94 protein-coding genes, 6 tRNA genes, 1 other RNA gene and 2 pseudogenes (1 of these 103 running past the window's edge) are annotated in these 115,343 nt (G+C 70.5%); 48 read left to right on the top strand and 55 right to left on the bottom strand.

What is annotated here, in order from left to right; translation table 11 throughout:
• Positions 1-87 precede the first annotated feature (87 nt).
• The 6 genes from OG787_RS24985 to OG787_RS25010 form a co-directional block, all read right to left on the bottom strand.
• Positions 88-2,031 carry an anthranilate synthase family protein gene (locus OG787_RS24985; RefSeq protein ID WP_369029025.1) on the bottom strand — a complete coding sequence of 648 codons (1,944 nt, stop codon included), beginning with the start codon at positions 2,029-2,031 and terminating at the stop codon, positions 88-90.
• Positions 2,028-2,684: an isochorismatase family protein gene (locus OG787_RS24990; RefSeq protein WP_369029024.1), complete on the bottom strand. Its 657-nt coding sequence runs from the start codon at positions 2,682-2,684 to the stop codon at positions 2,028-2,030. Before OG787_RS24990 ends, OG787_RS24985 begins: the two co-directional genes overlap by 4 nt.
• 74 nt (positions 2,685-2,758) lie before the next feature.
• Positions 2,759-3,529 (bottom strand): 2,3-dihydro-2,3-dihydroxybenzoate dehydrogenase, encoded by a 771-nt coding sequence (locus OG787_RS24995; RefSeq protein ID WP_405536439.1) that lies wholly within the window; start codon positions 3,527-3,529, stop codon positions 2,759-2,761.
• Positions 3,530-3,662: 133 nt separating this feature from the next.
• Complete coding sequence (locus OG787_RS25000; RefSeq protein ID WP_369029022.1) at positions 3,663-4,892, bottom strand: 3-deoxy-7-phosphoheptulonate synthase; 1,230 nt, start codon at positions 4,890-4,892, stop codon at positions 3,663-3,665.
• A gap of 34 nt (positions 4,893-4,926) precedes the next feature.
• Positions 4,927-6,546, bottom strand: a complete 1,620-nt coding sequence (locus OG787_RS25005) for an FAD-dependent monooxygenase (RefSeq protein WP_405536440.1) — start codon at positions 6,544-6,546, stop codon at positions 4,927-4,929.
• Between the two features lie 132 nt (positions 6,547-6,678).
• Positions 6,679-8,133, bottom strand: a complete 1,455-nt coding sequence (locus tag OG787_RS25010; RefSeq protein ID WP_405536441.1) for an MFS transporter — start codon at positions 8,131-8,133, stop codon at positions 6,679-6,681.
• A 301-nt stretch (positions 8,134-8,434) separates the two neighbouring features.
• Between OG787_RS25010 and OG787_RS25015 the strand changes: the two genes are divergently transcribed.
• Positions 8,435-8,917, top strand: a complete 483-nt coding sequence (locus tag OG787_RS25015; protein WP_369029019.1) for an SRPBCC family protein — start codon at positions 8,435-8,437, stop codon at positions 8,915-8,917.
• A gap of 80 nt (positions 8,918-8,997) precedes the next feature.
• Here OG787_RS25015 and OG787_RS25020 read toward each other — a convergent pair whose 3' ends face one another.
• Together OG787_RS25020 and OG787_RS25025 are read right to left on the bottom strand one after the other, a co-directional pair.
• Positions 8,998-9,732 (bottom strand): SDR family oxidoreductase, encoded by a 735-nt coding sequence (locus tag OG787_RS25020; RefSeq protein WP_369029018.1) that lies wholly within the window; start codon positions 9,730-9,732, stop codon positions 8,998-9,000.
• Positions 9,733-9,794: 62 nt separating this feature from the next.
• Positions 9,795-11,408: an FAD-binding oxidoreductase gene (locus OG787_RS25025; protein ID WP_369029017.1), complete on the bottom strand. Its 1,614-nt coding sequence runs from the start codon at positions 11,406-11,408 to the stop codon at positions 9,795-9,797.
• A 248-nt stretch (positions 11,409-11,656) separates the two neighbouring features.
• Here OG787_RS25025 and OG787_RS25030 point away from each other — a divergent pair, with 248 nt between their 5' ends.
• The gene (locus OG787_RS25030) at positions 11,657-12,115 is read left to right on the top strand and encodes an SRPBCC family protein (protein ID WP_369029016.1); all 459 of its coding nucleotides are present in this window, start codon (positions 11,657-11,659) and stop codon (positions 12,113-12,115) included.
• A 628-nt stretch (positions 12,116-12,743) separates the two neighbouring features.
• Here the strand turns inward: OG787_RS25030 and OG787_RS25035 are convergent.
• Positions 12,744-15,572, bottom strand: a complete 2,829-nt coding sequence (locus OG787_RS25035; protein ID WP_405536442.1) for an AAA family ATPase — start codon at positions 15,570-15,572, stop codon at positions 12,744-12,746.
• Positions 15,573-15,919: 347 nt separating this feature from the next.
• Here OG787_RS25035 and OG787_RS25040 point away from each other — a divergent pair, with 347 nt between their 5' ends.
• The 5 genes from OG787_RS25040 to OG787_RS25060 all read left to right on the top strand — a co-directional run bounded on the left by OG787_RS25040 (position 15,920) and on the right by OG787_RS25060 (position 21,294).
• Complete coding sequence (locus tag OG787_RS25040) at positions 15,920-16,747, top strand: 2-amino-3,7-dideoxy-D-threo-hept-6-ulosonate synthase (protein ID WP_405536443.1); 828 nt, start codon at positions 15,920-15,922, stop codon at positions 16,745-16,747.
• Positions 16,748-16,823: 76 nt separating this feature from the next.
• On the top strand, positions 16,824-17,930 hold the full coding sequence (gene griH, locus OG787_RS25045; protein WP_405536444.1) for a 3-amino-4-hydroxybenzoic acid synthase: 1,107 nt from the start codon (positions 16,824-16,826) through the stop codon (positions 17,928-17,930).
• Positions 17,927-18,706: an amidohydrolase family protein gene (locus tag OG787_RS25050; RefSeq protein ID WP_369029012.1), complete on the top strand. Its 780-nt coding sequence runs from the start codon at positions 17,927-17,929 to the stop codon at positions 18,704-18,706. The genes griH and OG787_RS25050 overlap by 4 nt, the downstream gene beginning before the upstream one ends.
• 17 nt (positions 18,707-18,723) lie before the next feature.
• Complete coding sequence (locus tag OG787_RS25055; protein WP_405536445.1) at positions 18,724-20,037, top strand: phenylacetate--CoA ligase family protein; 1,314 nt, start codon at positions 18,724-18,726, stop codon at positions 20,035-20,037.
• A gap of 24 nt (positions 20,038-20,061) precedes the next feature.
• Positions 20,062-21,294, top strand: coding sequence for an FAD-dependent monooxygenase (locus OG787_RS25060; protein WP_405536446.1), 1,233 nt, complete (start codon positions 20,062-20,064; stop codon positions 21,292-21,294).
• 89 nt (positions 21,295-21,383) lie between these two features.
• Here the strand turns inward: OG787_RS25060 and OG787_RS25065 are convergent, their stop codons facing one another.
• The 5 genes from OG787_RS25065 to OG787_RS25085 all read right to left on the bottom strand — a co-directional run bounded on the left by OG787_RS25065 (position 21,384) and on the right by OG787_RS25085 (position 24,410).
• Positions 21,384-22,625 carry an aspartate kinase gene (locus OG787_RS25065; protein ID WP_369029009.1) on the bottom strand — a complete coding sequence of 414 codons (1,242 nt, stop codon included), beginning with the start codon at positions 22,623-22,625 and terminating at the stop codon, positions 21,384-21,386.
• Positions 22,626-22,791: 166 nt separating this feature from the next.
• A tRNA-Ser gene (locus OG787_RS25070) sits at positions 22,792-22,876 on the bottom strand.
• 45 nt (positions 22,877-22,921) lie between these two features.
• Positions 22,922-23,350, bottom strand: a complete 429-nt coding sequence (gene tadA / locus OG787_RS25075; protein WP_369029008.1) for a tRNA adenosine(34) deaminase TadA — start codon at positions 23,348-23,350, stop codon at positions 22,922-22,924.
• A gap of 62 nt (positions 23,351-23,412) precedes the next feature.
• Positions 23,413-23,964, bottom strand: a complete 552-nt coding sequence (locus OG787_RS25080; protein WP_235476937.1) for a hypothetical protein — start codon at positions 23,962-23,964, stop codon at positions 23,413-23,415.
• A gap of 263 nt (positions 23,965-24,227) precedes the next feature.
• Positions 24,228-24,410, bottom strand: a complete 183-nt coding sequence (locus OG787_RS25085; protein WP_369029263.1) for a hypothetical protein — start codon at positions 24,408-24,410, stop codon at positions 24,228-24,230.
• Between the two features lie 116 nt (positions 24,411-24,526).
• On the opposite strand from OG787_RS25085, the gene upp reads away from it, so the two are divergent.
• The gene (gene upp / locus OG787_RS25090; RefSeq protein ID WP_369029007.1) at positions 24,527-25,162 is read left to right on the top strand and encodes a uracil phosphoribosyltransferase; all 636 of its coding nucleotides are present in this window, start codon (positions 24,527-24,529) and stop codon (positions 25,160-25,162) included.
• Between the two features lie 156 nt (positions 25,163-25,318).
• Here upp and OG787_RS25095 read toward each other — a convergent pair whose 3' ends face one another.
• Positions 25,319-25,966: a LytR C-terminal domain-containing protein gene (locus OG787_RS25095; RefSeq protein WP_405536447.1), complete on the bottom strand. Its 648-nt coding sequence runs from the start codon at positions 25,964-25,966 to the stop codon at positions 25,319-25,321.
• Between the two features lie 122 nt (positions 25,967-26,088).
• Entirely contained in the window at positions 26,089-26,385 is a 297-nt protein-coding gene (locus tag OG787_RS25100; protein WP_003999914.1) for a type II toxin-antitoxin system VapB family antitoxin, read from the bottom strand.
• 104 nt (positions 26,386-26,489) lie between these two features.
• Here OG787_RS25100 and OG787_RS25105 point away from each other — a divergent pair, with 104 nt between their 5' ends.
• The gene (locus OG787_RS25105; protein ID WP_405536448.1) at positions 26,490-28,118 is read left to right on the top strand and encodes a helicase HerA-like domain-containing protein; all 1,629 of its coding nucleotides are present in this window, start codon (positions 26,490-26,492) and stop codon (positions 28,116-28,118) included.
• Between the two features lie 28 nt (positions 28,119-28,146).
• On the opposite strand, the gene OG787_RS25110 is transcribed toward OG787_RS25105, so the two are convergent.
• The 4 genes from OG787_RS25110 to OG787_RS25125 form a co-directional block, all read right to left on the bottom strand.
• Positions 28,147-28,269, bottom strand: a complete 123-nt coding sequence (locus OG787_RS25110; protein ID WP_268828185.1) for a hypothetical protein — start codon at positions 28,267-28,269, stop codon at positions 28,147-28,149.
• Positions 28,270-28,322: 53 nt separating this feature from the next.
• Positions 28,323-28,652, bottom strand: coding sequence for a hypothetical protein (locus OG787_RS25115; protein WP_405536449.1), 330 nt, complete (start codon positions 28,650-28,652; stop codon positions 28,323-28,325).
• 66 nt (positions 28,653-28,718) lie between these two features.
• Positions 28,719-29,303 carry an HhH-GPD-type base excision DNA repair protein gene (locus OG787_RS25120; RefSeq protein WP_405536450.1) on the bottom strand — a complete coding sequence of 195 codons (585 nt, stop codon included), beginning with the start codon at positions 29,301-29,303 and terminating at the stop codon, positions 28,719-28,721.
• 44 nt (positions 29,304-29,347) lie between these two features.
• Positions 29,348-30,058 (bottom strand): siderophore-interacting protein, encoded by a 711-nt coding sequence (locus OG787_RS25125; protein ID WP_369028982.1) that lies wholly within the window; start codon positions 30,056-30,058, stop codon positions 29,348-29,350.
• Between OG787_RS25125 and OG787_RS25130 the strand changes: the two are divergent.
• From OG787_RS25130 to OG787_RS25145, 4 genes and pseudogenes are all read left to right on the top strand, one after another.
• A pseudogene (locus OG787_RS25130) lies at positions 30,020-31,437 on the top strand (GNAT family N-acetyltransferase); the annotation flags it as partial. The gene OG787_RS25125 and the pseudogene OG787_RS25130 sit on opposite strands and share 39 nt — an antisense overlap.
• Positions 31,438-31,451: 14 nt before the next feature.
• The gene (locus tag OG787_RS25135; RefSeq protein ID WP_369029260.1) at positions 31,452-31,931 is read left to right on the top strand and encodes a cupin domain-containing protein; all 480 of its coding nucleotides are present in this window, start codon (positions 31,452-31,454) and stop codon (positions 31,929-31,931) included.
• Between the two features lie 5 nt (positions 31,932-31,936).
• Positions 31,937-32,713 (top strand): SDR family NAD(P)-dependent oxidoreductase, encoded by a 777-nt coding sequence (locus OG787_RS25140; RefSeq protein ID WP_405540580.1) that lies wholly within the window; start codon positions 31,937-31,939, stop codon positions 32,711-32,713.
• Between the two features lie 195 nt (positions 32,714-32,908).
• Positions 32,909-34,771: a copper resistance CopC/CopD family protein gene (locus OG787_RS25145; protein WP_405540581.1), complete on the top strand. Its 1,863-nt coding sequence runs from the start codon at positions 32,909-32,911 to the stop codon at positions 34,769-34,771.
• On the opposite strand, the gene OG787_RS25150 is transcribed toward OG787_RS25145, so the two are convergent.
• From OG787_RS25150 to OG787_RS25160, 3 genes are read right to left on the bottom strand one after another with little or no spacing between them, the layout of a single operon-like run.
• Positions 34,768-35,991, bottom strand: a complete 1,224-nt coding sequence (locus OG787_RS25150; RefSeq protein ID WP_405540582.1) for an McrC family protein — start codon at positions 35,989-35,991, stop codon at positions 34,768-34,770. The two genes, OG787_RS25145 and OG787_RS25150, sit on opposite strands and share 4 nt — an antisense overlap.
• A gap of 13 nt (positions 35,992-36,004) precedes the next feature.
• Positions 36,005-38,233 (bottom strand): AAA family ATPase, encoded by a 2,229-nt coding sequence (locus OG787_RS25155; protein WP_405536451.1) that lies wholly within the window; start codon positions 38,231-38,233, stop codon positions 36,005-36,007.
• The gene (locus OG787_RS25160) at positions 38,184-39,536 is read right to left on the bottom strand and encodes a glycosyltransferase 87 family protein (protein ID WP_405536452.1); all 1,353 of its coding nucleotides are present in this window, start codon (positions 39,534-39,536) and stop codon (positions 38,184-38,186) included. The genes OG787_RS25155 and OG787_RS25160 overlap by 50 nt, the downstream gene beginning before the upstream one ends.
• A 378-nt stretch (positions 39,537-39,914) precedes the next feature.
• Here OG787_RS25160 and OG787_RS25165 point away from each other — a divergent pair, with 378 nt between their 5' ends.
• The 7 genes from OG787_RS25165 (at position 39,915) to OG787_RS25195 (ending at position 48,994) form a co-directional block, all read left to right on the top strand.
• On the top strand, positions 39,915-41,228 hold the full coding sequence (locus OG787_RS25165) for an ABC transporter substrate-binding protein (protein WP_369028979.1): 1,314 nt from the start codon (positions 39,915-39,917) through the stop codon (positions 41,226-41,228).
• The gene (locus tag OG787_RS25170; protein ID WP_369028978.1) at positions 41,225-42,223 is read left to right on the top strand and encodes a carbohydrate ABC transporter permease; all 999 of its coding nucleotides are present in this window, start codon (positions 41,225-41,227) and stop codon (positions 42,221-42,223) included. Before OG787_RS25165 ends, OG787_RS25170 begins: the two co-directional genes overlap by 4 nt.
• A complete protein-coding gene (locus tag OG787_RS25175) occupies positions 42,220-43,104 on the top strand; it encodes a carbohydrate ABC transporter permease (protein ID WP_369028977.1) in 885 nt (294 codons plus the stop codon). The genes OG787_RS25170 and OG787_RS25175 overlap by 4 nt, the downstream gene beginning before the upstream one ends.
• Positions 43,105-43,155: 51 nt before the next feature.
• Positions 43,156-44,496, top strand: coding sequence for a glycoside hydrolase family 36 protein (locus OG787_RS25180; protein WP_405536453.1), 1,341 nt, complete (start codon positions 43,156-43,158; stop codon positions 44,494-44,496).
• Positions 44,493-46,508, top strand: coding sequence for a beta-galactosidase (locus OG787_RS25185; protein WP_405536454.1), 2,016 nt, complete (start codon positions 44,493-44,495; stop codon positions 46,506-46,508). The genes OG787_RS25180 and OG787_RS25185 overlap by 4 nt, the downstream gene beginning before the upstream one ends.
• Before the next feature lie 182 nt (positions 46,509-46,690).
• Positions 46,691-47,776, top strand: coding sequence for a hypothetical protein (locus OG787_RS25190; RefSeq protein WP_405536455.1), 1,086 nt, complete (start codon positions 46,691-46,693; stop codon positions 47,774-47,776).
• Positions 47,777-47,944: 168 nt separating this feature from the next.
• Entirely contained in the window at positions 47,945-48,994 is a 1,050-nt protein-coding gene (locus OG787_RS25195; protein WP_369028973.1) for an alpha/beta fold hydrolase, read from the top strand.
• Here OG787_RS25195 and OG787_RS25200 read toward each other — a convergent pair.
• On the bottom strand, positions 48,969-49,703 hold the full coding sequence (locus tag OG787_RS25200; protein ID WP_405536456.1) for a carbonic anhydrase family protein: 735 nt from the start codon (positions 49,701-49,703) through the stop codon (positions 48,969-48,971). The two genes, OG787_RS25195 and OG787_RS25200, sit on opposite strands and share 26 nt — an antisense overlap.
• A gap of 266 nt (positions 49,704-49,969) precedes the next feature.
• Between OG787_RS25200 and OG787_RS25205 the strand changes: the two genes are divergently transcribed.
• Positions 49,970-50,305: a hypothetical protein gene (locus OG787_RS25205; RefSeq protein WP_369028970.1), complete on the top strand. Its 336-nt coding sequence runs from the start codon at positions 49,970-49,972 to the stop codon at positions 50,303-50,305.
• Between the two features lie 56 nt (positions 50,306-50,361).
• Here the strand turns inward: OG787_RS25205 and OG787_RS25210 are convergent, their stop codons facing one another.
• Genes OG787_RS25210 through rutA form a run of 3 tightly spaced genes read right to left on the bottom strand, consistent with a single transcriptional unit; the run spans position 50,362 to position 52,955 of the window.
• On the bottom strand, positions 50,362-51,165 hold the full coding sequence (locus OG787_RS25210; RefSeq protein ID WP_405540583.1) for an ATP-grasp domain-containing protein: 804 nt from the start codon (positions 51,163-51,165) through the stop codon (positions 50,362-50,364).
• A 51-nt stretch (positions 51,166-51,216) separates the two neighbouring features.
• On the bottom strand, positions 51,217-51,876 hold the full coding sequence (locus tag OG787_RS25215; protein ID WP_405536457.1) for an isochorismatase family protein: 660 nt from the start codon (positions 51,874-51,876) through the stop codon (positions 51,217-51,219).
• Positions 51,873-52,955, bottom strand: a complete 1,083-nt coding sequence (gene rutA / locus OG787_RS25220; RefSeq protein WP_369028967.1) for a pyrimidine utilization protein A — start codon at positions 52,953-52,955, stop codon at positions 51,873-51,875. Before rutA ends, OG787_RS25215 begins: the two co-directional genes overlap by 4 nt.
• A gap of 270 nt (positions 52,956-53,225) precedes the next feature.
• Here rutA and OG787_RS25225 point away from each other — a divergent pair, with 270 nt between their 5' ends.
• Entirely contained in the window at positions 53,226-56,192 is a 2,967-nt protein-coding gene (locus tag OG787_RS25225; RefSeq protein WP_405536458.1) for a SpoIIE family protein phosphatase, read from the top strand.
• Between the two features lie 90 nt (positions 56,193-56,282).
• On the opposite strand, the gene OG787_RS25230 is transcribed toward OG787_RS25225, so the two are convergent.
• Both OG787_RS25230 and OG787_RS25235 read right to left on the bottom strand, forming a co-directional pair.
• Positions 56,283-57,155 (bottom strand): calcium-binding protein, encoded by an 873-nt coding sequence (locus OG787_RS25230; RefSeq protein ID WP_405536459.1) that lies wholly within the window; start codon positions 57,153-57,155, stop codon positions 56,283-56,285.
• Positions 57,156-57,316: 161 nt separating this feature from the next.
• A complete protein-coding gene (locus OG787_RS25235) occupies positions 57,317-57,853 on the bottom strand; it encodes a GNAT family N-acetyltransferase (protein WP_405536460.1) in 537 nt (178 codons plus the stop codon).
• Positions 57,854-58,032: 179 nt separating this feature from the next.
• On the opposite strand from OG787_RS25235, the gene OG787_RS25240 reads away from it, so the two are divergent.
• Both OG787_RS25240 and OG787_RS25245 read left to right on the top strand, forming a co-directional pair.
• Entirely contained in the window at positions 58,033-59,001 is a 969-nt protein-coding gene (locus OG787_RS25240) for an ABC transporter permease (RefSeq protein ID WP_369028963.1), read from the top strand.
• Positions 59,001-59,843 carry an ABC transporter permease gene (locus OG787_RS25245; RefSeq protein WP_369028962.1) on the top strand — a complete coding sequence of 281 codons (843 nt, stop codon included), beginning with the start codon at positions 59,001-59,003 and terminating at the stop codon, positions 59,841-59,843. The genes OG787_RS25240 and OG787_RS25245 overlap by 1 nt, the downstream gene beginning before the upstream one ends.
• 56 nt (positions 59,844-59,899) lie before the next feature.
• Here OG787_RS25245 and OG787_RS25250 read toward each other — a convergent pair whose 3' ends face one another.
• Complete coding sequence (locus tag OG787_RS25250; RefSeq protein ID WP_405536461.1) at positions 59,900-60,511, bottom strand: hypothetical protein; 612 nt, start codon at positions 60,509-60,511, stop codon at positions 59,900-59,902.
• Between OG787_RS25250 and OG787_RS25255 the strand changes: the two genes are divergently transcribed.
• The 3 genes from OG787_RS25255 to OG787_RS25265 all read left to right on the top strand — a co-directional run bounded on the left by OG787_RS25255 (position 60,512) and on the right by OG787_RS25265 (position 65,273).
• Positions 60,512-62,293, top strand: coding sequence for a dipeptide ABC transporter ATP-binding protein (locus OG787_RS25255; RefSeq protein ID WP_405536462.1), 1,782 nt, complete (start codon positions 60,512-60,514; stop codon positions 62,291-62,293).
• A gap of 35 nt (positions 62,294-62,328) precedes the next feature.
• Positions 62,329-63,993 (top strand): ABC transporter substrate-binding protein, encoded by a 1,665-nt coding sequence (locus OG787_RS25260; protein ID WP_405536463.1) that lies wholly within the window; start codon positions 62,329-62,331, stop codon positions 63,991-63,993.
• A 101-nt stretch (positions 63,994-64,094) separates the two neighbouring features.
• On the top strand, positions 64,095-65,273 hold the full coding sequence (locus OG787_RS25265) for a hypothetical protein (protein WP_369028959.1): 1,179 nt from the start codon (positions 64,095-64,097) through the stop codon (positions 65,271-65,273).
• Here the strand turns inward: OG787_RS25265 and OG787_RS25270 are convergent.
• The 3 genes and pseudogenes from OG787_RS25270 to OG787_RS25280 form a co-directional block, all read right to left on the bottom strand.
• A complete protein-coding gene (locus OG787_RS25270; RefSeq protein WP_405540825.1) occupies positions 65,216-65,365 on the bottom strand; it encodes a hypothetical protein in 150 nt (49 codons plus the stop codon). The two genes, OG787_RS25265 and OG787_RS25270, sit on opposite strands and share 58 nt — an antisense overlap.
• Positions 65,366-65,378: 13 nt before the next feature.
• Positions 65,379-65,540: pseudogene (locus tag OG787_RS25275) on the bottom strand (ATP-binding protein); the annotation flags it as partial.
• 41 nt (positions 65,541-65,581) lie between these two features.
• Positions 65,582-66,013, bottom strand: a complete 432-nt coding sequence (locus OG787_RS25280) for a hypothetical protein (RefSeq protein WP_405536464.1) — start codon at positions 66,011-66,013, stop codon at positions 65,582-65,584.
• A gap of 189 nt (positions 66,014-66,202) precedes the next feature.
• On the opposite strand from OG787_RS25280, the gene OG787_RS25285 reads away from it, so the two are divergent.
• Complete coding sequence (locus OG787_RS25285) at positions 66,203-67,258, top strand: dihydrodipicolinate reductase (RefSeq protein ID WP_405536465.1); 1,056 nt, start codon at positions 66,203-66,205, stop codon at positions 67,256-67,258.
• 278 nt (positions 67,259-67,536) lie between these two features.
• On the opposite strand, the gene OG787_RS25290 is transcribed toward OG787_RS25285, so the two are convergent.
• The 4 genes from OG787_RS25290 to OG787_RS25305 form a co-directional block, all read right to left on the bottom strand.
• Positions 67,537-68,334, bottom strand: coding sequence for a class I SAM-dependent methyltransferase (locus tag OG787_RS25290; RefSeq protein WP_369028956.1), 798 nt, complete (start codon positions 68,332-68,334; stop codon positions 67,537-67,539).
• 137 nt (positions 68,335-68,471) lie between these two features.
• Positions 68,472-69,443 (bottom strand): transporter, encoded by a 972-nt coding sequence (locus OG787_RS25295; RefSeq protein ID WP_405536466.1) that lies wholly within the window; start codon positions 69,441-69,443, stop codon positions 68,472-68,474.
• Complete coding sequence (locus OG787_RS25300) at positions 69,440-70,354, bottom strand: ATP-binding cassette domain-containing protein (RefSeq protein ID WP_405536467.1); 915 nt, start codon at positions 70,352-70,354, stop codon at positions 69,440-69,442. The genes OG787_RS25295 and OG787_RS25300 overlap by 4 nt, the downstream gene beginning before the upstream one ends.
• The gene (locus OG787_RS25305; protein ID WP_369028953.1) at positions 70,351-70,767 is read right to left on the bottom strand and encodes a GntR family transcriptional regulator; all 417 of its coding nucleotides are present in this window, start codon (positions 70,765-70,767) and stop codon (positions 70,351-70,353) included. Before OG787_RS25305 ends, OG787_RS25300 begins: the two co-directional genes overlap by 4 nt.
• Positions 70,768-70,824: 57 nt before the next feature.
• On the opposite strand from OG787_RS25305, the gene OG787_RS25310 reads away from it, so the two are divergent.
• The 3 genes from OG787_RS25310 to OG787_RS25320 all read left to right on the top strand — a co-directional run bounded on the left by OG787_RS25310 (position 70,825) and on the right by OG787_RS25320 (position 78,509).
• On the top strand, positions 70,825-72,453 hold the full coding sequence (locus OG787_RS25310) for a glycosyltransferase family 39 protein (RefSeq protein WP_405536468.1): 1,629 nt from the start codon (positions 70,825-70,827) through the stop codon (positions 72,451-72,453).
• Positions 72,454-72,754: 301 nt separating this feature from the next.
• Positions 72,755-75,262, top strand: a complete 2,508-nt coding sequence (locus OG787_RS25315; RefSeq protein ID WP_405536469.1) for a SpoIIE family protein phosphatase — start codon at positions 72,755-72,757, stop codon at positions 75,260-75,262.
• A gap of 376 nt (positions 75,263-75,638) precedes the next feature.
• Positions 75,639-78,509, top strand: a complete 2,871-nt coding sequence (locus tag OG787_RS25320) for a SpoIIE family protein phosphatase (protein ID WP_369028950.1) — start codon at positions 75,639-75,641, stop codon at positions 78,507-78,509.
• Positions 78,510-78,644: 135 nt separating this feature from the next.
• Here the strand turns inward: OG787_RS25320 and OG787_RS25325 are convergent.
• Positions 78,645-78,732: transfer RNA gene (locus tag OG787_RS25325), tRNA-Ser, on the bottom strand.
• 73 nt (positions 78,733-78,805) lie between these two features.
• On the opposite strand from OG787_RS25325, the gene ffs reads away from it, so the two are divergent.
• From ffs to OG787_RS25355, 6 genes are all read left to right on the top strand, one after another.
• Positions 78,806-78,902, top strand: an RNA gene (gene ffs, locus OG787_RS25330) — signal recognition particle sRNA small type.
• Between the two features lie 357 nt (positions 78,903-79,259).
• Entirely contained in the window at positions 79,260-81,566 is a 2,307-nt protein-coding gene (locus tag OG787_RS25335; RefSeq protein WP_405536470.1) for a DNA polymerase III subunit gamma and tau, read from the top strand.
• A 427-nt stretch (positions 81,567-81,993) separates the two neighbouring features.
• Positions 81,994-83,247, top strand: coding sequence for a phosphoribosylamine--glycine ligase (purD, locus tag OG787_RS25340; RefSeq protein ID WP_405536471.1), 1,254 nt, complete (start codon positions 81,994-81,996; stop codon positions 83,245-83,247).
• A 312-nt stretch (positions 83,248-83,559) separates the two neighbouring features.
• The gene (locus tag OG787_RS25345; RefSeq protein ID WP_405540585.1) at positions 83,560-85,302 is read left to right on the top strand and encodes a hypothetical protein; all 1,743 of its coding nucleotides are present in this window, start codon (positions 83,560-83,562) and stop codon (positions 85,300-85,302) included.
• 426 nt (positions 85,303-85,728) lie between these two features.
• Entirely contained in the window at positions 85,729-87,234 is a 1,506-nt protein-coding gene (locus OG787_RS25350) for a N,N-dimethylformamidase beta subunit family domain-containing protein (RefSeq protein ID WP_369037061.1), read from the top strand.
• 86 nt (positions 87,235-87,320) lie between these two features.
• A complete protein-coding gene (locus OG787_RS25355) occupies positions 87,321-88,232 on the top strand; it encodes a phosphoribosylaminoimidazolesuccinocarboxamide synthase (RefSeq protein WP_405536472.1) in 912 nt (303 codons plus the stop codon).
• A 61-nt stretch (positions 88,233-88,293) separates the two neighbouring features.
• Here OG787_RS25355 and OG787_RS25360 read toward each other — a convergent pair.
• The 8 genes from OG787_RS25360 to OG787_RS25395 form a co-directional block, all read right to left on the bottom strand.
• A tRNA-Gly gene (locus tag OG787_RS25360) sits at positions 88,294-88,366 on the bottom strand.
• Between the two features lie 43 nt (positions 88,367-88,409).
• Positions 88,410-89,021, bottom strand: coding sequence for a response regulator (locus OG787_RS25365; RefSeq protein WP_369037063.1), 612 nt, complete (start codon positions 89,019-89,021; stop codon positions 88,410-88,412).
• Entirely contained in the window at positions 89,018-90,436 is a 1,419-nt protein-coding gene (locus OG787_RS25370; protein ID WP_405536473.1) for a sensor histidine kinase, read from the bottom strand. The genes OG787_RS25365 and OG787_RS25370 overlap by 4 nt, the downstream gene beginning before the upstream one ends.
• A 19-nt stretch (positions 90,437-90,455) precedes the next feature.
• Complete coding sequence (locus OG787_RS25375) at positions 90,456-91,199, bottom strand: ABC transporter permease (protein WP_369037083.1); 744 nt, start codon at positions 91,197-91,199, stop codon at positions 90,456-90,458.
• Between the two features lie 56 nt (positions 91,200-91,255).
• Positions 91,256-92,236: an ABC transporter ATP-binding protein gene (locus OG787_RS25380; RefSeq protein WP_405536474.1), complete on the bottom strand. Its 981-nt coding sequence runs from the start codon at positions 92,234-92,236 to the stop codon at positions 91,256-91,258.
• A gap of 163 nt (positions 92,237-92,399) precedes the next feature.
• A tRNA-Gly gene (locus OG787_RS25385) sits at positions 92,400-92,472 on the bottom strand.
• A gap of 80 nt (positions 92,473-92,552) precedes the next feature.
• Positions 92,553-92,624: transfer RNA gene (locus OG787_RS25390), tRNA-Gly, on the bottom strand.
• 130 nt (positions 92,625-92,754) lie between these two features.
• Positions 92,755-93,072, bottom strand: a complete 318-nt coding sequence (locus OG787_RS25395; RefSeq protein ID WP_369037066.1) for an Lsr2 family protein — start codon at positions 93,070-93,072, stop codon at positions 92,755-92,757.
• A gap of 384 nt (positions 93,073-93,456) precedes the next feature.
• Between OG787_RS25395 and purS the strand changes: the two genes are divergently transcribed.
• The 3 genes from purS to purL are packed head-to-tail and all read left to right on the top strand — an operon-like array spanning position 93,457 to position 96,652.
• Complete coding sequence (gene purS, locus OG787_RS25400) at positions 93,457-93,720, top strand: phosphoribosylformylglycinamidine synthase subunit PurS (protein ID WP_235476986.1); 264 nt, start codon at positions 93,457-93,459, stop codon at positions 93,718-93,720.
• A complete protein-coding gene (gene purQ / locus OG787_RS25405; protein WP_369037067.1) occupies positions 93,717-94,397 on the top strand; it encodes a phosphoribosylformylglycinamidine synthase subunit PurQ in 681 nt (226 codons plus the stop codon). Before purS ends, purQ begins: the two co-directional genes overlap by 4 nt.
• On the top strand, positions 94,394-96,652 hold the full coding sequence (purL, locus tag OG787_RS25410; RefSeq protein WP_405536475.1) for a phosphoribosylformylglycinamidine synthase subunit PurL: 2,259 nt from the start codon (positions 94,394-94,396) through the stop codon (positions 96,650-96,652). The genes purQ and purL overlap by 4 nt, the downstream gene beginning before the upstream one ends.
• 88 nt (positions 96,653-96,740) lie before the next feature.
• On the opposite strand, the gene OG787_RS25415 is transcribed toward purL, so the two are convergent.
• The 4 genes from OG787_RS25415 to OG787_RS25430 form a co-directional block, all read right to left on the bottom strand.
• On the bottom strand, positions 96,741-99,392 hold the full coding sequence (locus OG787_RS25415) for a glycoside hydrolase family 2 TIM barrel-domain containing protein (protein WP_405536476.1): 2,652 nt from the start codon (positions 99,390-99,392) through the stop codon (positions 96,741-96,743).
• A gap of 124 nt (positions 99,393-99,516) precedes the next feature.
• Positions 99,517-100,110 (bottom strand): Uma2 family endonuclease, encoded by a 594-nt coding sequence (locus tag OG787_RS25420; protein WP_405536477.1) that lies wholly within the window; start codon positions 100,108-100,110, stop codon positions 99,517-99,519.
• A 9-nt stretch (positions 100,111-100,119) separates the two neighbouring features.
• Positions 100,120-101,001, bottom strand: a complete 882-nt coding sequence (locus OG787_RS25425) for a GNAT family N-acetyltransferase (protein ID WP_405536478.1) — start codon at positions 100,999-101,001, stop codon at positions 100,120-100,122.
• A gap of 3 nt (positions 101,002-101,004) precedes the next feature.
• Entirely contained in the window at positions 101,005-101,553 is a 549-nt protein-coding gene (locus OG787_RS25430; protein ID WP_405536479.1) for a hypothetical protein, read from the bottom strand.
• Between the two features lie 188 nt (positions 101,554-101,741).
• Between OG787_RS25430 and OG787_RS25435 the strand changes: the two genes are divergently transcribed.
• The 6 genes from OG787_RS25435 to purM all read left to right on the top strand — a co-directional run bounded on the left by OG787_RS25435 (position 101,742) and on the right by purM (position 107,338).
• Positions 101,742-102,662, top strand: coding sequence for a helix-turn-helix domain-containing protein (locus OG787_RS25435; protein ID WP_369037073.1), 921 nt, complete (start codon positions 101,742-101,744; stop codon positions 102,660-102,662).
• Positions 102,659-102,868, top strand: a complete 210-nt coding sequence (locus OG787_RS25440; RefSeq protein WP_369037074.1) for a DUF397 domain-containing protein — start codon at positions 102,659-102,661, stop codon at positions 102,866-102,868. The genes OG787_RS25435 and OG787_RS25440 overlap by 4 nt, the downstream gene beginning before the upstream one ends.
• 7 nt (positions 102,869-102,875) lie before the next feature.
• The gene (locus OG787_RS25445) at positions 102,876-103,676 is read left to right on the top strand and encodes a sterol carrier family protein (RefSeq protein WP_405536480.1); all 801 of its coding nucleotides are present in this window, start codon (positions 102,876-102,878) and stop codon (positions 103,674-103,676) included.
• Between the two features lie 74 nt (positions 103,677-103,750).
• Positions 103,751-104,599 carry an META domain-containing protein gene (locus tag OG787_RS25450; RefSeq protein ID WP_405536481.1) on the top strand — a complete coding sequence of 283 codons (849 nt, stop codon included), beginning with the start codon at positions 103,751-103,753 and terminating at the stop codon, positions 104,597-104,599.
• Positions 104,600-104,693: 94 nt separating this feature from the next.
• Positions 104,694-106,223 (top strand): amidophosphoribosyltransferase, encoded by a 1,530-nt coding sequence (purF, locus tag OG787_RS25455; protein ID WP_369037077.1) that lies wholly within the window; start codon positions 104,694-104,696, stop codon positions 106,221-106,223.
• 35 nt (positions 106,224-106,258) lie between these two features.
• Positions 106,259-107,338 (top strand): phosphoribosylformylglycinamidine cyclo-ligase, encoded by a 1,080-nt coding sequence (gene purM, locus OG787_RS25460; protein ID WP_405536482.1) that lies wholly within the window; start codon positions 106,259-106,261, stop codon positions 107,336-107,338.
• A 295-nt stretch (positions 107,339-107,633) separates the two neighbouring features.
• Here purM and OG787_RS25465 read toward each other — a convergent pair whose 3' ends face one another.
• Positions 107,634-107,897: a DUF3073 domain-containing protein gene (locus OG787_RS25465; RefSeq protein WP_105975228.1), complete on the bottom strand. Its 264-nt coding sequence runs from the start codon at positions 107,895-107,897 to the stop codon at positions 107,634-107,636.
• Positions 107,898-108,185: 288 nt separating this feature from the next.
• Positions 108,186-109,280 (bottom strand): Leu/Phe/Val dehydrogenase, encoded by a 1,095-nt coding sequence (locus OG787_RS25470; protein ID WP_405536483.1) that lies wholly within the window; start codon positions 109,278-109,280, stop codon positions 108,186-108,188.
• A 243-nt stretch (positions 109,281-109,523) separates the two neighbouring features.
• Between OG787_RS25470 and OG787_RS25475 the strand changes: the two genes are divergently transcribed.
• The gene (locus OG787_RS25475; protein WP_369037080.1) at positions 109,524-110,378 is read left to right on the top strand and encodes a hypothetical protein; all 855 of its coding nucleotides are present in this window, start codon (positions 109,524-109,526) and stop codon (positions 110,376-110,378) included.
• 535 nt (positions 110,379-110,913) lie between these two features.
• Positions 110,914-111,120, top strand: a complete 207-nt coding sequence (gene bldC, locus OG787_RS25480) for a developmental transcriptional regulator BldC (protein ID WP_003949541.1) — start codon at positions 110,914-110,916, stop codon at positions 111,118-111,120.
• A gap of 415 nt (positions 111,121-111,535) precedes the next feature.
• Here bldC and OG787_RS25485 read toward each other — a convergent pair whose 3' ends face one another.
• From OG787_RS25485 to hrpA, 3 genes are all read right to left on the bottom strand, one after another.
• Positions 111,536-111,907: a DUF6274 family protein gene (locus tag OG787_RS25485; protein WP_405536484.1), complete on the bottom strand. Its 372-nt coding sequence runs from the start codon at positions 111,905-111,907 to the stop codon at positions 111,536-111,538.
• Between the two features lie 125 nt (positions 111,908-112,032).
• Positions 112,033-112,107, bottom strand: a tRNA-Asp gene (locus tag OG787_RS25490).
• Between the two features lie 94 nt (positions 112,108-112,201).
• Positions 112,202-115,343: the 3' portion of an ATP-dependent RNA helicase HrpA gene (hrpA, locus tag OG787_RS25495; protein WP_405536485.1), read on the bottom strand. It continues 890 nt past the right edge of the window; the window shows 3,142 of its 4,032 coding nt (coding positions 891-4,032); the start codon falls outside the window, past its right edge; its stop codon occupies positions 112,202-112,204.

Here is a 115,343-nt window from a genome sequence, read left to right on the forward strand (position 1 = left end):
CGCCACCTGCTGTTTGTTGTCTGCTGTGCGGCGAGATGACCATACAGGTATCACTTGTCGGCCCATCGGCGGAACGCCGTCGCCGTCCTACCCGCCGACCACCGTGCTGTTGCTGTCCAGGACCCGGGCCGTCATCGCGCCCAGGATGCGCGGGCCGTCCTGGGTGAGCAGTGACTCGGCGTGGAACTGGAGGGAGGAGAAGTGGGGGCCGCGCAGGGCGTGGATCTCGCCGGTGTCCGGGTCGTGGCTGATCTGGACGAAGCCGATGCCCTCGCAGTCCCTGCCGTCCTTCCCGCCACCCTTCCCGCCGTCCTCCTCGCTGCGGGCGGCGAAGGCGTTGTAGAAGCCGACCCGTTCGCGGGCGCCGAAGAGGTCGATCTCCTTCTGCACGCCCTGGTTGGGGGTGTCACGCCGGGCCAGCCGGAAGCCGAGCCTGGCGGCGAGAACCTGGTGGCTGAGGCAGACGGACAGGAACGGCTGCCGACGGGCCAGCAGTTCCTCGGTGGTGGCGAGCAGCCGGGCGATCTTGGGGTGGTCCGTGTCCCGGGGATCGCCCGGGCCGGGGCCCATGACCACCAGGTCGTGGGCGTCGACGCGGTACGGCTGGTCGTAGCGGCGGACGGTCACCTTCAGGCCCAGTGCGCGAAGTTGCTGGTCGAGCATGTAGGTGAAGGTGTCCTCGGCGTCGACGACGAGTGCCGTACGGCCGGTGAGCACGGAGTCCGGGTGGTCGCGGCCGGTGTCGCCGGCCAGCCAGAACGCCGCGATCGTGTCGTTGCGCCGGGCGAGTGCGTCGCTGACGTCGGGATGTCCGCCGAAGAGCGACGGGCGGTCGCTCTCCAGGGCGGTGAGCAGCCCGGCCGCCTTGGCGCGGGTCTCCTCGACCTCGGACTCGGGGTCCGAGTGCCGTACGAGGGTGGCGCCGACCCCGATACGGAACCGCCCGGCGGCGTCGATGTCGGCGGTGCGGATGAGGATCGAGGAGTCGAGGGCGCGCCCGCCCTTTTCGTCGTGGCCGATCAGGGCGACGACTCCGCTGTAGTAGCCGCGTCCCTGGGGCTCGTGACGGCTGATCACCCGGCAGGCGCTCTCCAGCGGGCTGCCGGTGACGGTGGGCGCGAACATGGTCTCGCGCAGGATGTCGCGCACATCGTGCGAGGTACGTCCCTCGACGAAGTACTCGGTGTGCGCCACCCGGGCCATCTCCTTCAGATGGGGTCCGGTGACCCGGCAGCCGTCCGGGCAGATGCGGGCCATCATCTTCAGCTCTTCGTCGACGACCATGTACAGCTCGTCGGTCTCCTTGGGATCGGCGAGGAACTCCATCACGTCCGGCAGCGTGGGCCCGGCCGGCGGATAGCGGTACGTGCCGCTGATCGGGTTCATCACCGCGGTGCCGTCGCGCAGGCTGATGTGCCGCTCCGGACTGGCACCGATCAGGGTCCGCCCGTCCATGTGCACCAGAAAGGTCCAGTACGCCCCCTGCTCGCACTCCAGCAGCCGCCGGAAGAACCACAGGGCGTGCGGAACGGGCGCGTAGTCGGTGATGTCCGCGACGAGCGAGCGCTTGACGACGAAGTTCGCGCCCTCGCCCTCGCCGATCTCCTCCTCGAGCACCCGGCGCACGATCCCCGCGTACGTCTCGTCGTCGATGTCGAAGTGTTTGCCGGTGACCTCGATCGGCACCTGCGGAATACGGCGGACCGCCTCGGCGACCGTCAGCACGGCCTGGTCGGTGACCGTCATGGCCAGCAGCGGCTCCCCGTCGTCCCGGCAGGCGAAACCGCGCTCGGCGATCTGCCGGTAGGGGAGCAGGGCCAGCACCTCGTGTGCCGCCCGCCCCGGGGCGGACGGTTCCCCGGCGACCGGCAGACCGGCCAGCGAAGCCGGCGTCGACACATCGCCGATCAGCACCTCCAGCAGATCCGGCCCCGTCGTCTCGGGCCGGTGCAGCAGCGCGAAGGACGGCGCCCGTCCGGTGAGCACGCGCTCCAGCGGGTCCTGCGGCACGACACCCTGTCCCGTGGTCATCCGGCCGTCACCGCCGAGGGGAACGCGGTGACGACCGCCTCGGTGGTCATGACCGCCGCACAGCGCTGCGCCGCGTATTCGAGCGCCATCCGGTGGTGCCGCTCGGAGAAGTCGGCGACCGCGTCGGCGACCAGGAAGGTCCGGATGTCGTGGGTGAAGGCGTCGACGGCTGTCATCAACACGCCGACGTGGGCGTACACCCCGCACAGGACGAGCTGGTCGCGTCCCGCCTCCCGCATGCGTTCGAGCAGCCCGGACCGGAAGAAGGCGCTGTACCGCCACTTGGCGAACACCCAGTCCCCGGGGGCCGGTGCCAGTTCGTCGATCACCTGCCGGTCCTCCGGGTCCGGACGCATGCCCGGGCCCCAGAAGTCCTTCAGCAGTCCCCGCTGTTCCTCCGTCATCCCGCCGGGCTGTGCCGTGTACGCCACCGGAATGCCGGACTCGGCGCACCGCTCGCGAAGCCGTACGGCATTGGCCACGAGTTCGTCGCGGGGCGAGCCGCCGGCGGGCAGGGGGTTGAGGAAGTAGCGCTGCATGTCGTGCAGCAGCAGTACCGCACGGTCCGGGTCCGGCGACCAGTCCGCCGTGTTGGCGGGCAGGTCGCTCTCGGTGGGCATGGGATAGGAGGGGATCAGGGGTATGCCGGGCATCGGGTGGCTCCTGCGTGATCGGGCAGAACATTCCGGACTTCGGGGGCTTGCTGCGTACGGGTACTCGGCCGCGGTCAGACGCCGAGCGCCGCGCCCCCGTCGACGGTCAGGTCGTGCAGCGTGATGTGGGACGCCTGGTCGGAGAGGAGGAAGACGACGGCGTTCGCCACGTCGGAGGGGCGGGCGATCCTGCCCAGCGGTATCCCCACGCGATACGCCTCCGGTACGCCCCGGATGGTGCGCCGGGGGCCGCTCTCGTCCTCCCACATGGAGCTGAGCATCGGGGTGTCGGTGGAACCGGGGGCCACCACGTTGCAGCGGATGCCGTACTGGGCGACCTCCAGGCCCAGGCACTTGGTGAGCATCGTCGCCGCGGCCTTGGACGCGGCGTAGGCGGCCATCTCGGTACGGGGCGTGCCGGCGGCGTTCGAGGCCACGGTGACGATCGATCCGCGCGAGCGGGGGACCATCCGGTTGGCCACCGCCCGGGACATCCGGAAGACCGCCGTGGTGTTCACCGCGAACGTCGCGTGCCAGTCCTCGTCGGCCAGCTTCCGTGCCTCGCCCAGCCGCAGCACTCCCGCGGCGTTCACCAGGTACTCCACCGGCCCCAGCCGGTGTTCCACCGCCTCCACGAGCATCTCGACGGCCTCGCCGGACGTCACGTCGGCCGCGAACGCCTCGACGCGGAATCCCTGGGCCGTCAGCAGGCCCACGGTCTCGTCGAGCCGCCGGGCGTCCTTGTCGACCGCCGCGACGGTGACACCCCGCTCGGCGAGGGCCCGGACGACCGCTTCACCGATTCCGCCGGCCGCACCGGTTACCAGAGCTGTCTTGCCTTCCATCCTTACGGACCTTTCGTCGGCTGCGCCTGATGGGTCTCGTGGGTTGATGGGTCTGATGGGTCTGATGGGTCTCGTACGGGCATGCCGACGGGCCGGGCGGCGTTCACACGGGCCGCCGGTACGGTCGGGAAGGTCAGCGCGTGGCCACCGGTTCGTCGCCGCGCCACGCGGCGGCCACCTCGATCGCCTGCTGGGGATTGAGCCTCGGGTCGCACAGGCTGGTGTACTTGACCCCGACCTGATCGATCCGGGTACGGTCCGCCACGCACTCGGTGACCTCGTCCGGAGTGGTCTCCAGATGCAGTCCGCCGAGGACGCCCCCCGCGCTGCGGACCGCCGACCGGAACTCCCTGACCTCGTGCAGGATCGTCTCCAGGAACCGGGTCTTCAGACCGTCCGGACCGCTGACCGTGTTGCCGTGCATGGGGTCGGTCAGCCAGATCACCGGGTGGCCGGCCGCGCGGACGGCCTCGACCAGCGGCGGCAGTCTGTCGGCCACCTCCGACGCGCCCATGCGGGCGATGAGGGTCAGCCGTCCCGCCTCGCGCGAGGGGTCGAGGCGCTCGCACAGCGCCAGCAGCTCCCCGGGGGTCGTCGTCGGACCCACCTTGCAGGCCACGGGGTTCACCACCGAGGCCAGCAGCGCGACATGGGCGCCGTCCGGCTGCCGGGTCCGCTCGCCGATCCACGGCCAGTGCGTGGAGGTGAGCAGCAGGCGTCCGTCCTCCGTACGCCGCAGCAGGGGCTGCTCGTAGTCCAGCACCAGGGCCTCGTGGCTGGTCCACACCTGCGGCTCGATGTGCTGCCCGGGCAGTCGGCGGGTGTCCTCACCGCGCCAGCCGAGGAGGTCCATCACCGTGCTCGAGGCCCGGTAGCACTCGATCATGCGGGCCGGATCGTGGCTGCGGGCCGCCGTGTCGGGCTGCGGCCCGTTCACCATGTACCCGCGGTAGACCGGGAGTTCCTGGTCGCCGACCCGCTCGGTCGGCCGGGACCGTGGCTTGGCGAACTGGCCCGCGATCCGGCCGACGCGCAGGACGGGCTTGGAGGAGGCCGTCTTCATCACGCCCGCCAGGGCGTCGAGCAGGCCCGCCTTGCGGGCGACGAAGCCGGGTGTGCAGTCGGCGGGATCCTCCGCGCAGTCGCCGGCCTGGACCACGTGGATCTCACCGGCGACGACCCGCGCGAGCAGCCGGCGCAGCGTGGCCGTGTCCTCGGCCCGGACCAGGGCGGGTGACCCGGCGAGTTGCTCTCTCACCCGTGCGAGCAGCTCCCGGTCCGCCCAGGTGGGCTGCTGCCGGGCCGCACCGGCGGCGCTCGCCGAGGCGACCGTCGCGCAGGACTGGTCGGCCGTACCTGACATCTCACAACCCCCGTTGTTGAGTGCAAAAAACCGGTCATCCACCGGTGACGTGATCCAGCAGGCCCTCCCAGGCCCGCGGATCCGGTGCTTCGTCGCCTCGCCATGCCACGTGGTGATCGGGCCGGACGAGGACCAGGTCGCGTTCCCAGACGGCGCGGACGTCCGCGTCGTCCACGGTGAGCAGAGCGACCGGCAGACCCCTGCGCTCCGCCTGCTCCACCAGGGCCTTGCCCCGGTTCTCGCGGGAGAGGTCGACGAGGGTGAAGCCGGCGGCGAGCCGGTCGTAGAGCGGTGTGCCGTCCGCCAGCGGTACGTGCGGGGCGCGCCCGCCGGGCCGGGTGGTCGGGACGATCTCCTGCCATCGCCAGTCCGGTTCGGGGCCGTCCTCGTGCCGTACGGCCGGGGAGGCGGTGTAGCGGTAGCCGAAGTGGATGCCCATGTTGTCGATCTGGAAGCTCTCCTTGCCGAGGTACGCGGCGAGCTGCGGGCGGGTCGCGCCGACGGACGCCAGTTGCGGGAAGCGCATCCACACGGCGAGGAGGTTGGCGCACATCTCGCGGTTGAAGAGCGCGACCGGGCGGCGCTCCGCGTCGTAGGAGTCCAGCAGACGCGGACCGGCCCAGCCGTTCAGTGTGGCGGCGAGCTTCCAGCCGAGGTCGCAGGCGTCGCCGAGACCGGTGTTCGCCCCGTGACCGCCGGTCGGATAGAACTGGTGCGCGGAGTCACCGGCGAGGAAGACCCGCCCCTGGCGGTAGGAGTCGGCAACGGCCAGCCGCCCGTACCAGTACGCGACGTTGAGAACCTCGTCCACCGCGAAGTCGAAGCCCAGCCGCTCCTTGACGACACCGAGCGGGTCCACGGGTTCCGGTTCACCCTCGGGCAGGACGAACGTGCCGGTCCAGGTGCGCCCGCCGTCGCGGTTGACCAGGGTCGCCCCGCCGGCCGAGATGGTGAGGAAGAACTTCCCGTTGCGGGCCAGCGCGGGGTCCTCGCTGCGGAAGAACACATCGCAGTGCCGGGTGCTCGGACCGCTCGACCGGGTCCCGATGCCCGCGAGCCGCCGTACGGTGCTGCCGCCTCCGTCGCAGCCCACCAGGTAGTCGGCGCGCAGCACGTGCTCGGTGCCGTTCGCCTCCTCGGCCACGACCGCCTCCACCACGCTCCCGTCGTCGGCCGACTCCCGCAGGCTCCAGCCCTCGCGCAGATCGATCAGCGGATGTTCCCGTACGCGGCCGCGCAGGACCTCCTCCAGGAGCGAGCCCTGGAGCCGCTGGTAGGGCTCCAGCGGTGCCGAGCCGTCGGTGACGCCGGCGTACCGCTCACGCAGCCCCGTCACCGAGGGGTACTCCCAGACGGAGACGGGCGGTTCGGCGGGGTCCGCGACCCAGAGGAAGGTGAACGGCTCGTCGGGCGCGACACCGCGCCGGCGTATCTCCTCGGCCACCCCGAGCCGGCGCAGCAGCTCCATGCTGCGGCCGTTGATGAAGTCCATCTTGGGATACGCGGAGACGGTGGTGGAACGCTCGACGACGGTGCTGCGCACGCCGTGGTGGGCCAGTTCGAGCGCGAGGGTCGCACCGACCGGTCCGGCACCGACGATCAGGACGGGTGTGCTGTTCGGGCGAGGCAGGGTGGCAGGGACGTGTTCGCGCACGGATGCTCCTGGAAGATCGGCACGAGTAGGGGGGCAGCGGCCCGGACCGGGGCACCGGACCGGTGACTTCACGGTGCGGGCCCCGATCGGTGACCGGTGGTGTTCGCCGTACGGCCGCCGGGCGGCTGTGGGCTATGCGGCCCGGGCGTCCGTCTGTGGCTGGGCGTCGAAGCGGATGAACCGGGTCAGCAGAGCGGCGATGACCGCCACACCGACCGAGCACCACAGGGCGAGCGTGTAGCCGGACACCAGGGCCTGCATCGGTTCCTGGCTGTCGGCCAGGGAGTCGGTGCGGGCGTGGGCGACCGCGGCGAGCGCGGCGAGTCCGATGGCCCCGCCTGCCTGGTAGGTGGTGGTCGCCAGCCCCGATCCGGCGCCGGCGATCGGACCGGTGAGCCCCATCGTGCAGACCACGAACGACGAGACGATGGAGACACCGAGACCGAACGACCACAGGACAGCCGGCAGCAGGAAGCTCGTGAGGTAACCGCCGTCGACATCGATCAGCGCCGCCCACGCGGCGAGCGCCGCGGCCTGGACGAGCACACCGCCCATGAGGACGTTCTGCGGGCCGAACCGCAGCACTCGCGGCGCCACCTGGGTACCGGCCAGCATGGCCAGCGGGATGGGTACGTACGACAGGCCGGCCCGCGCCGGTCCGTAGCCGCGCACCTGCTGAAGGTAGAGCGTGATGATGAAGAAGGTCGAGATCAGCAGGGTGCCGACCAGGGCGAACGCCACGTTGCCGATGACGAGCGGCCGGATGCGGAGCAGCATGGCGGGCAGCACCGGGTCGGCCGCCGTGCGCTGCCGGACCACGAACGCGACGAGCAGCGCCGCGGCACCCGCGAACTCGGCCAGGGTCGCGGCCGAGCCCCAGCCCTGGGCGCTGCCGCGGACCACGGCCAGGATGAGCAGCGACATACCGGCGGTGGCCGTGACCGCGCCGAACACGTCGAGACGGGCGGACGTCTGCGGACCGGTGGCCGGGAGCAGCCGCAGGCTGGCCCACAGGATGCCCGCGCCGATCGGCACGTTGATGAGGAAGATCCACTCCCAGCCGGCCGTGGTGAGCAGCCCGCCGAGCACCAGGCCCACCGGTGCGGCGATGCCGCCCATGCCCATGAAGAGGCCGAGCGCCTTGTTGCGTGCGGGGCCCTCCGGGAAGATGTCGGTGATCAGGGCCAGGGCCGCCGGGGTGACCAGGGCCGCGCCCAGGCCCTGGGCGAGCCTGCTCACCACCAGCTGCCAGTCGGCGGCCGAGAAGGCGCAGGCGAGCGACGCCAGCGTGAAGAGGGCCACGCCGGAGGCGAAGAGCCGGCGCCGGCCGACGACGTCGGCGGCCCGGCCCGCCAGCAGCAGGAAGCCCGCGAAGCCCAGCAGGTAGGCGTCGACGACCCAGGCCAGGCTGGTGGGCGAGAAGCCGAGGTCGTCGCGGATGGCCGGCAGCGCGATGTTCACCACCGAGGCGTCCATCACCGACATGAACTCGATCAGGGCCAGCACCGAGAACATCGCCCAGGGACTGCGGCCGTGGCCGGCCGTCTCAGCCGCCCCCGACGCCTCGGAGGTGATGTCGTTGGTCATGAGGGGTGTCCACTTCTTCCTGTCATCGCGGTCTGCCGTCGCGGTCTGTCACCGGGGGCCGTTGTCGAGGTCCGTCATCGGGGGACGCGGACCATCCTGTGCCGCCTCCGGGGGCCGGACATCACGTCTTCACGCCATCTGCCGTCGCGGACCGGGCGGGTCGTGGTTCGGTGGCGGGCGTGGCAGATCGCGTGAAAGTGGGATGTCCGGACAGCGCCGCGGCCGTCATGCTGCGGCGAAGGGCAGCGCCGGCGAAAGGCGGTGCGACTGCCCGCGGACCTCACGAAGGGCTTTTCGACACATGGTCGTGTTCACGTACACCTTGCTGGTCAACGACCCCGGTCTCCCGCAGTACCCCGAGGTCAGGGCCGATCAGCTCTGGGACAGCCTGGTGCACAAGGCCGCCAACCCGGTCTCCTACGTGCCCTCGATCAGCTGGGCGGAGGTGCTGGAGGAGTTCGACGGGGGGTTCGTACGGCGTATCGCGCTGCGGGGCGACCGCTCGGTGCTGCTGCGGGAGCGGGTGACCCTGGAGGGGCGGCGGCGCATCGTCTTCACCCAGCTGGACAACCCGCTGCTGACCGAGATCACCAACGAGATCGGCGAGGACGAACAGGGCCGTCTCACCTTCACGTTCACCGCCACGCTGTCCGCGGCGGGTCTGGAGCGCAGCAGGCGGGAGGCCGGATTCATCGCGGAGAACGACCTGCTGTTCTACGACACGGCCGCCGCGACGGTGAACACCGTGCGGCTCACCGCGGCCCAGCCGACGGCCGCCGCCTGACGGCGGGCACGACGCGATGCCGCGGTCCGGGACCCGCACGGGGTCCCGGACCGCGGCATCGGTCATCGACGAGGCAGGCCCTACGCGAAGCCACCGTTGGCGTGGAGGGTCTGGGCGGTGACCCAGCGCCCGTCCGCACCGGCCAGGAACGACACGACGTCCGCGATGTCACCCGGCTGCCCGAGCTTGCGCAGCGGGGTCTGGGCGATCAGGCCTTCGAGGTTGGCCCGCGCCTCGGGAGCGAGCATGTCGGTGTCCGTCGGGCCCGGGGCCACCGCGTTGACGGTGACACCGCGCTCGCCCAACTGGTGGGCGAGGGACCGGGTGAGGACCTCGACGCCCACCTTGGTCGCGCCGTACGCGCCGAGGAACGCGATGGCCGCGGCCGGCAGACCGGCGGAGAGGTTGATCACCCGGCCGCCGTCGCGCACGTGCTGGACGGCCTGCTGGTGGGAGAGGAACACGCTCTTGAGGTTGGTCGCGACCAGCCGGTCGAAGTCCTCCTCGCTGATGTACTCCACCGGTGCGGCGGCCACGGTCGCGGCGTTGTTGACGACGATGTCGACGCCGCCGAACTCCTTGACCGCGGCCGCGTACAGAGCGGCCACATCGGCTGCGACCGACACATCCCCCTGGACGGCCACGGCCTGGCCGCCGCCCGCGGTGATGGCCTTGACCGTCTTCTGCGCGGCCTCCGCGTTGCTGTGGTAGTTGACCACGACGGCTGCGCCGTCGCGGCCCAGGCGCTCGGCCGTCGCGCGGCCGATGCCTCGGGAAGCGCCGGTCACGATGGCGACCTTGCCGTTGAGACTCATCTCTGGTGACTCCTCGTCAGTGAACGGGTGACATGGGGTTCAGCGGTCCTCCGGGTCCCGGTTCACACCGCCGGCAGCGGTATGGACTGGGCGTGCCGGAAGACGTTCTTGGGATCCCACTGGGCCTTGATCTGCTGAAGCCGTGGGAAGTTGGCGCCGTAGTAGAGGTCGTGCCAGGGCACGCCGGAGGTGTTCCAGTCCGGGTCGGAGAGGTCGCCGTCGGCGTAGTTGACGAAGCAGCCGTCGGTGATGTCGCCGGACACGGGCACGCCCCCGGTGCCGGCGTACACGTCCCGGTAGAACTCACGGATCCAGGCTTCGTGCCAGGCGTCCTGCGCCTCGTCCCGCCAGAAGTTGACGTACATCAGCTTCATGACGGAGTTGCGCTGGGACACGGCGGTCGCCGTCGGTGCGACCGTGTTGACCTGTCCGCCGTACGAGCTGATCATGACCAGCGCGCCCGGGTAGGGGTAGTCGGCGCGGGTCAGGTGCTTGTAGAAGGCCGCGATGTGGGCGTCGGTGAAGCCCTTGCGCATATAGGCGGACTTGCCCTTGAAGCGGTTCGTGGGGTCGCCGCCGCCGGTGAAACCGGGCCACTCCGCCGCGTGCAGCCACGGCAGTGTGCGCCGCTCGTCCACCCGGAACGAGACGCCCGTACCGCTGTTGACCGCCGTGAGGAAGTCGTCCAGCAGCCGGTCGGCCCCGGGCAGCGTCGCGTCGATCTCGGTCGTCAGGGAGAACGAGCCGGCCGCCTTGGGGCCGGGCTTCAACTGGCTGAACAGGCCGGAGTACGGCGAGCCGGGCACGCTGTTCGCCTCGCACCAGGCCCCGTAGTTCTTCAGGATCCGGCCGAACGCGGCCTCCGTCAGATCGTTCCAGGACCAGGAGACGGAGCTGACCAGCAGCTTGGACGGCGGCTTGGGCAGCAGCTTGCGCGGGTCGGTACCGGTCGCGCCCGGGGAGCGGAACAGATAGCGGGTCACGACGCCGAAGTTGCCGCCGCCACCGCCGGTGTGCGCCCACCACAGGCCCCGGTTGGGGTCCGACGCCTCCCGGGTGGCCCTGACCAGCCGGGCCTTGCCGTTCGCGTCCACCACGACCACCTCGACGCCGTACAGGTGGTCGACGATCAGTCCGTGCCGCCGCGAGAGCGCGCCGTAGCCGCCGCCCGCCACATGGCCGCCCACGCCGACCGTGGGGCAGGTGCCGCCGGGCAGGGTGACTCCCCAGCCTTTGTAGAGGGTCTTGTAGACGTCGATGAGGGTGGCGCCGGGCTCCACCGCGAACACCTGGGCGGCGGAGTCGTAGGAGACCTGGTTCAGCTGGGACAGGTCGATGACGACCTTGACCGAGCCGTCGGTGACCCAGGGCTCGTAGCAGTGGCCGCCGCTGCGTACGGAGATCCGCTTCCCGGCGGTGACGGCCTCCTGTACGGCGGTCAGCACCTGGCCCGTCGACCCGGCCATCCGGATGTACTCGGGTCTGCCGACCCAGCGCTGGTTGAATCCCCGGACCAGATCCGTGTACTGCTGGTCCGCCGAGGTGACGTCGAAGGGGCCGAACGCCGCCGCGCCGTCCGCGTGGGCGGGTGCCGCACCGGCCACCGTGACGCCGCCGGCGACGGTTCCCGCCGCTGTCGTGGTGGCCAGGAATCTTCGACGCGATATTCCGTTCATGTCTCTCCCCGTTGTGTGCTGACCCCGCTGCGTGCCGATTCCGCTCGCCCGGCGGGGCCACCCACGCTGTCAACCACGCCTCGTCCCCTGCATCACGTCTTTACGCGATCCTTTGCCGGGCCCGTCTCCGGTATCCGCCGCGCGAGCCCGGGCGGAAGCCCACGGGAACCGGGGATGCCGGGCGGCGGCACCCGGGTGGATGCTGCCTCTCGGCGCCGGTGGTGCCGGATCACAGGAGGTGAGGACTCATGTCCGTGCTGAGCTGGACCCTGCCGGTCGTCGGTGAGGTCGACGGGGACGAACGGCGGCTGAACCGCGATCAGGTCTGGGCGGGGATGCTGCGCAAGGCGGAGAACCCGGTTCCGTTCATCGCCGGGATCACCGACTGCCAGGTGCTGGAGCGTCACCCCGACGGCCTGCTGCGGGAGATCACCGTGGCGGGGCGGGCCAAGGCCCGGGAGCGGGTCGTGTTCCACGAACGCCGGCTCATGGTCTTCCACCAGCTCGACGACCCCTACCTGGCCGAGATCCACAACGAGGTGGGACAGGACGAGCACGGAGCGGCCACGCTGACGATCCGGGTGGTGCTGTCGGCGGAGGGAAAGGCGAAGGGCGAGCGGGAGAGCGCCTTCCTGGAGTCGACCGAACGGTACTTCGGCGGAATAGTGCGCCCCATCGTCGACACCATGCTCCGGCTGGAGAACTAGGCCTGTCCGGCGGACCATGCCGGAGACGCGGGGATTTCGCACCGCAGCTGTCCTCCGCCCTGATCCGCGAAGTCCCGCCTGTCCGGCGGTTCATGTCGTGGACGCGGGGTCCGGCACGCACGCCCGGCTTCGCTCGTGCGGGGACCCCCGTCATGTCGACGCCCTCCTCCGCCTGGCGGCCGCACGCACCGGACCCCGCTCACCGGCGCTGACACGACACGGCCGACTTCCCGCGACCTGATCCGCCGGACGGGCCCTGGCGCCGCCGTGATCGACCGCGAACAGACCCCGGAGTCTGTTCGCGGCCCTGCGGCCCTGCGGCCCTGCGGCCCTGCGGCCCTGCGGCCCTGCGGCCCTGCGGCCCTGCGGCCCTGCGGCCCTGCGGCCCTGCGGCCCTGCGGCCCTGCGGCCCTGCGGCCCTGCGGCCCTGCGGCCCTGCGGCCCTGCGGCCCTGCGGCCCTGCGGCCCTGCGGCCCTGCGGCCCTGCGGCCCTGCGGCCCTGCGGCCCTGCGGCCCTGCGGCCCTGCGGCCCTGCGGCCCTGCGGCCCTGCGGCCCTGCGGCCCTGCGGCCCTGCGGCCCTGCGGCCCTGCGGCCGGGGGGCCGGTCACCCCCCGACCGCGGGCCGGTTCAGGTGGTTCCTGGGGCTTCGCCCGACTCGTGGAGCATCTCCTGGCGTGCCAGCTCGACCCGGCTGGAGACTCCGAGTTTGGCGAAGGCGTGCCTCAGATGGGTGTCGACGGTGTGCGGGGACAGGAACAGCCGCTCGGCGGCGGCCCGGTTGGTCAGCCCCTCGGCGACCAGCCGGACGACGCGCAGCTCGGCGACGGTGAGGCTGTCCCAGCCCGTCTGGGCCCGGGGCACCGACTGCCACTTCTTGCGGCGTACGCCCAGCGCGCGCAGCGCCCGCTGCACCCGCGCCACGGAGCGGGTCGCCCCGCAGTGCGTGAACCTGCCGAGGGCCTCCTCGAGCAGCGCGACGGCGCGGCTGCGGCGTCCCGCCCGGGCCTCGGCCTGCGCGGTGTCCTCCAGCGCGATGGCCCGCGCCAGCTCGCGGGGGCTGCCGCGGTAGGCGTCCACCGCGGTGCGCAGCACGGTCACGTCGTCGTGCAGGAGTCCCTCGGCGTGATACGCGGCAGCCGCCAGCGAACCCACCTTCGGCGTGTTGTCGGCCAGCGTCCGGGCCGCCGCCGCGGCGGCCTCCGCCTGCGGGCGGGCCCCCGCGTCGAGGGCGAACCGGACCATCGCCGGGGCCGCCCACGCGATCTGGGTCAGCAGCAGGGGGCGTTCGTCGAGGCTCTCGTAGACGCCGGACAGGGCTGTCACCGCGGCCTTCGGGTCCCCCTCGGCATACGCCAGCTGGGCCTGGACCCAGTTCATGTCCTCCACCACCACCCCGTATCCGGACTCGACGAGCCGACGGGCGTCCCTGAGCGCCTCCCGGGCCCGCACCAGTTCGTCCTGGTGGATCGCCACCTGGCCGAGGACGGCGAGCAGCGACGGAACGATGGCGAGCGCGTTGAGCTGCTCGGCCACCGCCCGGCCGGCCAGCGCCTCGGCGCGGGCGTTGTCCAACTGCCCTGACATGAGCCGCAGTTCGGCCCGGCCGTAGTGCCACAGGGGCAGGGACCAGACCGAGCCGAGCGCACGTGTGTCGCGCTCGCCCAGTTCGAACACGGCATCGGCCTCACCGAAGCGGTCGGACGCCACGAGAGCCCGGCCCAGCCACAGCCGGGGGTGCCGGTGGCGGGCGTTCCCGCCGGTGTCGTCGGCGAGCTGTACGGCGTCCGAGGCGAGCGAGACGGCCTCGTCGAGCCTGCCGCGGATGCGGGCGGCGGCGCTGCGGGCCGAGCCCGAGAACACCACGACGTCCGGTTCCCCGACCTCCATCGCCTCGGTCGCCGCGGCCATCGCGCGCACCACGCTGTCCTGGTCGTCGCCGTTGAGCAGAGCGTGCGCCTGGACCGCGAGGAGCTGTCCGCGCACCGGTTCCGGCACCCCGGGCTGGGCCAGGGCGCGCTGGGTGCACTCGATCACCGCGGAGTCCTGGCCCGCGTGTTTGAGTGCCTCGGCCAGCCCGACGTACACGGTGGCCTCATGGACGCCGCTCATGGTGTGGCGCAGTGCCGCTCCGCCCAGCGCACGGGCCTCGGGGATGCGGCCGGACGAGGCGAGCAGGCTCACCGCCCGGGCGATGAAGGTGAAACGCCGGGGATCGTCGGTGGGCAGCAGATCGAGTGCCTGCTGCATCATGTCGGCGGCGGTGCTCGGGGAGGTGGAGGCCACCTCGTCCGCCGCCTCGCAGAGTACGTCGATGGTGTGCGGGTTGTCCCGGGCGGCGCCGCGCACCATGTGCAGCACGACCTCGGCACGTGGCCGGCCCGCCGCCTCCAGGATCGCGGCGGCCTCCTGGTGCAGGACCCGCCGTACCGACCCGGACAGTTCGTCGTAGATCGCCTCCCTGATGAGGTCGTGCCGGAAGGCGAGCGCCGCTCCCTCGTCGACGAGGACGTGCGCCTGGACGGCCTCCTCGACCTGCGGCACCAGGGCGACCCCGCGCTCTCCCAGCAGGTCGGCCGCCTCGTTGAGGCAGAACGGGCGGCCGAGGACGGCGCCGGCCTCCAGGAGCCGGCGGGTGGGGGCGGACAGATGACGCAGCTGGTAGTCGATGGCGGACAGGAAGTCGGAGGGCAGGGCGTCGTCCCCGGTCACGTCGGCCGTGCCGTCCTCGGTTAATCGGACCCTGCCGTGCAGGGCGTTGAGCAGCTGTTCCAGCAGGAACGGGTTGCCGTCGCTGCGTGCGGCGAGCGCCATCAGCGCCGGTGCGGGGGCGGCCCCGAGCGCGTGGGCGCAGAACTCGGCGACGGCGTCGGGGCCGAGCGGCGCGAGGGCGACATGCCGGGCACCGTTCTGGAGGAGCCGGCCCACCACGTCGTACCCCGCCGACCGGTCGGACTGCGGGCGCCTGGCCAGCAGCCACAGCACCGGGCAGGCCCGCAGTCTGGGCACCAGGATCTGAAGGGTGAGCGCGGTGAGTTCGTCCGTCGACTGGGCGTCGTCCAGGGCGATCAGCAACGGGCGGGTGCGGGTGTGCTCCTCGATGAGTTCGCCGATCTGGTTGACGAGCCAGAAACGATTCGCTTCCTGGCTCCCCACCCCGCCGAGCGCCGCCATGTCCACCGAGTCCACCACCGGCGGCACGCTGCCGCGCAGCGCGGCGAGCAGTACGGCGAGCGGTGCGACCCGGTCCAGTTCGGTGGCCCGGCCGAAAGCGACCGTCATGCCCAGCTGTTCCGCCTCCCGCGCGGCCTCCTGGAGCAGCCGGCTCTTGCCGATGCCCGGTGGTCCCTCGACCACGAGGCAGTCGCCGGCCCCCGTGACCGTCGCCTCAAGTGCGGCGCGGATCCTGCCCAGTTCGGCGCCCCGGCCGACTGCAGGAGCGGCCTGTGTATCAACCACGCTCTCCATCATTCCCCCGTGAATTGCGGCTCATGGGACCCATTCTCCTGGCCGACTGCATGGCTCGCACATGTTTTCCCGTCGGCGCAACTGCTTTCGGACGTGCTCTGAGCTGGACCTTCGGCATTTACCACCCCGGCCCGCGAGGTCGGGAGCGGCGGCGGAAGGGGGCGGCCCCGGAGGGTGAATCTCCCGTGCCGTCCGGGGCCGGATCACGTAAACGGGCGATGCCGTGCCGTGGCCGGGCGGCGAAGACTTCTCGTCAGCGGGCCACGGGCAATTCCATTCGAACGAGGACGCGGGACCAACGGGGGTTCCCTGCCCGAACCCGTAGAGAGGGACGCGTGATGTTCACGAATCTTTCATTCGGCCGGAAACTCCGGCTGAGGAGGCTCTACGGCGACAACGGCGACCCGCTGTTCGTCGTACCGCTGGACCACCCCATCAGCGACGGCCCGGTCACCACCCGGGACGGTGACCTCGACACCCTGGTGGGACAGCTCGCGGACAACGGCGCCGACGCGGTGGTGCTGCACAAGGGCGGACTCCGTCAGGTGGACCCGGACCGGTTCTCCCGGATCTCGTTGATCGTCCATCTGAGCGCGAGCACCGTCCACGCCCCGGATCCGGACGCCAAGTACCTGGTGAGCGGCGTCGACGAAGCGCTGCGCCACGGCGCCGACGCGGTGAGCGTCCATGTCAACCTCGGTTCGGCCGGGGAACGTCAGCAGATCACCGACCTCGGCCGGGTGTCGGACCTCTGCGACCGCTGGAACGTGCCGCTGCTGGCGATGGTCTACCCGAGGGGCCCGAAGATCACCAACCCCCGGGACCCGGCACTGGTCGCCCACGCCGTCACCCTCGCCGCCGAACTCGGCGCCGATGTCGTCAAGACCCCGTACGTCGGCTCGCCCGACGAGATGGCGGACGTCGTCAGGGGCGCCCCCATCCCGGTCATCGTGGCCGGCGGCCCCCGCAGGACCACGGTGCCCGACGTGCTCGCCTACGTGGACGAGGCGCTGCGCGGCGGCGTCAGCGGGTTCGCCATGGGCCGCAACATCTTCCAGGCCGCCGATCCCGGCGCGATGACACGCCAGATCGCGGAGTTCCTGCGCCGCGACCGGGACACCGCGGGCCACCGGCAACTGGAGCGGCTCCAGCCGCTCGTCGGCTGAGCGGCGCCGCCCGCCCCCGCCCACCCGCCCCACGTAACCGCTCACACCACTCACACCACGCATGGGAGTACGGACGATGAAGATCAGCTGGCTGGACATCCGGGGCCTCGGCGAGGCCAAGGCCGCGATTCTCCAGGAGGCGCTGCACTACCGCGTGGAAGGCGTCGTCGCCGACGACACGGCCGACCTGGCGGACCTGCCGCCCACCATCACCAAGATCCTCTTCCCGCAGGGCAAGGACCTGCCGGACGACTTCGGCGACGCGACGGTGGTCGTGGTCGACCCCGCCCGGCACGGTGTGACCCCGGCCGAACTCGCCCTCAAGCACACCGGCGTGGAGTTCGGCCGTTTCGTGGAGATCATCGACGCGTCGACCCTGGAGGACGCCTGCGAGTCGGCGCGTACCGAGCGGTGGAGCCTGCTGCTCTTCCGTGACCCCACCAAGATCCCGCTGGAGATCGTGATCGCCGCCGCCGCCCGCTCGACGGGCAGCCTGGTCACCGTGGCCAAGGACGTCGAGGAGGCGGAGATCATCTTCGGGGTCCTGGAGCTGGGCTCGGACGGCGTGATGATGGCGCCGAAGACGGTCGGTGACGCGGCCAAGCTGAAGGCCTCGGCCCAGTCCGACATCCCCGACCTCGACCTGGTGGAGCTGGAGGTCGTGGAGACCGCACACATCGGCATGGGCGAGCGGGCCTGCGTGGACACCTGCACGTACTTCCGTGAGGACGAGGGCATCCTGGTCGGCTCGCACTCCAAGGGCATGATCCTGTGCGTCAGCGAGACGCATCCGCTGCCCTACATGCCGACGCGTCCGTTCCGGGTCAACGCGGGTGCCATCCACTCGTACACGCTGTCCAAGGACGAGCGCACCAGCTACCTCAGCGAACTCAAGGCGGGCAGCAAGGTGATGGCCGTCGACATCAAGGGCCAGACCCGGATGGTCACGGTCGGCCGGGTCAAGATCGAGTCCCGTCCGCTGATCTCCATAGACGCGGTCGCGCCGAACGGGCGGCAGGTCAACCTCATCCTCCAGGACGACTGGCACGTACGTGTGCTCGGCCCGGGCGGTGTCGTGCTCAACAGCACCGAGCTGAAGGCAGGCGACAAGGTCCTCGGCTATCTGCCGAGCGAGGACCGGCACGTCGGCTACCCGATCGACGAGTTCTGCCTCGAGAAGTGAGCGGTCCCCTGCCGGTGGCGGCGGCCCGGTGGCCGGTGGTCGACTTCCATGTCCGGCTGGCCCCGGTGCCGCAGGCACCGGGCCGCCTGCTCGCCACCATGGACGAGTGCGGCATCGCCCGCGCGGTGGTCTGCGCGGGCGGCACCATGCCGCTCGAACAGCTCTCCCGGTTCCTGGTCGAGGGCGGCCACATCGAGACCGACGCGGACAACGACGCGGTGCTGCGGGCGTGCGCGGCGTCCGACGGCCGGCTGATCCCCTTCTTCTTCGCCAACCCGCACCGGGACCCGGACCACTACCGCCGGGCGGCCGACGCGTTCCACGGCGTGGAGATCTCCCCGGCCGTCCACGGGGTCCCGCTGAGCGACCCACGCACCGCCGCCCTCGTCGGCGTCGCCCGGGACGTCGGCCACAGCGTCTACACCGTCTGCCTGGAACGGCCCGGCAGCCGGGTCGCCGACCTGGTGTCGCTCGCCGCCCGCCACCCCGAGGTCACCTTCGTCCTCGGTCACGCGGGCATCGGCAACATCGACCTCTACGCGGTCGAACTGATCGCGCACTTGCCGAACGTGCTGCTGGAGACCTCGGGCGGCTACGGCTGCGTCGCCCGTGCCGCGGTGCTTCAGCTCGGCGCGGACCGCGTGCTCTTCGGCTCCGAAGCCCCGCTCCAGCACCCCGAGGTGGAGCTGACCAAACTCCGGCACCTCGGGATCAGCGACGACGACTGGCAGAAGATCGCCTGGCGCAACGCCGGCCGGCTTCTCGGATGGAAGTGACTCGGATGGGAGTGACGATGACGGATCCGGACAGGCTGCCCCACCCGGGCGACTGGTCGACCTACGAGGAACTGGCGGCGCTCCAGCGGCGGTCGCTGCTCCAAGTTCTCGCGCGGGCCGCCAAGTCGCCCTTCTACCAGGCACGGCACAGCCCCGACGGAGTCCCCGCCGACCCGGCCGCCTTCGACCGGCTGCCGACGACCACCAAGGACGACCTCCGGGCCCAGTACCCGTTCGGCATGCTCGCGGTCCCGAACACGGAACTGGCGACCTACCACGAGTCGAGCGGCTCCACCGGCTCGCCGACCCCCTCCTTCTACACGGAACCCGACTGGGTCGACCTCGCCGAGCGCTTCGCCCGCAAGCATGTCGACATCGGAGCCTCGGACACCCTGCTGGTGCGCACCCCCTACGCCATGCTGCTCACCGGGCATTTGGCCCATGCGGCGGGGCGGCTGAAGGGCGCGACCGTGGTTCCCGGCGACAACCGCTCCCTGGCCATGCCGTATTCACGGGTGGTCAGGGCACTGCACGACCTCGACGTCACGCTGACCTGGTCGATGCCGACGGAGTGCCTGCTGTGGGCCGCCGCGGCCGGGGCCCAGGGCCTCCGGCCGGACCGGGACTTCCCGGCACTGCGCGCGCTGTTCGTCGGTGGCGAGCCGCTCAGCACCGCCCGGCGGGCCAGGATCAGCCGGCTGTGGGGGGTGCCGGTGGTGGAGGAGTACGGCTCCACCGAGACCGGCAGCCTGGCCGGCGAGTGCCCGGCGGGCCGGCTGCATCTGTGGGCCGACCGGGTGCTGTTCGAGGTGCGCGACCCGGACACCGGCAGGATCGGCCGGGAGGGCGAGGGCCAGCTCGTCGTCACCCCGCTCCACCGCGAGGCGATGCCCCTGCTGCGCTACAACCTCGAGGACAACGTCGAGGTGTCGTACGACCCGTGCCCGTGCGGCTGGGTGCTGCCGACCGTCACGGTGCTCGGACGGGCCGTCTACGGCCACCGGATCGACGCCACCCTGATCACCCAGCACCAGCTGGAGGACATCGTCTACCGACTGCCGTACGAGTACGGCGTGCTGTTCTGGCGGGCCCAGACGGCCGCCGGACTCCTGCGCGTCGAGATCGAGGTCTCCGCCCGGCACCAGAGCGAGGCCTGCGCCGAACTGGCCCGCGCGGTACGGCGGGAGCTGGGCGTGGAGTGCCGGATCGACGGCGTCGTCCCGGGCACCCTGGTTCCGCAGGACGTACTGAGCGGAATGCCCGACGTCGTGAAGCCCCGGAGCCTGTTCGGCCCGGACGAGGACTGGAACAAGGCCATCCTCTATTACTGAGACCGCCGTCGAGAGTTGTTGATCATGAAGCCTCTGAACCGCCCGCCCCACGCGCTGAAGCGTGACGGCGGCAGCATGGCAATCGTCGGTGCCGGTATCGCCGGTCTCACCCTGGCGACGGCCCTCGGCCGGGCAGGCATCCGCTGCGAGGTCTTCGAACAGGCGAAGAACCTGCGGGAGGTGGGGGCCGGTGTGCAGATCGCGCCCAACGCCTCCCGGCTGCTGCACCGGCTCGGTCTCGCCCAGCGGCTGGGTCCGGTGGTGGTGCGCCCCGACGCGGTGGAGATGCGCCGCTGGGACGACAGCCGGCTGCTCGGCCGCACCGAGCTGGGTGCCGCCTGCGAGGAGCTCTACGGGGCGCCGTACTACACGGTGCACCGCGCCGATCTGCACCAGTCGCTGCTGTCCGGCATCGACGACAACATCCTGCACATCGGCCGCCGATGCGTGCGCGTCGAGGAGCTGCCGGAGGGTGCGCGACTCCACTTCGACGACGGCTCCACGCACGACGCCGACGTGGTGATCGGCGCCGACGGCATCCACTCGGTGGTGCGCGACGCCCTCGCCATGGACGAGCCCCGCTTCTCCGGACAGTCCATCTACCGGGGGCTGGTGCCGGCCGACCGGCTGCCGTTCCCGCTCGACGAGCCGAAGGTCCGGCTGTGGCTGGGGCCGCGGCAGCACGTCGTGTGCTACCCGGTCAGCGGCGGGAAGTGGGTCAGCGTGGGGGCCACGACCCCGGCCGGCGACTGGTCGACCGAGTCATGGACGGCGGAAGGCCGGGTCGAGGACGTCGTGGACGCCTACCAGGGCTGGCACCAGGAGGCGACCGACGTCCTCAAGGCCCTTGACCAGGTGGGCCGCTGGGCGCTGCACGACCGCGACCCGCTGCGGCACTGGTGCAGCGCCGGAGGCCGGATCGCGGTCGTCGGTGACGCGGCACACCCGATGCTCCCGTTCCAGGCCCAGGGCGCCAACCAGGCGATCGAGGACGTGATCGTGCTCGCCGCCTGTCTGCGCGTGGCCGATCAGGACGGCATCCCGAAGGCGCTGGCCCGCTACGAGCGGACCCGCCGGCCCCGGACCGACAGGCTCCAGCAGCTGTCCCGCTCCAACTCCCGGAGGTTCCACCTCTCCGACGGAGAGGGACAGCGCGAGCGCGACACGGCCCTGCTCGGCGCCCAGAGCCTGCGCGAGCAGGAGTGGCTGTACGGCTACGACGCCGAGGCGGTGCTCCTTCAGGACCAGCTCGGGTAGGACCAGCACGCTCCGTACGACGGTCCGTACGACGGGGGGACGACGCCGCGGCGTCGTCCCCCCGTCGTACGGACCGTCGTACGCGCCCGTCAGCCGCCGTCGTCGGCCTCCGCGAGGCCGAACTCCGTGTGCAGGAGCCGCAGCGCCTCCACATGGCTGTGCCTGGGCACGATCACCGAGGTGCGCAACTGGGAGCTGGAGACCCAGCTGGTCGGGATACCCGCCGCCGTGAGCACCGCGGTCGCCCGTGCGAGGTACTCCGGGCGGTTCAGCAGACCCATGCCGACCAGCGACACCTTGGCCACGTCCCCGTCCACCCGGACGCCGCCGCCGAAGCGGGCCGCGGCGCTCTCCAGCGCCCCCCTGACCCGCTCGACATCGCTGTGCCGCACGGTGAAGCCCATCCGGAACTCCTCCTCGTACGGTCCGGAGCGGGCGACGAGGTCGACCGGGACGGCGTTTCCGGCGAGGATGCCCAGCACCTCGGACGCCTGGTCCCGCTGTCCCTTGGAGTGCACGAGAATCCGTGCGACATCGGTGTCCGACGTGATCGCGGTGATCGCGTTCCCGGTCTCCATCGCGTTCACGTGCTCCTCACCCACCACGGTCCCTTCCGTATGGACCAGAGAACTCCTGACATGCAGTACGACTCCTTTGCCCGCGGCCAGTTCCGCCGCCCGGGAGTGCAGTACCCGGGCGCCTGCGAACGCCATCTCCACCATCACGTCCGGGGTCACCCGGGAGAGCTTCCGGGCCGAGGGCACCAGCCGGGGGTCGGCCGTGTACACACCGTCCACATCGGTGTAGATCTCGCATCCCCGGGCGCCGAGGGCCGCCGCGAGCGCGACGGCGGTGGTGTCCGATCCGCCTCGGCCGAGGGTGACCACGTCGCCGACGTGATTCGCCCCCTGGAAGCCGCCGACGACGACCACGCGTTCCTCGTCGAGGAAACGCCGTACGCGCCCGGTGTCGATCGTGTCGATCACGCCCTCGCCGTGCCGGCCGACCACCCCGATCCCCGCCTGCGGCCCGGTGAGCGAGACGGCCGGCACACCCAGCCGCTCCAGCGCCAGTGCCAGCAGAGCGGCGGAGGCGTACTCCCCCGTCGCCAGCAGCTGATCGGCCTCCCGGGGCGAACGTCTCGCCGCGTGCCGGCCGCCCACCTCCTCGGCCTGCGCCAGCAACTGGTCGGTGGTGTCCCCGCGGGCCGAGACGACGACCACGGTGCGCCGGCCGGCGCGACGGGTGGTCGCCACACGCTCGGACACCTTCAGAAGTCTTTCCAGCTCGCCGAGCGAGGTTCCCCCGTACTTCTGCACCAAAATGCCCATGACCGGAGCCTGCCCGGTGCGGCCATGGAGGGCATCACCCGTTCGCGGGATGCGGTCCGACGACCGAGAACCCCGGCAAGACCACGTGAACGCGTGATCCGTCATGCCGCCGGACGAAGGACGCACGAAGGGCCCGGCTCATCGAGCCGGACCCTTCGTCCTACGGCGGTAGCGGAGGGATTTGAACCCTCGGTGACTTGCGCCACACTCGCTTTCGAGGCGAGCTCCTTCGGCCGCTCGGACACGCTACCGAGACAGACCTTACAGCACGGTTCGGTGTGCTCCGAAATCCGTTTTTAGTTCCGGAAGAACTTGGTCAGGAGGCGCGCGCAGTCGTCCGCGAGGACGCCGCCGATCACCTCGGGGCGGTGGTTGAGGCGGCGGTCGCGGACGACGTCCCAGAGGGAGCCGGCCGCGCCCGCCTTCTCGTCGCGGGCGCCGTAGACGACCCGGTCGACCCGGGACTGCACGAGGGCGCCCGCGCACATCGTGCAGGGCTCGAGCGTCACGACGAGCGTGCAGCCGGACAGCCGCCACTCCCCGAGGTCGGCCGCGGCCCGCCGGATCGCGAGGACCTCGGCGTGCGCGGTCGGATCGCCCGTCGCCTCGCGTTCGTTGTGCCCGGTCGCGAGGACGGTCGTACCGTCGGCGGCCAGGACGACGGCACCGACGGGGACGTCACCGCCGAGGACGGCCCGCCCGGCCTCGGCCATGGCGAGCCGCATCGCGGCCCGCCATGGATCACGTACGGGGTCGGGCGCCCCCTCGACGGTCAGGCCCTGTTCGTTCAGCGCACCGTCTCCAGGACCTCCGACGCTCCGAGGGCGTCGGCGATCGCGCTCAGCGCGTCGTCGGCGTCCAGGGCGCGCAGTTCCTTCTCGCCGACGCCGAGGTCGTCCAGGATCTCGGTGTCGCCGACGGGGCCGTGCGGCACCGCCTCGGCGGAGGTGCCGGCCTCGTCGTCATCGTCGGAGTCGGCGTCCGGATCGCTGTCCGACTCACCGTCCTCGGTGCCGTCGAGGTCGAGGGCGTCCAGATCTGTATCGAGGTCGTCCGGATCGCGGCCGAGCAGCTCGGCCGTGAGCAGGATCTCGCCGTACGAGCTACGGGCAGCGGCGGCGGCGTCCGAGACGTAGATCCGGGGGTCGTCCTCGCCGTCGACGCGGACGACGCCGAACCAGGCGTCCTCCTGCTCGATGAGCACCAGCACCGTGTCGTCCTCGGGGGAGGCTTCACGGGCCAGTTCGGCCAGGTCCGACAGCGTTTCCACATCGTCGAGTTCTGTGTCGCTCGCTTCCCACCCGTCTTCGGTGCGCGCGAGCAGTGCGGCGAAGTACACCGTGACTCTCCCACTGGTCCTAGGCGTGCCGGTTGGGGGTCCCCCCGGCGGAGGCTTTGGGTGGGGAATGCTGTGCGCCGAGCCCCACCCACTCGGAATCGTGGCAGAAACGGAGCGTTCAGGGGACGTCTTCGGCACCCTGTGTCCGGCTCTTTTGATCGCTTGTCGGCCGAGCCCTTCACCAGCGCTCTCGTTGCCGCCACCAGCGGATCGTAACCGGCTTCCCTGGCCACCCCCGCACGGCCACCCCCTCAACGCGCCTACTACCAGCGGAACGTACGCATGCGCATGGCGTGGCGGAGGCGGGCGGCCTTGGCGCGTCGGGGCTGGACACGGTCGCGCAACTCGCGCGCCTCGGTCAGCTCGCGCAGGAAGACGGCCCGGCGCCGACGCCGCTCGGCGTCGGTCTCCGACGCCTTCTGTTCCCGATGCTCCCGGTCGGGCATAGGCACACACCCCCAGTCCATCTCTCCCACTTTCCCTCCGTCGGGCGGTTTGATGCCAGCGGAGGAGTGATCGGGGAGCCGAGCCCCCGCACAGGACCACGGCTACTGTTAGGGCCATGCGTCTTCACGTCGTCGACCACCCCCTGGTCGCTCACAAGCTCACCACGCTGCGCGACCAGCGCACCGACTCCGCGACCTTCCGCCGTCTCGCCGACGAGCTGGTCACCCTGCTCGCCTACGAGGCCACGCGCGACGTGCGCACCGAACAGGTCGACATCACGACGCCGGTCGCCTCGACCACGGGCGTCAAGCTGTCCCACCCGCGCCCGTTGGTCGTGCCGATCCTGCGGGCCGGTCTCGGCATGCTGGACGGCATGGTCCGGCTGCTGCCGACCGCCGAGGTGGGCTTCATGGGCATGGTGCGCGACGAGGAGACGCTCCAGGCGTCCACGTACGCGACCCGGATGCCGGAGGACCTCTCGGGCCGCCAGGTGTACGTCCTCGACCCGATGCTCGCCACCGGCGGCACCCTGGTCGCGGCGATCCAGGAGCTGATCAAGCGCGGCGCCGACGACGTGACGGCCGTGGTCCTGCTGGCCGCCCCGGAGGGCGTCGAGGTCATGGAACGCGAGCTGGCGGGCACCCCGGTGACGGTCGTGACGGCCTCGGTGGACGAGCGCCTCAACGAACACGGCTACATCGTCCCGGGCCTGGGAGACGCGGGCGACAGGCTGTACGGCGCCGCTGAGTAGACGGGCGCGCCCCTTCAGGGGCGCGGGGAACTGCGCGACCAGCCACGACGGCGCGGCTGAGTAGGCCCGAGCAGGAGCGCCCCTTTTAGGGGCGCGGGGAACTGCGCGACAAGCCCCCACCGGCCCGCAGCGGACGACGACACATCGCCGGATCGTTCAGCAACCCTTCGGGGAGCTGGACGGCGCCGCCGCAGGCTTGGCCAGCGCGGCCAGCGCCTGGTCGGCCTCCTGCTTATTGGTCAGCGCCGTGAACTTCGTACCGATGAGCAGATCGACCTCGGTGGCCGACGCCCGCGCGTCGGTCTTCACCTGCGCCCCGGCAAGCTGCGTGCCCAGCACAGGCAGCGCACCCTGGGCCGCAGACTTCGCGCCGAGCACTATCCCGGCGCCGGCGATCTTCTTGTCGTAGGCCTTGGTCGCGTTGCCGATGTCCCCGATCCGGAAGCCCCGCTTCCGCAGCTCGTCCGCCGCCTGCTTGGCGAGGCCGCTGCGGGGCGTGGCGTTCAGGACGTTGACGGTGATCTGGCCGGGCTTGAGGAGTGTCTTCGGGGCCGTCGGCGTGGGCGAGGGGGTCACCTTCGTGGCGCAGTCCGCCTTCGGGCCCGCCGCCGTGGCCTTGCTGCCGCCGCCCGTGAAGACGTCGATGAGCTGCAAGGTGCCCCAGCCGATCAGGCCGAGGGCGACGACGGAGGCCACGAGTCCGAGCACGAGTCTGCGGCGTCCCCGGGGTCGGCGCATCCGCGGGTACTTGTCCCCCGTGATGCGGTACTGGCCGCCCATTCCGGGGGGAGTCAGCATGCTCATGGGCGCAGCGTAGTGCGCCCGGGCGGTGATGCCTACTAAATGATCATTGACCTGGCCCGGGTAGTACCCGAAAGGGCCAATAAGGCCAGTGAAAGAGGGGTGACGGGGCGGGGAGCCGGACGTCAGTCCAGTTCCAGCACGCGTGCGTGCAGCACCTGGCGTTGCTGGAGGGCCGCCCGGACCGCGCGGTGCAGACCGTCTTCCAGATACAGGTCGCCCTGCCACTTCACGACATGCGCGAAGAGGTCGCCGTAGAACGTGGAGTCCTCGGCGAGCAGGGTTTCCAGGTCGAGCTGGCCCTTGGTCGTCACGAGCTGATCGAGGCGGACCGGGCGCGGCGCGACGTCCGCCCACTGCCGGGTGCTTTCCCGGCCGTGGTCGGGGTACGGCCGGCCGTTTCCGATGCGCTTGAAGATCACACGGAAAGCCTACCGGTCCAGACGTTCCGGGCGCAGCCATGGAGACGGAGTGCGACGCTGGAAAAGATGCCGTAAAGCGGGGCAAACCGGAACAGGGGTCTGACATGAGCGACCGCGAGACCGCGCCATCGGCCACCGCGGGGACCGCCGCGGAGTCTTTGCCACCGGCAAACGCGCCCGGATCACCACCCCGCGCGCCGGGGAGCGCTCCCGCACTCCCCCAGCAGGCCCTGGAGATTGCTTCCGGATACGCCTTCACCGGCCCGGCGCTCGATCTGGGCACGCTGATCTGGGACGGGACCTGCCTCCCGGACGCCCGGATCCGCATCCCCCTCCCCATGCTCAACCGGCACGGTCTGGTCGCGGGGGCCACCGGCACCGGCAAGACCAAGACGCTCCAGCTGATCGCCGAACAGCTCAGCACCCAAGGTGTGCCCGTTTTCCTGGCCGATGTGAAGGGTGACGTCTCCGGGATCTCGGCGCCGGGGGAGATGAACGACCGGGTTCGGGCCCGTTCCGCCGAGGTGCACCAGCGGTGGACGGCGACCGGATTCCCCGCCGAGTTCTACGCCCTCGGCGGCATCGGCCACGGCATCCCGGTCCGCGCCACCATCACCAGCTTCGGCCCGGTACTGCTCTCCAAGGTGCTCCAGCTCAACCAGACCCAGGAGCAGTCGCTCGGCCTGATCTTCCACTACGCCGACCAGAAGGGCCTCGATCTGCTCGACCTCAAGGACCTGCGAGCGGTCGTCGCCTTCCTCACCTCGGACGAGGGCAAGGCCGAGCTGAAGAACATCGGCGGCCTCTCGACGGCCACGGCCGGGGTGATCCTCCGTTCCCTCACCGCCTTCGAGGCGCAGGGCATGGCGGACTTCTTCGGCGAGCCGGAGTTCGACACGGCCGAGCTGCTGCGCACGGCGCCGGACGGCCGGGGCATGGTCTCGCTCCTCGAACTGCCCGCCGTACAGGACCGGCCGCAGCTGTTCTCGACCTTCCTGATGTGGCTGCTGGCCGACCTCTTCCACGACCTCCCGGAGGTCGGCGACGCCGACAAGCCCAAGCTCGTCTTCTTCTTCGACGAGGCGCATCTGCTCTTCAACGACGCGTCGAAGGCCTTCCTGGACGCGATCACGCAGACCGTGCGGCTGATTCGCTCGAAGGGAGTGGGCATCTTCTTCGTGACGCAGACGCCGCGAGACGTCCCCTCCGATGTCCTCGCCCAGCTCGGCAACCGCGTCCAGCACGCGCTGCGCGCCTTCACCCCGGACGACCAGAAGGCCCTCAAGGCCACGGTGAAGACGTTCCCGAACTCGCCGTACGACCTGGAGGAACTGCTCACCGGCCTCGGCACGGGCGAGGCGGTGGTCACGGTGCTCAGCGAGAAGGGGGCCCCGACGCCGGTCGCCGCGACGCGCCTCCGCGCCCCCGAGTCCCTGATGGGTCCGGTCGAGGCCACCGTTCTCGACGAGGCGGTCAGGTCCTCGCAGCTGTACGCACGTTACGCACAGGCTGTGGACAGAGAGTCGGCGTACGAGAAACTGACGGCCGCCAAGCCCTCCGGGGGAGCCAAGGGTCCGGACGAGATGAAGCCCACGAAGCCCAAGGAGGACCCCTCGGTCGTCCAACAGGTGGTGGGCAGCGGCATGTTCAAGTCGCTCGCCCGTTCCGTGGGCACCCAGATCGGACGGGAGATCACCCGCTCCCTCTTCGGGACGGCACGGCGGAGGCGGTAGCCACCAGGGTTCCGCCCCCGCCGCCCGGTCAGCGGCCCGGCTCCTTCGCGGGCTGCTCCGGCTTGGCCTCCTTGACCTGCGGTTTCGGTGCGTTGCGTACGGCCTCGGCGCGCAGCAGGGCGCGCAGGACCGCGTAGGGGTCGATCGCCATGGGGTTTGTTCCTTGTCCCGTTGACTGACAGATGGACCGGGGAGCCGGTTCTGTCAGCAGCGCAGGACCACAGAGCGCGGGGCGCGCGGCATGGGTCGTGGTGGTACGGGGAACGGGTGGCCCGCCGTCGCCATCGGGTGCCGTGCGGACGGTGGGCGGGGTGCGGGTCGCAGCGGTACGACGTGACGGTGGCCGTAGCGGCCCGGCGGGCGCACGGCGGTGTCGTGGACGTCGTACTCGGCGGCCGTACTGCCCATGACGACCGATTCGGCCGCTCCGCAGTGTGCTGCCGTTCCTGGCACGAGAAGGGCGAGCAGCAGGACGAGCACCCGGAACCAGACAGCCCGGCGCGCGGCGTAGGGGGTGCGCGCGGCGGGGCTCATGGGAGGTCTTTCCCCGCGCCCCGCACAGGGCCGATCACGCCGGGCCGAGAACCGCCCGGATGGCTGCTACTTGCCGGAGGCCTTCGCCGCCGCCTTCATCTCCTGCTTGTGGGCGCGCACCTTCGTCAGGGACTCGGGCCCGGTGATGTCGGCGACGGAGCGGAAGGACTTCGCCTCGCCGTAGGCGCCCGCCGCCTCGCGCCAGCCCTTGGGCTGGACGCCGAGCTGCTTGCCGAGGAGGGCCAGGAAGATCTTGGCCTTCTGCTTGCCGAAGCCGGGCAGGCCGGTGAGGCGCTTCAGCAGCTCCGGCCCGGTCGCCGCGTCCCGCCAGACGCCCTCGGCGTCACCGTCGTAGTGCTCGACGAGGTACTGGCAGAGCTGCTGGATGCGCTTGGCCATCGAGCCCGGGTAGCGGTGCACGGCCGGCTTGTCGGAGAGGAGCGCGGCGAAGGCCTCGGGGTCGTACGCCGCGATCTCGTGCGCGTCGAGATCGTCGGCGCCGAGCCGCTGCGCGATTGTCGCCGGCCCTTTGAACGCCCACTCCATCGGCACTTGCTGATCAAGCAGCATGCCGGTCAGCGCGGCGAGCGGGCTGCGGCCGAGAAGCGCGTCGGCCTCGGGGTCCTGGGCGAGGTGGAGAGTGACGTCCATGGTCCGATCATGCCCCGATCGGGGCACGGGTGCGCGGACACGACCTACGGCCGCCAGTACCCCAGCCCGTGCACCCGCTGCTTCGGCAGCCCCGCCTCCTTGCGGAAGTAGCTCGTCAGGGCCCGGGTCGTGGCCGTGTCGCAGGCGATCCAGACGTACGGGTCGGCGCTGTGCTTCAGGAGGTCCGGGAAGGCCGCGCGGGCCTCGGAGACCAGGTGGGCGCCCGCGTCCCGGCGGGGGACCGGGCGGATGTCGTGGTGGTCGGCCGTGGTGCGGAAGGGGTAGCCGTCGGTGCCGTGGTCCGACTCGAACCAGATCGTCGCCTGGGCCGAACCCAGCGTGTCGAGGAGGGAGTTGAGCGCGGGCAGCGAGGCCGGATCGCCCATCGCGAAGACGTGCGAGGGTTCCGGCCGGGGCCGCGTGAAGCCGGTTCCCTGGACCGTCGCCTCGATGGTGTCACCGGGCTTCGCCGCCCGCGCCCAGTCGCTGGCGCATCCTTCGTGGAGCGCGAATTCGAGGCTGAACGTGCCCGCCTCGGGGTCCGGGTCGACCAGCGTGTACGCCCGCTGGTGCGGCTTGCCCGCGTTGTCGAACCACAGCCGGACCCACATCGTGGGGTGGGCGCCGGTGGCGGCGAGCATGCCGCCGTCGGTGAGGTGGAGGCGCCGGTAGCGCGGGGAGACGTCCTCGGCGCCCGTCACCGTGAACACGAAGTCCCCGCGACTCCCCTCGGCGTCGAGTTCGCGCCGCCGCACCGGGCGGACCGTATCCTCGCCCTGTTGGAGGAGAAGGACCAGTGGTCGGCGGGCGACCTGCCCGTTCTCCACATGGACACCCACCTCGCCTCGGCCGCGCCTCTCCTGGAGCTCCTCGCCGGCCTCGACGGCCTGACCCCGCACGAGTACGCCCTCCGCGGCCAACTCCTGCGCTGGGACCGCCGGATGGACGCCGACAGCACGGAGGCGGCGACCTACGCGGCCCTGCGTTCCGCCGTCGTACGCCGCCTCGCCACCCATCCCGCCTTCGCCGCACTGGCCGTCCCGCCCGCGTACCCGAGGTCTTCCTCCCCTGGCTCGCCCTGCTCTCCCGGATCGGCTTCGCGCTCGAAGGGCTCCTGAGCGCACGGGAGTTGTACGGGATCGATCGCGCCGCCCTGGTGAGAGAAGCCGTCGCCGAGGTGGCCGCCGACCCGGGCTCCGGCTCCGTGACCTGGGGAGAGCGGCACCGGCTGGTCCCCTGGCGGGCGCTCGGCAGCACCTCGTACGACGAACCGGGGCTCTCCGGCGACCACGACTGCGTGCTCTGCACCTCCGCCGTTCCCGGGCTCACCGATCTCAGCGCGCGGGGGCCCGCCGCGAGGTACGTCTGGGATCTGGCCCGGCGTGAGGACAGTCTGTGGGTCGTGCCCTTCGGGGCCTCCGGGGTTCCGGGATCCGGCCATCACCGCGATCAACTGCCGCTGTGGACAAGGGGGGATCTCGTCCCGGTCGTCACCGACTGGGCGCGGCTCACTCGGGAGTACCCGCCGGTTTCCTCGTACGGGGGTCGCCCGGCCGTTCATGAGCAGGTGGTCGACGGGTTCGGCACCGTGCGCGTGCTGCGGCTCGACCCCGTCGCCGACGCCGGTGTCGTGCATGGCTGGGTGAGTGAGCCGCGGACCGGGTTCTGGGGGATGAGCGGGCTGAGCGAGGAGCAAGTCGCCGAGATCTACGGTCACTTGGACACCCTCGACACCCATCACGCCTATCTGCTGGTCAAGGACGGTACGGCGGTCGGGCTGCTCCAGACCTATGAGCCCGAGGCCGACCGGGTGAGCGAGTGCTACACCGTCGAGCCCGGCGACATCGGCGTCCATCTGCTGCTCGCGCCCGCCGGGGCGGAGGGCGGGCGGGCCGGGTGGTCGGCCGCGCTGATGGGGGTGCTGGCGGAGTACGTGCTGGTCGGGCTCGGGCGGCGGCGGGTCGTGGTCGACCCCGATGTGGGGAACGAGAAAGCTGTCGCCCGCTTCTTGCGACAGGGGTTTGTCGCCGGGCCGGTTGTCGTGCTGCCCGAGATCGATCTGCCGGACGTGTATCTGCCCGAGAAGCGCGCCCAACTGGCGTTTCTTCCCCGGGAGGTAGCTTTTCCCGGGTGACTCCAGAGAACCCGGTGAACCCCGACGACCTGATCGCCCACTACGGCCTGGAGCCGATCCCGCGTGAGGGCGGGCTGTTCCGGCGTACCTGGGCGGGGCCCGAGCGGGCCGACGGGCGGCCGGAGGGTTCGGCGATCGTCGCGCTGCTGACCTCCGAGCCCGACGACTTCTCCGCGCTGCACCGGCTGCCCTCGGACGAGATCTGGCACTTCTACCTCGGCGATCCGCTGGAGATGCTGCTCCTCGCACCGGACGGGACGTCACGGGTGGTGGTGCTCGGGCCCGGTGTCCTGCACGGGCAGGAGATCCAGGTGACCGTGCCCGCCGGTACCTGGATGGGGGCGCGGGTCGTCGAGGGCGGGGCCTGGACCTTCTTCGGGTGCACGATGTCGCCCGGGTTCACCTACGAGGGGTACGAGCACGGCGACGGTGTCGAGCTGGCCGCGCGTTATCCGGCCGAGGCGGCTCGTGTCCGGGCACTGTGTCGGCCATGAGAGACATGAACCTTCTGGCAGGCCGGGTCGCCCTTGTCACCGGGGGCGGTGGCGGGATCGGGCGCGGGATCGCGTTGCGGTTCGCGGCGGAGGGGGCCGCCGTCGCCGTGCACTGCCGGACGTCGGACGAGGGTGCGCGGGACGTGGCCGCGCGGATCGGGGCGTCGGGCGGGCGGGCCGTCGTACTGCGGGGTGATCTCAGCGACGAGGACGAGTGCCGGCGGGTGGTGCGGGAGGCCGCCGAGTGGGGTGACGGGCGGTTGGACGCGCTGGTCAACAACGCGGGTGTGCAGCCGGTCCAGGAGCTGGCCGGGATGACGGTCGCGGACTGGCGGGCCGTCGTCGACACGAACGTCCTGAGTGTCTTCGCCTGTACGCAGGCCGCGGCCGAGGTCATGCGCGGGAATGACGGTGGGGGGAGCGGTGGCGGGAGCATCACGCACATCGCGTCCATCGAGGCCGCGCATCCGGCGCCCGGACACGCCCACTACAGCGCCTCGAAGGCCGCGGTGGTGATGCACGCCCGCTCGGCGGCGCTCGAATACGGGCCGTACGGGATCCGCGTCAACACCGTCTCGCCCGGGCTCGTCGACCGGGAGGGGCTGGCGGAGGACTGGCCGGACGGGGTGCGGCGTTGGCAACAGGCGGTGCCCGTAGGGAGGTTGGGGCGGGCCGAGGACATCGGGGACGCGTGTGTGTTCCTCGCCTCGGGGCTGGCGTCCTGGGTCAGCGGGCACGACCTGGTCGTGGACGGAGGGATGTCCGCGCGTCCCACGTGGTGAAGGCCACGGCGAATCCCGTGTCGGCCCGGTGAGCGGGGCGTCAGGATCGTCCGTACGTATACGAGAGCCGGATTGTCCCGGAGACGGAGAAGGTACGTGGGCCGACTACGGAACGAAGGGCGCGATGACCGACGAGCCGCAGGAGGCGAACACCCAGGGATCGGCAGAGGCGGATTCCGGGGGCTTCAAAGGGTGGTGCTGCTGGGCACCATGCTGGTCCTGTTCGTCCTCGTCGGCGGGGCGGGTACCGCGTCCGCGCACGCCGCTCTCCGAGACAGCGACCCCCGTGACGGAAGCGTCCTCGACTCCGCGCCCCGACAGGTCACCCTGAGCTTCACCGAGTCCGTCGGCCTGCTCGACGACTCCTTCCGGGTCTTCGACCCCGACAGCCGGCGCGTCAGCACCGGCGAGGCCGAGCATGTGAAGGGGAGTTCCGACGCGGTGCGCGTGAGCCTGCCCGAGGGGCTCGGCGAGGGCACGTTCACCGTGGCCTGGCGGGTCGTCTCGGCGGACAGCCACCCCATCTCGGGCGCCTTCACCTTCTCCATCGGGGAGCCCTCCGCGACCCCGGCCACGATCGACACCGGTCCCGTCGAGAACGCGGCCACCAGCGCCCTCTACGACATCGTGCGCTATCTGGCGTACGCGGCCCTGGCGCTGCTCGTCGGCACGGTCGTGTTCGTGCTGTTCTGCCGGCCGTCCAGTACTGACCCCCTGCGCAAGCTGGTCCTGACGGGCTGGTGGACCCTCCTCGTGTCCAGCGTCGCCCTGCTCCTGCTGCGCGGCCCGTACGAGGCGGGCACCGCCCCGGCCACCGCCTTCGACCTGTCGACCCTGGAGCGGACCGCGACCAGCAGGCCGGGCCTGGCACTCCTGGCCCGGATCGTCCTGCTGGCGGCAACGGCCGTACTGCTGACGGTGGTTGTACGTCGACGGCAACGTGACGGGGAGCGTGACGGGGACAGTGGCAAACCGGTCCTCCTCGCCGCCGGTGGCGTGCTCGCCCTCGGTCTCACGCTGACCTGGGCCGCCGCCGAACACGCCTCGGCCGGTATCCAGGTGCCGGTCGCGATGACGTCCTCGGTGCTGCATCTGCTCGCCATGGCAGCCTGGTTGGGCGGCCTCGCGGCCCTCCTCACCAGCCTCCAGGCGGCGGAGCCGCTTCCGATGTCCACCGTCGCCCGTTTCTCGCGACTGGCCTTCGTCTCCGTGACCGTCCTGACCGTCACCGGTGTCTACCAGGCCTGGCGCGGGCTGGGCTCCTGGGACGCGTTCACCGACACGTCGTACGGCCGCATCCTGATCGCCAAGCTGTGCGCGGTGGTGTTCCTGCTGGTGGCGGCCGGGTTCTCGCGCCGCTGGACCGCACGGCTGCTGGTGCCGGAGACGGCCGAGGCGGAGGCGAAGGTCGCGGAACGGGTGCCGGAGACGGTGGGGGGTCCGGCGGTGACGACGGTGAGCGCGGGTGACGGTGACGCCTCCGGCGACGGGGCATCCGACGACGTACGCCCGGAGAGTTCCCCTTCCCCTTCCCCTTACTCGTCCTCCTCTCCCTCCGACTCCTACCGTCGTCGGCTTCGTGGCTCCGTACTGGTCGAAGTGGCCGTCGGGGTGGCGGTGTTGGTGATCACGACGATTCTGACGGCCACCCTGCCGGGGCGCGCCGCCGCCGAGGCCGCGGAGGCCGCCAAGGACGCGCCCGCGCCCGGGGTGATCAGCGCGTCCACGACGACGATCCCCTTCGACGTCGGTACGCCCGGCGGGCACGGCAAGGTGCAGGTCACCCTCGAACCGGCCCGGGTCGGCGAGAACAGTGTGCAGGCCGTGGTGTTCGGGCCCGACGACGGTTTCGCGGTCGTCCCCGAACTCCGGATCTCCTTCTCCCTCCCCAGCAAGGACATTGGCCCGCTCAACGCCGAGGTCACCGACCTGGGCGGCTACTGGGGCACCAACACCCTTCAGCTGCCGATCGCCGGCACCTGGACGATGAAGGTGACGATCCGGACCTCGGACGTCGACCAGGTGAGCGTGTCCCGGAAGGTGAAGATCAGTCCCTAGTCCCCGACCTGGGCGAGGCGGTCGGCGAGGGCGGTGACCGACGCGAGGATCTCCGTCGGTGGTCGGGCCAGGTCGACCGCGTGGGTGGTGACGGTGATGCCGGCGTTGCGGATCGGGTGGCGGACGGGGGCGTCGCCCCGCTGGGCCGCGTACACGAGGTGGCCGTGTGGGAGGGCCAACGCCGTGCAGTAGCTGAGCAGTTGGTACATGTGCTCGTGGGGCGGCGGTGCGGCGCCGAGGTCGATGTACTTGGCGTCCACGACGGTCAGCGGGCGTCCGGCGCGGTAGAGGACCAGGTCGGGGCGGATCCGGACGCGGGAGCCCACGTCCAAGTGGTGGCGCCGGTCCTGGGGCCGGACCCGGATCCGGTGCGGGACCAGGGCGGCGGTCAGGGTGTCCGTGAGGAACCGCTCGAACACCCGGGCAAGGTCGAGGACGAAGCCGTCGGTCGTCACGGGGGTGGGGCCGTCGTGCGGGGAGATGCCGCGGTCGGTGAGGATCAGCTCCGCCAGACGCAGGGCGGGCGCGTAACGGGAGTTGAGGCGGGTCGGCGTCCAGGTGGGCAGCGGGGTGCCCGGGCGCAGCGGGGTGACCTCGGGGAGGCGTCCGGCCAGGTGGCGCAGGGTGCGGCGGGCCGTGTCCGTGACTCCGGGCAGGCGTTCCAGGCGGTGCAGCGCGGCCAGCAGGACACGGTTCTCCGCGATGTCGGCCGTGAAGTCGTCGTAGCGGACGGCCACGGGGAGCGGCAGTCCCGTCCGGCGCAGCTGGTCTGCGGTGCGGATCCGGCCGCGTACGACGGGGAGTTCGTCGTCGGTGACGCGGTAGCCGTGCAGGACGCCGGGGTCGAGGGCGCGGCGGGCGGCGCGGGCGTAGGCGTCGGCGAGGGCGGGGAGCAGGGCGTCGTCGGACGCCGACGCGGTGACCGGCTGGTCCTGCCAGGGGGTGCCCGGGGCGTGGGTGAGGAGGAACAGCAGCTGGGAGACCGGGAGTTTGGGGCGGATACGGAGTTCGACGGTGGCATCGCCGCGTCCGAGCCGGACCAGGCCGACGCGCTGCCGGCCCGAGACACGCCAGAGCCCGCTCGCGGCCGGGGTGAGCCGGACGAGGTCCGGGCGCCTGATCAGGGTGGCGACCTGGGCGGGGCGCAGCGCGACCTGGACGCCTGGGCCGGTCTCGGTGAGGGAGACGGGGCCGGTGGGGTCGGTGGTGAGGAGCAGCATGGCGGCCACCGGGTCACTCCGGCGCGGAGCGCGGGGTGGGCAGGGCGGCGCCGAGGGCGTCGAGCCCGTACTCCTCCTCGACGTCGATGCCCGTGCCGTACAGCTGGTCCTCCAGGAGGGGCAGGATCTGAGTGCTCCAGATCAGCTCCAGGCCGTCGGGGTCGGCCGCCTGATGGTTCATCAGGTACGACGGCCCGATCGCCTGGTCCGGGTCGGCCAGGCGGGAGTTGAGGGCGTCGAGGAGGTCGGCCGGGCGCTCGGGCAGGTTGTGGCGGTCCAGCCAGCGGCGCAGCAGACCGGCGACGGGCGGGCGGTCCGGGGAGAGCCTGCGGAAGGCGAAGCGGCGGCGCATGGCCGCGTCCACCAGGGCGATGGAACGGTCGGCGGTGTTCATCGTGCCGATGATGTAGACGTTCTTGGGCAGGTCGAACTGCTGCTCGGGCGAGTACTGGGTGATGATCGGCTCCTCCCGGTACTCCAGCAGGAAGTACAGCTCGCCGAAGACCTTGGCGAGGTGGGCCCGGTTGATCTCGTCGATGACCAGGACGTACGGGTTGGCCGGGTCCTGCCGGGCCCGGTCCACCAGCAGCTTGAACGGTCCCGGCACCACCTCGAAGACCACCGTGCCGCCGTCGCTCCTGACCGGCCGGAACCCCTCGAAGAAGTCCTCGTAGGTGTAGGAGGGGTGGAACTGCACCAGCCTCGTGCGGTCCGGCCCGGCCACGTGCTGGGCGAGGCGCCGGGCCAGGAAGGTCTTCCCGGTGCCGGGCGGGCCGTACAGGATGATCTGCTGCATCCGCTCCAGCTGGCGTGCGGTGTCCCGCAACCAGCCGACGGGCATGAGGAGTTCGCCCGCGAGGTCCTCGCCGACCGGCGGCAGCTCGATCGGGCGGGTCGCGTCGACCTTGAGCAGCTCCTCCTCGACGGCGTCGGTCAGATCGGCGGCCTCGGCGAGTTCGGCGGCGACCGTGCTGATGTCGTAGACGGTGGGCGGGCGTTGGAGCTGGCTCTGCACCTGCTCGGGGAGGTCGGCGCGGTGCAGCGGGCGGTTGGCGGTGGCCCACTTGACCGGGCGGCGGCGGGCCCGGTCGGGGCCGTCGGAGAGGTCGTACCGGGCCGGGCCCTCGACCGTGCCGACGTGCACGTCGTCGGGGGTGACGGTGACGACGACGTCCCCCTGCTTCATCTGCGAGAGGAACAGGTGGAGTTGGCTCGTCGTCTGGCCCCGGGCCTGTGCGGAGGCCTCCGGCATGGCACGGGAGACGGCCTGCTGGATCGCGTACTTGGGGGAGTCGGCGGGGATCTCCGGCAGCTCCATGAACGAGGTCGAGCAGTATCCGTGCGCCAGCCAGTCCGGGATGTGGTTCTGCCCGTCGACGTTGAACCCCCTCACCAGCCAGCCCTGTTGGCCGACCTGGGTCGCGCCGGGGCGCCAGTGGTCCAGCCAGGGATCGGCGAAGAAGTTCACCGGTTCCGCCGACTCCTCCTGCAACAGGCCGCGCAGGGCGAGGAGGTCGCGGTCGTCGTCGCCGGTGGGGTCCGGGAGACGGTCGCGGTAGCCGGTCAGGATGCGCCGCTTGCTCTGGGTGCTGGCGATGGGGAGGAAGGTCTCGGGGAACAGGAGTGCCTGGAGGACGTGGACCTGGGCGCGGGCCTTGTTGTGGCCCATGGACGTGAGGACGGTGCGGCATGTGTCGCGGAAGAGCCAGGGATCTTCGAGCAGTTCTCGCCTCCCGTGGGGAGAGAGCGCCGTCAGCTCCTCCACCAGCAGCACCAGGAACTGGAACTGCGCCCAGCGGTAGTTGAGGAAGGCCTGGCCGCCGTTGATGAACCCGTTGAGCGGGGCGCCGAGTTCGGCCGGGATGGCGATGTCCCGGTGGGCCCAGGAGAGCACCTCGTTCAGGATCTCCCGTTTCCTCGGCACGCCTATCTGTTCCGGCTTCAGCGGTACGAGGTTGACGTAGAGGAGTTCCGCGGCGAGGACGATCGTCGCGTGGGGTGCGCCGGCCAGTTGCCGTTCGAGCTTCACGAGGAAGGTGTCCGAGGACTCGTCCGGCTGGTCGACGAACCTGCGCCGCAGGTCGGTCGCCGTGTCGTACGTCCAGATGGTCAGCCCCGGGACGAAGGCGGAGCGGCCGTCGAGCAGCCCGCCCCGGAAGACGCGCCGCGCCGCACCGACGACAGGAGCCCCTTCAACTGTCGTGCCGTGTATGCCCGTTCGTGGCCCACGCTGCTCGATCACGTCCGATGTCCCCCAGTTCGCCCCGGCTCTCGCGCCGCTCATCGTAGGCGCCGACCCGGAACCACACCGCCAGGACGATCGGATAGACCAGGTAGCCGAAACGGGTGGCCGGTATCAGGCACATCGCCAGGCCCAGGCCGACGGCCAGGCGGTCCGCCGCCGCCCGGACCGTGTGCGGCGGCCGGACCACGAGGGACGCGGCCACCGCGACGGCGCTCGCGACCAGCAGCGCGACCGCGAGGACGAAGCCACCGGGCACGTACTCGGCGAGCAGATGCCCGGGCAGCGGGCTCGTCGCCGGGGACTGGATGCCGCCCTTGCCCAGCGGGAACAGCACCACGTGCTCGACGAAGGCGTGGGGGTCGGCCAGTGCGACCGGTAGGACAGCCGCCGCTGCCGTCAGGAGCGCGGTCGCCGCAGCCCGTACGGCCGTGCTGCGGCCCGCCGTGACGGCGATCAGGACCAGGGCGACGGGGAGGAGGGGCCAGGCCGTCCACTTCAGGGATGCCGCGGCGCCTATCGCCAGCCCGGCCGCGACCCCGGTACCGGGTCCGGGTCCGGACCCCGCCCGGCCCGCCAGCGCCAGCCCCAGGCACATCAGCCCGATCACCGGCAGGTCGACCCCGCCGACGGCGAGGGGCAGGGCCACGGCCGGGAAGGAGACCAGCAGCGCCGTACGGACCGAGCCGGCTGTCTGCGCCGTACGGGCCGAGCCGGCTGTCCGGCCCGTACGGCATCTGGTCGTCGCGTACATGCAGGCCACGAAGGCCGCGCAGAACCACAGGCGGGCGTCCGTGAGCGGGGCCAGGGGCGTGTCGCCCTGGAGGGCGTGGGGGAGGCCGAAGAGGGCCATGCCGGGCAGATACGGGTTGTAGTCGTCCAGGGTGGTGGGGTGGGCGGGGTACGGGCTGCCCGTGTGCAGGAGCAGGGCGCCCGAGTGCTCGACGACCCCGACCTCGGACTGGGCCCCGCCGAGCACGATCAGCAGGGCCAGGGGGAGCAGGACCGCGCCGACGGTGGCCGCGCGCAGTGCCCGGCCCGTCCAGGGGCGCGGGTCACGGGCCGCCAGGATCGCCGCCGTGCCGTAGCCGAGGGCCGCGCAGACGCTCCACACGCGGTGCGGGGTCAGGGATGTGACCAGCGCCAGGCCGAGGGCGAAGGCGGCGCAGGCCAGGAGATGGACGACGTCCCAGCGGACCGGGGGCCGGGCCGGGCGTGCCGGGGCGACTGCTGTGGCCGTCGTCGTGGCGGGTGCGGTGACGGGTGCCGTGGCAGGTGCCGTGACGGTGGTCGTGCTGGGCATGGGCGGGCTCCTGCCGGCTCCGGCTGACGGGTGAGGTGATCACCACCAATGTCGTTTCCGGACCGGCCCGCCCACCTCGGCCGAAAGGTCACTGTTCGTGACCGGCACGGTGCGCTGCTCGGCCGATCGGCCGAGGGAGTGAGGCGGCGAGATGTGCGTGGACTGTTTGCCGTCTATCTGTTAGCAAACCTTCTCTTTTTGATGTCCATCACGTTTCAGGCACGGAGGCCTTCAGCTCTTGACGCATGACAGGACATGGAGCTCTTATTGCCGCCACGATGTTTGGTCAAGTTGATTTCTGGTCGATTTAGGTCAGCGTGGACCAAGCGTAGTCGTGCCCTTGCTCCCCGTTTGGGGGGTCTGTCATCAGGAGCCGTCATGCACCACACCCCCTCCGGTCTGTCCGTCCCCGGTCCCAGCCGCCGCACCCTGCTGCGCGGGATCGGCGGCGCGGCGGCGCTCGGCGCTGCCGTCCCGCTGCTGAGCGCCTGTGGCGGCGACAGCGGCTCGGGTTCCGACGCGAAGACCGTCACCCTCGGCTCGAACTCGTCGGACGCCGTGCCGAAGAAGGCCTTCGCCGAGATCTACGCGGCGTTCACGAAGAAGACCGGCATCAAGGTCGACGTGAACACGAAGGACCACAACACGTTCCAGGAGCAGATCAACTCCTACCTCCAGGGCACCCCGGACGACGTGTTCACCTGGTTCGCCGGCTACCGCATGCAGTTCTTCGCGGGCAAGGGCCTGGCCAGCCCGATCGACGACGTGTGGCAGAAGATCGGGGGCAACTTCCCCGACGCGATGAAGCAGCTCAGCAAGGGCGCGGACGGCAAGTACTACTTCGTGCCGCTGTACACGTACCCCTGGGCGATGTTCTACCGGAAGAGCGTCTTCAAGGAGCACGGCTACGAAGTGCCCACCACCTGGGCGCAGTTCATCGCGCTGTGCAAGCAGATGAAGGCGGACGGCCTGGTCCCGATCGCCTTCGGCGACAAGGACGCCTGGCCCGCGCTCGGCACCTTCGACCAGATCAACTTCCGTACGAACGGATACGACTTCCACACCGAGCTGATGGCCGGAAAGGCATCCTGGACCGACGCGAAGGTTCGCGCCACGTTCGACAACTGGGCCGAAATTCTCCCCTATCACCAGGAGGGCTCGACGGGCCGAACCTGGCAGGACGCGGCCCAGACGCTCGTCTCGAAGAAGGCCGGCATGTATCTGCTGGGCACCTTCGTGGGCCAGCAGTTCACGAACGCGACCGATCGTGAGGACCTCGACTTCTTCGCCTTCCCGGAGATCGACCCCTCCTTCGGGCAGGACACGGTCGAGGCGCCCACCGACGGCTTCATGCTCAGCAAGTCACCGAAGAACAAGGCCGGTTCGGTCCAGCTCCTGGAGTACCTGGGCACTCCGGAGGCCGAGGAGATCTACCTCAAGTCCGACCCGAACGTCGTCGCCGCCTCCACCACCGCCGACACCTCCTCGTACAGCGCCCTCCAGAAGAAGGCGTACGCGATGATCTCCGGCGCGAAGAGCCTCACCCAGTTCATGGACCGCGACAGCCGCCCGGACTTCACCTCCACGGTGATGCAGCCCGCGCTACAGAAGTTCATCCGCGATCCCAAGGGCATCGACAGCCTGCTCTCGTCCATCGAGCGCCAGAAGAAGACGATCTTCGCCTCCTCATGAGCACCTTCGAATCGAATTCCATTGCCCCGGGGGTGGCGGTCGAGCCGCCCCCGGGCGGTACCGTCACCCCCTCGTCCCCGCAGCGACTCAAGCCGCCCCAGGGGCACAAGAGGCTCCTCACCCGCAAGGACAGGGTCGCCCTCGGCTTCATGGCCGGGGTGCCGACGTTCCTGCACATCGCCCTCGTGTGGGTGACGGCCCTCGCCTCGGTCGCGCTGGCCTTCACCACCTGGGACGGCATCGGCTTCGGCTCCATCAAGTGGGTCGGGCTCCAGAACTTCCGCGAACTGTTCGACAGCAACCCGCAGTTCTGGCCGGCCGTCCAGCACAACGTGATCTGGTTCGTCGTACTGATCCTGATCCCGACCCCGCTCGGCCTGTTCCTGGCCGTGCAGCTGGACAAGAACATCCGGTTCAGCCGGGTCTACCAGACGGCGTTCTTCCTGCCGGTCGTGGTGTCGATGGCGGTCATCGGCTTCGTCTGGCAGCTGGTCTACAACCCGGACACGGGCCTGATCAACAGCCTGATCGGCGCCAACAAGCCCGGCCACTACATCGACTGGATCGGCGACCCGGACCTCAACCTCTGGGCCATCCTCGTCGCCGCCGCCTGGCGGCACACCGGCTACATGATGATCCTGTACCTGGCCGGTCTGAAGGGCGTCGACCCGTCGCTGCGCGAGGCGTCCTCGCTCGACGGCGCCAACGAGTGGCAGACGTTCAAGAACGTCATCTTCCCGACCCTGCGCCCGACCAACACGATCGTCCTGGTCGTCACGATCATCGAGTCGCTGCGCGCGTTCGACCTCGTGTACGTCTTCAACGGCGGTGCCCAGGGCACCGAGTTGCTGTCGATCCTGGTCACGAACAACATCATCGGCGAGTCCAGCCGGATCGGTTACGGGTCCGCGATCGCCGTCGTGCTGCTGCTGATCTCGCTCGTCGTGATCATTCCGTACCTGGTCAGCACCTTCCGGAAGGAGCGGCGAGCATGAGCGCCGCCATGTCGTTGAAACAGCGCGCCCCCGTCCGGCCCGCCCGCGTGCTGCTGCACGTGTTCCTCGTCCTCATGTCGCTGGCCTGGCTCGCGCCGCTGCTGTGGGCGATGTACGCGGCCCTGCGCCCGTACTCCGAGACCAGCGACAAGGGCTATGTCTCCTGGCCCGACAAGCTGAGCTTCTCCAACTTCACGAACGCGTTCACGCAGTCGGACATGACGCACTACTTCGTCAACACGCTGATCATCGCCGTACCGGCGGTGCTGCTGACGCTGTTCCTGTCGTCGATGGTCGCCTTCTACGTCAGCCGCTTCGACTTCCGCGTCAACCTGTTCCTGCTCCTGGTCTTCACGGCGGGCAACCTGCTCCCGCAGCAGGTCATCATCACCCCGCTGTACCGCCTCTACCTGCTGGTGGACCTGCCGGGGATCACCGACTCCGGCAAGCTGTACGACTCCGCGCTGGGCCTCGTCCTCATCCACATCGCGTTCCAGTCGGGCTTCTGCGCGTTCGTGCTGGCCAACTACATGCGGATGCTCCCGCACGAGCTGACCGAGGCCGCGCTGGTCGACGGCGCGTCGGTGTGGCGGATGTACTGGCAGATCGTGCTGCCGCTGTGCCGCCCCGCGATGGCGGCTCTGGCCACGCTCCTCTCCATCTGGATCTACAACGACTTCTTCTGGGCCATCGTGCTCATCTCGACCGGCGAGAACATGCCGATCACCTCGGCGCTCAACAACCTCTCCGGGCAGTACTTCACCGACCCCAACCTGGTAGCCGCGGGTGCGTTGTTGACGGCGATCCCGACACTGATCGTTTACTTCGCGCTACAGCGGCAGTTCGTCAGTGGTCTTACCTTGGGCGCCAACAAGGGCTGACGCCCGCCAGTCGATGGGCTGTTCGCCCGGCTAGTCGAAAGAGAACGACAAGTGTCCCTCCCCTTCACGCCCGTTGCCTCCGTGCCCGTGGACGTCCGTCGCGCCCGCGTCCACGAGGAGGGCTGGCAGTCCTGGAGCCCCAGCGGCGCCTACGCCCCGGGCGACAAGCCGTACCGCCCGACGAACGACAACTGGGCGACGGTCTGCTACCGCCCCGGACACCCCGTCCCCGAAGGCGTCTTCCAGGGCGAGGGCCTGCTCGCCCTGGACCCGGGCGACGGATCACCCGTACGCCTGTGGGCGGCACCGGACCCGACCCGCCAAGTCCCCTCCATACGCCTGGAGTTCAGGGAGGGCAGCCGGGCGGAGGTGAGCGCGGACGGCCCGGTGGAGTCGCTGGAGTACGCGGAGTACGCGGGTGACATCCAGGCGGCACTGGGGAGTTGGGCCGAGGGACGCGGGCTGCCGGTACCCCGCCCGGCGCCGACGGTCTGGTGCTCCTGGTACGAGTACTTCACCGAGGTCACCGAGGACGACATCCACGAGAACCTGCGCGCGATGGACGTCCTCGACCTGCCCATCGACGTCGTCCAGATAGACGACGGCTACCAGAAGGCACTCGGCGACTGGCTCACCCTCTCGGGCCGCTTCCGCTCCCGGGCCGGCATAGCCGACCGCATCCGCGCAGGCGGCCGCCGGGCGGGCATCTGGACGGCCCCCTTCCTGGTCGACCCGAGCAGCGAACTGGCCGCGGAACACCCGGAGTGGCTGGTGAGGGACGTGCAGGGCGCGCCGCTGCACGCGGGCCGCAACTGGGGGCACGACCTGTACGTCCTGGACACGACCCACCCGGCCGCGGCGGCCTACCTGACCGAGGTGTTCACGACCCTGCGCGCCGAGGGCTACGACTACTTCAAGGTCGACTTCCTGTACGCGGGCGCGCTGGAGGGCGTACGGCATGACGGGGACGGGGACGAGCGGGCCGCTTTGGTCGCGTACCGCGCGGGTATCGCCCTGATCCGGGAGGCGATAGGCCCGGACGCATATCTCCTCGGCTGCGCCGCCCCGATCCTCCCCTCCCTCGGCCTGTTCGACGCGATGCGGGTCAGTGCGGACACCGCCCCGCACCGCCGTCCCGAGGCCGGCGACTACTCCCAACCCGGCCAGGACGCCGCCGAGTTCACCGGCGTAGGACGCCAGTGGCAGCACGGCCGGCTCTGGGTCAACGACCCCGACTGTCTGATGGCCCGCCCGGCCGTGGAGACGCGGGAGCGCTGGGCGGCGCACGTCGAGGCGACCGGCGGCCTGATGGCGTCGAGCGACCGCCTGTTGTCCCTTGACGAGTGGGGCGTGGAGACAACGCGCCGCCTCCTGACCGGAGTCGACCGATGAAGCGCGAACTCGCCCTCCCCGGTATCGCGTACGGGGGTGACTACAACCCCGAGCAGTGGCCCGAGGAGGTCTGGGCCGAGGACATGCGCCTGATGCGCGAGGCCGGGGTCACCATGGTGAGCGTCGGCATCTTCTCCTGGGCGCTGCTCGAACCGGCCGAGGGCGTCTACGACTTCGGCCGGATGGACCGACTCCTGGACCTGTTGCACGAGAACGGCATCGCGGCCGACCTGGCGACTCCGACGGCGGCTCCTCCGGCCTGGTTCTTCAAGGCCCACCCGGAGGCGCTGCCGGTGGACAAGGACGGCCGCCGACTGTCGTACGGCAGCCGTCAGACGTTCTGCCCTTCGAGCCCCGCCTACCGCGAGGCGGCCCTGCGGATCGCGGACGCGCTGGCGAAGCGCTACGCGGACCACCCGGCGGTCGCGATGTGGCACGTCCACAACGAGTACGGCTGCCACAACCCCGCCTGCTACTGCGACGAGAGCGCGGAGTCGTTCCGCCGCTGGCTGCGGGACAGGTACGAGGACCTGGACGCGCTGAACGAGGCCTGGGGGACGACCTTCTGGAGCCAGTGGTACTACGACTGGGCCGAGGTCATCCCGCCCCGGGCGACGGGCGCGGTCCCGAACCCGACGCACCAGCTGGACTGGCGCCGCTTCTGTAGCGACGAGCTGCTGTCGCTGTACAAGGCGGAGCGGGACGTACTGAGGGCGGCGGCGCCGGAGACTCCGGCGACCACCAACTTCATGGTGATGTACAACTTCGACGCGCTGGACTACTGGCGCTGGTCCCCGGAGTTGGATGTGGTGTCGAACGACCACTACCTCCGCTCGACGGACCCTGAGTCGGAGATCGACATAGCGCTGAGCGGCGACCTGATGCGCTCGCTGGCGGGCGGCCCCTGGCTGTTGATGGAACACTCCACGGGCGCGGTGAACTGGCAGCCGGTCAACAGGGCCAAGACGGCAGGGGAGTTGCGCCGCAACGCCCTCGCCCATGTCGCCCACGGCGCCGACGGCATCGCGTACTTCCAGTGGCGGGCCGCGAAGGCGGGCGCGGAACAGTGGCACTCGGCGATGCTTCCGCACGCCGGCACGGACAGCCAGATCTGGCGTGACGTGGTCCAACTGGGCGCGGATCTACGGGCGTTGGCCGAGGTGCGCGGCAGCACGGGCACGGCCTCGGTGGCCATCGTCTGGGACTGGGACGCCCGTTGGGCCCTGGAACTCCCCTCCCAGCCGAGCGGCGAACTCCGCTTCCAGGACCTCGTACGGGGCTGGTACGAGCCGCTGTGGCGGGCGGGTGTGGCGGTGGACTTCGTACGCCCGGGGGACGAGTTGGAGGGATACCGGCTGGTGCTCGCGCCCAGCCTGTACCTGGTGGACGGCGAGGGTGCGGCGAACCTCGTGGGCTTCGCGGAGGGCGGCGGCACCCTGACCGTCGGTTTCCACAGCGGGGCAGTGGACGCCAACTGCCATGTACGGCTGGGTGGTTACCCGGGGGCGTTCCGAGAAGTGCTGGGGGTGCGCGCGGACGAGTTGTTCCCGCTCCTGCCGGGTGAGTCGGTGGGGCTGGGGGAGGGCCGTACCGGTTCGCTGTGGTCGGAGCGGTTGCGGCTGGAGGGAGTGGGAGCGGAGGCGGTGCTGTCGTACGAGGACGGTCCGCTGGCCGGTGTCCCGGCGGTGACGCGCAACTCGGTGGGCGCGGGCGTGGGTTGGTATGTGGCGACCCGGCCGGACGCGTCGACGCTGGGCGCGCTGCTCGGGCGTATGTGCGCGGAGGCGGGGGTCGCGGCGGGGCGGGTGACTCCGGTGGGCGTGGAGGCGGTGGTGCGGCGGGGACCGGATGCCGACTTCCTCTTCCTGATCGACCATGCGGGCGACGGGGCCGAGGTCGAGGTGGCGGAGGGGGCGACCGAACTGCTCGGAGGGGAACGGGTGGTGGGTGGTTCGGTGCGGGTTCCGGCGGGCGGGGTGGCGGTCGTACGGGAGCCTCGCGGGCGTCAATAGGTGTCCATGTACGCCCTGTACGCCCTCTTGATGAGGTGTCAGGTGGCTCATACCCTGCTCTCCTGGATCGATGAGTGGACCAGGGGGCAGGGTTGGCCACGGAACCGTCCGATCAGTCCGAACCAGCCGAAGCGTCCGAATCGTCAACGCCTTCAGCACCTTCCGAGCCGTCGGACGAAGAGATGCTCCGGGCCGTCGAGCGCTACCTGTCCGGGCGGGGAGACCCCTCCGTACGACTGCTGGTTCCGGGTACGGCGGAGCTGTCCCGGCGGCCGTTGCTCGACTTCCGGATCGAGCGGCGGTTCGAGGTGCGGCGGGGCGGGGTGCGGCAGCGGGTGCCGGGGAAGAAGCTGAAGCAGATCTCCAGGAAGCGGGAGACCTATACCGACCTCGACACCCATCCCGTCGATGTACCCGCGGGATTCGCCCCCTCGCCGACGGTGATACTGGTGCTGGCCGGGTCGATCGCCGAGGTCCCGTGCGCGGACTGCAAGGGCGGCAAGCAGGGGTGCGGGCTGTGCGCCGGGCGTGGCACGCGGGACTGTGCGCAGAAGGTCAACTGCACCGGCTGCGGGGGCGGTACCGCGGCGTGCCTCAGTTGTGGCGGCTCCCGCACGGCCTACGGGCCGCGAAACCGGCAACCGTCCAGGACCGCTTCGGGGCCGCGTGTGCAATGCGCGCGCTGCGGCTCGCACAACGCCGCGTGCCCCAAGTGCGCGGGCCGCCAGACGATGGACTGTCCCGACTGCGACGGAAAGGGGCTCCGCCCCTGCGACTCCTGCGGGGGCAGGAAGAACGTCCGGCACGAGGAGTGCGAGGGCACCGGCTTCTTCACCACATGGACGGAAGCGCACATCACCCACCCCGTCGCCGCCGACCGGGAACGGGACCCGGCTCCGGCCTACCTCTGGTGGCCGACCCACCGCACGGGCGGCTGGCGCGAGGCACCCTTGAAGGACGTCACCGACAAACTCCCGGCCGACCTGGACGAGTCACACCGCGCCCTCGTCCAACCCCACCTGGCCCGCAAGCAGCGCGAGGTACGACGCCGAGTGACCCTCCGCCACCTGCCCCTCGCCCGAGTCGCCGTCAACGCCAGTCCGAAGTGGGTGTACTTCGCCTTCCCCGAACGGCCGGAGGCAGGCGCCGGGCTCAAGGTCGTCCGGCGGCCGGCGAGGCAGCAGGTCGTCCGGTTCGCCGCCACCGCGTCGGCGGCGGTCGTGATCGTCGTACTCGTCGTATGGCTGACCGTGAAGGCGATCGGCTGATCGCACGCCTGCCGGGAGCCGATCTCCCGGGCAGCCGGCGGCGCCGGGCACCGGGAACAGGCCGGAGCCGGTTTGCCGAACCGGCAACAGGCCTCGCGTACGTCGGACTCCCGCCGCACGATTGCCGGTGACCGCCAACGTCCGCCCCCGATGACGTACGGAGGCCCCGTGCCGCCCCACCCGCACCCCCTCACCCACCGCCTTGTCCCCTCCCCCGTCGGCCGGATCCACCTGGTCGAACAGGGCAGCGGACCCCTGGTCCTGTTGCTGCACGGGTTCCCGGAGTCCTGGTACTCCTGGCGGCACCAGCTCCCGGCGCTGGCCGCCGCCGGATACCGTGCCGTCGCCATCGACGTACGCGGCTACGGCCGTTCCTCGCGGCCCGAGGACACGAGCGCGTACCGGATGCTCGACCTGGTCGAGGACAACGTCGCTGTCGTGCACGCCCTCGGGGAGCGTTCCGCCGTGCTGGTCGGCCACGACTGGGGCGCGACGATCGCCGCGACCTCCGCCCTGGCCCGCCCGGACGTGTTCCGCGCGGTCGCCCTGCTGAGCGTGCCGTACACCCCGCCCGGCGGCCCCCGCCCCAGCGAGGTCTTCGCGCACATCGGCGGTGAGGACGAGGAGTTCTACGTCTCCTACTTCCAGGAACCCGGCCGTGCCGAGGCGGAGATCGAGCCTGACGTACGAGGCTGGCTGGCAGGCTTCTACGCCGCCCTCTCCGCCGACACCATGCCCGAACCCGGCGCCCCGGACCCGCACTTCGTGACGCGCGGCGGGAAGGGAGACGGAACGGGAAGCGGCACCTTGCGCGAACGCTTTCCCCGCGACCGCCGCCCGGCCTGGCTCACCGACCGCGAACTCGACGTCTACGCCGAGGAGTTCGAGCGCACGGGCATGACGGGCGCGCTCGCCCGCTACCGCAACATGGACCGCGACTGGGAGGACCTGACGAACGGCGGCCTCACCGGCGCCCCCGTCACCCAGCCGTCACTGTTCATCGGAGGCGCCCTGGACGCCTCCACGACCTGGCTGGCCGACGCGATCAAGGCCTACCCGGTCACCCTCCCCGCCCTCACCGGCTCCCACATCCTCGAATCCTGTGGCCACTGGGTCCAGCAGGAACGCCCGGCGGAGACCAACGCCCTACTGACGGACTGGCTCGACTCCCTGCCCTCCCTGCCCGCCGCCACTACCACCACCGATGGCGGTCACTGACGATCCGCCGATCCCCGAGCGGCTGCGCTTCCAGGGCGTTGCCCTTGGGGAAGACCTCGCGGTAGTGCTCCAGGGCGGCGGCGGACGCCTGCACGGGGTGGGTCAGGACGTTCCAGCGCACGCCCGGGGTGTAGGGGCAGACGGTGGTGGAGCCGAGATAGCGGTGGGACTCGGTGCAGCTCGGCAGCAGGGTGTCGAGCTGCACGTCGGGGACCTCCCAGGAGCCCTCGGGATCTTCGGCCTGCCGCGCCGAGGACAGCAGCTGATCCAGGGAGTCGTTGGCCTGCCCCGGATGTACGAGGACGGCGACGACCGTGTACTCGAACTTCCCTTGCGCCACCTCGCGCCTGTACTTCATGTGCTGCTCCAGCGGGAACGCCACCCCACCGACGGTGTGCTCGGACGGCGTGTGCCAGTGCACGTCGACCAGCCGGTAGGTGTCGTCACCCACACTGAGCAGACACTTCTCTCCGCTCTCTCCGCTCTCTCCGCGCGCCGGCACAGCCTTCACGGTGCCTTCGTTGTCCCGGGTACAGCCGGGACAGTGGTGCTCCGGCCCCTCGTAGTGCAGTTCCATGTCCAGCCTCGTCGGGTGACGGAACCGCAGCGGCGGCAGGGCCGAGCAGTCGGTGTCCTGCGGGCGGATGTCGACGGGGCTCTGCGGAGGCGGGCAGTGGTCGGCTGACGACGAGGACGCGGTCTGGGACATGGGTGTACACCTTCGGCTGTGAGTCGGAGGGCGCGGCGCAGGCCTGGCGGGAGCCACCGCATAGCCTCCCCGCGCCACCGCACCCGACTCGCAAGATCACCCGTACTGCTGAACGGGCCTTGCCCGATCCTCAAAGGGCCCTCGTCACACCAAGTGATGAGCAGCCGATGGCGCCGTCCGCGTGACGTACGGCCGCGACCGCAACCGAAGCGGTCCTTGTGGGTCTCTGGACCAGTGATCCGCAATTCGCCGGTGAGGAGACAGAGATGACCCCCTTGACCCCCTTGACCCCCTGGAGCAACGAGGGCCTCGGTGCGTGTGCCGTCGTCGACCCGTACGCCGCACATCCCGGTGACGATGCCTGGCCGACCGCCGCCCAGCCCTGCGACGACCTCGACTACTTCCTGCCGCCGCCCAACCCCGCCCACCGCCTCGACCACCCCCTCACCCCGCACGACCACCAACGCCTCGCCCTGCACGCGGCACTCACCGTCGCCGGCATCCCCCCGATGCCCGAAGACCGCGCCGTCATCGACCGGCTGAGCACCCTGCCCGCAGAGGTCAACAACACCCTCCAGCGCTGGCTGCACCACGCCCGATGAGACCGAGGGAGCCGCGTCGTGAGCGTTGACAACACGACCTCATGAACCCTCGTCCCTCACCCGAACACCCGTGGCGCCGCCCTCAGGAACCTCTCGTCCCCCGGAGCGACCCGCCCCCGAGGCCCCGCCGCCCGCAGTACGACATCGAGCACTCCCTCCACCCGTGCCGCGTAACTGTGCGAGAACCACGGCATGTTGGCCTCCACCGCCGCCCACCGCTCGCGCCCGCCCCGGTCGGGGTCCTGGACGAGGCCGATGTCGACGGTGACCGCGCTCGGGAGGGAGTGCCGCTCCTCGGCGAGGAGTCGGTCCGCGAACCGGCGTACCTCCGGCTCTCGTACGTCCCCGTCGAGCGGCGCGGGATCGAGGCGGCCGTACACCGCGTACCGGCTCCCGGCCGCCACCCTCCCGTCGAGTACGAACAGGCGGTACTCGACCGCGAACGTGACGACGTCCGACAGCAGTACCGCCGTGTCCGGGGCGACTCCCTCGCCCGTACGGGGGAGCCGCGAGCCGTCCGCGTACACCGCCGCCGGGAAGGACTTGTCGCTCGGCGGTTTCGCGAACACCGGGTGTCGGGTCTGCCACGCCTCCGCGAGGGTCGTCAGCTCCACGTGCCGTCCCGTGAACTCCTGCGGCAGCTTCGCCAGCCAGTCGTCCGGCGGTTCCAGCAGTCCGAGGGCGAGGGTGTCGGCGATCCGGTCGGCGGCGAGCGGGCCCCCGTACCAGTGCACCGCCGCTTCGGCCGACGCCGTCAGGGCACCCGCATCAGCGAGCGACCGCACCGCCATCCCCCGCCCGGCCGCCGCCTCCGCGAGCAGCACCGTCGTACTGGTCCGCTGTCCCGAGGTCAGGAACACCGAACCCCGCCGCCCGACCCCGACCCCGCCCACGACTCGTCCTCTCCCGCGCTAGATCCCGTTCCGGGCCAGGTATTCCTCCACCCGCCCCATCCCCCAAACCTCACCGATCTTGTGCCGGATGTCGAACAGGTTTGCGTCGTGGACCCTCGTATCCCGGTCCCCCACCGCCTCCTCGACCACCACCGGGACGAAACCGTGCTGCATGGCGTCGAGCGCCGTCGCCCGTACACAGCCGCTGGTCGTCAGGCCCGCGATGAGGAGGGTGTCGATGCCGTGGGAGGTGAGATACGTGGACAGGGCCGTGCCGAAGAAGGCGCTCGGGTACTGCTTCGTCACCGTCAGGTCCGTCGTCGTCGGTGCCAGGCCCTCGATGAACTCGCCGAACTCGCTTCCCTCCACGAACGCCCGCAGGCTCGGCACCTTGCGGTAGAAGACTCCTCCGTCGCTGCCGTCGGGGCGGAGCACAACTCGCGTCACGATCACCGGGATTCCGGCCCGGCGGGCCACGGACAGCAGCTCTCGCATCGCCTTCGCCGCGTCCTCCGCGCCCGCCCCCGCGTAGAGGGGGCAGGCCGGATCGACGTACGCCCGGGCCGGGTCCACCAGGAGGAGGGCGGGGGAGGTGCCCGGCGTCAGCTGGCCGGCCAACCCCGCCCGTTCATAGTCCGCCTCCTGGGACTCCGCCCCCTGAGGACCCGCCGCACTCATGCCGAACTCCCCCTCCCCGCCCGGCACTTCATCAGCGGCTGGATGCGGGTGCCGAAGTTCTCCAGGCCCTCGAGGAAGTCGTCGAAGACCAGCATGATGCCCTTTGTGCCCGACACCCCGGCGACCTCGTCGAGCATTCTCGCGACGGTCTCGTACGAGCCGACCAGCGTGCCCATGTTGAAGTTGACCGCGCCCTCGGGCAGGGCGATCGTCCGGGCCGTCGACGTTCCCGTGGACGTCGTGTCCGCGTCCGTCTCGCCGGCCATGTACGCCAGCGCCGCGCGGTCCGCGTTGTCGTGGTAGTCCTGCCACTTGGCCTGGGCTTCCTCGTCCGTCTCCGCCGCGATGATCATGAACAGCGACAGGGCTCCCACGTCCCTGCCCGTTCGTTCCGCCTCCTCCACCAGCGTCGCCGTGCTGCCCGACAGGGCCGTCGGGGTGTTCACGCCGCTGCCCAGGATGAAGTTGTACTCCGCGTGCTCCGCGGCGAACTTCATGCCGGTGCCGCTCTGGCCGGCCGCGACGATGTCGATGTGGCCGTTCGCCGGGCGCGGGGAGAGGACGCAGTCGTCCATCTCGTAGAAGTCGCCCTTGAAGTTGGTGACGCCGTCGCGCCACAGGTCCTTCATGACGGTGACGTACTCGACGGCTCGCGCGTAGCGGTTGCCGAAGTGGTCGTCGCCGGGCCACAGGCCCATCTGCGCGTACTCGCCGGGGGCCCAGCCCGTCACGATGTTGATGCCGAAGCGGCCGGGGGCGATCGAGTCGACCGTGACCGCCATGCGCGCGACGATCGCGGGCGGCAGGGCCAGGATCGGGGTCGAGGCGTAGAGCTTGATGCGGTCCGTCACCGCCGCCAGGCCCGCCATCAGCGTGAACGACTCCAGGTTGTGATCCCAGAACTCGGTCTCGCCGCCGAAGCCTTTCAGCTTGATCATCGACAGGGCGAAGTCCAGGTCGTGGGCCTCCGCCTTCTGCACGATCGCCTTGTTCAGCTCGAAGCTCGGCATGTACTGGGGTGAACTCTTCGAGATCAGCCAGCCGTTGTTGCCGATGGGGATGAAAACGCCGATGTCCATGCCACTCCTCAGACGTTCCACGGACCTTCCGCGGACAAAGTGAAGTTCTTGACAGTCAGTTACGTTCAAATCTCAACTGTCCGTCAATGGGACGCTACATCGTCGCTATGACGGTGATATGTCACACAACTTGCCCTGAGCGTACGGTTGTTGGTGTCCGTGCGGCTCCCGTAGGGTCTGCCTCCAGGGCTGGTGAAGGTGGCCGTGGGTGTCGGTGAGATTCCTGCAAAGTCGCGCATCAGGTGGGATGGAAACGGTAAAACTTCAAGCATGAACGCACGGCTGGCACTGCTCAGCTCGGTGGATCCCGGGGTCGCGGAGAGCGAGGTCTTCCGGCTGGCGCTCCAGCACGCCGTGGCCGAGCTGGGCGCGCTCGGGGGAACGATTCACCTCCGAGGTCCCATGTCGGCCCTGCGCCTGGTGTCGGCCACCGGGCTGCCCACGGCCCTCACCGGCCCCTGGGAGATCATCGACCAGGAGGGCCCGCTGGCCCCCGCCCGCGCCCTGCAAGAGGAGTACCGGGAAGGGCACGGGGTGTGGATCCCGGGGGTGGCGGCCGAGCGCACCGACCCCACGGTCCCGATCTGCCCGTCGAGCGCGCCCATACCCGGCAGCGGACTCGCCGCCGTGCCCGTCATCCGCGGCGACCGCAGCATCGGTGCCCTCACTGTCATCACCGGCGACCGGGGTGAACCGACGCCCGTCCAGTGGCAGTTCCTGCGGGCCGTCGTCGCCTGGACCGAGGAACGCATGGTCCAGGCGCCCCCGCCGGCCGGCCCCGTCCACTCCGAGCTGAGTGGCGACCGGCTGCGCCAGGCCCTCAAGGAGGTCCGGGTCGGCTCCTGGGACTGGCACATCGCCAACGGTGAACTCATCTGGGACGAAGCCGCGATGGAGTTGTACGGCACCCGCCCCGAGGAGTACACCGCCCGCGTCGAGAACTGGATGCGCTGCGTCCACCCCGACGACCTCGGACCGACCCTCGCCCTCGTCGACCAGGCGATCCGCGGCCACTCGGTGTTCGAGGCCGAGTACCGCGTACGGGGCCTGGACGGGACGTACGGCTGGCACCAGGCGCGCGGCCGGGCCACGTACGACGAGAACGGCGAGCCCCTGCGGATGATCGGCATGGGCTGGGACAGCAACGAGTCGCGCACCGCCCGGGACGCGCTCAGCCGCGCCCTGCGGCACATGAGCGACGGGTTCCTCGCGGTCGACGACACCTGGCGGATCACCTTCGCCAACCTGGAGGCCGAACGCACCCTCGGCCTCTCCGAGGACGAGCTGTTCGGGCGCATCCTCTGGGACCTGCCCACCGTGCGCGAACTGCCCGGTCTGGAACGCCGCTGCCGCAAGGCCGCCGCCGAGGACAAGCCGGTCGGCTTCGACATACGCGTGCCCGGCACCGGCCGCCGCTACCACCTGCGACTGGTCCCGGGCCCCGACGGCCGCACCCTCTACCTCCAGGACGTCACCGAGAAGCGGCGGCTCGCGGAGGAGAGCCAGGCCGCCGAGCGTGCCGCGTCCGAACGCGCCGCCCGGATAGCGGAGTTGACCGCGGCCCTCGCGAAGGCGACCACCGCGCGGGACGTCGTCGACGCGGTCGCCCGGCGCGTACTGCCGCCGTTCGCCGCCTCCGGACTCATCGTCCAGACCATCGAGGACCACCGGCTGCGCACCGTCGGGGCCATCGGCTACGAGGACGACTTCCTCGACGTGGTCAGCAACGCCCCGCTGACACCCGGCTGGCCCAGCTTCGACGTGATCGGCGGCGAGACCCCCGCGTTCTTCTCGTCCGCGGCGGAGTTCGTCGTCCACTATCCCGCGCTGGCCGACCTGCCCGGCCGCAGCGGCAAACAGGCCTGGGCGTTCCTGCCGCTGACCGCGTCCGGCAACACCTTCGGCGTCTGCTCGGTCAGCTTCGACCGCCCGCGTGGTTTCACCGACGAGGAACGCACCCTCCTCACCACGATCAGCGCCCTCGTCGCCCAGGCCCTGGCGCGGGCCCGCCTCTACGACGACGAGCGCAGCCGCTCCCGCGAACTCCAGCGCGCCCTGCTGCCCAGCGAGTTGCCCGACCTGCCCGCCTGTACGTCCGCCGCCCGCTACCTGCCCGCCGCCCAGGGCATGGACGTCGGCGGCGACTGGTACGACGTCATCCCGCTCTCCGGCGGCCAGGTCGCGTTCGTCGTCGGCGACGTCATGGGCCACGGTCTGCCCCAGGCGGCCACCATGGGCCGGCTGCGCACCGCCGTCCACACCCTCGCCGACCTCGAACTGCCCCCCGACGAGATCATGAGCCATCTCAACGACATCGTCGGCAACATGGGCGAGGAGTCGTACGTCACCTGTCTGTACGCCCTCTACGACTCCATCACCCAGACCTGTTCCATCGCCCGCGCAGGGCATCCGCCGCCCGCGATCGTCCACCCCGACGGCACGGTCTACTTTCCCGACCTCACCGCCGACCCGCCTCTCGGCGCCGCCGAACCCCCTTTCGAGACCGTCGAGTTGAAGGTCCCCGAGGGCAGCCTGCTGGTGCTGTACACGGACGGTCTGGTCGAGTCGTCGAAGCGGGAGATCGACGAGGGCATGGGTCAACTGGCCAGGCTGTTAAGGGGTGCGTACGAGGCGGGCGAGCAGGACGACCTCGGGCAGCTCTGCGACACCCTCACGGCGGGACTGCTCCCCGCCGAGCATCCGAGCGCGGACGACGCGGCCCTGCTCATCGCCCGGCTGCACGCCCTGACCGGCGACCGGGTCGCCTGCTGGCCGCTGCCGGAGGATCCGAGGGCGGCGGGGCAGGCACGCCGGCATGTCCGCGAGCAGCTGTCCGTGTGGGGCCTTGACGACCTCACGGCGACCACGGAACTGCTGGCGAGCGAGCTGGTCGGCAACGTCGTACGGCATGCCAAGGGGCCGCTCCAACTCCGGTTGCTGCACGGCGCCGAGCTGATCTGTGAGGTGTTCGACGGGAGTCTGACGATGCCGCGTATCCGTCGGGCGACGGAGACGGACGAGGGGGGCCGGGGGTTGCAGTTGATCACCGCGCTGTCGCAGCGGTGGGGGACGCGGTATACGCCCAACGGCAAGTGCATCTGGACGGAGCAGGCGTTGCAGCCGCCCGTTGACCGGCGTGAAGTCGGTCCGGGGGATGGTGCGTTGGAGTTGATGTTTCTCAACCCTGGGGAGTTTGACGACTTTCCGGAGTTGAGAGGGCTCGGTGACCTGAACTGAGCCCTCCCTGGTTGTCTGGCAGTCGGGTCGCTGCGGGGCGGTGGGGGCTGGTCGCGCAGTTCCCCGCGCCCCTGAAGGACTGAAAGCCGGCTAGTTCTGGTAGACCCTGTCCTTGCCGGGGCCGCCCGAGAGGATGTCCTTGCCCGGGCCGCCGTGTATGAGGTCGTTGCCGCTGTTGCCGTAGATCCTGTCGTTGCCCTTTTCGCCGTACAGGCGGTCGTTGCCCCTGCCGCCGTAGATGAGGTCGTCGCCCGACCTGCCGTACGCGACGTCGTTGCCGTCCCCGCCGTTCAGGATGTTCCGGTCCCCGTCCTCGTTGTCCTCGCCGGTGAGCGAGTCGTTCCCGGCGCCGCCGTAGCACGCGTTCGAGCACCCGGTGAGGACGTCGTTGCCGGCGCCGCCGAGTGCTCCGAGGCCCCAGACTCCGCCTCCGCCGACGAGGTGGTCGTTGCCGTCCTGGCCGTAGAGCACGTCCCAGCCGGTGCCTATCAGGACGTCGTTGCCCTTGCCGCCGTAGATCGCGGCGTACGCGTGGTTGTTGGCGGGGATCGTCGCCGTGTCGTTGCCGTCACCCAGGTCGACGTCGTAGATGTCGGTGTCGTCGGAGCCCACCGGGATGTGGACCGCGCAGCGGGCGACCGTGAGGTCGGTCGCCGAGGGGTACACGCACTCGTCCTTGTCCGCCGCGCTCTTGTCGATGGTGATGGGCGCGCGGTCGCGGAAGGTGAGGATGTAGTAGGCGTCCAAGTCGTTGTCGCGGACCTCGATCTTCATCGAGACCGTCAGTCGGTTCGCCTGGCCCGTGGTGGCCTTGTACCAGAGCTCACCGCCGGTGTGGCGCAGCGATCCGGCGGTCGGGGTGGCCGCCTGGGCGGCCGGGGCCGTGAGCGCGGCGGCGCCCAGGGCGAGGGTCAGGGTGAGTGCGGTGGTCGTGGCGGTGGCGATCCTTCTGTGTGTACGCATGCGGGAGCAGCCCCTTCGCGGGAGTCGTGCCGTGGGTGGGTGGCCGTGTGTGGACACGGCAACTGATTACCCGTTAGACAGCGGTCCGGGGGCGGAGGTTGTACCGGGAGCGTCGTGAAATGTCCTCTCTGTGGAATCGCTGTGAATCCCTGCCTCTCCCCTCAACTGCCGTCTGCTGTAAGGGCCCAGACCTCCACGTCATGGCGTACGCCGTCCATCGGGAACGCCGAGCGCAGGACGCCCTCGCGGCGCATGCCGAGCCGTTTCGCCACCGCGAGGCTGCGGACGTTCGTGGCCGCCGCGCGCCACTCCACCCGGGACATGCCGCGGGTGCGCAGCGCCCACTCGGTGAGGTGGCCGGCGGCTCGGGTGACCAGGCCGCGGCCCTCGGCCTCCGGGGCCAGCCATGCCCCCAACTGGCAGACGCCGGACGGGACATGGAAGGCCGAGAAGCCCACCCCGCCCACCAGGGTCCCGTCGAGCCAGATCCCGTAGATCCGCATGCCGTCCCGGGCCTGGGCCTCGGCGTACTTGCGCAGCCAGGCCTCGGCCTTGGCAGGGTCGTCGATGGCCGTCGCCCAGGGCAGCCAGGGGGCGAGATGGCCGCGGTTGCGTTCGACGTGGTCGTGGAACTCCGTTGCCCGCCAGGGTTCCAGGGCGCGGAGTTCGGCTCCTTCGGTGAGGGGGTGACTGAGCATGGCACTTCCGTTTGTGGTGCTTCGGTCTTGTGACGCTTCGGTTTACGGAAATTCGCGGATATTTAGCTTTCAAGATCTTGTCATGTCAGATAAACGGATCGTAGAGTTCCGGTCACCCGAAGACGAACGTCGATCGGCGGACCTGCCGAACGCGCAGGGAGGGACGGGTTCGTCGTGCCATGAGCATCACCTTGTTCGTCCTCCGGCGGCTGTGCGGCGGGCTGGTCCTGCTGCTCGTCCTCGCCCTCCTGGTCTTCGCCCTGCTCGACGCGAGTCCCGGAACACCGCTCCAGACCCTGCTCGGCACCCGGCCGGTGACACCGGAACTGATGGCGGACTTACGCGGCCGGTACCACCTCGACGAACCCTTCGCCGCGCGGTTCCTGCACTGGCTCGCGGGCGCCGTCCGGCTCGACTTCGGACAGTCGATCTCGGTCCAGTCCGGCACACCCGTCGCGGACATGATCTACGGCCGGATGCTGCTGACCACCGAACTCGCCGTCTACTGCCTGCTGCTCGTGCTGCTGGTGGGCGTACCCCTGGGGGTCGCGGCGGGCATGCGGCACGGGCGGGCCACCGACCGGGGCATCTCGCTGCTGGCCACGGTCGGTTTCGGCGCACCCGTCCATGTCCTGTCCGTCGTCCTGCTGTACGTCTTCGGCGTCGCCCTGGGCTGGTTCCCGGTGTACGGCGCCGGCGAGGACGGACTCGCCGACAGGATCACGCATCTGACGCTGCCCGCCGTGACGTTGGCGATCGTGCTGTCGGCCGTCGTCGTACGGCAGACCCGGGCGGCCACCCTGACGGTCGTACGGCAGGACTACCTCACCTTCGCCCGGCTGCGCGGCCTGAGTCCGGGGCGCGTGCTGATCCGGTACGTGCTGCGCAACTCCGCGCCGCCGGTGGTCACCAGCGCCGGAATGCTCCTCATCGCGCCGGTCGGCGCGGGCATCTTCATCGAGCAGGTGTTCTCGCTGCCCGGGATGGGCTCACTGCTGCTGTCGGCGGTCACGGCCAAGGACGTTCCGGTCGTCCAGGGGCTCGCGCTGCTGCTCGGCGCGTTCGTGGTCGTGGTCAACCTGGTCGTCGATCTGCTCGGGTACCTGCTCGATCCGCGCGTCCGCCTCCACGCGGCCGGGGAGGGCTGATGGCGAGCGCGGCCCTGGCACCGGACCGCCGTCGGCCGCCGTTGCCGGTGCTGTTCGCGGCTCTCGCCGTGGCCGTGATCGCACTGCTCGTGGTGACGGGGGACCGGCTGGCCCCGTACACCCCCGAGGATCAGGACCTGCTGCTCGGCGTGGCCGGTCCGGGTGGCGGACACTGGCTCGGCACGGACACGCTCGGCCGTGACGTCCTGTCCCAGGTGATCGCCGGTACGCGCAACGCGGTGGTCGGGCCGCTGTGCGTGGCGCTGGGCGCGGTGCTGCTGGGCGTGCCGCTGGGGGTGCTGGCCGGGTATCGCGGCGGGCTCCTCGACATCACCGCGAACCGATTCGCCGACCTGGTGTACGCCCTGCCCGCGATGCTGCTGATCATCGTCGTGGCCGGGATGCTCGGCGGCGGCTACTGGCTCGCCGTCGCGGTCCTGACCCTGCTCACCCTCCCGGCGGAGATCCGGCTCTGCCGCGCCACAACCCTCGTACAGGCCCGGCTGCCCTACGTCGAAGCCGCCCGAACCCTCGGACTCCCGGCGTCGAGCGTGATGTTCCGGCACATCCTGCCGAACATCCTGCCCACGGTCGTCGCGACCTTCCTCCTCGACTTCGTCGGAGCACTGGTCGGCCTCTCCGGCCTCTCCTACCTCGGCCTCGGGGCCGCCCCCGGCACCCCCGACTGGGGCCAACTCCTCCAACAGGGCCAGAGCCTGCTGCCCGTCAACCCGTACATGTCCCTGGCCCCCGCCTTGGCGATCACCGCCACCGCAACGGCCGTCACCCTCCTCGGCGACTGGATCCACGACAGCCGAACCACGAAACCGGCCCACCGATGAGGCCACCGGGGCGACCGGACGGGGTCGTTGGCGAGGGGACTTCGGCGGGCATGCCGTCAGGCACTCCGGCCTCCGGCGAGCGGGCTGCCGGCGATCGGGCTGCCGGAGACCTGCCGTTCGGCGGTCTGGATCCCGGCGGCCTGGCCCCGGGTGGTCTGGCCTCCGGCGAGCGGGTCTCCGGCGACTGGACTCCCGGTGATCGTGCCTCTGGCGACCGGGCGTTTGGTGGCCCGGCTCTCGGTGATCGTGCCTCTGGCGACCGGGCGTTTGGTGGCCCGGCTCTCGGTGATCGTGCCTCTGGCGACCGGGCGTTTGGTGGCCCGGCTCTCGGTGATCGTGCCTCTGGCGACCGGGCGTTTGGTGGCCCGGCTCTCGGTGACCGTGCCTCTGGCGACCGGGCGTTTGGTGGCCCGGCTCTCGGCGACCGAGCCTCCGGCGACCTGGGTTCTGGTGGCCGGGTCTGCGGGGACGGTGTCTCTGGGGGCGGGGACTCCGGAGCCCTGCCCGCGGGCGGCCCGGCCCGTGGGGACCGGGTCTCCGGCAACCGTGGTTCTGGCGCCCTGACCCCCGATGACCTGACCCCCGGCGACCAGGCTCCCGGTGACCCACTGCCCGGCTACCCGTACCCCAGCGACCCGCCCCCGCTCCTGACCGTACGTCACCTCCACGTGCGCGCCGGTGGCGGTCGGGGCAAGGCCCGGACCCTCGTCCGGGACGTCGGGTTCGACCTCGCCGCCGGGCGGACTCTCGGCATTGTCGGCGAGTCCGGCAGCGGTAAGACGCTGACCGCCCGGGCCGTGATGGGCGTACTCCCCGATGGGCTGCGCCCCGAGGGGGAGGTGCTGTTCGACGGGATCTCGCTGCTCGGCAGGCGGGAGCGGGAGTTACGTCCGTTGCGCGGGGACCGGCTGGCCATGGTGCTCCAGGATCCGTTCACCTCGCTGAATCCGCTTCAGACCGTCCACACGCATCTGTCGGAGTCGCTCGCCCCGGCGGTGCGCCGCAACCGTGCCGCCGCCTCCGCCGAGGTCGCGCGGCGGCTGCGTGAGGTGGGGCTCGACCCGGATGCCGTCGCCGGGCGTTACCCGTTCCAGCTCTCCGGCGGGATGCGGCAGCGCGTCGCGATCGCGGCGGCCCTGGCGCGGGACCCGGAGCTGCTCGTCGCCGACGAGCCGACGACCGCCCTGGACGTCACCACCCAGGCCGAGATCCTCGCCCTGCTGCGCCGGCTCCAGACCGACCGCGGCATGGCCCTCGCCCTCATCACCCACGATCTGCGTGTCGCGTTCTCCGTCTGCGACCGCGTGCTGGTCATGTACGCCGGTTCCGTACTGGAGGACGCCCCGGCGGCGGCCCTCGACCGGGCGCCTCAACACCCGTACAGCCTCGGCCTGTTGCTCGCCGAACCGCCCGTGTCCCGCTACGTGGACCGGCTGGTCTCCGTACCCGGGCAGGTGCCTTCCGCCGACAGCGTCGCCGACGTGTGCGCGTTCGCCGACCGGTGCGAGTGGCGGCACGACGACGCCTGTACGACGGCCCGGCCCGCCCTGGTCTCCCGTACGGCGGACCGGGCGTCCGCGTGCGTACGGATCGACGAGATCGGCGACGCGATCCGTCAACGTCGGCTCCGCCCCGCCAACCCGGGCACCCCGCCGTCCGCCCCCGGCGGGGAGCCGCTCCTGGTCGTCAGCGGCCTCACCAAGACCTACCGGACGCGGTCCATGGGCAAGCGGGAGACGACCGCCGTGCGCGACGTCTCCTTCGAACTCCGCGAGGGCGAGTCCCTGGGCCTGGTCGGCGAGAGCGGCTCCGGCAAGACGACCATCGCCCGCTGCGTACTGGGCCTGACCACCCCCACCACGGGCACGATCCGGCTCGGCGACCTCGACGTCACCGACTACGGAAGGCTGAGCCGCGGCGATCACCGGACGGCGCGCCGGACGGTCCAGGTCGTCTTCCAGGACCCCTACTCCTCCCTCAACCCCCGCCTCACCGTCGGTACGGCACTGCGCGAGGCGGTCGCCGTACGCCGCGAGGGCGCCGTCGATCCCGTACGGCGGGCGGCGGAACTGCTCGAACTCGTGGGCCTGCCCGCCTTGTTCGCGCGCAAGCACCCGAGTGCCCTGTCCGGCGGCGAGCGTCAACGCGTCGCCATCGCACGGGCGTTGGCCGTCCGGCCCCGGCTGCTGATCTGCGACGAGCCCGTCGCCGCCCTCGACGCGTCCGTACAGGCGCAGATCCTGGAGCTGCTGCGCGAACTGCGCACCACGTACGGCACGAGCCTCCTCCTCATCACCCATGATCTGTCGGTCGTCCGCCAGATGACCGACCGCGCCGTCGTCCTGCGCGCCGGCGAGATCGTCGAGAGCGGCGAGACACCCACCCTCCTCGACGCACCGGGCCACCCCTACACCCAGCGCCTCCTCGCCTCGATTCCCGGCGGGAACTGAGCACGGCCCCACACGAGATGAACGGAACCAGGAAGATGCCCCCCACCACCACGCCCCCCACCCCCTCCTCACGGCGCACAACGCTCCCCGTCGCCGCCCTCACCACCCTCCTCACCCTCACCCTCACGGCCACCGCCTGCACCAGCGGCGACAACACCACCGACACCACCGACCGAGCCGCCCGGACGACCGACAAGGCCGTCCCCGTCGTCAACTGGGCACTCCCCAACGCACCCGCGTCCCTCGACTACGCCAAGAGCTACGACAACGAGACGACCGGTGCCGTCATGGCGCTCGTGACGGAACCCCTCGAACGCGTCTCCAGCACAGGCCGGTTCACCTCGCAGCTCGCGACCTCCGTCACCCAGCCGAACCCGACCACCCTCGTCTACAAGCTCCGCCCGGGCGTGAAGTTCTCCAGCGGCGCGGAGCTGACCGCCGAGGACGTCGCCTGGAGCATCGGGCACTTCTCGTCCGACACCGCGCAGACCTCCGCCCTCGGCCAGAAGGTGGCCGGCGCCGAGGTCACGGGCCCCCTGGAGGTGACCGTCAGGCTCAAGGCCGCCGTCCCGACCGCGCGGGCCGGGATCGCCATCACGACGCTCGTCGAAGAGGCCAAGTACGCCAAGGCGCACGCCAAGACACTCGGCAACGCGGGCACCGCACCGGTCGGCACCGGCCCCTACCGGGTCGCCTCCCAGACGGCGGAGAAGATCACCCTGGTCCGCAACCCGGCGTACGCGCGGACCAAGCCCGCCGCCGACAAGGTCGTCTTCTCCTTCATCGCCGACGACACGGCCCGCCAACTCGCCCTGCGCTCCGGCGAGATCGACGGCGGCCCGGTCACCGACCGCAGAAGCGCCGCCCAGTGGAAGGCGATACCCGGCGCGACCCTCTACACCGAACCGTCCCTGGCGCGGGACTTCCTCGCCATGGACGTCACCCGCGCGCCCTTCGACGACGTCCACGTCCGCAGGGCCGTCGCCCACTCGGTCGACCGGGCGGGCATCATGAAGGCCGCCTTCGGCTCCCTCGCCACCCCGATGACCGGACTGGTCCCGGCCCAGGAACTCGCCGGTGTCGCCGGCTCCGAACAGACGGCGAAGACCTTCCTGGACTCCCTGCCCCAGTACCCCCTCGACGAGACCCGGGCCAAGGCCGAACTGGCCAAGTCGGCCCACCCGCAAGGCTTTTCGACGACCATCGAGTACGTCAAGGACTACCCCTGGCAGGAACTCGCCGTCCTCAGCATCCAGCAGAACATGAAGCCGCTCGGCGTGACGATCACCCCGAAGGCCGTCACCGTGAACGAGTGGTACGCCAAGTTCTTCCAGCACCAACTCACCGGCCTCTCCCTCCCGTTCGGCTTCGAGGCCGGCTACCCCGACCCGGCCTCCCTGCTCGGCAAGCTCGTCGGGAAGACCAACATCGGGCCCCAGAAGATCAACATCGCCAACTGGACCACGGCCGACGTCGACGAGGCCCAGGCGACCGTCGCGGCGGCGGGCCCGGACAGCACGCGCTGGGCGGCAGCCCGCACGATCCTCGGCGCGGTCGCCGAACACGTCCCCTACGTACCGCTGTTCACCGAGGACGAGGCGTTCGTCGTCCGCAAGGGCTTCGCGTTCGAGGGCTCAGGGCTCACGTCCTTCGACCTGGCCAACGGAAGCTGGATCTTCCGCCTGAAGGCCACCGTCTGACCGGATCTTCCGCCTGAAGGCCACCGTCCGAGACGGAACCTGTCCTGCTGTTGGGCCCTCTCCTAGAGGGGGCCCAACGAGCAGAAGGGGCCAGGAGAGACGTGCCGGTCATAGGCCAGCGGGGGCACCTCGTGCTGCTCACCGCCTGGACGATCCTGTGGTTCGCCGTGGTCGAGCCGCACGGCGGCTTCTCCTGGCACTACCTCCGCACCGGCGGCGAGCTGATCTACGAGCGCCCCGGCAGCCCCGACGGCGGCCTGAACCTCTACGCCCACCACCCCGAACTCCAGATGGGCCCCGTCAGCTTCCTCGCGGCGGGCCTCCTCAACCCCTTCCCGGAACACGTCGGCCAGTTCCTGGCAGCCGCCGTGATGTCGCTGCTCGGCCTGGCGATCCTGGTCATGGCCGGCCGCAGCGCCGCCCAGTACTTCCTGGGCACCGGCACCAACCACCAACGCCTGCGCCAGCGAGTCCTGATCGCGGGCTTGGCGTTCATCCCGATGTGGATAGAGGTAGCGGTCCGCTTCGGCCACCTGGACGACGTACTGGCCCTCTTCTTCACGGCCTTGGCGGTACGTTCCCTCACCCGCGGAGACGCGACGGCGACCGGCATCTTCCTCGCTCTCGCCGTGGACTCGAAACCGACCGCCCTGGCCTTCCTCCCCCTCCTCCTGGCCCTACCGAGGCAGAAATGGCCACGCGCGGCCCTCTGCTGCGCCGCCCTGATCGCGGCCGTCTGGCTGCCGTTCTTCCTCGGCGCCCCGCACTCGTTCGCCGCCGCCGAGTTCGTCATCCCCAACCAGCCGGCGTCCGCCCTGCGCCGCCTCGGCGTCGGCGACCCGGTGACCCCGCCCTGGGTCCGCCCCGCCCAGGCGGCCGCCGGCCTGGCCCTGGGCTGCGTCGCGGTGTGGCGCGGACGCTGGCCGGCGGTCGTCCTGCTCGGCGCCAACGCCCGCATCGTCCTGGACCCCAGCGTCTACACGTACTACACGGCCTCGGTCCTCCTGGGCACCCTCCTCTGGGACGTGATCGGCCAACGCCGCCTGGTCCCCTGGTGGAGCTGGATCGCCCTGCTCACCCTGTACGGCAGCGTCTTCGCCGTCCCCGACGACGCGACCCGCGGCCTGGTCCGCCTGGGCTTCGTCGTCGTCTCGACGTCGTACGTCCTGTTCTGGCCGGTACGGGACCGACGGCGCCGACGCTCCCCCGCGCCACCGGCCCCTCAGGCCTCGCCGGACTTACCGAGCAGCGACTCATGGGCCTCGGCGAGGAGGAGGTAGCTGCCGGCGGTCCAGGTCCAGGTCCAGGTGCAGGCGCGGTCGCGGTCGCGCAGGCCGGTGCCGGTCAGCGCGTTGAATGACGACCGGGACAAGATGTTCTCCTCGTCACGACAGCCAGGCGTCTGCGACCACGAAGGAGACCACCGTTCCGCCGAAGTGGCTGGGCCCGGAGTGCCACGCCTCCGCGATCGCGTCGACGAGGAGCGGCCCGCGCCCGTGTGTCTCGTTGGCGTCGGGGCGCCGGAGTCGCACGTTCGCAGGGAAGCCTGATCCGAGCGAGAGGCTCGGTGTCCTCAAGGATCTACGCCTCAGGCTGCGAGACGAGTTTGCCGTGCTGCGCCATCGCGCGTGGGTTGTGGATCGTCCACCCGGCGGGCCCGGTGCGGCAGGGCCGCGCGCCGCTCGGGGACGAGCACGCTGCCCAGCGGGAACTGGTGCGTCGGCGTCGTCAGCACCGCCCGCAGACCAGCGGCGGCGATCACCTCGCGCAGCCGTGTCCAGCCGGGCTTCTCGCAGCTGACGGCGGTGATGCCCTGGGCGCGCAGGGTCTGGCAGACGCGCCGTACGCCGTCGGTCACGCTCGTGCACACCGTCACGTCCTGCGGACCGGCCGCGGCACCCCGGTGCTGCGTCAGGAGATGCTGACGCTCCGGGTGCATCCGGCCTTCGAGGAGGGTAGGTACGAGGACGCGCGAGCGGCGCACGACGAACTGGTGCCCGACGAACTGAGGCTCACTCACCGGGACCGCATCAGGCTCGACACGCCGCACAGCCGGATGCTGATCCAGGAGAGCCACACGGAACAGGGCGCCGGCCGGCTGCGGGACTCGCCGAGCGGGCCCAGCAGACGTCGGACATCGACCTGGCCGCCAAGATCTGGCGGACGCTCGCGGAGACCCCCAGACCACAGTGAGGTGGACGAGGTGGACATGGATCGAGACAGCGCCCGGTCAGGGAAACGGCTCGAAGTCGTCCAGTGGGCCACCGGCAACATAGGCACCGGCGCGCTGCGGGCGGTACTCGGCCACCCCGGCCTCTCCCTGGCCGGGGTCTACGCCCACTCACCGGAGAAGGCGGGCCAGGACGCGGGCGACCTGTGCGGACTGGCCTCCACCGGCATCAAGGCGACCCACGACATCGAGGAGATCCTGGCCCTCGGCGCCGACTGCGTGCTCTACATGCCGCGAGCCTGCGACATGGACGAGGTCTGCCGGATCCTCGCCTCGGGCGCGAACGTCGTCACGACCCGGGGCGAGTTCCACCACCCCCCGAGCATGGACAAGGCGCTACGGGAGCGGGTCGAGGCCGCCTGCGCACGGGGCGGCACCTCGATCCACAGCACGGGCAGCAGCCCCGGCTTCATCACGGAGGCGGTCCCGCTGGTCCTGGCATCGATCCAACGGCGCCTGGACCACCTGACCATCCACGAGTACGCCGACCTGTCGCGCCGCGACTCCCCGGGGATGCTGTTCGACGTCATGGGGTTCGGCAGCGCCCCCGCGGACTTCGACGAGGCCCGGCTCTCCCACGTACGCGACAGCTTCGGCCCGTCACTACGCCTGCTGGGGGACGCCCTCGGCCTCCCGCTCGACTCGGTCGTCGCGTCGGGCGAGGTCGCGACGGCTCCCCGCCCGACGACGATCGCGGCCGGGACGCTGCCGCCGGGCACGGTGGCGGCACAGCGGATGACGGTCTCGGGCCTGAGGGGCGGCGAGGAGCTACTCCGCTTCCAGGCGACCTGGTACTGCACGACCGACCTCGCCCCGGCCTGGGACATCCGTCCCACGGGCTGGCACCTCTCGGTCGAGGGCGACGCACCCCTCGACATCGACATGCGCCTGGCGGTCCCCCTGGAACGGATGGCGTCGGTGACCCCCGGCTACACCGCGAACCGCGCCGTCAACGCGGTCCCGGCGGTGTGCGCGGCGATGCCGGGCATCCGGACGACGGTGGATCTGCCGGGGTTCACGGGGGTGTTGGGGTGAGGAGAGGTCGCCGGGGACGGGTGGCGTTGGCGGTGCGGCCGGTGGCGTTGGCGCGGACGTCGGATACGGGTGGGGCCGTGGGGTTCGCGGTGCGGCCGGGTGCGGTCGGCGGAGCCGGTGGTGGGGTGGGGGGCGGGGGCAGCACTTCTTCTTCGTCTTCCACCGCTGCGGCGGGGTCCACTCGCCCCGGTGCGACTGACAGCAGGGGCAGCCGATCATCGCCGGATCGCGGCAGCGCCCACCGGTCGTGGCCGATGACATTCACCTGCCGCACACCTCTAACCCAGCGGAGCGCGACTCACCCGTATCTTCGACTGCCCGTGCGGGCGTTCCTCCCAGTCCTGCATGAAGCGGGCCTCCAGGCCGTGGCGGCGGGCCATGGTGAGGAGGGTTCCGGTGCGGTAGTAGAAGTCCTCGCGCAGGACCTGGTGTTCGGTGCCCTCGGTGCGGTCGAAGGTGAAGTCGAAGAAGCCGGTGTCGGTCAGTACCCGGCCGACATGGCTCAGGCACTCCTCGATGACCTCCGGCGGTGAGTGCGAGAAGACGCTGTGCGCGTGGACGACGTCGAAGTGGTCGCTGGGCAGGAAGTCCAGGGTGAGATCGCCGGTGATGGTGAGGTGCGGCAGCTTGTCCTGGAGGCCGCGCTCCGTGAGCGTCTTCTTCGCGGCGACCAGGATGTCGGGCGAGATGTCGATGCCGTAGTAGTGCCCGGTGTCGAGGTGCTCGATGAAGCGCCAGCCGCCGCGCAGGTTGCCGCAGCCTATGTCGAGCATGCGGTTCTCGGGGCGCAGCCCGTGCTCGACGAGGTAGTCGAACTGCATCTGCCCGAGCGCCAGCCAGCGGTCATGGGTCCGGCTGCCGACCGCGGCCTCCGGACTGCGGGCCGTGTCGGCGGCCATCACGGCCCGGTAGTAGCCGACGTGGTCGGGGTGCTTCAGCCGCAGCCAGGCGTCCCGGCCCGCGCGGCGCAGGTACGGGGCGACCCGGCCGGGGTTGCGCAGGGCGTAGCCGACCTTGTGGGTGAGGGCGGCGCGGTTGCTGCGGATCTTCTTCGGCGACTTGGTGTCGGCGGGCATGGTGATGCGACCTCCGTCGTACAAGGAGCTTCGTACCGAGGGCCTTCGTACAAGGGTCGGCCCAGGGTGTGGGGATGACAACCGGGGGGCGGGGTGGTACCCCGGGGTATGGCCTGGTGGCAGGGCCGCCGACGAGGTCAGACGCGTCGGCGCAGCAGCAGCACCGTGGCCGCCGTGAGCAGGAGCGCGAGGCCGCCGAGGACGGCGGTGTCGGTCCACTGGAAGGCCCAGTAGTCGCCGGCGGGATTCGCCTCGTAGAAGCGGGAGACGTACCCGCCCTCGGCCATGCACCGTCTCAGCTCGGCGCCGGACGGGTAGGGGCAGCTCAGGACGTCGTCGCGGCGCCCGGAGGCGGTGATCAGGCCGTAGTGACCGGCCGACCACTTGTCGCCCATGGGCTCCTTGGGAGCACTTCCGGCGCTGATGTAGGTGCGCGACGGGACCAGCAGACGGGTCCGGTGCGCCCACTCCAGCAGGAGCGTCATCCCTCCGGTCACCAGGAGCGTCAGGCTCATCGCCGCCAGGACACGGCGGGCCAGCAGCCCCAGCAGGGTGCCGGCCGCCAGGCCGAACAGGGCGGCGGCGACGACGCGCGGGCCCGAGCCGCCGAGCACTGTGTTCTCGTACCAGAAGAGGCCGTAGCTGCGGTCGGCGGCCGGTCGCCACCACCACGCGAACACCCCCGCGAGCAGCCCGGAGAGCACCACCGTGCTCACCGCGGCGAGAGCGAACCGCGAGGTGAACCACTGGCCGCGGCTAACCCCCTGTACGAGAACCGTGCGATGCGTGCCCAGCTCCCGGTCGCGGCCCAGCAACGGGGCACCCCAGAAGACGCCGATCAGGACGGGCAGGGCGAGGTTCAGCACGCCGAGGTAGCGGAGCGGCTCGATGTCCAGCAGCAGGGGCAGCCCGGTACCGGATCCCGTGCAGGACAGCGGCCCGGGGTCGCAGTGGTCGAACAGCCCGCTGCGCAGGTCGCCCAGGATGCCCGCACGGGAGTACGCGGCGACCGCACCGACGACGACCAGGACGGCCGCACCGACACCGACGAGCACACGCTGCTGCCGCCAGGCGAGCCAGAGGGAGCCGTTCCAAAGGGAGTTGTTCATGCGGCGGCCTCCGTCTGCGCGGCGGGCGTGGGGAGCACGGGGTCGTTCGCCCGGAGCCGCCCGACCAGGATGTCCTCCAACTTGGGCCGCTCCACATGCCAGTCGCCGCGCAGCGGACCGCGTCGCCGGATCAGCGCGGTCATCTGCCGCCCCGTGACCCTGAGTTGTACGACGGTGTGTCCTCCGGCGGACAGGGTGTCGGCCTGGTCGGCGTGCCCGGTCACCAGGACATGGCTCTCGCGCAGCGCGTTCGCGTCCTCGCTCAACTCGACCCGGCCGCCCCGCAGCAGCAGCACCCAGTCGCAGGTCTGCTCCAGCTCGGGCAGGACGTGCGACGCCAGCACGATGCTCGTGCCGTACTCGGCGGCCTCGGTCATCAGCGCCGCCATGATCTCGCCGCGCGCCACGGGGTCGAGGTCGGCCATCGGCTCGTCGAGCAGCAGCAGTTCGGGCCGCTTGCCGAGCGCGAGGGCGAGCGCGACCCGGGTCCGCTGCCCGGGGGACAGCTCACCGACCCGGACGGTGAGCGGGATGCCGCCCTCACCGACGGTCCGCTCGGCGGCGCCCATGTCCCACTCGACGTTCAGCTTCTCGCCCATCCGCAGGGTGTCCGCCACGGTGAAACGCGAGTAGAGCGCCTTCTCCTGGGTCAGCAGCGCGACCTTGGCCCGCGCCTCGCGCGTACCCGGTACGGCGTCCAGCACCCGTATCTCCCCGTCCCCGGCCCGCAACAGCCCACCGGCCAGCTGCAACAGGGTGCTCTTCCCGGCGCCGTTGCGCCCGACGAGGGCGGTGATCCGACCGCCGGGCACGGTGAACTCGCAGTCCCGCAGGGCCCATTCACCCCGCGCCCGATACCGGAACCCGAGCCCCGTGGCGCGCAGCGCGGCGGGAGAGTCGCCCCCGGTCATACGTTCTCCTCGATGATCTCTTGTCTGTCATGGGCGTCCAGGGCGGCGGTGACCATGGCCAGGACGTCGGCGCGTTCGAGCCCCGCGGCCCGCGCCCGTGAGGTCCACTCGGCCAGGTCGGCACGGAGCGGGGAGTCGTCCTCCGCACCGGGCCGGGCGAGCGACCGCGTCACGAACGTGCCCAGCCCGCGCCGCAGTTCGACCAGGCCGGCCTGCTCCATGTCGCGATAGGCGCGGAGCACGGTGTTGGGGTTGATGGCGGTCGCCGCCACCACCTCCCTGGCCGTGGGCAACTTGTCCCCGACCTTCAACGTGCCCATCCGCAGCGCCCGTTCGGTCTGCTCGACGATCTGCACATAGGCCGGGACACCGCTGCCACGGTCGATCCGGAACTCGACCACGTCACCTTCCATGCTTGAACCATGCTTGTATTAATTCATTAATGGAAGCATGCTGGAGGTACGGCAGGGATGTCAACCAGAACCACCACCCGCGCGTCCCTGGCCATAGCCGTCGCCCTGACCCTGGCCGCCGTGGCCCAGCAGTTACTGCTGGTCGCGGGCCTGGGCGCCCTGCTCCCCGGCTGGCAGCCCTGGCCCTTCCTGCTGGCAGCGGCCCCCGCCTGGTGGCTGGCACGCCCACTGTGGGCACACGCGAACCTCCCCCACCCCACCGCACGGGCGATACGCGCACTGCACCGCATACCGCCCCCGGTATACCTGGCGACCGTTCTGGCACTGGCGACCGCGGCCTGGGCGGTCCTCCAGCAGCACGAGCCGTATCTGGGACACGAGGAGGCGGTGTACGCCAACAAGGCCCGCGCCTGGGCCGACGGCACCCCCGACGCGGGCTGGGGCGAGTACCGCCCGCCCGGACTTCCGGCCCTCGGCCGCCTCGCCCTCGCCCTCCACAACGACGTGGGCAGCCTGCGTACGACGGCGCTCCTGCTCACTCTCTTCACCCTGACGGCGACCTACCTGACCGCGGCCCGCTGGACGACACCCCGCCGAGCGGTGGTCGTGACCCTCCTCCTGCTCTCGGGCCTCGGATTCCTGCGCCGCGTACCGCAGTTCCTCAACGACATAGGCGCCACAGGCCTGTTGCTGATCGTCGTCTTCCTCCTGACCCGGGCCCAGGAGGTACGCCGCTCCCGCGCCCTGCCCCTCGCGGCGGCCGTGGCGGTGGCCGCCTTCTACCTCCGCTACGGCAGCACGGGCAACCTCCTGGCGATCGCGCTGGCCGCGCTGTTCGCGTACGGCCCGCGCGCCTGGCTGGCCCAGGGCCGCCGACTGGCCGCCGCGCTGGCCGTCCTCACCCTCGGCCTGCTGCCCCACTTCGTCCACGCCACACAGGTCACCGGCTCACCGTTCGGCCTGATCCTGTGGGCGGGCGCCCAGGCCAACCGCGTCTACGTGGGCGACGGCCTCGTCTACTACCTGGCGATCTTCCCGTACCGCCTGGCCGGAGACCTGGGAGCGGTGGTGATGACGGCGGGCCTGCTCCTGGCGGCAGGCGCCCTGCGTACGCGAAAGGACTCCGCGCGCGGCGCCCGCCGGGTCTTCCTGGCCTCGACGGCGGTCCTGATCCTCGTCGTCCTGGGCCTGGCGACGGACGGCGAACCGCGCTTCGTCTACCTCTCGGTCGTCCTGCTCACGATCCTGGGCGTGGAGGCGGTGGCGGAGCGGACAGGACCCTGGAGAAAGGGCGCGCTGACCGCCGTAGCGGCCCTGGCGGCCCTGACCACCGCCGGTACGGCCCAGGTCGTGGCCCACGGAGCGATGCCCGCCCCGACCGACCTGGCCCGCTCGACGGTCCCGGTCGCCGAAGCCCTGACCTCGAACTCCCCCTGCCTCCTGGTCACCGGCTACGAACCGGAGGCGGGCTGGTACTCGGGCTGCGACGCGGTCACATACGCCCAGTACGCCCGTACGCCCCCACCCCCGAACACCCGGGTCACCCTGCTCCTCTTCGACCACGGCCGCCTACAGCCGAACCCGGCCGCCCTGTCCCGCCTGATCGGCGACCGCGCGACGCGGGTGCGCACGATCCCGACGGAGGGGGCGCTGGGCACGGCGAGGGCGATCAGCCTGATGCCCTGACTCCCTTCGAGGACTGCTCTGACGCACTGCTCTCATGGACTGCTGGGGGCTGCCTGAGCAGCGGACGTCGTCCCGTACATCCGGCCGATCGCGGGGTCGACGTGGAAGACCGTGTTGGATCCTCGTCTCCTTGAGTATCCGACTGCGTGATACCGCATATTCCGGCGTGACCCTGGAGGGTCGAAGCGTGATAATTCAGACATGTAATCCGTTTGTCTGAGTGTCTGAGTCCGGGGGCGCCCCCGGACGAGGGGCGGCGGAGATCTCCGCGAGGGCCGGACGGGCAACCATGGAGGGACGTATGTCGACCGACAGGGTGCCGGGGTCGTCCGCATACATCTCCGACGAGGCGCTCAACGCGAATGTCACCATCGACGAGCACGGCACCGTGACCGGGTGGAACGCGGGGGCCGAGGAACTGTTGGGGTACTCGTCCACCCAGATCGTGGGAGAGCCGGCGGCCGGCCTGCTGGCCGAAGAGATCGACAAGCGGGAGCTGCGGTCCCTCGCGCAGCTGCCCAGGTGGACGCGGCGGATCGCCCTCCGGCACCGCGTCGGCCGCAGCCTGGACGCCAAGGTCCTGGCGCACAAGAGAGCGCCGGACGGCGGGCAGCTCGAATGGTTCCTGGTCTCCGCGCTGCGGGGGTCGCGGCCCGAGCCCGACGACGACACGCTCGTGAGCTGGCACCACGAGCAGGTCGCGGGCTGCTACATGTCGCTGTACGACACCAGGCTGCGCCTGCTCCGGGCGAACGAGGCCCAGCTTCGCGTCTTCGGCCTCACGGAGGACGACGTGCGAGGGCTGCGGCCCATGGAGTTCCTTGACCATCCTGAGATGGAAAGGGTGGAGCGGTCCATGCTGCTGGCGCTGGAGAGCGGTGAACAGCAGGCCATGGACGCCTACGGGAGGGCCCTCGGTGAGAGCCGTGAACACGCCTGGTCGTTCTTCGTCACGCCGTTGAAGGACGAGGACGGCCGTGTGCATGGCCTGGGTCTGGCCGTTCATGACATAACCGAGCAGTACTGGGCCCGTAAGCGACTGAAGTTGCTCGCGGATGCCAGTACGCGTATCGGCAGCACCCTCGACGTGACGCGGACGGCTCAGGAACTGGCGGACGTGGCCGTCCCGGAATTCGCCGACTTCGTCAGCGTGGACCTGCTCCCGTCCCTCGACCTCGCGCACGAGCCTCCCCCGGAAACCGGCACCCCGCACGGCCCCGTCTCACTGCGGCGCGTCGCCCACCGGTCCACGACCCCGGGAACCCCCGAGGCGGTCGTCGCCCCGGGCGAGGTGGACAGCTATCCGGAGGGCTCCCCGCCGGTGGAGAGCCTCAGGTCGGGACAGGCCCTGCTGCACCACGCCACCGACCCGGCGATCATCGAATGGACGGCCGTGGCCCGGTCCCGGGCCGCCCGGATCCGCGACTTCGGCATCCACTCCGCGATCACTGTGCCCCTGACCGCTCGCGGGGCCACCCTGGGCGTCGTCGTCTTCGTCCGCCACCAGCATCCCGAGGTGTTCCGCGAGGACGACCTGGTGCTGGCCGAGGAACTGGCCGCCAGAGCGGCCGTCTGCATCGACAACGCCCGGCGCTACACCCGCGAACGCGCCACCGCGGTCACCCTTCAGCGCAACCTGCTGCCCCAGGCCCTGCCCGCGCAGACCGCGGTTGAGGTCGCGTCCCGCTACTTGCCGGCCGGCGCACGGGCCGGAGTGGGAGGGGACTGGTTCGACGTCATCCCGCTGTCCGGCGCCAGGGTGGGACTCGTCGTCGGCGATGTCGTCGGCCACGGCATCCACGCCTCCGCAACCATGGGACGGCTGCGCACCGCTGTGCTCACCCTCGCCGACATCGACCTGCCTCCCGAAGAACTGCTCACCCACCTCGACGACCTCGTCGCCCGCCTGTCCAACGAAGTCAAAGACGCCCCGCAGCCGGACCCCGGGGCGCCCACCACAGGAGATGTCGTCGCGACCTGTCTGTACGCCGTGTACGACCCGGTGTCGCGCCGCTGCACCATCGCCCTGGCCGGACACCCGGCACCCGTCCTGGTCACCCCCGACGGCACCGCGAAACCGCTCGACCTCCCCGTCGGCCCCCCACTCGGACTGGGCGGACTGCCCTTCGAAGCGACCGACATCGACCTACCTGAGGGCAGCCTCCTGGCCCTCTACACCGACGGGCTCATCGAATCCCGCGAACGCGACATCGGCAGCGCCCTGTCCCTGCTCTGCCAGACCCTTGCCCAACCGTCCGCCCCCCTGGACGCCCTGTGCGACGCGGTTCTGGCCGCCCTGTTGCCCGGCCGCCCGTCCGACGACATCGCCCTGCTCATCGCCCGCACCAACGCGCTGAACACCGACCGGACCACCACCTGGGACATACCCGCAGACCCCGCCGCCGTCGCCCAAGCCCGAAAGGACGCCACGGCCCAACTGGAGGCCTGGGGACTGGACGACGCCGGATTCGTCACCGAACTGGTCGTCAGCGAACTCGTCACCAACGCCATCCGCTACGCCGAACCACCCATACAGCTGCGCCTGATCCACGACCGAAACCTCATCTGCGAAGTCTCCGACGCCAGTGCCACCGCCCCCCACATGCGCCGCACCCGCACCTTCGACGAAGGCGGCCGCGGCCTGCTCCTGGTCGCCCAGCTCACAGCGGCCTGGGGCACCCGCCAAACGACCCAGGGCAAAACCATCTGGGCCGAACAGACCCTCCCGGTGAATCCGACGGGCAATCTCGACTCATATGAGGGGCTCGGGGAGCAGGTGGGCTCCCAGGTGGCTCCCAGCGGGGGATGACGTCGATCTGGACAGCGAGGCCTGAGCCCGAACACGGACTATCACGGCTGGAAGCCGCGGCTACCAGGACAACGAGGCCCGCCGACACGCTTTCCAACTGTTCGTCCGGGGTTTCTGTGGCGTACGGGGACGTTCTGACCCGCGGAGCACTCGGTGCCGGTGGGGTTTCTGAACGGTGCTGTACGTCGGTGAACGCAACCAGAACTGCAACCGCAGGAGGCCGGCCCCTGCTTGGCCACCGGCCACCGGCCGCCGATCACCGGGCCGTCGGCTCGGCGGCGAGGACGGGGGAGGAGGTCCTGTCGTATTGACCAGTGCGTTATTCACGGTAAGTGATGATTTTTTCAGTAATGTAGATTTTCTGTAGATTAAGGTCATGAAGAGGCGGCTGAACATACTCGGCGCCGTCGACGACGGCTTGCCGTTGACCGAGGCCCTGCGTCTCGCTCTGGAGCACGCCGTGGCCGAGCTCGGCGGGGTGGGCGGCATGATTCATGTGCGTCGGCTCGGCGGGCTGCGCGGCCTGCGCCTGGTGGCGAGCAGCAACCTGCCGCCGGCGCTGACCGGCCCCTGGGAGCGCATCGCGGACGACGGGGACTGGCCCCCGGCCCACGCCACGCGGGAAGAGGCCCGTGTCTGGCTGCCCGCACTCCCGCTCGACGGACCCGGCCTCGGGACCGCCGACGGCACGGCTTCCGCAGGCGGGGCGGCCGCCGTCCCTGTGTCCGGCCCGGACGGCCCGCTGGGCGCGCTCACCGTCCTGACCGCCACGACCCGCGAGCCCGACCCCGAGCAGTGGGCCTTCCTCGACGCTGTCGCCGCCTGGGCCGCCTCGCGGATGAGTCGCCCTCTGACGCCCGCAGCTCCGTCACCGCAGGATCAACCGGTCGCCGGGGGAGGACTGCGGCAGGCGCTCAAGGCCGTACGCGTCGGCTCCTGGGAGTGGCGCATGGGCACCGGAGAGCTGGTCCTGGACGAGTCGGCCATGACCGTGCTCGGCATCGATCCGGAGACGTACGACCGGCGGACGGAAACCTGGCTGGGCCTCATCCACCCGGACGACGTTCCCTTGGTGACGACAGGGGTCGACAAGGCGATGCGCGACCGGAGCCTGTACGGCACCGAGTACCGGGTGAACCGCCCGGACGGCACGACCGGCTGGGTGCAGGTGCGCGGCCGGGTGAAAGTGGACGACGCGGATCGGCCGGTCGGCATGGTCGGTACGGTCTGGGACACCACGGAGTCCCGAAGTGCTCACGACGCGATCAGCCGCGCCCTGCGTGACATGAGCGACGGCTTTCTCGCCCTGGACCAGCAGTGGCGGATCACTTTCGTCAACGCGGAGGCGGAGCGGGTCCTCGGCTGCGGCCAGGAGCTGATCGGCCGCACGGCGTGGGAACTCTCCGACGCCCTCCAGCTCCCCGGTCTCCGGGCGCTCTGCGAGGAGACGGCCGCCCGGTCCACGCCCACCGGCCTGGATGTCCTGGCCGGGGGAACCGGGCGCTGGTACCACATGCGGCTGGTCCCTCTCCCCGACGGCCTGGCCTTCTACTTCACCGACGTCCACGACAGGCGGATGCGGGACACCGAGCGCGAGGAGGCCGCGCGCGCCGAGGTCGAGCGGGCCGCCCGTATCGCGGAGCTGACGGCCGCGCTCGCCAGCGCGACCGGCTCGGCGGGCGTGGTGGACGCCGTGGCCCGGCACGTACTGCCGCCGTTCGGTGCGGCAGGGCTGGTCATACAGGCCATCGAGAACGACCGGACGCATGTCGTCGGCAGCCTCGGCTATCCCCGGGAATTCCTCGACCTGCTCGACAACCGCCCCCTCTCGGAGCACAGCGCGGTGATGGACGCCCTGCGCATCCGCACCCCGCAGTTCATCTCCTCTCCGGAGGAGTACGTCGCGCGCTACCCCCCGTTGGCCGACCATCCTGAGGCGGGAGGCAAGAAGGCCTGGGCGTTCCTGCCGCTGATCGCTTCGGATCACCCGATCGGGGTGTGCGTGATCTCCTTCGACCGGCCGCGCCGCCTCACCGGCGAGGAGCGCACGCTCCTGGTCGCGATCAGCGGCTTCGTCGCCCAGGCGCTGGAACGTGCCCGGCTCTTCGACGCCGAGCACACCCGAGCCCAGGAACTCCAGCGTGGCCTGCTGCCACAGGCGCTGCCGTCGCTGCCCGCCTGCACCGCCGCCGCCCGCTATCTGCCGGCCGGCCAGGGCATGGACGTGGGTGGCGACTGGTACGACATCATCCCGCTCTCCGGCGAGCGGGTCGCTCTCGTCATCGGCGACGTGATGGGCCACGGCCTGCCGGAGGCAGCCACCATGGGACGGCTGCGCACCGCCGTACACACCCTCGCCGAGCTGGACCTGCCCCCGGACGAGATCCTCGCCCACCTCAACGACATCGTCTCCGGCCTCGGCGACGACTCGTACGCCACCTGCCTGTACGCGGTCTACGACCCCACCACCGCCATCTGCGCCTTCGCCCGCGCCGGGCACCCGCCGCCCGCCGTCGTCCTCCCCGACGGCACCGTCGACTTCCCCGATGCGGCTCCGGATCCCCCACTGGGCGCCGCCGACCCGCCCTTCGAGAATGTCGAACTCGCGCTCCCGGACAACAGCCTCCTCGTCCTCTACACCGACGGGCTCATCGAGTCCGCCAGCCGCGACATCGACGTCGGCATGGCCCGTCTCGCCCGGCTGCTCGCCGAGGACCACGACAGCGATCTCGACGTCCTCTGCGACACGCTGACCGCCGGCCTTCTCCCGGCCCAGCAACAGTCCGCGGACGACGCGGCCCTGCTGGCCGTCCGCGTACACATGCTTCCCTCCGAGGCGATCGCCGCCTGGCCGCTGCCCATGCTGCCTCAGGCCGCGGGCGAGGCGCGCAAGCTCGTCCGTGAGCAACTCTCGCAATGGCGCCTGGACGACCTGGCAATGACCACGGAACTGCTGGTCAGCGAATTGGTGGGCAACGTCGTGCGATACGCCAAGGGCCCGGTGCTGCTCCGCCTGCTACGCAGCCGCACCTTGGTCTGCGAGGTTTCGGACGGCAGCCTCACCACCCCCCGGATCCGCCGGGCGTCCGAGACGGACGAGGGCGGCCGGGGCCTGCAACTGGTCGCGGCCCTGTCGCAGCGGTGGGGTGCGCGGTACACCGCGACGGGCAAGTGCATCTGGACAGAGCAGGCACTGACCGGCCCCGAGTCGCCGGACGTCCTGCTGTCCGTCCTGGAAGCGGCATGAAAGCCGCTCACCTGAGACCGTCGCCGAGGGCCGTCGGTTCGTCGAGCAAGCGGCGGTCGGTCAACGGAGACGGACAACGACGAAGGGCCCCACCGCGAACGGTGGGGCCCTTCGACATCGTGCCCGGTGAGGCACTGGCGGAGGATACGAGATTCGAACTCGTGAGGGGTTGCCCCCAACACGCTTTCCAAGCGTGCGCCCTAGGCCACTAGGCGAATCCTCCGCCGGGAACATTACATGACCTGAGGGGGTGCTTGCGAACTCGTTCGGGCCCCCTGCGATCAGGTACGCTGGGCCTCAGCCCCTCACGCGGCGCTATCTGACTGAACTCCCCCAGGGCCGGAAGGCAGCAAGGGTAGGTTGGCTCTGGCGGGTGCGTGGGGGGTCTTCTGTTTGGGCGGGGTCGCCACGGCTGCCGGGGGACCCCGGCCAGGTCGCCCGGCCAGTTCCAGTTGGTGCCCAGGGTGCCCAGGCTGCCCGCGGCGCCCGCGCGGATGGGGTCGCGACCAGGGCCACCGCGTACGTCAGGAGTGCCGGGCCCAGTGCCGTCAGTGTATGGGCGGTGTGCGTTCCCGGGGAGGGCTCGGGGGACTGCCTTCAAAGGGGAAGATCTGGGGACTCTTCGCCGTCAAAAGGCACAGTGAAGGACGCAGTGGCGAAGGGCGAGTGAGCGCTGGGATGCCCAGGTAGGTACGGGGTGAGACGGGCGGGCGGGGCCGACTGTCAGTGGGGGCCGATATCGTCGTATGCGTGTCGTCCCTTGCGCTGTACCGCCGCTATCGCCCGGAGTCGTTCGCCGAGGTCATCGGGCAGGAGCATGTAACCGACCCGTTGCAGCAGGCGCTGCGGAACAACCGGGTCAATCACGCGTACCTGTTCAGCGGGCCGCGCGGCTGCGGCAAGACGACCAGCGCGCGCATCCTGGCGCGCTGCCTGAACTGCGCGCAGGGGCCCACGCCGACGCCCTGCGGCGAGTGCCAGTCCTGCCAGGACCTGGCGCGCAACGGCCCGGGGTCGATCGACGTCATCGAGATCGACGCCGCGTCGCACGGTGGTGTGGACGACGCCCGTGACCTGCGCGAAAAGGCCTTCTTCGGCCCGGCGAGCAGCCGCTACAAGATCTACATCATCGACGAGGCCCACATGGTCACGTCGGCCGGTTTCAACGCGCTGCTCAAGGTCGTCGAGGAGCCACCGGAGCACCTCAAGTTCATCTTCGCGACCACGGAACCCGAGAAGGTCATCGGGACGATCCGCTCCCGGACCCACCACTACCCCTTCCGGCTGGTCCCGCCGGGCACGCTCCGCGACTACCTCGGCGAGGTCTGCGGCCAGGAGAACATCCCGGTCGCCGACGGCGTACTCCCGCTGGTCGTCCGCTCCGGAGCGGGGTCCGTACGAGACTCCATGTCCGTCATGGACCAGCTGCTGGCCGGCGCCGGTGCCGAGGGCGTGACCTACGCCATGGCCACCTCCCTGCTCGGCTACACGGATGGCTCGCTGCTCGACTCCGTGGTCGAGGCGTTCGCCTCCGGGGACGGCGCGGCGGCCTTCGAGGTCGTCGACCGCATCATCGAGGGCGGCAACGACCCGCGCCGCTTCGTCGCCGACCTGCTCGAACGCCTGCGCGACCTGGTGATCCTCGCCGCCGTGCCCGACGCGGCGGAGAAGGGGCTCATCGACGCCCCTGTGGACGTGGTCGAGCGTATGCAGGCCCAGGCCGGCGTCTTCGGCGCCGCCGAACTCAGCCGCGCCGCCGACCTCGTCAACGACGGCCTCACCGAGATGCGCGGCGCGACCTCGCCCCGGCTCCAGCTGGAACTGATCTGCGCGCGCGTGCTGCTGCCGGCCGCGTACGGCGACGAACGCTCGGTCATGGCCCGCCTCGACAAGCTGGAGCGGGGCATCAACTTCTCCGGCGGTCCGGCTGCGGGCACGGGCGGGGCAGGCATCCCCATGGGGTACGTGCCGGGGCCGGGCGCGCATGGCGTGCCCGCCGCGCACGAGGGCGCGGTGCCTGGTGGTGCCGGTGGCGTTGTCGGTGGTGCGGTGGGTGCGCCGGGCTTGCCTCCTGCCGCGTCGGGTGCACCTGGCGTGCCGGGTGTGCCCGGTGGCGGTGGCATGTCCGGTACGGCGGACGCGGTCGGCGCGCCTGCTCCGCCCCCCCAGCCCCAGCCTCAGGTCGCGGCCCTGGCCGCACCCGCCCCGGCTCCGGCCGCTCCCGGTGCCTGGCCCACCGCGACGAGCGCGGGCAGTGGGCGGCGCCCCGGTGGCTGGCCCACAGCCACCCCTGCGGGCACCGGACAGCCCCCGGCGCCCGCCGCAGCCGCTCCGCCATCGGCACCGGCCTACGCCCAGCCCCAGTCCCAGCCTCCCCAGGCTCAGGCGCCCGCCGCGCCGGCCGGTGTCCCCGTGCCCGGCGGCCTCGACCCCCGCATGCTCTGGCCGAACATCCTGGAGTCGGTGAAGAACCGCCGCCGGTTCACCTGGATCCTGCTCAGCCAGAACGCCCAGGTCAGCGGGTTCGACGGCACCACACTCCAGCTCGGCTTCATGAACGCGGGCGCGCGGGACAACTTCTCCAGCAGCGGCAGCGAGGAAGTGCTGAAGCAGGCGCTGTTGGAGCAGTTCAACGTCCAGTGGCGGATCGAGGCGGTCGTCGACCCGACGGGCGGCGGTGGTGGTGGTCAGGCGGCTCCGGCGCCCGGTGGCTACGGCGGAGGGGCTGCGCCTGGCGGTTACGGCGGAGGGGGCGGTGGAGGTGGCTACGGCGGCGGTGGCGGAGGTGGTTACGGCGGCGCCGCGTCGACGCCCGCCCCCCAGCAGCAGCCGGCGCCCTCGTCTCCGGCGCCCGCGCAGGCCCCGGCACCCCGGCCCCAGGCCTCCGCGCCGGCATCGGCAGCGCGGCCCTCGGCTCCGGAACCCCCGCCGATCGCCCCGGAGGACGATGTCCCCGAGGACGACGATCCCGACCTCGACGAGTCCGCGCTTTCCGGGCACGAGATGATCGTGCGGGAGTTGGGGGCGACGGTGCTGGAGGAGTTCTCGAACGAGTAGGCGGGCGGGTGTGCTGGGCCGGGTTTTCCCGCCCCCGCCGCCCCTACCCGTTCCCATCCCTGGGGGCTGTGCCCCCAGACCCCCCTTTGTCGCGCTGAACGCGCTCGTCCTCAAACGCCGGACGGGCTGGAGGGGGGTGGCGGCCGTCGGGTGGGTGGGAAGTCGCGCTGAACGGCCTCGTCCTCAAACGCCGGACGGGCTGGGGGTGCCCGGGCCGGTGCTGAAGTGCGGCGGGGCGGGTGGGCGGGGAAAAGGGGTGGGCTGAGGCGGTTGTCCTCGAACGCCGACCTCAGGCACCCATCCAGCCCGTCCGGCGTTTGAGGACGAGGCCGTTCAGGCCGACAGCGGGGGTCTGGGGGCGCAGTCCCCAGTGACGTCCGCACCAGTGCCGGGAGCCGTCTCATCCCGGACCACTAAACTGACCCGCGTGAACGTCCTCCTCATCGGTAATGGCGCCCGCGAACACGCCCTGTGCCGCTCCCTGTCCCTCGACCCCGACGTCACCGCGCTCTACTGCGCCCCCGGCAACGCCGGCATCGCCGAGGTCGCCGAGCTGCGTCAGGTCGACCCCCTCGATGGCACGGCCGTGGCCGCGCTGGCCGTGGAGCTCGGCGCCGACCTGGTCGTCGTAGGACCGGAGGCGCCGCTCGTCGCCGGGGTCGCCGACGCCGTACGAGGCGCGGGCATCCCCGTCTTCGGCCCCTCCGGGGAGGCCGCGCAGCTGGAGGGCTCCAAGGCCTTCGCGAAGGACGTCATGGCGGGAGCCGGCGTCCCCACGGCCCGCTCGTACGTCTGCACGACGCCGGACGAGGTGGATGAAGCCCTCGACGCCTTCGGTGCCCCGTACGTCGTGAAGGACGACGGACTCGCGGCCGGCAAGGGCGTGGTCGTCACCGACGACCTCGAAGCCGCCGCCGCCCACGCGAACTCCTGCGACCGTGTCGTCATCGAGGAGTTCCTCGACGGCCCCGAGGTCTCCCTCTTCGCCATCACCGACGGCGAGACGGTCCTCCCGCTCCAGCCCGCTCAGGACTTCAAGCGCGCGCTGGACGACGACGAGGGCCCGAACACGGGCGGCATGGGCGCCTACTCGCCGCTCCCCTGGGCCGACCCGAAGCTGGTCGAGGAAGTCCTCCAGACGGTCCTCCAGCCGACGGTCGACGAACTGCGCCGCCGCGGCACCCCCTTCTCCGGCCTCCTCTACGCCGGCCTCGCGATCACCTCGCGCGGCGTCCGCGTGATCGAGTTCAACGCCCGCTTCGGCGACCCCGAGACCCAGGTGGTCCTGGCCCGCCTGAAGACCCCGCTGGCGGGCATCCTCCTCGCTGCCGCCAACGGCACCCTCGCCGACCTGGAGCCCCTGCGCTGGAGCGACGACGCGGCGGTCACCGTGGTCATCGCCTCGCACAACTACCCCGGCACCCCGCGCACCGGTGACCCGATCACCGGCCTCCCCGACGTGGCCGCCGAGGACGCCCCGCACGCGTACGTCCTGCACGCGGGCACGAAGCGCGACGGCGACGCGGTCGTGAGCGCGGGCGGCCGGGTGCTCTCCGTGACGGCGACCGGCAAGAACCTGAGCCAGGCCCGCGACCGCGCGTACACGGCCCTCGGCCGCATCCACCTGGACGGCTCCCAGCACCGCACGGACATCGCGGCGAAGGCGGCGTCGGGCGAGTAACCGTACAGTCACCGATGAACCCCTCGGGCTCCGAATCCGTCTAAGGATGCGGGGCCCGAGAGTCGTTTGACGGCCTTCCGCCTGCCACTCCGCCGTCGCCGCGCGTCACCCACCTCTCCCCAAAGCCATTCCATCGAGTGACCGATCCCCCATCCGGCTGACGAGGCCCGGGCCCCCAACTATGGTGCGGCGCAAGCATTCCGGCACTTGGCCCACCGGCATTGCGATGTCAGTGGTGGGTGCCACAGTGGGGGAGTGAGCAACGTCAGGGTGTGCGGAAAAGGTAGGGGGTGACATCCGGTCGTGACCGGTATGGGTGTGGAGGCGGGCGCGCAGGTCGCGCGTTCCCGGGCCCTGGCCGTGCTGCGTATCCGCAGCAGGGCCCTGGCTGTCGCCCTGCTGCCCGCGGCCGTCGCCGTCGTGCTGTGGGCAGGTGTCTCCACCGGCCACCTCATGGGCGGCGGCTGGCACCTCGCCCGCTGGATCACGAGCGGCGCGGCGATCGTCGTACTCCTCGCGGCGGCCGTCATCGCCCTGGTCGTCGCCCGCGCCCGCCCCGCCATGAGCCCCACGGTCCCGATAGCCGAGGAATCGGCCCCGGACCTCTACCACCTGGTGCGCGACCTGGCCGACCGGCTGGGCGTCCCCGCACCCTCCGCGATAGCGCTCACCCCGGACTGCGACAGCTGGCTGGAGGACCGCACCCACCGCGCCCACACCCCGCCCCCGGCGGAGGACCGGGACGAGATATCGGGCGTACGAGGCCTGCGTCCCGCCCTCCAGCAGCATCGGCGTGCGGCGGCGCCCGTCCTCGTGATCGGCTCGCCGTTCCTGTGGTGGATGCGCGTCGGCGAACTGCGCGCGGTCCTCGCCCCGGTCGTCGCCGGTACGGGCCCTTCCGCCCACCCGGACATCGCGGCGGCGCGGCGCTTCGTACGAGGCCTGGACGCGGCGGTGGCCGTGGCGGCGGCGCCGCAGCGCGGACCCGTGTCCCGTACGGCACTCGCGGGCGTCGGCTGGGTCGCGAGGCTGCTGCTGCGCGGCTGTCGGGTGCACGCGGCCGAGATGGAGCGCGGGGTCGCGGTGGCCGCCGCCGAGCGTGCACAGGCTGTGGATTACGGGCTGCGGATCGTCGCACAGGAACAGGTCGGGCTGGCGTACGCGGGCTGGGACCGGTTGCTGACCCGGGTCGCGCTGCCCGCCTGGCGGATGGGCCGCTGGCCGGCCCGGCTGGACGCGGGCGTCGTCGCGGCGCTCACGGAACTGTCGCGCCGCGACCGGCTGGCCGAGGGCTTCACGTCCCGCCTGGGCGAACGCCCGGCCTGCGACCTGCTCGAAGAGCCCGGCGCGATCGACGAGGCGGCCTCGCTCCTCGCCGCCCGTCTCTTCCACGGGGGGCCGGCCGAGCCCGGCCCCGACTGGGCGCCGGTGGACTGGCAGGAGTATCCGGAGGAGGTGGTCGACCGTAAGTGGCGTACGGACGCGGCCCGCCTGCACCGGGTCCTCGACACGTTGGGTGTCCACCGCACGGCGACACCCACACGCCGGGAGGCCGACGCGCCGACCCTCTCCCGGGTGATGAACCACCTGGCGACGCCGCAGACGGTGGTGAGGGAGACGGCGGACGTGGAGGACGAGTACGGCGACGAGGAACGGGTGGGAAGCGAACGCAGCGAGGCTCTTGCCGCCGGGATCAGTGCGGAGGTCGCCCGCGAGGAGGCGGCGGCGCCGGCAGGCCTGGCCGGCCAGGGCCCGGACACGTCCGTCTGGGACGACGGCGGGCTGCCGCTCTTCCCTCTGACGCCCCCGCGTACGGGGCGTGAGCTGCTCGCCGATCACGTCACCGCGATGGTGTGCTGTGCGGCGATGGACACGGCTGGGGCGACACCGGGCCTGGACTGGCTGGACGGCCCGTCGCTGCTCCTCAACGGCGAACGAGCGGCGGACCTGGGCCCAAGGGTCCTGACCCTGATAGAAACAGGCGACCCGGCCCCCCTGGAGGCATGGCTCCGCACAACAGGAGTACGCCCGGAGAAACCGGTACGCCTGGTGTGACCCCGAGGGTTTTCGCCCCCGCCGTCCCTACCCGTTCCCATCCTCGGGGGCGCTGCCCCCGAACCCCCGTATCGCGCTGAACGCGCTCGTCCTCAAACGCCGGACGGGCTGACTACCCAGCCCGTCCGGCGTTTGAGGACGAGGCCGTTCAGGCCGAAAGGGGGGTCTGGGGGCGGCAGCCCCCAGGGATGGGAACGGGTAGGGGCGGCGGGGGCGAAGAAACAGGTCGGAGGACTCTCTTCCGCTTCTGGTCAATTAGCGACGAACGGTGACGGACTGCGTGCGTAATGTGATGTGCTGGGACCGATAGCGCACATGGCAATCGCGCGGGACATAAGACAGCGGGACACCAGCCCGCGAACGCAACACCGTAAAACGCAACACCGCACGCACACAGCTGACGGGGGAGCCAGGGAGGGAAGCGTCATGGGGCCGCAGCCGATCCGCCGCTGGGAGTCGGGAGCACTCGCGCACGCCGTCACGGACCCCTTCGGCCTGGGCCCCGTCCCCTGGCTCCGAGGCAGCGAGACCTATTTCGACGACACGGGCCACGTAGTCCCCTGGTACGTGGACCCCTTAGACCCCACCCCCACCGCCAGAATCCCCAACCCCCGTACCCCCCGCACCACCCCCCGCCCCACCGGCGGCCCCCGAGCCGCCGACGACGTACACCGGCAGATCAAGGGCTTCGCCTCCACCGGCCCCGCCGCCCCCGGCGAGGCCATCGACTTCCACATCACCGTCGACCCGCCGCAAGAGTTCGCCGTGGACATCTACCGCATCGGCCACTACGGCGGCGACGGCGCAGCCAAGATCACCACCAGCCCCCGCCTCTCCGGCATCGTCCAGCCCCCGCCCCTCACCGCCGACCGCACGGTCTCCTGCCACCACTGGTGGCTCTCCTGGCGGCTCCAGATCCCGTCGTACTGGAACATCGGGGCGTACGTCGCCGTCCTCACCACCGCCGACGGCTACCGCTCCCACATCCCCTTCACCGTCCGCGACAACCACCCGGCGGACCTGCTGCTCCTCCTGCCCGACATCACCTGGCAGGCGTACAACCTCTACCCGGAGGACGGCCGCACCGGCGCGAGCCTCTACCACGCGTGGGACGAGGAGGGCCGGCTCCTGGGCGAGGCCGACGCGGCCACCACCGTCTCCTTCGACCGCCCGTACGCCGGCGCCGGCCTCCCCCTCCACGTGGGCCACGCCTACGACTTCATCCGTTTCGCCGAGCGCTACGGCTACGACGTCGCCTATGCCGACGCCCGCGACCTGCACGCCGGCCGCGTCGACCCCACCCGCTACCGGGGCCTGGTCTTCCCGGGCCACGACGAGTACTGGTCCTCGGCGATGCGCCGCACCACCGAACTCGCCCGGGAGAACGGCACGTCCCTCGTCTTCCTCTCCGCCAACACCATGTACTGGCAGGTGGAGCTGGGGCCGTCCCCGTCCGGTGTCGCCGACCGCCTCCTCACCTGCCGGAAGCGTCGCGGGCCAGGGAAGCCCGCCCTCTGGCGCGAGATCGACCGGCCCGAGCAGCAGTTGATCGGCATCCAGTACGCGGGCCGGGTCCCCGAGCCCACCCCCATGGTCGTGCGCAACGCCGACCACTGGATGTGGGAGGCGACCGGCGCCCACGACGGCGACGAGATCGACGGCATGGTGGCAGGCGAGGCCGACCGCTACTTCCCGCGCACCCAGCTCCCCGAGCACGAGGACCGCATCCTCCTCGCCCACTCCCCGTACGCGGACAGCGAAGGAGCCCTCCGTCACCAGGAGACCTCCCTCTATCGAGCCCCCTCGGGCTCCCTGGTCTTCGCGTCCGGAACGTTCGCGTGGTCCCCCTCCCTGGACCGCCCCGGCCACGTCGACGCCCGTGTCCAACGGGCCACCGCGAACCTCCTGGACCGCATCTGCAAACGGGACTGAAACCCGACCCCCCGCCCCCCTGGCGCAGACGCGCTCTCCGCATACGGGAGAATCGACCCACTTGGTCATCACCACGGGGAGGAACCGTGTCCGGATTCGTAGAAAAGCCCGAGCCCCTCCAGGTTCCGGGTCTGGTGCATCTGCACACCGGCAAGGTGCGCGACCTGTACCAGAACGAGGCGGGCGACCTCGTGATGGTCGCCAGCGACCGTATCTCCGCCTTCGACTGGGTGCTACAGACGGAGATCCCCGACAAGGGCCGCGTCCTCACCCAGCTCTCGCTCTGGTGGTTCGACCAGCTCGCCGACCTGGCCCCCAATCACGTCCTGAGCACCGAACTCCCGCCGGGCGCCCCCGCCGACTGGGCGGGCCGCACCCTGATCTGCAAGTCCCTGCGCATGATGCCGGTGGAGTGCGTGGCCCGCGGCTATCTCACCGGCTCCGGCCTCACCGAGTACAACGCGACCCGTACGGTCTGCGGCCTGGCCCTGCCCGAGGGCCTCACCGACGGCTCGGAACTCCCCGCCCCGATCTTCACCCCGGCCACCAAGGCCGCGGTCGGCGAGCACGACGAGAACGTGTCGTACGAAGAGGTCGCCCGCCAGGTCGGCGCCGAGTCCGCCGCCGAGCTGCGCCAGGCGACCCTCGCCGTCTACTCCCGCGCCCGCGACATCGCCCGCGACCGGGGCATCATCCTGGCCGACACGAAGTTCGAGTTCGGGTACGAGAGCACGCCGGACGGCGAGACCCTGATCCTGGCCGATGAGGTCCTCACCCCGGACTCGTCCCGCTTCTGGCCGGCCGAGGAGTGGGAGCCGGGCCACGCACAGCCCTCGTTCGACAAGCAGTTCGTACGGGACTGGCTCACGTCCGCCGCATCCGGCTGGGTCCGCGCCAGCGAGCAGCCCCCGCCGCCGCTCCCGCAGATCGTCACGGACGCGACCCGTGCGAAGTACATCGAGGCGTACGAACGTCTGACGGGGATCAGCTGGAGCTGAGCCCGCCCCCTCCGCATACGACGAAGGCCCCGGTCCACTGGACCGGGGCCTTCGACTGCTGAGCGGACGACCAGGTTCGAACTGGCGACCTCAACCTTGGCAAGGTTGCGCTCTACCAACTGAGCTACGTCCGCATCGCGTCCCGCACGTGTCGTACGTGCCGTGGCGCGAGACCAACTATACCCAACCCCGACGCCGGGCGAGCCGCACCGCGGCATGCCGGTTCTCGGCCCCGAGTTTGGAAACGGCCGACGACAGATAGTTCCGTACGGTCCCCTGCGACAGTGCGGCCCGCTCCGCGATCTCCGCGACCGGCGCCCCGTCGGCGGCGAGTTCGAGCACCTCGGCCTCGCGCGCGGTCAGCGGCGAGTCCCCGGCGGAGATCGCGTCGGCGGCCAACTCGGGGTCGACGTAACGGTTTCCGGCGTGCACGGTACGGATGATCTCGGCGAGCCGCTGCGCGCTGACCGTCTTGGGGACGAACCCCCGCACACCGGCCGCAAGTGCCCGCTTCAGATGTCCCGGCCGACCATGGCTGGTCACGATCAGCACCCGGCACTCCGGCAGTTCGGCCCGGAGCGATGTGGCGACCTTCACACCGTCCGCGCCCGGCATCTCAAGATCGAGCACGGCCACGTCGGGCCGGTGTGCCCGGGCCATGGCCAGCGCCTCGGGCCCGGTGGCGGCCTCGGCGACGACCACGAGATCGTCCTCCAGAGCGAGCAGCGCGGCCAGCGCACCCCGGATGAGGTGCTCGTCGTCGGCGAGCAGAAGCCGCACACCCCTCATGAGGTGACCTCACTCACAACGAACCCGGCACCGGACCCCGGACTCGTCCCGGACCCCGGACTCGTCCCGGACCCCGGACTCGATCCGGAGTCTGCCTCTGAACCGGCCCCTGATCCAGCCCCGGAACCCGCCGGCAAAGGCACAGTAGCGATCACCCGAAACCGCCCCTGACCCGAACCCGAACCCGTAACCGCACCCGTACCCGTACCCGCACCCCGGCCCTCCCCCACAACCCCCGCCTCCAGCCGCCCCCCAACGGCAGACAGCCGCTCCCGCAGCCCGACAAGCCCCGAGCCCGACCCCGCTCCCGACCGGGACCCGGGGCCCTCCCCGGACTCCCCACCGCCGACGACCCCGTCGTTCTCCACGGTCAGCACCACACACCCGTCCCCCACCCGCACCCGAACCCCGCACCACCCCGCATCCCCGTGCCGCAGCACATTGGTGGTCGCCTCCCGCACCACCCACCCGAGCGCCGACTGCACCTCGCCCGGCAGCCCGACCGCCGCCTCCCCGGTCACCTCGCAGGAGATCCCCGCGGCGGTCAACACACCCTGCGCGCCGAGGAGTTCAGCCCCCAGATCGGCCTCCCGATACCCCCGTACGACATCCCGTACCTCCCGCTGCGACTCGCGGGCGATCCGCTGCACCTCGATCATCTGGTCGACGGCCTCGGGCCGTTCGCGTCGGGCGAGCTGGACCGCCAGTTCGCTCTTGAGGGCGATCACCGCGAGGTTGCGTCCCATCACGTCGTGCAGATCGCGCCCGAACCGCAGCCGTTCCTCGGCGACGGCGAGCCGGGCACGGGTCTCGCGGGCCTCGTCCAGTTCGTACACGACGTTGAGCAGCCAGACCGAGATGGCGCAGGTGGTCGAGATGATCCCGGCGGCGATCAGCAGCCCGAGGCCCGTACCGAGGGCCACGGCCCCCGGGAAGCCCAGCAGGAAGGACACGGCGGCCGAGCCCACGGACATACCGGCCACCAGCGCCAGCATCCGCAGCCGGCTGCGGAGTCCGAGGGTGAGGGTGCCGGTGCCGAAGGACGTCACCCCGATGAACAGTCCGCCGACGGCGGTCTCCGTGTCCTTGCCGCCCGGCCCGTGGGCGGCGACGACGAGGGCCAAGACCCCGAGCGCCGCGGTGACCACGCCGAGTACGGCCAGCAGTCGCAGCGGCTGTTCACGGGTCCCGCGCACCCAGTCGAGCGCCCGGGTCGCGGTCCTCGCGCAGAGCACGGAGTGCGCGCACACCAGCAGGAACAGCCAGGGTGAGAGCCGCGCCCCCACCTGCCCGAGGACGGGCAGCCCGATCGCGGTGACCTCGACGACGGGCAGGAGCAGAAACGACCAGCGCGTGTACGTCTCCACCTTCGCCGGCGTGCTCTTCCGCCCCCACCAACTCCCGGGCCTGCGCATGTCCCCTGCCCCCGTCCCGTCAGTGCCGCGGTTCCCAGCGGAACCACCGTCGTACAGCAAACACCGACAGCACGGTCCAGGCCAGGCCGGTCACGACGGCGCCCAGCGTCTCGTACGCCGACAGGTCACCGGTCCAGGCGCCGCGTACGAGGGTGATCACAGGTGTCAGCGGGAGGAGTTCGCAGAAGGAGGCCAGCCGGTCGGGCAGCACCTCCAGCGGGACGGTGATCCCGGAGCCGAGAAACGAGACGAGCATCAGCGGCAGCGAGGTGACCTGCGCGCTCTCGGTGGTCCGGCTGAGGCTCGCGGTGAGCGCGGCCAGCGCCACACACATCACCAGGCCCAACAGCAGCCCGATGACGGCGAGTTGGGGTGCCGGTGGCGCGTCGAGGTCGAGCAGGACGGCACAGCCGACGGCCAGCAGCACACTCTGTACGAAGCCTGTCACGACCGCCGGGAGCGCCGATCCGGTGAGTATCTCGACGTCGCGCAGCTCACCGGTGCGCAGCCGCTTGAGCACGAGTTCCTCGCGCCGGGCGGTGTAGACGCCGACGAGGGCCGCGTACACGGCGAACAGCAGCGAGAAGCCGACCGAGGCGGGCAGGATGACCGTCCCGGTACTGAGCCCGGCCTCCTTCAGGTCCATCCCGTCGGCGGCGGACCACGCACTGAACGGCAGCACCAGCGGCACGAACAGGGCTGCGACGAGCGTCCCCTTGTTCCGCAGGAACAGCGCGGCCTCGGCCCGGGCCAGGGCCCGCATCCGCCCGGCGGGAGTGGTCGTACTTCCGCCCGTACCGATGCCACCGACAACCGCGCTCACGCGACACGCTCCTCGGCCACAACAGAACTCTCCACACTCTCCACGTCCGCGGACGCCTCCCGCGCGATCCGCAGGAACGCCTCCTCCAGCGAGGCCGACCGCACGTCCAGCCCCCGCAGCTCGACCCCGGCCCCCTCGGCCCACATCAGCAACTGCGTTGCCGCGCGCTGGAGTTGATGGGTGCGCAGTCGCACGACGCGCCCCTCCTCCTCGTACCCGCTCACACCGAACGAGTCGAGCGGCGGCAGGTCCCCCACGAAGTACCCGGTGGGCAGCTCGAAGGAGATCCGGGACGGCTGCGAGGCGGTCACCTCGGCGGGCGTACCGGCGGCGGCGATGCGCCCCTCGTGGAGGATGGCGAGCCGGTCGGCGAGATCCTCGGCCTCCTCCAGGTAGTGCGTGGTGAGCAGTACGGTCGTACCGCCGGCGCGCAGTTCCCGTACCAACTCCCAGGTGTCGCGGCGCCCTTCGGCGTCGAGACCGGTCGTCGGTTCGTCGAGGAACAGCACCTCGGGGTCGCCGAGGAGGGCGAGCGCGAGGTCGAGGCGCCGCCGTTCACCGCCGGACAGCTGCTTCACGCGTACGCCGGTCCGCCGCCCCAGTCCGACGAGCGCGAGCGCCTCCGCCTCGGGCCGCGCGCCGCTCGTGCACCCGGCCCACATCCGCGCGGTCTCGCCGACGGTCAGGTCGGACGGAAAGCCGCCCTCCTGGAGCATCACACCGGTGCGCGGCCGTACGGCGGCCCGCTCGGCGTACGGATCATGGCCGAGTACCCGCACCCGACCCCCGGCCGGTGGCGCGAGCCCCTCCAGCAGTTCGACCGTCGATGTCTTGCCCGCGCCGTTCGTGCCGAGCAGGGCGAAGATCTCCCCGCGGCCCACGGAGAAGGACACCCCGCGCACCGCCTCGAACCCGCCCCCGTACACACGCCGCAGGTCAGTGACCTCAATCACGTGTTCGCGTTCGTTGGTTTCCATGCCTTCAGCATCCGGGCCGGAAGGAGAGGAGGGCAGTGCGTGGTGTCATCAGCGCGCATGACAAATGTCAGACGCCGATGGAGCTGAAGCTGGAGCCGATGGAAGTGGTGCCTGGGAACACGACGAAGGCCCCGGTCCATTGGACCGGGGCCTTCGACTGCTGAGCGGACGACCAGGTTCGAACTGGCGACCTCAACCTTGGCAAGGTTGCGCTCTACCAACTGAGCTACGTCCGCATTGCCTCCAGTCGGCTTTCACCGACTGGCGCGAGCACCAGCCTACCTGATCCACAGCAGTGGTCTGGTCGACGATGCAGAGCGGGTGACAGGAATTGCACACTGCGCCTTCCCCCTGGAAGGGGGATGTTCTGCTACTGAACTACACCCGCAAGCCTCCGTGAGCCGGGCCTTTCGGCCTTGCCCCTCGGCGTGCTCCAGACTCTAGCTGATCAGCAGGGGGGCAACGCAAGTCGGTTGCGCCGAGGGGCTCCTGAGGCGCCGCAGGGGTGCTGCGGGGTACTACTGGGCGGCGGTGAAGGCCTCGTACACCTTCTTGGGGATGCGCCCGCGGGCCGGTACGTCGAACTTGTTGGCGAGGGCCCAGGCCCGGACCGCCGACGGGTCGGGGGCGACCTCCGTCTGCTTGTACGCCTTGCCGGAGCGCGACCGCTTGCGGCCGGCCTCCACGTACGGCTCCAGGGCCTTACGCAGTTTCTTGGCATTGGTTTGATTCAGGTCGATCTCGTACGACTTGCCGTCAAGTCCGAAGGCGATCGTTTCCGCCGCTTCCGAGCCGTCGATGTCGTCAGAGAGTGTGACCACGACACGCTGAGCCACGAATATCGGTCCCTTCGTGCGACACCTCTGCCACGACGTGCGAAGACGTCGGGAGGTGTCGAAAGATCTCGGTTGTCCGACTGTTATTGGGCAAAGTATCGGCTAATGCCTTTTCCTTTGTACAGTGCCCGGCATTGCAATGGGAAGCCCGACTAAATCTGTCCGCGTGTCTCCCCCGCAATAGACATCCTGGTTGCGAACCCGGATCTTTCCCAGAACTTTTCGTGTTGGCGCCGGTCCGATACCGGATCGTGATGCCGTCCTCGTCGTTTCCCGTAGATTCCTACGAATCTACCCGCGTAGAAATTTTGTACGGGTAGTCTGAACCCACCTGTAGGAACCTCGCCAGGAACCTTGCTCAGCACCACAACACCGGGAGTGCCAGTGGCACGCGTCGTAGTCGACGTCATGCTCAAGCCGGAGATCCTCGACCCCCAGGGCCAGGCGGTGCAGCGTGCACTGCCGCGTCTCGGTTTCGACGGTGTCTCCGACGTACGTCAGGGAAAGCGATTCGAACTGGAAGTTGACGGACCGGTGGACGACGCCGCGCTCGCCCGCATCCATGATCTTGCGGAATCCTTCCTCGCCAACACCGTGATCGAGGACTTCACCGTGAAGGTGGAGGAGATGGTGGGGGAAGAGAAGTGACTGCTCGTATTGGAGTCGTCACCTTTCCGGGTTCGCTGGACGACCGGGACACTCAGCGCGCGATCCGGCTCGCGGGTGCGGAGCCGGTGGCTCTCTGGCACAAGGACAAGGATCTCAAGCAGGTCGACGCGGTGGTTCTGCCGGGCGGATTCTCGTACGGCGACTATCTGCGCGCGGGTGCCATCTCCCGTTTCTCCCCGGTGATGGAGTCGGTCATCGAGCAGGCGAAGTCGGGCATGCCGGTCCTCGGCATCTGCAACGGCTTCCAGATCCTCACCGAGGCGCATCTCCTCCCGGGCGCGATGCTCGGCAACAACCACCTGCACTTCATCTGCCGCGACCAGAAGCTGCGGGTGGAGAACGCGGACACGGCCTGGACCGTCGACTACGACGCCGGCCAGGAGATCCACATCCCGCTGAAGAACATGGACGGCCGGTACGTCGCCGACCAGCACACGCTGGACGAGCTGGAGGCGGAGGGCCGGGTGGTCTTCCGCTACCTCGACTTCAACCCGAACGGGTCGCTGAACGACATCGCGGGCATCACCAACGAGGCCGGGAACGTCGTGGGCCTCATGCCGCACCCCGAGCACGCGGTCGAGCCGCTCATCGGGTCCGGCCGCACCGACGGCCTCCCCTTCTTCACCTCGATCCTCAAGAAGCTGGTCAACGCATGAGCCGGACGCCTCTGGACACGGTCGAGCACGCGGCCGAGACCCCCGACGTCGAGCTGCCCTGGGCCGAACTCGGTCTGAAGAAGGACGAGTACGAGCGCGTGGTCGAGATCCTCGGCCGCCGCCCGACCGGCGCCGAGCTGGCCATGTACTCGGTCATGTGGTCCGAGCACTGCTCCTACAAGTCGTCGAAGGTGCACCTGCGCCAGTTCGGCGAGAAGGCCCCGCAGTCCGACGCCCTGCTTGTCGGCATCGGCGAGAACGCGGGCGTGGTCGACGTCGGCCAGGGCTACGCGGTCACCTTCAAGGTCGAGTCGCACAACCACCCGTCCTACGTCGAGCCCTACCAGGGCGCGGCCACGGGCGTCGGCGGCATCGTGCGCGACATCATCGCGATGGGCGCGCGCCCGGTGGCTGTGGTGGACCCCCTGCGCTTCGGCGCGGCCGACCATCCGGACACCAAGCGCGTCCTCCCGGGCGTGGTGGCGGGCATCGGCGGCTACGGCAACTGCCTCGGCCTCCCGAACATCGGCGGCGAGGTCGTCTTCGACGCCTGCTACCAGGGGAACCCGCTGGTCAACGCCGGTGCGATCGGTGTGATGCGGCACGAGGACATCCACCTGGCGAAGGCGTCGGGCGCGGGCAACAAGGTCATCCTGTACGGGGCTCGTACGGGCGGTGACGGCATCGGCGGCGCGTCGATCCTGGCGAGCGAGACCTTCGACGACGCCAAGCCGTCGAAGCGCCCCGCGGTCCAGGTGGGCGACCCCTTCCAGGAGAAGCTCCTCATCGAGTGCACGCTCGAAGCCTTCAAGGAGAAGCTGGTAGTCGGCATCCAGGACCTGGGTGCGGCGGGCCTCTCCTGCGCCACGTCCGAGCTGGCGTCGAACGGCTCCGGCGGCATGCGCGTGACGCTGGACGACGTACCCCTCCGCGACTCCACCCTCTCGCCCGAGGAAATCCTCATGAGCGAGTCGCAGGAACGCATGTGCGCGGTCGTGGAGCCGGAGAAGGTCGACCGGTTCCTGGAGATCTGCGACAAGTGGGATGTCATCGCCACGGTGATCGGTGAGGTCACCGACGGCGACCGGCTGGAGATCTTCTGGCACGGCGGCAAGATCGTCGACGTCGACCCGCGTACGGTCGCGCACGACGGCCCGGTGTACGAGCGCCCATACGCCCGCCCGGACTGGCAGGACGCCCTCCAGGCGGACGACGCCAACAAGCTTGCGCGCCCGGCGAGTTCGGATGAGCTGAAGGCCCAGGTCGTCCAGCTGGTCAGTTCCCCCAACCAGGCGTCCAAGTCCTGGATCACCTCCCAGTACGACCACTTCGTGCAGGGCAACACGGTGTTGGCGCAGCCCGAGGACTCCGGGATGATCCGCGTCGACGAGTCGACCGGCCTCGGTGTCGCCATTGCGACGGACGGCAACGGCCGCTACGCCAAGCTCGACCCGTACGCGGGCGCGCAGTTGGCGCTGTCGGAGGCATACCGGAACGTGGCGACGACGGGTGCGAAGCCGCTCGCGGTGTCGGACTGCCTGAACTTCGGTTCGCCCGAAGACCCGGCGGTGATGTGGCAGTTCGCGGAGGCGGTACGTGGACTCGCGGACGCCTGCCAGCAGTTGGGCACGCCGGTGACGGGCGGCAACGTCTCGCTCTACAACCAGACGGGCGACGTGGCCATCCACCCGACGCCGGTGGTGGCGGTACTGGGCGTCATCGACGACGTGGCTCGGCGCACTCCGGTGGCGTTCCAGGAGGAGGGGCAGCTGCTGTACCTCCTCGGGGACACGCGCGAGGAGTTCGGCGGCTCGGCGTGGTCGCAGGTCGTGCACGACCACCTGGGTGGCCTGCCGCCCAAGGTCGACCTGGAGCGGGAGCGGCTGCTGGCCGAGATCCTGATCTCCGCGTCCCGCGACGGCATGATCGACTCGGCCCACGACCTGTCGGACGGCGGTCTGATCCAGGCGGTCGTCGAGTCGGCGCTGCTGGGCGAGAAGGGCGCGCGTCTGGTCGTACCGGACGGGCTCGACGCCTTCACCCTCCTGTTCTCGGAGTCGGCGGGGCGTGCGGTGGTGGCCGTTCCGCGCTCGGAGGAGCTGCGCTTCAACGACATGTGCGGGGCGCGGGGGCTGCCGGTGACGCGGATCGGTGTCGTCGACGGCGACTCGATCGAGTTGCAGGGCGAGTTCACGCTCACGCTGGCGGAACTGCGCGAGGCACACGAGGGGACGATTCCGGCGCTGCTGGCGTAGTCGGCAACGGGATCAAGCTGGATCAACTGGGTTGGCTGAGGCCCCCGTTCGGATATCTGTCCGGGCGGGGGCCTCTTCGTGCGTGGGCTCAGGACGGGCGTACCGGCAGGGTGACGGTCGCCGGTCGTAGCCCCTCCGCGCTCGCCGTGAGGGTGAGGCGGCCCGGGGACTTGGCCGGGCGGAGGACGGCGAGGGCACGGCCGTGCCAGGTGTGGCGGCGGGGCTGCTGGAAGCTGTCGACGTTGTGCGGGTTGCCGTTGCCGACGCCCGCCAACTCCCCGGCGCCGCCGATCTCGAACCGCACCTCGTACGTGGCGTCGGGCACGAGACGCCCGTGCCGGTCGACGACCTCGACGAGGACGTGGGCGAGGTCGTCGCGGCCGGTGGTGAGGGCTCTGACGTCCGGTACGAGGCGGAGGGCGGCCGGGGAGCCGACGGTACGGAGGGTCTGGCGTCCGATCTCCTCGCCGCCGAGACTGGCGACGGCGGTCAACTCACCGGGTGCGTAAGGGACGTTGAAGGTGGCCATGGCCCGCTCGGGAGCGGTCGCGGCGCCCTCGGGGAACTCGGCGCCGTTGAGGAGGAGTCGGACGCTGTCGCCGCCGGTGTAGACGTGCACCTTGAGCGGGGTGCCGGGTTCGACGCCCTCCCAGGTCCAGCTGGCCAGCTCGTCGAAGTACCCCCACCAGATGGCGACTTGCTCGGTGCCGGCCGGGGTGGGCCGCTCCACGAGCACCTCCACGGGACTGCGGCCCAACACCGCGTCCCGCCAGTGGTTCTGCGGCTTGCGCTGCCCGATGAGGTCGAAGTCGCCGCAGTTCGCCTGGAAGTAGGGGTACGGATAGCCGAAGCCGCCCCAACCGTGGTGCAGTTCCCGGGAGATGGACCACCCGGGCATGACGCTCTGGTCGCCGATGGTGGCCCCCGTCCCCACGGGCGGGATCGGCGTCTTGCCGATACCGGCCTCGCCGAGGTAGTCCCAGGCGGCCCAGACCCAGGTGCCGGTGGCCCAGGTGTGCTCGCGGGCGAAGTGGATGTCCTGGTAGATCGTCGCGGGGAACGTCTCGTTGTGGGTCATCGCCTTGGCGGGGTTGGCAGCGTGCATCTGGGCGTAGCCCTTGCCGTTGGCGTTGTAGTGGACGTCGCCGACATCGACGTAACTCCAGGAGGGATCACTGGCGGTGAAGGTGGACCCGCCGCCGAGGGTGCTGGGTCGGGTGGGGTCGAGGGAGCGAAGGAGGTCGGCCATCTCCGCACCCCGGTGACCGTTGGTGCGGTCGGTGATCTCGTTGCCGAGGGACCAGATGACGACGCTGGGGTGATTGCGGTCCCGGAGGACGGTGCTCGTGAGATCCCGCTCCCACCACTCGGCGAAGTGGACGGAGTAGTCCTGGGGGTTCTTGCCGGTGTCCCAGACGTCGAAGAACTCGTCCATCACCAGCATGCCCAACCGGTCGCAGGCGTCGAGGAGTTCGGGTGTGGGCGGGTTGTGGGCGGTGCGGATGGAGTTGAACCCGGCGGCCTTGAGGATCTCGACCCGACGTTCCTCCGAACGCCCGAGCGCGACGGCACCGAGCGGCCCGTGGTCGTGGTGAACATTGCCGCCCATGACCTCCACGGGTTGACCATTGAGGAGGAAACCGACCTCACCGTTCCAGACGATGGACCGGATCCCGAAGCGAGTGGTGACGGTGTCGACGACCCGCCCGCCGACCAGGATGTCGGCCCGCGCGGTGTAGAGGCTGGGAGAGCCGAGGGACCACAACGCGGCCTGTCGGATGGGCAGTTCGAGGGCAGGGATGTCGACTGTCGTGCTTGCCGTGACGCTCTGCGGCGGCGCGTGACGGGTGGCGACGATGCGTCCGCGCGGGTCGAGAACGGTGACGCGTACGGAGGCGGTGGAGTCGTGCGTGCCGAGGTTGGCGACGGAGACGGCGACACGGGCGAGCGACCGGTGCGGGCTGACCTCGGGCGTCGTGACGTGGACGCCCCAGAGGGGGATGCGTACGGGCCCGGTCACCGTGAGCCAGGTGTGGCGGTAGATGCCGGAGCCGGAGTACCAGCGGCTGTTCTGGCCGCTGTTGTCGACGCGGACGGCGAGGACGTTCGGGCCGGTCGGGTTCAGGTGGGGGGTGAGGTCGTGGGCGAACGAGGTGTAGCCGTAGGGATGGAAGCCGAGGTGGACGCCGTTGAGCCAGACGTCGGCGTTCTGGTAAACACCGTCGAACCGTAACTCGGCGTGCAGAGGGCCGAGTTCACCGGCAAGCGCCTCGGCCCCGAAATGCTTGCGGTACCAGCCGATCCCGCCGACCGTGTACCCGGTCGAGCCGCCGTTCTGGCTGCGCTGGGGGTCGAACGGGCCGATGACCGGGGGTGCTTGGGGTGCGGAGGGGTCGGGTTCCTTGGGCACGAGGAGCGACGGGTCACTGGTGACGGCGCCGTCGGGGGAGGGGGCGTAGGGCAGGTCCTCGATGCTCCAGTCGTGGGGGAGGTCGAGGAGGCGCCAGGAGGTGTCGTCGTAGGCGGCCGTCTCGGCGCCGGGGGCGTCACCACGGTGAAAGAGCCAGCCTTCGTCGAAGGAACGTTCACGTGCATGTCCGCCGGCGGCTTGCGGTTCCGAGGCTGCGGCGCCTGCCTGCCCGCTCCCGACGACCGCCGCTGATCCTGCGGCCACTGCACCGAGCTGTAGGGCCGTACGCCGGGTGACACCGTCCGACGCGCTGCCGTCTGTCCCGTTCATCGCCAACTCCTCCACACCGTCCAGGAATTCGGTATCTCGAACACCGGTCAGAATGCTGAACTGACACAGGCATGACAGGAGTAGGGCGAGGAGGCGGCGACGTCAAGACATGCGACAACAACCGCTACTTGAGGAACTCGGGGAACCTGAGAAACCTCTCCGTGTCCAGCTCGATGCCGATCGGGTCGGGAAGGGCCACGTTCTCGCCGAACTTCGCCGTGCGGATGTCGCGGTAGCCGCCGACCTGCCGGTCCGGGGAGCTGTGCACGGTGACGGTGCAGGAGTCCCGGTCGATCAAGAGGTACAGCGGGATGCCGGACTGGCCGTACGCGGCCGGCTTCTCGTGGCGGTCTCGTCGGTCGGTGTCCGAGTCGTACGAGGTGACCTCGACGACCATGAGCGCCCCGTCCGGGTCGGCCCATTCGCCGTGCCCCGCGAAGTGGGCCTCGGGCGCGAGCACGGCATCCGGCTTCGCCCGGCCCGCCCCGTACGCCTCCACCCGCAGCCCTGTGCCCTGGTACAGGTCCAGATCGGGCCTGGCCTGCATGCAGTGCCGGGTCAGCCAGGTCAGGATGGTGCTCCGGTCCCCGTCGGCCGCCCTCTTGACGCCGAGCCGCCCGTTGAGGAACTCCAACGTGACGGTCTCGGGAGCGGCGGAGGCGATCGCTTCGAACTCCTCCACCGACATCTGGGCCGTGCGCCTGGCTTCGACGGTCACGCTGCACCTCTACTCCGGTTCGTCATCGGCATACGCGAAGTCGTACGCGCCCCAGTCCGTGACCAGGCGGTAGCCGATTCGCTTGTAGAGGGCGTTGCTCGTGGGGTTGTTCGGGTCCGTGTACAGGACGACATCCGTCGCGCCCGCTTCCAGCGCCGCCCGGCTCACCTCGACCGTCACGGCAGCCGCGTAACCGCGACCGCGCAGGTGGGCCGGGGTGTAGACGGGGTCCACCCGGACCTGGCCGCCGACCAGGGGGTTCACGCCCGCCATGGACACGGGTGTGCCGTCCGGGGTCTCCCAGTAGGTGTAGGTCTTCTCGCCGAAGCGGGTACCGGACCAGGTGTCGGCGTTGATGGTGATGTCCTCCCCGAAGAACTCCGCGGCCTCACGGCACCACTGCATCAGGTGCTCATGGTCCGCCTCGCCCACGGGTCGGCCCCGACCCGCCGGCATCGGCTCCGGCGGGGTGAGCGTGCCGAGGCGGTACAGGTGGATCCGGGTACTGAACGTCGGCGTCGCGCCCGTGTGCCGCTGCCAGGCCTCGGCGAAGACGGTCGCGGTGTCGATGTCCCCGCTGACGCCCGGGGGCCGGTGACCGAGGGCGACCAGGTGGGCGGCGAGACCGTCGGCCTGCTCGGGCGTGAGGGAGGTGACGCTCAAGCGCTTCTGCGGGGTGAGCCGGAAGAAGGCGGCGGTGACCTCGCCGTCCTGCTCCAGCCGGCCGAAGACGGGGTCCTGGGCGGTGCTCGCGCCGGGCCCGTTCGTGCGCACCTGCTCGATGGTCGTCAGCGCGGTGGTGTGCAGGGCGGGCCGTGAGCGCAGGAAATCCCCGGCGAGGGCAGAAAACTCGTGCACGTCTTCGGTGAGGTACCAGCCATCCGATCGCATGCCTCATGGTTTCGGATCCACGCCGCCGCCAGCAACGCGATTGCCGTCAGGGCCCGGCGAAGAATGGCTGGTTGATGCGGCGCAGGCAGCGCACGCGTACGTGGTCCGACCAGGTCCGGAGCCCTGGTCGGCCGTGCCCAGGGCGACCAGCGGGGCGTTGCCGGGCTGTTGGCAGAGGGCACAGATGTGGGTCCTGCGGAGGCACGCGGAACACATACGGCCGGTGTTTTCGAGGGTCCCATAGCGCAGGAACGGGGCGCGGCCGACCTTGCAGACGTCACAGAGTGGCTCGTTCTCGACGCTGGCGACGACATCGCTCACGCGGCACTGACGCTCGGTGGAGTCGGCGAGCCGTACCCAGACGAGGTCGTCCTCGCCATCGGCCTCCGGGTAACCGGACCCGACCTGCACGACGACACCCTCGACGGGCTCGGGCACCTCACGCTCACGGAGGAAGGGCGGGACGAAGGTGGTCCCTTGGACTCGGTCGCCCAGGATGAAGTGGACGTCGGTGAGGGCACTGTTTCGGCGGCGGGGCTCAGGGGTGGTCATGGGGACAACGGTTCCGTCGTTCCAGCGGCCAGGCAATCGAACGTAGAAATTCCACGAGAACTGGCAAATGCCGGAAGGTTGGCATGTGGCTGCGCAAGGAGGGCAAGGACTGCCACACTTGGTGCACAGGCCGTTACTTGGTGGACACAGGGCGTCAAGTGACAGGCATAGTCGTAGTGTTGGCGGGCATGACCGCAGAAGGGGCGGGCACGGTGGCAACGAAGACGGGGCCGACGATCCGACGGATGCAACTCGGTCAGGAGCTGCGGAGGCTGCGCCAGAACGCCCTTCGGGATGACGGTGAAGGCAACGGCATGACGTTGGCGCAAGCCGTGAAGGGGCTCGGCTTCACGGAGTCGAAGCTGTACCGCGTCGAGAACGGTCTGACGGGCCTGCCCAAGGTCCAGGACCTCAAAGAACTCCTCGACCGGTACGGGGTGACAGATCCGGATGACGTGGAGTTCCTGTTGGAGGTCCATAAGAGTTCGCTGCACCGGGGCTGGTGGTCGCCGTACCGGAGCCTGATGCCTTCGGGGTTCGGCATGAGCGTCGGGCTGGAGGGAGATGCCAAGATCCTGCGTGCCTACCAGCCGGACAGGATGTTCGGGCTCTTCCAGACCGAGGCGTATGCGCGGGCACAGTTCGAGATCGCCAAACCCATCGATGAGCGGACAACCGAGTTCGTCGAGCGCAACGTCGAGATTCGTATGCGGCGCAAGGAGGCCATCCTGCGCAGCGACCGTCCCGTCGAGGTGCACGCGATCCTCGAAGAGGCGGCGGTGCGACGCGTCTACGGCAGCTCGGACATCATGCGGGAGCAGTACGCGCACCTTGCGGAACTTGTCGGGCTGGATCACGTGACCGTGCAGATCCTGCCGATGTCCCAGCCTGTCTACCGGTCCGCGGACAACTTCATCCTCATGGAGTTCGATCCGCCGCTGCCCCGTGTGGTCAGCATCGACACCCTGGACACCGTGAGCCTGACGGACAAGGACACGGAACTCTGGCGGTATGCCCGCAGGTTCGAGGCCATGGCAGCCGGGGCGTCCGCGCCAAGGGAGACCCCTGGGTTTCTGGAGCAACTAGCACGAGAGATGGAACCGAGATGAGCACCCGCCGAGATGCCCGTGAACTTGCTCTGGAAGCAGCCTGGTTCAAGTCCTCCTACAGCAGCGACGCGGGCGGCAGCTGCGTCGAGATAGCCGCCCTCGCCTCAGCCCATGTCGCTCTCCGCGACTCCAAGTTCGTCGACGGCCCCGCCATCCTCCTCCCCCCACAAGCCTTCTCCGCGCTGCTCGACCACCTCCGGAGCTGACCCCCCGATGCCCCCAGCCAGAAAACCAAAGCCCCGCACCTACGACCCCACCAAAACCCGCACCGCAGTCCTCGCCCAGTACGCCAACATCCGCACCGCCGTCCTCACCCTCACCCCCGCCCAACTGACCCTCCCCACCCGCCTGGGCGACTGGACCGTCCGTGATCTGGTCGCCCACATCTCGATGGCCGTCGGCAGCATCAGCCTGGCCCTCGACCGGGACGAGCCGGCGAAGGCCGAGATCGGCGTCCTCGACTACGCGTCGGCGACCGCCGCCTACGCCGAGGCCATCGCGGACAACAGCCACGACCTCGCCGAACGCACCCCCGACCTCAACACCCTCCTCACCCACACCGAGGAACGCCTCACCGAACACCTCACAGGCGTCGCAGACACCCGCGTCCTCGCGGTCCGGATCGGCTCCGTCACCCTCACCGACTTCCTGGTCACCCGCACCGTCGAACTCGTCGTCCACACCGACGACCTGAACGACGCGGTCCCGGGCCTCGACATCCCGTACGACCGTCAGGCCCTCGCCACCTGCACTCGCCTCCTCGCCGACACCCTCGCCGCCAGGGCCCCCGGCGGCTCCACGGAGGTCCGGATCCCGCCGTACGCCGTGGTGCAGTGCGTCGAGGGCCCGAGGCACACCCGTGGCACCCCGCCCAACGTCGTCGAGACCGACCCGCTGACCTGGATCCGCCTGGCCACCGGCCGGGTCACCTGGGCCGACGCCCTCGACAAGGCCCAGGTCAGCGCGAGCGGCGAACGCGCCGACCTCGGAGACCTGCTGCCCCTCATGTCCTGACGACAGCAATCCGCAGCCCCCGCCAAAAAGGGGCCGGACGGGAACCGCCCACCCGCCCCTTCCGTCCCACCGGCATGAAAACGCAGCGACTGACGAGCCTCAGCCTCGGCCTCCTGACCCTCACCGTGCTCCCCCTCGCCGCGGCCTGTGGCAGCGAGAAGGACAGCGGCGGCAGCCAGACCGTCGGGACGGGGTCCGGGACCGCGGACGTCACCGGCGTCCACTGGACCGTCGACGACCTCACCGTCGACGGGAAGAAGAGCCAGGCCCCGGCCAGTGCCTGGCTGAAGATCGCCAAGAACGGCGAGGTCAGCGGCAACCTCGGCTGCAACGGCTTCGGCGCCAAGGCCACCGTCGACGGTGACGAGATCTCCCTCGGACAGTTCCTGTCGACCGACATGGCCTGCGCCTCGATGGGCTTCGAGAACACCCTCACCAAGGCCCTCAAGGACGGCACCCTCACCGCCAAGGGCACCGAAAGCGCCAAGAACGCCCAGCAGCTCACCCTCACCACCAAGACCGGCGACACCATCCACCTCACCGAGGAGAAGGCCGCCGCCCTCTACGGCACCAAGTGGACGATCACGACACTCGGTGCCGGCAGCAACGGGGACAGCGACAGCGCGGCCGTCTCCCCCCTCCCCTCCGGCGCCGACGCCTACCTCGTCCTCGACCAGAAGAAGGGGACCGTCAGCGGCAAGGCTGGGTGCAACAACGTTTCTGCTGATGCGACGGTAAGCGACGGCACTATCACTTTCGGCAGCCCGTCGACCACCCGAAGGATGTGCGACGGCTCACTCATGGAGGCCGAGAAGACACTGCTGGGTCTCTTCGACGGCAAGGCGACGTACAAGATCGATCACCGGAGCATGACGCTGACCAGCGCAGACGGTGCCACGGTCAGCGCGACGGCCGCCGACTGAGCCCCTACCGCAGTCCACGGCCGCGCAGCGCCCCTGTGTCACAGTCGCATTCCCTAATTCGGACCAGTGGTCGATCTCGCCTACACTCGGTGCCGTGCCACGTGGTGACGGTCGACTCAGTCATGATCTGCTCCCCGGCGAGAAAGGCCCCCAGGACGCTTGCGGCGTCTTCGGGGTCTGGGCCCCCGGCGAAGAGGTCGCCAAGCTCACTTACTTCGGGCTCTACGCCCTACAGCATCGAGGCCAGGAATCCGCGGGAATCGCGGTCAGCAACGGCTCCAAGATCCTTGTCTTCAAGGACATGGGCCTCGTCTCCCAGGTCTTCGACGAGACTTCGCTAGGCGCCCTCCAGGGGCATATCGCGGTCGGTCACGCCCGCTACTCGACCACCGGCGCCTCCACCTGGGAGAACGCCCAGCCCACCTTCCGCGCGACCGGCCACGGCTCCATCGCCCTCGGCCACAACGGCAACCTCGTCAACACGGCGCAGCTCGCCGAGATGGTCGCGGACCTGCCCAAGCAGCACGACGGCCGCACCCCGCGCGTCGCGGCGACCAACGACACCGATCTGCTGACGGCCCTCCTGGCCGCCCAGAACGACGACGACGGCAAGCCGCTCACCATCGAAGAGGCCTCCGCCCGGATACTCCCGCAGGTCAAGGGCGCCTTCTCGCTCGTCTTCATGGACGAGAACACGCTCTACGCCGCCCGTGACCCGCAGGGCATCCGCCCGCTGGTCCTCGGCCGCCTGGAGCGCGGCTGGGTCGTCGCCTCCGAGTCCGCCGCCCTCGACATCTGCGGCGCCGCCTATGTGCGCGAGATCGAGCCGGGCGAGTTCGTCGCCATCGACGAGAACGGCCTGCGAACCTCCCGATTCGCGGAAGCGAAGCCCAAGGGCTGTGTCTTCGAGTACGTCTATCTCGCCCGCCCGGACACCGACATCGCCGGCCGGAACGTGTACCTCTCCCGCGTGGAGATGGGTCGGAAACTCGCCAAGGAAGCCCCTGTCGAGGCCGACCTGGTGATAGCGACCCCGGAATCCGGCACCCCGGCCGCCATCGGCTACGCCGAGGCCTCCGGAATCCCCTTCGGCGCCGGCCTCGTCAAGAACGCCTATGTCGGACGTACGTTCATCCAGCCCTCCCAGACGATCCGCCAGCTCGGTATCCGGCTGAAGCTGAACCCGCTGAAGGAAGTCATCAAGGGCAAGCGCCTGGTCGTCGTCGACGACTCGATCGTGCGCGGCAACACCCAGCGCGCGCTGGTGCGGATGCTCCGCGAGGCCGGGGCGGCCGAGGTCCACATCCGGATCTCGTCCCCGCCCGTCAAGTGGCCCTGCTTCTTCGGCATCGACTTCGCCACCCGCGCAGAGCTGATCGCCAACGGCATGACCATCGACGAGATCGGCACCTCGCTGGGCGCCGACTCCCTCTCGTACATCTCCATCGACGGCATGATCGAGGCGACCACCATCGCCAAGCCGAACCTGTGCCGCGCCTGCTTCGACGGCGAGTACCCGATGGACCTCCCGGACCCCGAACTGCTCGGCAAGCAGCTCCTGGAGACCGAGCTGGCCGCAGGGCCCGCCGCCACGGCCGCGGCCGACGCGATCCGTCGCCCGTAAGCCCTGCTTCACATCAACCTGAAAGATCCCAGGCAATGTCTGCGACCAACTCTGCTTCCGGCGCTTCCTACGCGGCCGCCGGCGTCGACATCGAAGCGGGCGACCGCGCCGTCGAGCTGATGAAGGAGTGGGTGAAGAAGACGCAGCGCCCCGAGGTCCTCGGCGGCCTCGGCGGCTTCGCCGGCCTCTTCGACGCCTCCGCCCTCAAGCGCTACGAGCGCCCGCTGCTCGCCTCCGCGACGGACGGCGTCGGCACGAAGGTCGACATCGCCCGGCAGCTCGGCGTGTACGACACCATCGGCCACGACCTGGTCGCCATGGTGATGGACGACATCGTGGTGTGCGGCGCCGAACCGCTGTTCATGACGGACTACATCTGCGTCGGCAAGGTGCACCCCGAGCGCGTCGCCGCGATCGTCAAGGGCATCGCCGAGGGCTGCGTACTGGCCGGATGCGCTCTGGTCGGCGGCGAGACGGCCGAACACCCGGGTCTGCTCGGTCCGGACGACTTCGACGTCGCCGGCGCCGGTACGGGCGTCGTGGAGGCCGACCGCCTGCTCGGCGCGGATCGTATCCGTACGGGTGACGCGGTCATCGCCATGGCGGCCTCGGGGCTTCACTCGAACGGGTACTCACTCGTCCGGCATGTCCTCCTGAACCAGGCGGGCCTGTCCCTGGACGCGCACATCGACGAACTGGGCCGGACTCTCGGCGAGGAACTCCTGGCCCCCACCAAGATCTACTCCCTGGACTGCCTGGCCCTCACCCGCACCACGGACGTCCACGCCTACTCCCACATCACCGGCGGCGGCCTGGCCGCCAACCTGGCCCGTGTGATCCCGGACACCCTCCACGCGATCGTCGACCGCTCCACCTGGACCCCGGCCCCGATCTTCGACCTGGTGGGCAGGACGGGCGAGGTGGACCGCCTGGAACTGGAAAAAACCCTGAACATGGGCGTAGGCATGATCGCCATCGTCCCCGAGGACTCAGCAGACGTGGCTCTCGCGACATTGGCGGACCGGGGAGTAGAAGCCTGGGTAGCAGGCGAAATCACCGACCGAGGCGACCACAAGACGGGCGCAGAGCTGGTAGGCGACTATGCACGGAACTAATCGCCCAGGAGGCCCAGGACGGCTGGGACAGCTGGGACGGCTGGGGGGACGGCCAGGCGGCGCAGCCGCCGGCCGTCAGGGGCGCGGGGAACGGCGCGAGCAACCACAACGCACCCGCAGCCGCCACATCACAGCACCCCCGACCCACTAGGCGCCCCCGCCCAACCCAAGCGGAGCGGCAACGCACCAAAACCCGGTCCGGCGAAACGCCCCGGACCGGGAGAGGTGCAGCTGATGCCTACAGGTACAGGATCTGTGTCGACATGTTCAGCGCGCCGCAGGCAGACGTAAAACGTCAAGCACCGCGACGTTGTTGCGACGAGGGGCCTGAGGACTGGTCGTCCTCATCCTCATCGTCGTCGTTGTACAGATCCGCGTACTGAGCGTACGGGTCGTCTTCTTCCTCGTCGTCGTCCTCGAACGGCTCGCCATTCGGCGGCTGGCTCGAAGTCGAAGCGCCCAGCTCATTGGCCAGACGCGAGAGGTCAGTCCCGCCGCTGCTGTACTTCAGCTGGCGGGCGACCTTCGTCTGCTTGGCCTTTGCCCGGCCGCGCCCCATGGCTCGACCCCCTCGGATACGGGGCTCGGTGGCCCCAGAGTCTTGACACGCGTTCATGATCTGGAACGGGCTCTCCGCAGAGAGACCGGTCCGTAGGGCTTCCACGGTACCTGAGCCCACGCCCATACGGTACGTCGCCCGCAGCACGTGCCGATGCCCAGAACCCGCGAGGTGCCCTGTCCCCGCTGGTCAACCGCGATTTTAACCACTTCTTCGCGGCCGACCCGCCGACGGGAGTGAGAGTTCTCTCCAACACCCCGCCGGCAGGTACCTCCGCGCTCCGTGGACCTACCGGTTCCGCCGGGCCTCCGCCATCCGCTGCTCGGCGATCCGGTCGGCCGCCGCGGCCGGCGGAATTCCGTCCGTCTTCGCACGTGCGAATATGGCCAGCGTGGTGTCGAAGATCCGGGCCGCCTTCGCCTTGCACCGCTCGAAGTCGAACCCGTGCAGTTCGTCGGCCACCTGGATCACGCCACCGGCGTTCACGACGTAGTCGGGCGCGTAGAGGATCCCGCGGTCCGCGAGGTCCTTCTCGACGCCCGGGTGCGAGAGCTGGTTGTTGGCGGCGCCGCACACGATCTCGGCGGTCAGCACGGGCACGGTGTCGTCGTTCAGGGCTCCGCCGAGCGCGCAGGGCGCGTAGATGGAGAGCCCGTCGACGCGGATCAGCTCGTCCGTGTCCGCGACGGCCAGTACGTTCCGATGCCGCTCGGTGATCCGCCGTACGGCCTCCTCGCGCACGTCTGTGACGAAGACCTCGGCGCCCTCCGCCACCAGGTGGTCCACGAGGTGGTGCCCGACCTTGCCGACGCCCGCGATGCCGATCCGCTTGGCGCGCAGCGACGGATCGCCCCACAGATGCTGGGCGGAGGCCCGCATGCCCTGGTAGACGCCGAAGGCGGTCAGCACGGACGAGTCGCCCGCACCGCCGTTCTCCGGGGACCGCCCGGTCGTCCAGCGGCACTCGCGCGCGACCACGTCCATGTCGGCCACATACGTGCCGACGTCGCACGCGGTGACGTACCGCCCGCCGAGCGAGGCCACGAACCGGCCGTACGCGAGGAGCAGTTCCTCGCTCTTGATGGTGTCCGGATCACCGATGATCACGGCCTTGCCGCCGCCGTGGTCGAGACCGGCCATGGCGTTCTTGTACGACATCCCGCGCGCGAGGTTCAGCGCGTCGGCGACGGCCTCCGCCTCGGTCGCGTACGGGTAGAAGCGGGTACCGCCGAGCGCGGGGCCCAGGGCGGTGGAGTGGATGGCGATGACGGCCTTGAGGCCGGAGGGCCGGTCCTGGCAGAGCACGACTTGCTCATGACCCCCCTGGTCCGAGTGGAACAGGGTGTGCAGTACATCAGCAGGCGCGCCGGTTACGTCGGTCACTGTGGTGACTCCAGGGTAAGTAGCGGCGGTTGGGGCTGGAGCCCGTACGGGTGGCGGGCCTCCGTGGGCATGAGAGTAAAGCCCCTCCCCGGCCTCCGTACGCCAACCGTCCCCGCAGTGCCAAGGATCACCCACGGGTGACGTGGGACCGTACGAGGGTTTGCATAATTTTCCCGTGCTGCTGTGTGCTGGTTCTGCGGTTTATCTGGGTTTTCCTGGCTGTCCAGGGGGGAGGGAGCAGGCGTGCCCAAGGTGTCCTCGGTGATCGTTCCGTACGCGTCCTACTTGCGCGTCTACGAGCCGCTGGCGGCCTTTCCGGAGCCGGAGCGCGGCCACTGGGCGCGCTACGCCCGGCGGCCCGACCGGCCCTCGTACCAGGACGAACTGCGCCGTTCCCTGGCCGACCTGCTGCCCACACCGCCGGTCGCGGTGCCGGTGCACGAGAGCGCCGACGCGTTCGTGACCGAGGTCGACGGGGTGGTCTGCGTCTGCCCCTGGCGCACCCGGCTGCGCGGCTGGCAGGCGCTGGGCGAGCTGGCCGGGGAGCTGCCCCCGCCGGTCCTGGACGCCGTTCTGCCGCCTCTCGTACGCCATCAGGCCACCCAGGACTACGAGCGCTGGCTGACCCGCAACCCGGACGCCCGCCCATGGATCCGCACGGCGACCTGGGAGGTGCCGCTGAACTGGTTCGTGCTGGTCTCCGACGAGGAGCGCGAGTACGACAGGGGTTCGGGGGCCGACGAGGGCGCGGCGCCGCCCGTCCTGCGCTACCGGACGCCGATGGTCCAGGCGCGGCGGCGGGTGGCGCGGGGGCTGCGGACCCTGCGGGACACCCTCGACGAGGGGCCACTCATCGACGGGCTGCTGGACGTCGGGCGGTGGCTGGAGGAGTTCCATCCGCGGTCACTGGTCGAGCTGGACTACGGCGGGCTCGTGCATGTGCTGCCGGCCGGTGAGCTGGCCGGGGACCACTCGGCGGCGGACGTGGCGGAGGGCATCGAGGCGCTGCGCGACGGGGACGGCGAGGCGGCCGGGGAGGCGTACGGGCGGCTCGTGGACCGGTGGCGGGCGGTGCGGGACCGGCGGTCGGCGAACTGACCGCCGATCCCGTTCAGGACTGACGGTTCGTCAAAAAAGGACTCCCTGGAACGTGAGTTCCATTTTTGTGGGACGCTCTTGGGGCTGCCGTGGGACGTAGGTCCCGATCCGGGCGTTTGTGTCAAGCGTGACGGACCGCACGTACAGGTGGCTTGCGTCCCTTGCCCCTCCTCGTGCCAAAATAGGACAAGGAGTCCGGGGGAGGCTCTATCTGCCCATCTTTGGGTGGAATCTCAGCATTGCACGCTATGGGGGGTCTCGTGACTCCTGATCGCCACTGTGACTGATCGTCACAGTGGCGTGACTGTCCGCTATGGCATGGTCCATTGGCTTCCGTCGCCGATGGACGCCTGGGAGGGCAATTCCATCGGTTTGGCCTACGCGGTTGGACAGATGGTGTAGTTGTAGTGCCGAGGACAAGCCGTTCGTCCTATAACCGACTCGACCCGCGTCCGCCATTTCGGGCAACGCGGGTCAAGGTGCAGAATTTAGAGGAATGAACCGAGAAGGTTCGGTTCTCCCGAGGAGGCCGCTCATGACCGCTCGCACCCCTGATGCCGAGCCGCTGCTGACCCCGGCTGAGGTCGCCACCATGTTCCGCGTCGACCCCAAGACGGTCACGCGGTGGGCGAAGGCCGGCAAGCTCACATCCATTCGCACGCTCGGCGGACATCGCCGTTATCGCGAGGCCGAGGTTCGCGCTCTGCTTGCGGGCATTCCGCAGCAGCGCAGCGAGGCCTGACCAACTGAATAGTCGGACGTTTCGGCAGGTCCCCCAACTATCGGCCGAGCCGTCCGGCGGCAACACCGGCAAGAACAGCAGTAGCAACAGCACCAACAGCTTCAACGACGTGGGTCTGCCCCAACAGGCCTGACGCTCAAGGCAGTTCCGTCAGTTCCATAGCTTCAAGCGTGCGTCGTAGAGATCGCGCTGGACTCCGCCGAGTCCAGCGCGATCTTTTTTGTGCCCTTCGTGGGTGGTGGCACGGGGTGGCACGGGGTGCTGTGAGCGGGCTTGTTGGAGTCTGAGGAGGCTGGTGCAATTGCACATATTAAATTGACCGGTTGTAGGAGGTGGGTAAGAACCCACCTTTTGAAAACTCATGCGGTGACACCCGTCACACGCCCTGCACCTTGTTGACGGAGTGGCAAGAGTGTTAGTGGGGCGTGCGGTTGGCACCGGGTGCCTCGTCCGCCTCGGTGCTCGTCTCCGTGTCCGAGTGCTCCAGGGCGAGCCTCAGTAACCGGTGGCAGATCGGACAGTGCCGCGTGAGATGGCGGTACCCGCTGGCGGCCGACAGATGTGCCCGAAGCAGAGCACGCGTCTCATGCCGCCGCGTGGACGCCGCCATACGCCACCTCCAGAAGGGGGACAGGGCAACGAGGGCCCTGCTCTCTGGGTACCTGGGGGAGCGGGTGCCGTCAAGAAGACGGCGTCGGCCTGCGGAGCGGCGAGGCGCACGAAAAAGAGCCCGGGTCGATGACCCAGGCTCCTTTGAATGATGCGGTCCTGACGGGATTTGCTGCATCTGATTGCGGCTCCGCCGCGGGCGCGGTCTCCACCTTGACAGGCCGACGAGCAGGTCGGAGGCGGTGCCCGCGGTATGCGAAAGGCCCGCGTCCGTGTGACGGATACGGGCCTCGCTCTTCACTGCGGTCCTGACGGGATTTGAACCCGCGGCCTCCACCTTGACAGGGTGGCGAGCACTCCAAACTGCTCCACAGGACCAGGTTTCGCGGCACTTGTTGCTGCGCTGTGCTGCGAAAAGAGACTGTACAGGAGGGTGAGCCCAGGGTCGAACTCACCCAGCGTGCCGGGGGCGTTACGGCGCCTGGGCGTCGATCGCCTTCACGATCCGCTTGTCCGACACCGGGTACGCCGTGCCCAGCGCGTGGGCGAAGTAGCTGACGCGGAGTTCCTCGATCATCCAGCGGATGTCGGTCACCGCCGAGGGCACCGGGCGCCCCTGCGGCAGCTGTTCCAGCAGCCACGCGTACTCGTCCTGCATCTCGTGCACCTTCTCCATGCGGGTGGTGTCCCGCTGGACGTTGGTGGGCATCTGCTGTAGCCGCCGGTCCACGGCGACGAGGTAGCGCATCAGGTCGGGCAGCCGGCGCAGACCGGCCGCCGTCACGAAGCCGGGCCGTACGAGGGCGTCCAGCTGCTTCCGTACGTCCGTCAGGTTCGGGAGCAGCACAGCGCTCCGTACGCCCTTCAGGCGGCGCTCACAGGCCTGCCAGGCGGCCAGCACCTGCTGCACCTGGCCGACCGCACGGACCGTCGTGTCGACGATCTCCGCGCGGACCTTGTCGTACAGCTTCCGGTGGGACTCCTCGTCCCATGCCGGGCCGCCGAAATCGGCGATCAGCTTGTCGGCCGCGGCCATCGCGCAGTCGTCGAAGAGGGCCTGGATCGAACCGTGCGGATTCGCGGACAGCGCCAGCTTCTGAACATTCGTCAACTTCTCGGAAGCGAACTTCGCAGGGTTGACCGGGATGTTGCGCAGAATGAGCCGCCGGGTGCCCTTCCACATCGCCTGCTGCTGCTCCGCCTCGGTGTCGAAGAGGCGTACGGAGACGGTGTCGCCGTTGTCTACCAGGGCCGGGTACGCCTTCACGGGCTGGCCGGCCCGGCGCGTCTCGAAGAGGGGGGTGAGGGTCCCGATCGTCCAGTCCGTGAGGCCTGTGCGTTCGAGGGACTCGCCGCCGGCGCGCTCGGCGGTGGCAGCGGCGGCCTGGGAGATGGCCTGGCGGGCCTTCGGCTTCAGCCGGAGACGCAGTACCTCCAGGTCCTTGTCCTCGGCCAGCTTGCGGCGCCGCTCGTCGACGATCCGGAAGGTGACCCGGAGATGGTCGGGGACCCGGTCCCGGTCGAAGTCGTCGGCGGAGAACGGGACTCCGACCATGAGCCTCAACTCGCGGGCCATGGTGGTGGTCAGCGGCTCCTGGAGGGGCGTAGCGGTGTCCAGGAAGCGCTTGGCGAAGTTGGGCGCCGGGACGTAGTGGCGGCGGATCGGCTTGGGGAGGGAGCGGATCAGCTCCGTGACCAGTTCCTCCCTCAGCCCTGGGATCTGCCAGTCGAAGCCCTCGTCGGTGACCTGGTTCAGCACCTGGAGCGGGATGTGGACGGTCACACCGTCCGCGTCCGCACCTGGCTCGAACTGGTACGTCACCCGGAACTTGAGCGGGCCCTGGTGCCAGGTGTCCGGATAGTCGTCCTTGCTGACGTCACCGGCGCGCTCGTTGATGAGCATCGCCCGCTCGAAGTCGAGGAGTTCGGGCTCTCTGCCTTCCTCGGTCCGCTTGTGCTTCCACCAGGAGTCGAAGTGGGCGCCCGACACGACGTGTTCGGGGACCCGCTGGTCGTAGAAGTCGTACAGCGTCTCGTCGTCGACCAGGATGTCCCGGCGCCGGGCCCGGTGCTCCAACTCCTCGACCTCGGTGAGGAGTCGGCGGTTGTCCGCGAAGAACTTGTGGTGCGTCCGCCAGTCGCCCTCGACGAGCGCGTTCCTGATGAACAGCTCGCGGGAGACCTCGGCGTCGATCCGCCCGTAGTTCACCTTCCGCTGCGCGACGATCGGTACGCCGTACAGCGTCACCTTCTCGTACGCCATCACCGCCGCCTGGTCCTTCTCCCAGTGCGGCTCGCTGTACGTGCGCTTGAGGAGGTGCTCGGCGAGGGGCTCGACCCACTCGGGTTCGATGCGCGCGTTGACGCGGGCCCACAGCCGCGAGGTCTCCACCAGCTCCGCCGACATCACGAAGCGCGGGGGCTTCTTGAACAGGGCGGATCCGGGGAAGATCGCGAACTTGGCGTTGCGGGCACCGACGTACTCGTTCTTGCCGGAGGCGGTGGCGCGGGGGCTGTCGCCGGTCGCGGAGGAAGCTCCGGTGGCCTTCGTCGTCGCTGTCGTGTCCTTCATCCCGATGTGGGAGAGGAGGCCGGCCAGGAGGGAGACGTGGACGCTCTGCTCGGGGGCGTCGTCCTCGTTGAGGTGGATGCCCATCTGGCGGGCCACGGTACGGAGTTGGCTGTAGATGTCCTGCCACTCGCGGATGCGCAGGAAGTTCAGGTACTCCTGCTTGCACATCCGCCGGAACGACGACGAGCCGCGCTCCGCCTGCTGCTCACGGACGTACCGCCAGAGATTGAGGAACGCGAGGAAGTCGGACGTCTCGTCGCGGAAGCGGGCGTGCTGCTGGTCGGCCTGGGTCTGCTTCTCGGCGGGGCGTTCGCGCGGGTCCTGGATGGAGAGCGCGGCGGCGATCACCATGACCTCGCGCACACAGCCGTTCTTGTCGGCCTCCAGGACCATCCGGGCGAGGCGGGGATCGACCGGCAGTTGGGCGAGCTTGCGCCCGGTGTCCGTGAGGCGTTTCCTCGGGTCCTTCTGGGCCGGGTCGAGGGCGTTCAGCTCCTGGAGCAGCTGGACGCCGTCGCGGATGTTGCGGTGGTCCGGCGGGTCGATGAAGGGGAACTTCTCGATCTCGCCGAGCCCGGCCGCGGTCATCTGGAGGATGACGGAGGCGAGGTTCGTACGGAGGATCTCGGCGTCCGTGAACTCCGGGCGGGCTAGGAAGTCGTCCTCGGAGTACAGCCGGATACAGATGCCGTCGCTGGTGCGCCCACAGCGGCCCTTGCGCTGGTTGGCGCTGGCCTGGGAGATCGCCTCGATGGGCAGTCGCTGGACCTTGGTGCGGTGGCTGTAGCGGGAGATACGGGCGAAGCCCGGGTCGATGACGTACTTGATGCCCGGCACGGTGAGCGAGGTCTCGGCGACGTTGGTCGCCAGAACGATCCTGCGTCCGGTGTGCTGCTGGAACACGCGGTGCTGCTCGGCGTGGGAGAGCCGAGCGTAGAGAGGGAGGACCTCAGTGAACCGGTAGTTCTTCTTGGTGAGCGCGTCGGCGGTGTCGCGGATCTCGCGCTCGCCGGAGAGAAAGACGAGGATGTCGCCCTTGCCC

Source organism: Streptomyces sp. NBC_00075 (assembly GCF_045041225.1).
GTDB classification, from domain to species: Bacteria; Actinomycetota; Actinomycetes; order Streptomycetales; family Streptomycetaceae; genus Streptomyces; species Streptomyces adonidis.

Bases quoted from the DNA above. Each gene is read 5' to 3' on its own strand.
- OG787_RS24995 (WP_405536439.1), bottom strand. From the start codon at position 3,529: ATGGAAGGCAAGACAGCTCTGGTAACCGGTGCGGCCGGCGGAATCGGT.
- OG787_RS25320 (WP_369028950.1), top strand. From the start codon at position 75,639: ATGAAGAGGCGGCTGAACATACTCGGCGCCGTCGACGACGGCTTGCCG.
- OG787_RS25025 (WP_369029017.1), bottom strand. From the start codon at position 11,408: ATGAACGGAATATCGCGTCGAAGATTCCTGGCCACCACGACAGCGGCG.
- OG787_RS25450 (WP_405536481.1), top strand. From the start codon at position 103,751: ATGAAAACGCAGCGACTGACGAGCCTCAGCCTCGGCCTCCTGACCCTC.
- OG787_RS25315 (WP_405536469.1), top strand. From the start codon at position 72,755: ATGTCGACCGACAGGGTGCCGGGGTCGTCCGCATACATCTCCGACGAG.
- OG787_RS25170 (WP_369028978.1), top strand. From the start codon at position 41,225: ATGAGCACCTTCGAATCGAATTCCATTGCCCCGGGGGTGGCGGTCGAG.
- OG787_RS25140 (WP_405540580.1), top strand. From the start codon at position 31,937: ATGAACCTTCTGGCAGGCCGGGTCGCCCTTGTCACCGGGGGCGGTGGC.
- OG787_RS25095 (WP_405536447.1), bottom strand. From the start codon at position 25,966: ATGAGCATGCTGACTCCCCCCGGAATGGGCGGCCAGTACCGCATCACG.
- OG787_RS25185 (WP_405536454.1), top strand. From the start codon at position 44,493: ATGAAGCGCGAACTCGCCCTCCCCGGTATCGCGTACGGGGGTGACTAC.
- OG787_RS25000 (WP_369029022.1), bottom strand. From the start codon at position 4,892: ATGTCAGGTACGGCCGACCAGTCCTGCGCGACGGTCGCCTCGGCGAGC.
- OG787_RS25310 (WP_405536468.1), top strand. From the start codon at position 70,825: ATGTCAACCAGAACCACCACCCGCGCGTCCCTGGCCATAGCCGTCGCC.
- purM (WP_405536482.1), top strand. From the start codon at position 106,259: ATGTCTGCGACCAACTCTGCTTCCGGCGCTTCCTACGCGGCCGCCGGC.
- OG787_RS25440 (WP_369037074.1), top strand. From the start codon at position 102,659: ATGAGCACCCGCCGAGATGCCCGTGAACTTGCTCTGGAAGCAGCCTGG.
- OG787_RS25375 (WP_369037083.1), bottom strand. From the start codon at position 91,199: ATGCGGGCCCTGGCCCGGGCCGAGGCCGCGCTGTTCCTGCGGAACAAG.
- OG787_RS25150 (WP_405540582.1), bottom strand. From the start codon at position 35,991: ATGCTGCTCCTCACCACCGACCCCACCGGCCCCGTCTCCCTCACCGAG.
- OG787_RS25300 (WP_405536467.1), bottom strand. From the start codon at position 70,354: ATGACCGGGGGCGACTCTCCCGCCGCGCTGCGCGCCACGGGGCTCGGG.
- OG787_RS25295 (WP_405536466.1), bottom strand. From the start codon at position 69,443: ATGAACAACTCCCTTTGGAACGGCTCCCTCTGGCTCGCCTGGCGGCAG.
- OG787_RS25245 (WP_369028962.1), top strand. From the start codon at position 59,001: ATGGCGAGCGCGGCCCTGGCACCGGACCGCCGTCGGCCGCCGTTGCCG.
- OG787_RS25445 (WP_405536480.1), top strand. From the start codon at position 102,876: ATGCCCCCAGCCAGAAAACCAAAGCCCCGCACCTACGACCCCACCAAA.
- OG787_RS25305 (WP_369028953.1), bottom strand. From the start codon at position 70,767: ATGGAAGGTGACGTGGTCGAGTTCCGGATCGACCGTGGCAGCGGTGTC.
- upp (WP_369029007.1), top strand. From the start codon at position 24,527: ATGCGTCTTCACGTCGTCGACCACCCCCTGGTCGCTCACAAGCTCACC.
- OG787_RS25365 (WP_369037063.1), bottom strand. From the start codon at position 89,021: ATGAGGGGTGTGCGGCTTCTGCTCGCCGACGACGAGCACCTCATCCGG.
- OG787_RS25230 (WP_405536459.1), bottom strand. From the start codon at position 57,155: ATGCGTACACACAGAAGGATCGCCACCGCCACGACCACCGCACTCACC.
- OG787_RS25345 (WP_405540585.1), top strand. From the start codon at position 83,560: ATGGGTGTGGAGGCGGGCGCGCAGGTCGCGCGTTCCCGGGCCCTGGCC.
- OG787_RS25060 (WP_405536446.1), top strand. From the start codon at position 20,062: ATGAAGCCTCTGAACCGCCCGCCCCACGCGCTGAAGCGTGACGGCGGC.
- OG787_RS25030 (WP_369029016.1), top strand. From the start codon at position 11,657: ATGTCCGTGCTGAGCTGGACCCTGCCGGTCGTCGGTGAGGTCGACGGG.
- OG787_RS25200 (WP_405536456.1), bottom strand. From the start codon at position 49,703: ATGTCCCAGACCGCGTCCTCGTCGTCAGCCGACCACTGCCCGCCTCCG.
- OG787_RS25465 (WP_105975228.1), bottom strand. From the start codon at position 107,897: ATGGGGCGCGGCCGGGCAAAGGCCAAGCAGACGAAGGTCGCCCGCCAG.
- OG787_RS25235 (WP_405536460.1), bottom strand. From the start codon at position 57,853: ATGCTCAGTCACCCCCTCACCGAAGGAGCCGAACTCCGCGCCCTGGAA.
- tadA (WP_369029008.1), bottom strand. From the start codon at position 23,350: ATGCGGCTCGCCATGGCCGAGGCCGGGCGGGCCGTCCTCGGCGGTGAC.
- OG787_RS25290 (WP_369028956.1), bottom strand. From the start codon at position 68,334: ATGCCCGCCGACACCAAGTCGCCGAAGAAGATCCGCAGCAACCGCGCC.
- OG787_RS25370 (WP_405536473.1), bottom strand. From the start codon at position 90,436: ATGCGCAGGCCCGGGAGTTGGTGGGGGCGGAAGAGCACGCCGGCGAAG.
- OG787_RS25065 (WP_369029009.1), bottom strand. From the start codon at position 22,625: ATGGGCATTTTGGTGCAGAAGTACGGGGGAACCTCGCTCGGCGAGCTG.
- OG787_RS25260 (WP_405536463.1), top strand. From the start codon at position 62,329: ATGCCCCCCACCACCACGCCCCCCACCCCCTCCTCACGGCGCACAACG.
- OG787_RS25485 (WP_405536484.1), bottom strand. From the start codon at position 111,907: ATGCAGCAAATCCCGTCAGGACCGCATCATTCAAAGGAGCCTGGGTCA.
- OG787_RS25190 (WP_405536455.1), top strand. From the start codon at position 46,691: ATGCTCCGGGCCGTCGAGCGCTACCTGTCCGGGCGGGGAGACCCCTCC.
- OG787_RS25120 (WP_405536450.1), bottom strand. From the start codon at position 29,303: ATGGACGTCACTCTCCACCTCGCCCAGGACCCCGAGGCCGACGCGCTT.
- OG787_RS25010 (WP_405536441.1), bottom strand. From the start codon at position 8,133: ATGACCAACGACATCACCTCCGAGGCGTCGGGGGCGGCTGAGACGGCC.
- OG787_RS25055 (WP_405536445.1), top strand. From the start codon at position 18,724: ATGACGGATCCGGACAGGCTGCCCCACCCGGGCGACTGGTCGACCTAC.
- purL (WP_405536475.1), top strand. From the start codon at position 94,394: ATGAGCCGGACGCCTCTGGACACGGTCGAGCACGCGGCCGAGACCCCC.
- OG787_RS25020 (WP_369029018.1), bottom strand. From the start codon at position 9,732: ATGAGTCTCAACGGCAAGGTCGCCATCGTGACCGGCGCTTCCCGAGGC.
- OG787_RS25285 (WP_405536465.1), top strand. From the start codon at position 66,203: ATGGATCGAGACAGCGCCCGGTCAGGGAAACGGCTCGAAGTCGTCCAG.
- OG787_RS25105 (WP_405536448.1), top strand. From the start codon at position 26,490: ATGAGCGACCGCGAGACCGCGCCATCGGCCACCGCGGGGACCGCCGCG.
- bldC (WP_003949541.1), top strand. From the start codon at position 110,914: ATGACCGCTCGCACCCCTGATGCCGAGCCGCTGCTGACCCCGGCTGAG.
- OG787_RS25380 (WP_405536474.1), bottom strand. From the start codon at position 92,236: ATGGAAACCAACGAACGCGAACACGTGATTGAGGTCACTGACCTGCGG.
- OG787_RS25415 (WP_405536476.1), bottom strand. From the start codon at position 99,392: ATGAACGGGACAGACGGCAGCGCGTCGGACGGTGTCACCCGGCGTACG.
- OG787_RS25350 (WP_369037061.1), top strand. From the start codon at position 85,729: ATGGGGCCGCAGCCGATCCGCCGCTGGGAGTCGGGAGCACTCGCGCAC.
- OG787_RS25085 (WP_369029263.1), bottom strand. From the start codon at position 24,410: ATGCCCGACCGGGAGCATCGGGAACAGAAGGCGTCGGAGACCGACGCC.
- OG787_RS25225 (WP_405536458.1), top strand. From the start codon at position 53,226: ATGAACGCACGGCTGGCACTGCTCAGCTCGGTGGATCCCGGGGTCGCG.
- OG787_RS25175 (WP_369028977.1), top strand. From the start codon at position 42,220: ATGAGCGCCGCCATGTCGTTGAAACAGCGCGCCCCCGTCCGGCCCGCC.
- OG787_RS25040 (WP_405536443.1), top strand. From the start codon at position 15,920: ATGTTCACGAATCTTTCATTCGGCCGGAAACTCCGGCTGAGGAGGCTC.
- OG787_RS25215 (WP_405536457.1), bottom strand. From the start codon at position 51,876: ATGAGTGCGGCGGGTCCTCAGGGGGCGGAGTCCCAGGAGGCGGACTAT.
- griH (WP_405536444.1), top strand. From the start codon at position 16,824: ATGAAGATCAGCTGGCTGGACATCCGGGGCCTCGGCGAGGCCAAGGCC.
- OG787_RS25430 (WP_405536479.1), bottom strand. From the start codon at position 101,553: ATGACCACCCCTGAGCCCCGCCGCCGAAACAGTGCCCTCACCGACGTC.
- OG787_RS25205 (WP_369028970.1), top strand. From the start codon at position 49,970: ATGACCCCCTTGACCCCCTTGACCCCCTGGAGCAACGAGGGCCTCGGT.
- OG787_RS25110 (WP_268828185.1), bottom strand. From the start codon at position 28,269: ATGGCGATCGACCCCTACGCGGTCCTGCGCGCCCTGCTGCGCGCCGAG.
- OG787_RS25425 (WP_405536478.1), bottom strand. From the start codon at position 101,001: ATGCGATCGGATGGCTGGTACCTCACCGAAGACGTGCACGAGTTTTCT.
- OG787_RS25435 (WP_369037073.1), top strand. From the start codon at position 101,742: ATGACCGCAGAAGGGGCGGGCACGGTGGCAACGAAGACGGGGCCGACG.
- OG787_RS25115 (WP_405536449.1), bottom strand. From the start codon at position 28,652: ATGAGCCCCGCCGCGCGCACCCCCTACGCCGCGCGCCGGGCTGTCTGG.
- OG787_RS24990 (WP_369029024.1), bottom strand. From the start codon at position 2,684: ATGCCCGGCATACCCCTGATCCCCTCCTATCCCATGCCCACCGAGAGC.
- OG787_RS25015 (WP_369029019.1), top strand. From the start codon at position 8,435: ATGGTCGTGTTCACGTACACCTTGCTGGTCAACGACCCCGGTCTCCCG.
- OG787_RS25240 (WP_369028963.1), top strand. From the start codon at position 58,033: ATGAGCATCACCTTGTTCGTCCTCCGGCGGCTGTGCGGCGGGCTGGTC.
- rutA (WP_369028967.1), bottom strand. From the start codon at position 52,955: ATGGACATCGGCGTTTTCATCCCCATCGGCAACAACGGCTGGCTGATC.
- OG787_RS24985 (WP_369029025.1), bottom strand. From the start codon at position 2,031: ATGACCACGGGACAGGGTGTCGTGCCGCAGGACCCGCTGGAGCGCGTG.
- OG787_RS25160 (WP_405536452.1), bottom strand. From the start codon at position 39,536: ATGCCCAGCACGACCACCGTCACGGCACCTGCCACGGCACCCGTCACC.
- OG787_RS25165 (WP_369028979.1), top strand. From the start codon at position 39,915: ATGCACCACACCCCCTCCGGTCTGTCCGTCCCCGGTCCCAGCCGCCGC.